This is a genomic window from Idiomarina sp. Sol25 (assembly GCF_033052775.1).
In the GTDB taxonomy this organism is placed as follows: Bacteria; Pseudomonadota; Gammaproteobacteria; order Enterobacterales; family Alteromonadaceae; genus Idiomarina.
In genome coordinates this window covers 56018-171360 of sequence record NZ_JAUPEW010000006.1, presented here as the reverse complement: position 1 = coordinate 171360, position 115343 = coordinate 56018, and the positions used below count along the sequence as shown (strand labels likewise).

The window sequence follows — 115343 nt, the reverse complement described above, 5'->3', positions numbered from 1 at the left end:
AGTGGGCATTGGTCCGGGCTCAATTTGTACTACCCGTATTGTTACGGGTTGTGGTGTGCCGCAAATTAGCGCCATTAGCGACGCCGTTGATGCCATTAAAGGTTCGGGTGTTCCGATTATTGCCGATGGCGGTATTCGTTTCTCAGGAGATATTGCAAAAGCGCTGGCTGCTGGCGCGCACAGCGTGATGGTAGGTAGCATGCTGGCTGGCACTGAAGAGTCGCCGGGTGAAGTTGAGTTGTATCAGGGTCGTTACTATAAATCATATCGTGGTATGGGCAGTCTGGGCGCAATGGATCAGCGCAATGGCTCATCTGACCGTTACTTCCAGAAGAGCGATGAGGCCGACAAGTTAGTGCCAGAAGGTATTGAAGGGCGTATAGCCTATAAAGGTCCTATTTCGGCTATTATTCACCAGCAAATGGGTGGGTTGCGTTCAGCCATGGGCCTAACTGGCTGCCCGACCATTGAAGATATGCGCACCAAGCCGCAGTTTGTGAAAGTCACTGCAGCCGGCATGGGCGAATCACACGTACACGATGTGCACATTACCAAAGAAGCACCGAATTACCGTAGCTCGTAACAGGATGACTAATGACTAGAGATATCCACGATCACCGAATATTGATTTTAGATTTCGGCTCTCAGTACACTCAGCTGATAGCCCGCCGTATTCGCGAAATTGGCGTTTACTGTGAGCTTTGGGCCTGGGATGTTGACGAAGCCGACATTCGGGACTTCGCGCCTAAAGGCATTATTTTATCCGGTGGCCCGGAAAGCGTTGCAGAAGAAGGCTCACCGCGTGCGCCGGAATATGTCTTTAACGCAGGCGTTCCGGTGTTTGGTATTTGCTACGGTATGCAGACCATGGCACATCAGCTGGGGGGCTCCGTTCAATGCTCACTGGAACGTGAATTTGGTTACGCGCAAATTGAACTGGTAGAGCAAAGCCCGCTGTTTAAAGCCATTGAAGACGCTGTGTCTGAGTCAGGTGCGCCGCTACTCGACGTATGGATGAGCCACGGTGACAAAGTGGAAATGATTCCGGAAGGCTTCCATACCGTAGCGAAAACCTCTTATTGTCCGTATGCCGCAATGGCTGACGAAGAACGTCAGTTTTATGGGGTGCAGTTCCACCCGGAAGTCACTCACACGCGGCAGGGACAGCGCATGCTGGAGCATTTTGTCAGCGATATCTGCGGCTGTGAGAAGCAATGGACGCCGGCAAAAATCATCGACGATGCCATTGAGCGGATCCGTGAACAGGTGGGTAGTGACAAGGTTATTTTAGGCTTGTCAGGCGGCGTTGACTCGTCGGTAACGGCTATGTTGCTGCACCGTGCCATTGGTGATCAGCTGACCTGTGTGTTTGTCGACAACGGGTTGTTGCGCCTGAACGAAGCGGAGCAGGTGATGGAAATGTTCGGCGACCACTATGGCCTGAACATTTTACCAATACGTGCTGAAGACCGCTTTTTAGATGCGTTGGCGGGCGAGAATGACCCGGAGAAAAAGCGTAAAATTATTGGTAATACCTTCATTGAAATTTTTGATGAAGAAGCCGGTAAGTTGACCGAAGTAGACTGGCTGGCGCAGGGCACCATTTACCCTGATGTCATTGAGTCTGCGGGTTCTAAAACCGGTAAAGCGCACGTGATTAAATCACACCACAACGTAGGCGGTTTGCCAGAAGACATGAAGTTAGGTTTGGTTGAGCCGCTACGTGAGTTGTTTAAAGACGAAGTGCGTAAAATAGGCCTTGAGTTAGGCCTGCCTTACAACATGCTGTATCGCCATCCGTTCCCGGGGCCTGGTTTGGGCGTTCGTGTGCTGGGTGAAATAAAGAAAGAGTACTGTGACTTACTGCGCCGTGCCGATGCAATTTTCATTGAAGAGCTTCATAACGCCGACTGGTACAACAAAGTAAGCCAGGCCTTTGCGGTATTCCTGCCGGTACGTTCGGTGGGTGTTATGGGTGATCAGCGTAAATACGACTGGGTTATTGCCATACGTGCCGTAGAGACTATCGACTTCATGACCGCACGCTGGGCACATTTACCGTATGAGCTGCTAGAGAAGGTATCGAACCGGATTATCAACGAAGTGAACGGGATTTCCCGTGTAACCTACGATATTTCAGGTAAACCACCTGCCACCATCGAGTGGGAATAAGGCGGTGAATATTGGCTGGCCGTTGCAGGAAATCCTCCGAAAGACGCCAGCCAATACCTAACTTCCACCTCCCACTATTTTTTATTTTGACATGTATATTTGTCATTTTTTACGTTTAGGCTAATATGACATATATAACTGTCAATTAGGCTGATTTATGACTCCCAGAAAAGAGATTGGCAAGCGATTACAGCTAGAGCGAAAGGCTCAGAGGCTGTCTCAATCGGAAGCTGCCGCGAAAATAAAAAGTAATCGGCAAACCATTTCAGCTATTGAGCGCGGTGTTTATTTAGGTTCACTTGCGACTTTTGAACGGTATCTAATGCTATTTGGTTATTCGTTAGCAATAACTAAAACTAAGATGCCGACATTTGAAGAACTTGATGACTTGTTTCCGCTGGAGGATTGATATGTCAGAGAGTCTATCGCAATACCCGTCACGTGTCAGAGAATTGGGCATAAAGCTTAACAGTCAGTCGGTTGGGCGGCTGGTACATGGCTCTCAGTACAGTTTTAGCTACGAGAGAGAAGCTCAGCCGGTTTCTTTATCTATGCCGAACAGGGGTGATCCTTACGTATCTGGTAAGTTGCCTCCAATTTTCACCATGAACTTACCTGAAGGTTTCGTCCGGCGTTACATCGAAGAGCGGCTGAGGCGTTATGCAAAAGTTGATGAGATGTACCTTTTGGCTCTACAAAGAGATAAAGGAATTGGCGCGTTAAATTATCATTCCAATGAGCTACCTGAAAGCAAAACCGAAGCTGTTGCGCTGAATGACATTCTATCCTGGAATAGCCAGAATGAGGCCTTGTTCCCGCAGTTACTGGAACGTTTTTATCTTCAAACCGCAATTTCCGGAGTTCAACCGAAAGTTGTTGTTCCCTCAGAAAAAGCGACACTTGTTTATCCAGATCTGATTATAAAGGCGGCGGACGAAGAGTTTCCTAATTTAACGGCTAACGAGTTTATTTGCTTATCAGCAGCGGATTATTGTGGCCTGGAAAAACCGGAGTTTTGGTTATCGGATAACCGAGAACACTTTGTTATGAAGCGTTTTGATATCGACGGTGACAAGAAATATGCCGTGGAAGACTTTTGTGTCTTAACCAAGCGTGACTCAGCTGATAAATATCGTTCCAGTTATGAACAAGTAATGAAAGTGGTGCAGTTATTTACTCGAAGTGCCGAGCAGCTTCAGAAAGTGTATGAATATATTGTTTTTAACGTACTTATTGGTAATGGTGACGCGCATTTAAAGAACTTTTCAGTTTTATATAGTGCAGAAGTACCTGAGCGTATAACAGTGACACCAATCTATGATGTAACCCACACCATTATTTATCCAACAATTGATAATAATATGGCGTTAAAGCTGTTTGGCAGCAAAGAGTTTCCAACACAGCATTACTTACGTAAATTGGGTGAAGACTTCGGCATTGCAGAGCCTCAATCGGTGATCACTAATTTTGCTGATAAATTAGCGACATTTATACAAGGATTTAATCAATGGGATGTCTTTCCTGAACTGAAGCCCTCAATGGAAAAACATTTGAGTTCAATAATGGTGTCGGAACCAATAGTGAGTGGTCACCGACACCATAAAAAACGTAAATATACGTAGAGCCTTTAGAAGTGGTAAGTCACGCCTATATGCACTTCGTTGTCGATGCTGTTGAAGTTTCCGCGGAAACCGGCGTCAGCAGAGAATTGCTCAGTGAAGGCGTAGCGTAAGCGCGCACCCACTGATGCAAAGCCGTCTAAGCCCCAGTCATAACCAACGTCAACAATAGCGGTGGTTTGCTGGCTTAATTTAGTCATGGTGCCGATGCCGGCATAAGCGCTGGTGTCATCGTCGTTACCAAAGTCATAGTGGCTAACACCGGCTTTCAGGAAAGTATTGAATTGCTTGCCTGCGCCCATGTCCATGAAGTATTTAGCACCAGCACGGATTGAGTAGTCACCCATGTCTGTAAACTGTATTTCACCCACCCAGTTCGGGGCGATAGTTTTGGAGCCTTCTACGTAGAAATCGGAATCGTAGAAATCAGAGAAACCTCCGCTAACATAGTTTAGATCATCAGCTTTGCTGGCTGCTGAAAACATAAGCGAACCGCTTGCGAGTAGGGCTGTTGTTAGTATCAATTTTTTCATAGTTTGCCTCCTTGGATATGACATTTGTATTATGGCACCCAGAAGGCTGAATAGCAGCCCTTCAACTGTAAAGGTTCAGTAAAATAAAGGGCTGCAGGGGTGGTGTGTGTCGTTGTAGTCTGCCAGGCTATTTGACGATATCCAGCCAGACCATGCGATGGTCGGAAGAGGCGCTGCGCTTTTGCATTAGCTTGCTGCCGGCTTCATCACCGACAGGCCAGAACACGCCCGCGTCTTTTACGACTAAGTCGTTAGACGGCAGCACGTAGTCTACGCGCTTGCGCCAGGCCGCGGTATGATACTGCGAGCCTTGTTTGTCTGGTGAGTGTTGTTCGCCGCCGCGGCTTTGGGGTTTCACGTCATTTACCCGTGGGTGCTGGAGTAACTGTTCAATAGCACCATCAATACCGCCGGAGCCAGCTTCAGCGTTCATGTCACCTAAAACGATAAAGCTTTCATTTTGACCAAGCCCGCCGCGTGTGCCTTCATCATCATAAATATAATTGTCTTTACCTGGCGTTAAGTAGTCAGCAAATAAGCGAATTTCATCATAGTTACGCATGCCGTTGCTGTTTTCCGGGCCGTCGAACGCTGGCGGTACTGGGTGCGCAGCTAATAAATGAATGACTTTGTCACCCACTTGCACCGGAATGTCCCAATGCGACTTTGAGCTTAGCGGGTACTGCGCCATAACTTCCTCGGGGTACCATTGCTCGTCAGTAGCCTGTTTCTGTTCGTTCATCACGTAAGGAATATGGCGGCCGGGCATGTCTTTCCACAAGAAGTGCTGAAAAGTTCGGGCTTTATCGGCTTGCAGTGGGTATCTAGACAAAATGACCATACCGTACTGACCCGGATACCAACCAAAACCCCAGGCGTCGATGCCGGTGCCTTGTGCCTTGCCGTCACGGTTTAAGTCAAAAGGCGAGGGCACACCGGTATTTACCGGAGCAATATAAGCATAAGGATACTCAATTGCTTTTTGTCCGTTCTGTGAAACCGACAGGTACTTTTCCTGAAAGACACTTACGCCAATTTCTTTATCGACGTAGTCGAATTCGTTCAGTAAAACGATATCAGGTCGCACACGTTGAAGTATTTCGGCAATACCACGAATTTGCTCATGAGCCTGCTGTAACACCTCTGGTACAGGAGATTTTTCTAATTGCGGGAGCTTGCTGTCGCTCAGGTAATTAGATGCGTCCATACTGACATTAAAAGTCGCAACCCGTATGGTTTCTGGTTCGCCTTTGCCGGAACCGGCGGTTGCATTAAAAGAGGTAGGAATCATAAGAACAACGAATGTTAAAATTAATAAAAACCGTATAAAGCCCATGGGATAACCGTTTGAGAGCAGCCTAAGACAGTGGGTGAGAATAAAGGTTCCCGAGTGACTAGGCAAGAGCTAATAAATTGACTAAAATATGTCACATATCTGACACAAAAATGTCTTAGAAGCATAATGAAATCAGCCCGATCCCATACAGCTCCGACCTCTTGCCGTACTCTCCGCTTTACTCCGGATGCGTATCAGGTTATGAGTTTTCCGGTAATGAACCAGCTGTTGTGCCGCGGCTCTTCATCGAATAGTAAGCGAACGATCCAACTTCCCCTTCTGCGTTCGCAAAAAAGTTCCATCGCTTCTCATATTTTTTTCAACTTTCACGAAATTGTCATAAACAAGCTTTACCCTCACTTTCGCATAAACACCCAAAACCAAAACCGGGAAGAACAAAACTATGTTTAACTCTACTTTCAAGCGTACAGCGGTTGCAGCTGCTATTGCTTTAGGCCTTAGCGGTGCTGCTATTGCTCAGGATACCTCGTCGTCAATTCGAGGGAATGTTGTTACTGCAACAGGCGATACAGCAGCAAACGCACGTGTCGAAATTATCCATATGCCAACAGGCACTCAATCAATAGCGACTACAAACGATAATGGCTCGTTTTCAAATACAGGTCTGCGAGTCGGCGGTCCGTACATTATTATTATTGAAGGCGAGAGTGGCAGAAAAGTATATGAAGATGTTTACCTAACACTGGGTGAAGCATTCCGTTTAAATGCTCAGCTTGAAGCGCAGGATATGGAGCGAATTCAAGTATCTGGTTCAGCACTTATTTCGTCGGATAACAGCGGAAGTAGCAGTTACTTTGGTGAAGACGCAATTGAAAACGCGCCGACGTTTAATCGCGACTTGAAAGAAGTTGTGCGTATGAGTCCATACGTTAACTTGTTCTCGGGAGATAGCACACCTATGAGTATTGGAGGTGCTAACCCTCGCTACAACAGCGTCTCAATTGATGGTGTTGGTGTAAATGATGATTTTGGTCTCAACAGTAATGGTTACCCTACCCAGCGTTCTCCAATTTCACTGGATGCTGTAGAACAAGTAACTGTCAACGTAGCTCCGTTTGATGCATCTGAAGGTGGCTTCTCAGGAGGAGCGATCAATGCGGTAACAAAGTCAGGCACGAATGAATTCCATGGCTCGTTAACGTATGAACGTATGAGTGATGCTTGGGCAGGCGACCCTAAAAATCCAGAAGGCGGTAATGAAGTACCTTTAGACTTTGAGAGGGATACATATAGTCTTGCATTGGGTGGACCCATTATCGGAGATGAGTTGTTCTTCTTCGTGAACTACGAGAACTCAAAAGAGCCAGCTCAAATTGAGTTCGGGCCAGCTGGAGCTGGGGCAGCTAACGACAGCCAGGTGACTCTTGATGAATACAAGCGTTTAAAACAAATCGGTCAGGACGTATATGGTGGCGTTGATATAGGTAGCTGGGATTCGGTTCAAGATACTGAAAACGAAAATTTATTGGTTAAATTAGATTGGAACGTTAATCAAGAACATCGTGTGGCCTTCACTTATAACCGTACCGAGGGTAACAATTTAAGAGGGCCATCAGGCGGAGATCGTACTTTGTACTTGGATACTAACTGGTACAACTATCAGCAAAATATGGATTTGTACCGTATATCGCTGTTCTCTGATTGGTCAGCTGATTTATCGAGTGAAATTTATGCAAGTCACAAAGCTGTAGAGGCTTTGTCAGGCTTGAAAACCAAAGAGTTTGGTGCTGTCTCAGTTGATACAGAAAACGGTACTTTAGCATTTGGGCCTGACTCGAATCGTCATGCTAACATGCTAACCAACGATAATTTGAAAGTAGGTGCTAATTTCACTTATTTGCTTGGTGATCACGAAATTGAGTTCGGTGGCGAGTATGATCAAGTTGAAGTATTCAATATTTTCGTGCGTAACTCTTTAGGTACGTGGGAATTCGACTCAATCGATGACTTTGAAAACCAAACAGCGAACGAGTTTACGTATGAAAGTGCATACACTAACGTTGCTGAAGACGCTGCAGCAGATTTTGAACTCGGTACCTGGAGCTTCTTTATCCAAGATAACTGGTACGTAAGTACAGACCTGGAAATTGGTATGGGCCTTCGCTATGAACGTTATGATGTCAGTGATAAACCAACGCTGAATCAGAACTTTGTAGACCGTTACGGCTATAGTAACCAAGAGAACCTGGATGGAAAAGACATTATTTTACCGCGGTTTGACCTAAAATGGTTTGCAACAGATGACACGGTAGTACGAGCGGGTGTCGGCCGTTTTTCTGGTGGCCGTCCTAACGTCTGGATCTCAAATTCGTTTTCTAACGACGGATATACGTTAGTTCAGTATGATAAAGGAGCGTTAGACCCGTCAGTATACTTAGAAAATGTTGATATCACTTCAATTCCTCAAGCTGTTCAAGACAGCATGGTAGCAGGCGATGGTGATACTAACAGTATCGATCCTAACTATGATATCCCGTCTGATTGGATAGCGCGTATTGCTGTTGACCAACGCTTTGATATTGCCGGTATAGGTGAAGACTTCCAGGCAACAGCTGAAGTAACTCGTAAATGGATGACCGATAATACTCAGTGGAAAGACATTTCTCGTTGTGAAGCGGGCGAAACGTCTGCGGGTATTAGCATCTATGAGCCTTGCGATCCAACGGCACCAGAAGGTCACTACGACCTATTGCTGACCAACGAAAATACTAACGGTAAGGCGTGGCTATATACTTTGTCATTGGCAAAAAACTGGGATAACGGTTTTAATGCTTATGCGGCGTATACACACCAAGATATAGAGGAAGGTAACCCCGGCAACTCTTCTACCGCAACGTCTAACTACCGTTACAACGTTGTTCGCGATAGAAATAAAGAGTTAATTGGCACTGCAGATTATCAAGTGGAGCATAGCTTAAAAATTGCTTTAGGTTATAGTAAAGAGTTTTTCGATGGTTACGCATCTAAGTTTAACTTGTTTTTCCAACGTCGCTCAGGTACAGCGTATAGCTATACAATGTCTATTGACGGCATGGGCGATTTGGGTGACCAGGACTACTTTGATGATGCGGATTACTATGTGCCGTATGTGCCAACTGGTGCTGATGATCCAAACTTGAGTCCGAACAGTTCGTTAACATATGAAGAAATTATGGCAAACTTCCGCGCAGCTGGTCTTGACGGCTATGCCGGAGGCTTTGTGCCGAAGGGAATTGGACGCTCGCCTTGGGTTAACACCTTAGACTTCCAGTTCCAGCAAGAAGTCCCTGGCTTCATGGAAGAGCACAAGGGCATCTTCTATTTTACGGTTAATAACCTACTTAATCTTATTGATAGCGACAAAGGAAATGTATTAACTAATCGTTATTCCAACAAAAACGTTGTTGGTTTAGAAGGACTTGATGATCAAGGTCGTTATGTTTATGGCGAACCACAGTATGGTTTTGACGCCGCTAACTGGGACTCTTTCCAAGCAGAAGAGTCAACATGGCGTATTAAGTTAGGTGTCAAGTATACCTTTTAATTAAACCACCGCACCTGATGCAATAGCATCAGGCTACAACACAAACGAATAAACCGCCGCTGGTATTGCCCGCGGCGGTTTATTGTTTTAACCTCCCAGTATCAGACATTTATAAACGCATCCTAATGGAACTGAGCTGGACCAGTCTTTTACCTTCCTTATTGGCAATTGTATTCGCCATAGTTACCCGAAAAGTTCTGCTGGCGCTTATTGGCGGTATTATTCTGGCCAACATTCTGCTGTTTTGGCCTGCTCCTGAAAATATTGCCTATGGCACGTTAAACAGCACCTGGGACACCCTTATTGACCCCAGTAATATGCTGGTCTGGTTCTTTACTCTGGGCATTGGCGCACTGTTTGGCGTGCTGGAAAACGGTGGTACGTTTAAAGAGTTTGTGCTCAAGCTAGAAAGAAAACAGTGGATAGAAAACAAGCGTCGGGCGCGCTTAATGACCTGGATACTGGGCGTTGTGGTTTTTATCGAATCGAACGTGACTATTATGATTTCCGGCACCACCTCGCGGCCTATTTATGACCGCCTGGGTATTGCCCGCGAAAAGCTCGCTTACATTGTTGATTCTACTTGTGCTGCCATTTGTATTTTAATTCCGCTGAATGCCTGGGGTGCGTTTAATTTAACGCTCATTTCGAATCAGGGCGTTGAACAACCTCTGCTGGTGTTTATTCAGTCTATTGCCTTTAACTTTTATGCCATTTTTGCGGTATTGCTGGCGCTTTTTGTGGCGCTGTTCGACTGGAACATTGGGCCCATGAAAGCCTTTGAAAAGAATGCTGTGCCCGATCAGGTTTCCAAAAATACCTGGGGCGATGGCCCGGATGAAGAGGCCCGTTTTGGCAAAGGTACCGCGGTGGTCATGACCAGCCTGATTTCGCTGGTAGTGATGGTGCCGGTTATGCTGCTGGTAACTGGTAATGGTGTATTGGTTGACGGTAACGGCACTTTAAGTGTGTTTGTCGCTATTTATGTGGCTTTGGGCATTGCCGTAGCCGGAACCCTGATGACACAGCCGGCAGGTTTTGCCGATGTTGGTAAGTACCTGTTAAAAGGCGCCTGGAATATTCTGCCACTGGCGGTCATTTTGTGGCTGTCTATAGCGCTGGGGGGCTTAACCCGCGACTTAGGTACGGGGGAGTTTTTGGCGGCCGCTTTGGATGGTTCGGTGGCACTGTGGATGCTGCTACCGCTGATATTTGTGCTGTCGGCTATTACGGGCTTTTCTATTGGCTCCAGTTGGGGAACCTTTGCCATTATGCTGCCTCTGGCGATACCGCTGGCAATGACGTTAGGTTTACCGGCTGCGCCCTTTATAGCGGCGGCAATTTCCGGGGGGATCTTCGGCGACCATGCGTCGCCCATTTCCGATACCACGATCATTGCTTCTATGGCCTCGGGTGTGGAGCATATTGACCATGTGCGTACGCAGTTGCCTTATGCCTTACTAGCGGGGCTTGCAGCAACGGTGGCTTACGCCGTAACGGGGATGCTTATTTAAGGTTAGCCGATTTGCGGCGGGCACGGAAAAAGCGACGTAATATATCGCCGCATTCTTCTGCCAAGACGCCGCTGTGCACTTCCACTTTGTGGTTCATAGAGGCGTGATTAATCACCTCAATGGCAGTGCCGGTGGCTCCGGTTCGCGGGTCAGTTGCACCGAACACCAGCCTTTTGACTCGTGCATGAGTAATTAAACCAGCGCACATAGCGCAGGGCTCCAGCGTCACGTACAGGGTGGCATTGACCAACCGATAGTTATCGATAGCCTGACCAGCAGAACGAATGGCTTGTGCTTCGGCATGAGCGGATGGGTCGGACAAAGAAATAACCTGATTGTAACCTTCGCCAACAATTTTATCGTCCATGACCAATACCGCGCCAACGGGTACTTCGTCTGCGTTTTGCGCTTGTTCAGCCAGCTCTAAGGCTCGCTGCATGTAGATTTCATCGGTTGTCATGAGGGCGATTTTAGCGCAGGATATTACCCAGTACCAGAATAACAATCCGCACTTATGCAGGAGAGAACAATGAAAAAGCTCATTATTAGCCTAATGCTGGCCAGTAGCTTTGGCTATGGCGCTCAGGCTGCTGCTCAGCAGTCGCCGGTAACAGTCAGCAGCGACTTAGAAGCTCAGGTCATTGAATGGCGTCGCCATATTCATGCCAACCCTGAACTGAGTAACCGCGAGTTTGAAACCGCCAAAATGGTGGCTGAGCATTTGCGCTCTCTGGGCATGGAAGTGGAAACCAGTGTGGCGCATACCGGTGTTGTGGGCATGCTAAAAGGCGGTAAGCCGGGCCCAACCATAGCGTTGCGTGCGGATATGGACGCGTTACCGGTTACAGAACAGACCGATGTGCCTTTTAAGTCAACGGTAACATCAGAGTATCGAGGCAATGAGGTGGGTGTGATGCACGCCTGCGGGCATGATACTCATGTTGCTATGTTAATGGGTGCGGCAGAAAAATTAGCCGAAATGAAAGACGAACTGGCCGGTAACGTGATGTTTATTTTCCAGCCAGCTGAAGAAGGCGCGCCTGAAGGCGAAGAGGGCGGCGCTGAGTTAATGCTTGAAGAAGGCTTGTTCGCCGACTTGATAGCCGAAAACAAACCGGAAAAAGTCTTTGGCATTCATGTCTGGGCAGGTTTTCCTACAGGTCATGTGGGCTATCGTAAAGGCCCGCTGATGGCGTCTTCCGATCAGTTCGAAATAAAAGTAAAAGGTAAGCAAGCGCACGGCTCTACACCATGGGCTGGCGTTGACCCTATAGTGACTTCTGCACAAATTATTAATAACGCACAGACTATTATCAGTCGTCAGACGAATATCACCAAAGCTCCGGCCGTTTTGTCCTTCGGTATTGTGGAAGGCGGTGTGCGTAATAACATTATTCCGGACGAAGTGACCTTAATTGGTACCATTCGCAACTTTGACATGGACATTCGTTCGGATATTCACGAGAAATTAAAGTTAACGGCGGAAAAAACCGCTGAAGCAAACGGAGCAGAAGCTCACGTTCATGTTGATTTGGGCTATCCGGTAACCAGCAACGACGCAGACCTGGTTGAGCAAATGCTGCCGGTAACAAAAGCGGTAGCTGGCGCCGATAAAGTGCAGGAAGTGCCATTAGTAACCGGCGCTGAAGACTTCTCTTACTATGCGCTGGAAGTGCCGGGAATGTTTGTCTTTTTAGGGGTTACCCCACCGGAGCGTGATATGTCAGAAGAACCGAGTAACCACTCGCCGCATTTCTATGCTGACGAAGACGCACTAAAAACCGGTACAGAACTTTATGTGAACTGGGCTCTGGAATCTCTCTAATATGCCAAAGTCTGCAGTATCGCTGTTTGCTATTTTACTGTTGGCCGTTAGTGTAATAACGGCCTGCAGTCCTCAAACCCGCCCCGATGCCATGTCCGTCGTTCAGGAACGTCAGGTACTGCGGGTGGGAACGCTGATAAACCCAACCAGCTATTATTTTGATCATGACCGTGAGCAGGGCTTCGAGTACGACCTGGCTAAACGCTTTGCTGAGCGCTTAGGCGTGGAGCTGGAGATGGTGCCGCGATTTGATGTGAATGATTTGTTTACCATGCTGCGCCGCGGCGAGGTTGACATTGTTGCAGCGGGTCTGGATCGGACATCGACACGCGCTCAGCTGTTCCGTTTCAGTCCGCCTTACGACATTATTAGCCAGAAAGTGGTGTTTAAACAAGGCTCGCGGCAGCGTCCGCGGGACTTGCAGCAGATTACCGACGGCGAAATTGTGGTGGTGGAAGGTAGCTCTCATCATGAGTTTTTGAGAAGCCTGGGTGACAGTATTCCGACACTAAAGTGGCGCGCGACCCGCGACCACGATGCGGTCGAGCTATTGCAAATGGTGATTAGTGGCGAAGTCGATTACACCATTACCGACAGTACGGCATTAAATATTCAACGCCGGTTTCATCCTGGTTTAAGTGTGGCTTTTACGGTAAAGCATGATCAGGATATTGCCTGGGCTTTACCGCAGGGTACCGATGACTCTTTGTTTGCGGCGGTTATTGAGTATTTTGGTGAAATTCGCTCCAGCGGGCGCTTAGCTCATATTAAAGAGCAGCATTTTGGTCACGTAAAACAATTTAATTATGTAACGACCAGTTTGTTTATAGAAGCGGTAGATCGTGTCCTGCCTGTTTATATAGAAACCTTTAAAGAGCATTCGGGGTCGCTTGACTGGCGCCTACTGGCTGCTATTTCTTATCAGGAGTCGCTGTGGAACCCGCGGGCGGTTTCTCCTACCGGGGTGCGCGGCATGATGATGCTGACATTGCCTACGGCTAAAGCGATGGGGGTTAAAAGTCGCCTGAATGCGGAACAAAGTATTCGCGGCGGAGCGCGTTATCTGGAGCGCATGCTAAATAGGGTGCCGGCAAGAATTCCGCAACCGGACAGAACCTGGTTTGCCTTAGCGGCGTATAATATAGGATTCGGGCATTTAGAAGATGCGCGAATAATAACGGAGCGTCAGGGCGGTAACCCGGACCGTTGGGTGGATGTGAAAAAGCGTTTGCCGCTGCTGAGACAAAAACAGTTTTATCGTCATACTCGCTATGGGTTCGCGCGAGGCGATGAGCCAGTGACCTATGTCGGTAACATCCGTCGTTTTTACGACACATTAAAATATTTAGATGAGCAAGGACGGCTGTAGCTGCCATAAAATTAGGTGTTTAAAATGAAAAAGACAGTCGCCGCAGTGCTAATAGCTTTAGCGCCGGTATTTGCCTTAGCACAAAGCCTGGGCGACAAAATTGAGTTGTCTGTAAACAACCAGCTTATTGAAGCAACTTTGGCTGAGCGCTTGTCGTCTGGAAACAGTTACCGGCTCACTTATGAAGACCGCTATGGTGACACTCAGCATTTGGGTTTTTTGCATAAGCGCGGCGATAACCAACTTATTTCAATTACGCACCCTCAGCTTGGCTCGGTTAGTATCCGTCGAGTTGATGGTGAGACTTTTGTCGAAGATACAGGCCTGCCGCCAGTAGAGCCAAAAGCTCCGCGAGTTGATGCCCCAAAAGCAGCAAGTTTAAATGTCAGGGCTTTGCCTCAAAAAGCGTATTTTGTAAACAAGTCTGCGGCTCCGGCAAGTGAAACACAATCATTTGATAGTTCACTCGATGTGCTGTTTGTCTATGATGAGCGGCTACTTGGTTACGCTGAGCAGAATGGCTACGATCTGGAATTGGCTATTCAAAGTGCCGTCGACGCAAGCAACAGCATTTTCCAACGTTCTGGTCTGGCGGTAACAATGGCAGTTGCCGGACTGGAGCGATTCCGGCCAGAAAGCACCACTAACTTTCCTAACGAAGCCCCTGATTCGTTACTGGATGAACTCATTAATGATAAACGAATAACACGAATGGTCGATCGCTACAAAGCTGATGTTGTGCATTTTATTGGCGCTGATAATCCGAGTTTATGCGGTATTGCATTTCGAGCGGTTCAGTTCAACCCTAGTGACAACCGGGTTAACTACGTGAGTGGTGGGGCTAATGCCGGTTATACCTCGTTAAGCTGTATGGGGAATGGAACCGTAGCGCATGAGATAGGGCATAACTTTGGATTGAAACACGATCGTTACACTTTGGCTGATAACTCAAGTGGCGGAGGTGGAGAACAATTTGATAACCATATTCCTTATGGCTTTATTGAGGAGCAAGGACGTTTTTACACGACGATGTCTTACGACTCGGTTTGTCGAAAAAAATTTAGCTCTGGAGATTGTGTAAGCGAAGCGGCGTATTCAAGCCCGGATTTAGTCGATAGAAATTATGGTTTGCCACTTGGCAGGGCGGCTGTCGAAATCGACGCGGCTAATGCGAGCCTTGCTGCTCAACGGAGTAGTATTATTTGGACAAACAACAGTTCAAGAACTAATGTTGCGGGCATGAGAGCTGAACGCACCGGTGATGATAGATTAGCCTTAAGTTGGCCGCGTGTTGAAGACGCTGAACGCTATGTTATTTATAGTGGACAGTGCGAGCTGTATGAGTCCATCGACCAACAAAACTTAATGGATACCGCGACGACTCAAAATATTTTCAATAACGCCATTTCTTATGCCGCTAGCTCGTTACCCTCAAGTCTTTGTGTCATTGCCCTGGATAATATCAATCCCGATACGGTCCGCTGGCGATTTGTTAGCAACGCTAGTTTCAGCGGTGATTACACTGATGCAACCGGCAACTATCTGCTGCTGAATAATAATGTATTGAGTCTTGTAGAGACGGGGGATCAGGCCGCAGTTACGATTGATTTATCTGACAGTGATACTGCTAATAACGCCATTCAGTTGGCTCTACCTGTTACTGCAAGTGGCACGGACGTGAGCCAGCAAGTAGGTATTGACAATGCCGCAGAGTGGTTTAACTGGACTGTTTCAGGGGCTGGCAATACCCGGACTATGACGGTGACTTTAAAGCAGTCTTTAGTAGACATCAGCTCCGGCTTAGGTAAGGACAACGTACACAACCCATACCATCTTCCGTTGAGAGTTGTGAATACGGATGCGCCCGGCTTTTCCGTTTCGAGCGGTTTGTGGATAGAGCCCGCGCGCGTGATAAGTGGCACTGCACAAGTATTTATTAGCGAGGGTGAGAGTGTAGCTGAGGTTACGATACTGAATGCAGCAATAAGCGTATACAACGTCCCGGGCGACGTCGTTATTAGCGTGTCAGACACTGAAGGTCTGATTTCCGGGTTCAGTGCCGTTGAAGTAGGCTCCGCAGTCGAAGGAGAGCGGCGGATTCAGATGACGGGTGAAACCCCAGTGGTGGACGAAGCACTGTCAGTCCCCCTACGCGTTGATTTCAGTGATGGTAGTGAAAGCATTACCGTGTCATTGACCGTAGAACCTCGAGCAATAGCGCCTTCTATTAGTGGTTTTACGGCAACGGGCACAACGGAAGGGGGAACGGTTCGCCTGTCGGCAACAGTGACTGATGCCGATTTGAATCTTGATCCGGGTAGTCTGCGGTTGTTTAGGGTCATGGATAGCGGTGAAGAGGAAGTGACCGGATTTGGCTTCAACGATGGTGCATTCAGTGCCTCATTAGGGCAACTTTCGGCGGGAACGTATCAGTATCGGTTAAGTGTAAGTGATACCGAGGGCAATACGCAGTCGGCGACGGCTCGCTTTACTGTTACCGCAGCTGACTCTGGCAGCAGCGGCGGCCATGCAGGCTGGCTTGTGGTGCTTGGCTTAGTCGCTCTTGGCTTGCGCCGCCGCACCGCTCATTGAAACTGCAGTTCTTTGTAGCTGAAATTGGCTTTGACTTCTTTTTGCATCCATTCGAGCATAACAAAGCAGCGTGATTCACCGTCCAGTTTGACAATCTTAGCAAGGAAACCACGGAAAGGGCCTTGCTGAATTTCGACCGTGTCGCCTATCTGAGGCGCCTGTTCATCGGTCAGTTGGTCAATCCCTCTCATTTGGTCAACCCAGCTTTGTGGAACCTTCGGAATGTTGTCGCCAAAACGCAACACACCAGCGACACCATAGGTGCTGCGCAATTTGTAGAACTGCTCAATAATGTCATCGGGTTTCACGAACACATAGCCCGGAAACATACGCTCAACCACAGAGGTACGCACACCCCGACGAACCTTTTTCACGGTTAACTCGGGCGCGAAAACACCGAACCCCTGATTCTCCAGATTCAGTATCGCGCGTTCTTCCTGCTTAGGCTTGGTTCGTACTATGTACCAAACGTCAGATTCGAGTTCATTCATAACAGGTCCTTTTGTGCGTCGGCGGGCGATCTTTCCACATTAGTCTAAGTTACGCAAATTAGGCTGGTAAGCCAGCATAAAATCGTTGCAAAAAAGCAGTATGACAAGGTAAGCTGATTAGGCATTTAAACGCAATAAAGGCATAAATCTATGCAAGCCAACCGCCTCAGACGTGAAAACAATTCCCGCCGTCGCGCCGTTATCCGTAAGCGCAAGCAGCGCATTATTGAGCGCCGCGAAAAATGGTTCCGCATAGTGAATCGCGAAGGCACCCCGAAAATTGAGTAGCCAAACGTGTATGTCAGGTTCGATATTGTACCTGACATGAATGTCAGGCTACTGTATAATCTGCCAGCAAAAATCGCCCAGCTTTGGAGACCTTGCTTGTGGAAATCTACCGCGGTGCACCTGCCTTATCAGCCTTCAAAACAACGAAGCAACTTGAACAACTGAAACAGGCAGGAATTCCTGTCAAAGAGCTTTATGCTGAGTATCAGCACTTTGTTGATTTGCACAATGAACTTAGCGACGAACATCGTTCCGTACTGGTGCAACTACTGAAGTATGGCCCCGAAATGCCGGCACATGAGCCGCAAGGTGCTTTGGTACTAGTTACTCCCCGCATTGGTACTATTTCTCCCTGGGCTTCAAAGGCCACCGATATTGCACACAACTGTGGTTTGAAAAGCATCCACCGCGTTGAGCGTGGCGTGGCTTTCTATCTTCAGGGGGACTTATCGGCTGAAGAGCTTAAGCAAGCGGCGTTACTGTTGCATGATCGTATGACCGAAAGTGTTTTGTACGACATGAATGACGCGCAGCAGCTATTCCGCTCGCAGGAACCGCAGCCATTGTCTTCGGTGGATATTCTGGCAGGCGGCCGTGAAGCACTGGCACAGGCCAATATCAGTCTGGGTCTGGCACTGGCCGATGACGAAATTGATTATCTGGTAGAAAATTTCCGCAAGCTGGATCGTAACCCTAACGACATTGAGCTTTATATGTTTGCCCAGGCAAACTCTGAGCACTGTCGCCACAAGATTTTTAACGCCGACTGGACCATAGACGGCGCGGAACAGCCTAAGTCGCTGTTCAAAATGATTAAAAACACCTTTGAAACCACACCGGACTACGTGTTGTCGGCTTACAAAGATAACGCCGCCGTTATGGAAGGCCATGAAGCCGGGCGTTTCTACCCGCAGCCGGACAGCATGAGCTATGGTTACAGCCACGAGCCGGTGCATATTCTGATGAAGGTGGAAACTCATAACCACCCAACCGCTATTTCACCTTACCCGGGGGCAGCAACGGGCTCGGGCGGTGAAATTCGCGATGAGGGCGCTACGGGTGTCGGTTCTAAACCCAAAGCGGGTTTGGTGGGTTTCAGCGTTTCTAACCTGAATATTCCTGGCTTTAAGCAGCCGTGGGAAGAGAACTACGGCAAGCCAGCGCGTATTGTTTCGGCGCTGGAGATTATGCTGGAAGGTCCGTTAGGCGGCGCGGCGTTTAACAATGAGTTTGGTCGTCCGGCGCTGACCGGTTACTTCCGCACCTACGAGCAAACAGTAGACAGCCACAACGGGCGCGAAACCCGTGGCTATCATAAGCCAATTATGATTGCCGGTGGTTTGGGTAATATTCGTGAAGCTCATGTACAAAAAGGTGACATTCCGGTTGGCGCTAAGTTAGTTGTGTTAGGCGGCCCGGCTATGAACATTGGTTTAGGTGGCGGCGCGGCATCTTCTATGGCGTCGGGTGAGTCGACTGAAGATTTAGATTTTGCTTCAGTACAACGCGAAAACCCGGAAATGGAACGCCGTTGTCAGGAAGTGATTGACCGCTGCTGGCAGTTGGGTGCTGAGAATCCCATTGCTTTTATACACGACGTAGGTGCTGGTGGCTTGTCGAATGCGATGCCGGAGCTGGTCAGTGACGGTGGTCGTGGTGGTCGCTTTGAACTGCGCGAAATACCGAACGATGAGCCTGGCATGACCCCTCTGGAAATTTGGTGCAATGAGTCGCAAGAACGTTACGTTATTGCGATTGCTCCAGAGAACATGGCGCGCTTTGAGTCTTTGTGTGAGCGCGAGCGTGCAGAATACGCGGTGATTGGTGAAGCGACTGAAGAGCTGACTATTTTACTGAACGATGCGAAGTTCTCGAATCAGCCCATTGATTTGTCGCTGGATGTGTTACTAGGCAAACCGCCGAAGATGCATCGCGATGTTGCCCGCTTGCAGGCCGAAGGTGCGCCATTACACTTGGAAGCGGCTGACTTGAATGACGCCGCTGATCGCTTATTGCGCTTACCGGCAATTGCTGAGAAAACCTTCTTAATCACCATTGGTGACCGCAGTGTTACCGGTCTGGTTGCTCGTGATCAGATGGTGGGTCCGTGGCAGATACCAGTTGCTGACGTTGCGGTAACTGCAGCCAGTTATGACAGCTACCATGGTGAAGCTATGGCCATGGGCGAGCGTACGCCGCTGGCGCTACTGAATTTTGGCGCTTCTGCACGTATGGCGGTGGCGGAGTCTCTGACCAATATTGCCGCTGCGGACATTGGCGATTTAAAACGCATTAAATTATCCGCTAACTGGATGTGTGCGGCTGGTCACCCGGGTGAAGACGCTGGTTTGTACGAGGCTGTTAAAGCTGTCGGTGAAGAGTTATGTCCGGAACTGGGTATTACCATTCCGGTGGGTAAAGATTCCATGTCGATGAAAACTCAGTGGCAGCAAGACGGCGAAGATAAAGCTGTGACTGCGCCAATGAGTCTGGTGATTACCGCGTTTGGCCGGGTGAATGACATTCGTGCGACTTTGACGCCGCAGTTGCGCACCGACAAAGGCCAGTCGCACCTGGTATTAATTGATTTAGGTAAAGGTCAGAACCGGCTAGGCGGCTCTGCACTGGCGCAAGTGTATCAGCAGTTGGGACAACATACGCCAGACTTAGACGACACTGAAGCCTTTAAAGCCTTCTTTAACACCACACAGCAGTTGGTCACCGAAGGACGTTTACTGGCCTACCATGACCGTTCTGACGGCGGGTTATTTACGACCGTAGCGGAAATGGCGTTTGCCGGAAACTGCGGCGCGAAAGTAGCGCTGGACGAATTAGGCGAAGACAACTTAGCTACTTTGTTCAACGAAGAGCTGGGTGCCGTGATTCAGGTGAGTGATGAGCAGTACCAGCAAGTGATGGACGCTTATAAAGCGGCTGGTTTGGGCGACTGTGTTAAAGGCATTGGTGAACCAACGCATGAAGACGCCATTGTCTTTACCCGTGACGAACAGAATGTATTAGCACAGAGCCGCACACATTGGCGCACTGTGTGGGGAGAAACCACGCATCATATGCAGCGTCTGCGTGACAACCCGGTGTGTGCTGACGAAGAATTTCGTCTTAAGCAGCGCGCAGACAACCCGGGCTTACAGGCCGACTTAACCTTTGATCCTGCGGAAGACATTGCGGCGCCTTATATTGCCAAAGGTGTGGCGCCTAAAGTGGCAATTTTGCGAGAGCAAGGCGTGAATTCACACTACGAAATGGCCGCGGCTTTTGACCGTGCCGGTTTTGAAGCGGTGGATGTTCACATGAGTGACATTTTAGCGGGTCGTGTGTCGTTAGAAGACATGCAGGCACTGGCCGCTTGTGGCGGATTCTCTTACGGTGACGTTCTAGGCGCCGGTGAGGGCTGGGCTAAGTCGATTTTATTTAATGACCGTGCGCGCCAGCAGTTTGAAGCTTTCTTTAAGCGTAACGATACGTTGGCTCTGGGTGTGTGTAATGGTTGTCAGATGTTATCGACACTGAAGCAGTTAATTCCGGGAACCGAGCATTGGCCACGTTTTGTAACCAACCGCAGTGAGCGCTTTGAAGCGCGCTTTAGCCTGGTTGAAGTGCAGGAATCTAAGTCGATTTTCTTAGGTGACATGGCGGGTTCGCGTATGCCAATTGCGGTGTCTCATGGTGAAGGCCGTGCGGAGTTTGCTAACCCTCAGCAGCAGTCTCAGCTGGAACAAAGTGGCCAGGTTGCACTGCGATACATTGATAACTGGGGCGAAGTAGCTGAGCAGTATCCGGCTAACCCGAACGGTTCACCCAAAGGTATTACTGCGGTAACCAGCGACGATGGTCGTGTGACGGCAATGATGCCGCACCCTGAGCGTGTGTTCCGTACCGTAGCCAACAGCTGGCACCCGGATGAGTGGGGCGAAGACAGTCCATGGATGCGCATGTTCCGCAACGCTCGTAAGCACATCGGGTAACGCGCCTGGCGCAAACCGCAATTCGGCTAACCCGTGGGCTTTCTGCTTACGGAGACGCTACAAGTTCATCCCTGAACGCTTGTCGAAGGCCATCCATGGCCTTCGACACTCCTACAGCAGAAACCCCACGGGTTTAGCGCCTCTTGCAGTTTGAGCCTGGCGTTTACGTCAGGTACTGGCTGTTATTTTTATGCCTAACGCTTTAGTGACAGCTAATACACTTTAGCAAATAAGATGGATAAATTAGCAGAGCGGCGGAAGCAGGTATGTAAGCTGAGGAGTTGAAGTACTGTAGGTGTTTAGTGTTTATGCTGACTGACGGTGGCGTCAGGGTCACAGCTCTCACCTGATATGAAAATCAGGCAAGGAATAGCGCCAGCCTATAATTATTGCTATAATAGTAACAGTTACCACTTAAAAACCGCTTAAATTGTTACTATTATGACGCTTAATCTAAACACGGCATACGATACTCAGCTTGATCTTAAAGAGCATATTAAGCAACTGCGAAAAGCACAAAAGCTGTCGGTTGAAGCTTTGTCTGAAAAATCAGGTGTGCCCTATGGGACCGTTCGTAAGTTTGAGCGCACAGGAAACATCTCTTTGCGTCAGTTTTTAATGCTGGTCGAAGCTCTGGGTGAACTCAACCAACTCAGGGAATTTCTGGAGCGGGAAAAAGCCCCTAAAACCATAGATGAGGTTTTGAAAAATGCTTGATACGCCTCTTCAGGTAATACGCACTTTGTCGGATGGTAAGCGGGTTGGTGTTGGCACTCTGGCTGAAAATAAATCGGGCGTTTATTTTCAGTACCACGACGATTATTTAAAACAACACAAAACCTCCTTGTCACCATTCAATCTAAAAGCGACAACTGAGCTTCAAAAAGCCCCACGACAACCTCATTATGGCTTACACGGTGTTTTTGCGGATAGCCTGCCTGACGGTTGGGGGCTTTATCTCATGGACAGAGTGTTTCGAAAAAATGGCTATAACCCACAGAAAATATCGGCATTGGAGCGTCTGGCTGTTATTGGTTCGGACTGTTTGGGGGCGCTTTCCTATGAGCCGAAAACTCGCTTAAGGGAAGGTAGCAGTGACGATATTGCTTTACGAAGACTGGGTCAGGAAGCGATAAAAGAGTTTGAGGGTAATGAAACGGATCTTATCGAGCATCTACAGGCGGCCGGAGGCTCTGGTGGTGCTCGCCCGAAATTAAATGCGACCTTACTGGGCAATGGCCAGTATTCAACTGAGCCGAACGCAAAAGGTAAAAAGCTGATTGTGAAACTGACGTCGGAACGTTTTTTACTAAAGCATGAAGAAAGCCTGGTTGAGTACTTGTACTTAACTATGGCCAAAAACGTTGGAATTCAGGTGCCTGAGTTTGAGCTTATCGACGCGGGTAACGGTCAGTTTTGGTTGCAGCAGGCGCGTTTTGATTGCTCTGAAAACGGTCGCTACCACATGCTGTCAGCCTCAGGTCTACTTGATGCTTCCTTCCGGGAGCCTTCATTGGATTACGTGGACTTAATTAAGGCTACGCGACTTATGTGCGGCGTTGATGAAGCGCAAAAACTGGTTAAGCGGGCATTGTTTAATTATGTAACTGTGAATCAGGATGATCATTCGAAAAACTTTAGCTTCCTCGCCAATGACAAGGATGAGTGGCAACTCTCACCGTGTTACGACATTGTCTATAGTCCGTCTTCTTATGGTGAGCATATGACCGCATTCAACGGTAACGGAGCTTGTCCGGATAAAACCGCGTTAGAGCAGATGGCCGGGCAGGCTGGTTTTGCAAACAGCAAGCCGCTTTACCATATGCTGGATGAAATTTATCAACAAATCCGAAACTTCAAAACCGAAGCTAAAGCTCTAGGGGTTTCTGTTGGCCTCATTAAAACTATTGAAAATGATATTGCTGTGCGGGCGCGTAATGTACATCTAAATGTGTAGACTGACGTTCACGCCAGAAATGATATCCTACAGCACCACCGTGTTTTTATGCGGAGGGTTGGCTTGGAAGGTTTCGCGCAAAGCGCTTTCGTAGCTGGGTTTCAGGTGGGTTATCCAAAGCTCAGCGGGTTGTTGTTCCAGGCTATTCAGGGCGCTTTCAAGTAAGCCCGGTGTCATGTGTTTGGTTTTTTCTGCAACCGGCAGTAACTCGTCGGGAAAGGCGCATTCCAGCATTAGGGTGTCAATATGGCCTAAACGGTTAAGTTGCTCGGTCAGTTGCTTGCCGGCAATGGTATCGGCAGCAAAAACAAAGTGTTTGCCCTGGCTTTTTACGCTGTACCCAACTGTCGGCACGCTATGCTCTACGGCAAAGGCTTTAATTTCTATACCTTCCAGCTCTATGCACTCACCCGGGTGAATTTCTTTAAATCTCAGTATCGGTTCAGGCCCTTTGGTCATGCTGTTGAGCTCAGGCCAAATATCGCCGTTAAAAATATTATTTTGCAGCTTTTCCAGAGTGTGAGCCTGTGCGTAAACCGTAACGGGTAAGTGCTCACTTCCGTATTGGTTGCTTAAAAATGTGGGCAAAGCGGCAATGTGATCCATATGCGAGTGGGTCAGAAATACATGCCTAACCTGGTGCATTTGCGCGAGACTTAGTTGATTCAGACCGGTGCCGGCGTCAATCAGAATGTTATGATTGAGCTGGATGCAGGTAGAGCCGCCTTTATTGTCGCCACTGAGTCCGCCGCTGCAGCCAAGAACTTGAATATTCACAATCTGTTCCCATCTTGGTTTACACTGTAGTGAAAGATTATCACATTAATACAGCCGAGGAGGCTACATGGAAAACACACCGACGAAAAGCTCTCCTGTTATGCCGCAGTTAATTATTCTGACCTTATTTTGGGTTGGTCTGCAATTGGTTGCCACCTGGGTAAAAGGCGACTTTTCTCATGTAAGCCAGTATATAAGCGAAATTAACGCGACCGGCAGCACTGCCGCTGGCGCTTTTGGCTGGGTCGGCTTTATTCCGCTGGCGATGGTTTCTTTCGGTGTGCTATTAACTGCGCGCCCGCATTTACGCGTTAAAGGCATTAGCCATATTGGCTGGAGCCTGCTGTTTTTCTATCCTGTGGCTTATCTTGGTGCGGCGTTGGCGCCTTGTGACTTAGGCTGTCCGACAGATGGTTCCAGTTCTCAGGCATTACACAACGTTATTAGTATGGTCAGTTATTTCGGTTTTGCGTTAGGTACGCTTTTACTGACTTTTACACCAAAAACCACCTGGCCGGTGCGCTGTGCTTTTGTTCTTCTGTCGGTGATTATTGCCTTAGGTTTTGTGTTAATGATTAACCCCGAATTGACTGAAGTACGCGGCGCGATACAACGTTATATTGGCGTGGCACAACTGGTGGTGTTCTGGCTGCTGTTGTGGCTTAAACCGGCAGAAGCCGACGGAGGCAGTAATGAGTAAATCTGTTCGTTTAAGTGTGGAAGGCATGAGCTGTGGCTCGTGCGCCAGTCGTGTCGACAAGGCATTAAATGGCTTAGACGGCGTTGAAGATGCTTCGGTAAACCTGGCGTCGGACAGTGCTGAAGTAACTTATTCTGACAAGCTGTCGGTGGATGACTTAGTTCAGGCGGTGAAAAGTGCGGGCTACGAGGCGCATGAGATTGTTGATCGCGATAAGCAAATGCGTGAGCAGCGTGAGCAACAGGCAAAGGAAATGCGTACGTTAAAAGGCCAGTTATGGCTTTCGACTTTGCTGACGTTGCCGGTGTTCCTGCTGGCCATGGGCAACCATATGGTGCCGGTGTTTTCCGAGTGGGTACATAACTCACTCGGCTTGCAAACCAGCTGGTGGATACAGTTAGTGCTTACTACCCTGGTATTAGCGGTTCCCGGCGCACGCTTTTATAAATTGGGTGTTCCCGCGCTATTCCGGGGCGCACCGGATATGAACTCTTTGGTGGCACTGGGCGCCACGGCGGCCTGGGGCTATTCGGTGGTGGCAACTTTGGTGCCTTCGTGGTTGCCGAGTGAGTCAGTGAACGTTTACTTCGAAGCCTCGGCGGTTATTGTCACCTTGATCCTGGCCGGGCGCTTTATGGAAGCACGGGCTAAAAGCCACACCTCCGATGCTATTCAGCGTTTAATGAGTCTGCAAAGCAAAACAGCGCGAGTGGTGCGTGACGGCGAAGTGACCGAAGTCGATATTGCCGAGCTGGGCAAGGGCGATGAAATTGAAGTACGTCCGGGTGAACGCATTGCTCTGGATGGTGAAGTATCTTCCGGTGACAGTTATGTCAACGAGGCTATGATAACCGGTGAAGCCGAACCGGTGCACAAGCAAAAAAAAGACAAAGTCGTTGGCGGAACGCTGAACGAAAAAGGCACTTTGCGTTTTAAAGTAACGGCTACCGGTGAAGGAACCGTGCTGGCGCAGATCATCCGTATGGTCGAGCAGGCGCAGGGCAGTAAATTGCCGATTCAGGACACAGTGAACCGCATTACCCTGTGGTTTGTTCCTGCGGTGATGCTGGTGGCCTTGCTGACTTTTGTGGTGTGGTATTTTGCTGCCAGTGAGTCAGCACTCACTTTTGCACTGGTTAATGCTGTCGCCGTTCTCATTATTGCCTGCCCTTGCGCCATGGGTCTGGCGACGCCCACGTCTATTATGATGGGCACAGGCCGCGGTGCGGAGATGGGTGTGTTGTTCCGTCAGGGTAGTGCCTTGCAGGCGTTGCAACAATCCAAAGGCGTTATCTTTGATAAAACGGGTACGCTGACCGAAGGCAAGCCGACTATTACAGAGTGGATTACCCTAAGTGAGTTTGACGAAAAAGAGGTGCTGACATTGGCGGCTTCGATTGAAGCTAAGTCGGAACACCCCACCGCAGAAGCTTTGGTGAATTATGCCAAAGAGCAGGACATTAAAGTCAGCGAGCCTGAGAGCTTTGAGGCTATTTCAGGTTTAGGTGCCACCGGCAAAGTAGATGGTAAAACGCTTTACATTGGCACCAGCGAGCTGATGCAGGACAACGACATTGCGCTGGGTGCTGAGCCTGCGGATGCTAAAACATGGTCAGAGAGTGGACGCACCCCGATTTATGTCGCAATAGACGGTAAGCTGGCGGCCGTATTTACTCAGGACGACCCGATAAAAGCCAGTGCCAAAGAATTGATTAAACGCTTACACGCCGATGGTCTGAAAACCGCCATGGTAACCGGTGACGCTGAGTCTACTGCAAACCGTATTGCCAAAGAGCTGGGCATTGACGAAGTGGTCGCCAATGTAAAACCCGATGGTAAAGTCGACGCGGTTAAGCGCCTGAAAAAAGAATGGGGTCAGGTTATATTTGTGGGTGACGGTATTAACGACGCTCCGGCACTGGCCTCCGCGGACGTGGGCTTTGCTATTGGGACCGGTACAGACGTCGCTATTGAATCTGCCGATGTGGTGCTAATGTCCGACAATCTGACCGTGGTACAACAGGCCTTTGCTTTGTCTGAAGCCACCATGCGCAACATTCGTCAGAATTTATTCTGGGCTTTTGCTTATAATACCGCACTGATCCCTGTCGCGGCGGGCGTACTGTATCCGTTTTTCGGTATTTTACTGTCACCTATGCTGGCAGCGGGTGCCATGGCGTTATCCAGTGTGTTCGTGATAACTAACGCGCTGCGGCTTAAAACCGTGAATTTAGAGAAGTAAATTGAAAGGAATGGACGGCCATGAAAGTCGGGGTTTTTGATAGCGGTGTCGGTGGTTTAACCGTGGCTCGATCGTTGCAACAAAGCGGTTGTTTCAGCGAGCTGCTGTATTACGGGGACACCGCCCGGGTGCCTTACGGTAGCAAGGACAGCAATACGGTGACGCGCTATGCGCTGGAAGCGGTTGAGTTTTTTAATGGCGCCGATGTGGATTGTCTGGTGGTGGCCTGTAACACCGTGAGTGTGACTGCTTTAGAGCAAATGCAGAAGTTCTCCAATAAGCCGGTGTACGGGGTACTGGAGCCCGGTGTAATGGCTTTGGAGCAACTGCAGGGTATTGATACCAGTGCCAGAGTGTTGGTTATTGCTACGCGATCGACTATAAACTCCGGTGCTTACCAGCAACAGATACAGGCTTTAGGTTACAACCAGGTGGAGGCCCTGCCCACGCCGTTGTTTGTGCCTATTGTCGAAGAAGAGCTTTATGACGGCCCGATACTGCAGGAAACTTTTAAGCATTATTTTGGCAAGCTTGAACAACCCGATGTGGTGCTGCTGGGGTGTACTCATTTTCCGTTGATAGCCAAGAGCATTTCAGCTTATTTCAATGGCGCCAAAACCATCCACTCCGGCGAAGCCATGCTGGCCTGGCTGAAGCAACATCTGGACCTAATCGCCCAGTTTGACACCACTCCACTGCACATTATAGCCACTGAAAACGTCGACGCCGTAAAACGCACCGCCACCCGCTGGGGCCTGAAGCTGTAGCCTGACCGAACGAGTGCTGAGGTTATAAAGGCTCTTTCGGAGGACGCCCGCGAGTACATCCCTGTAGGGCTTGAGCAGCGCCATCCATGGCGCTGCACACCTCCGTAAGAGCCTTTGTAACCGTCGGCGCACTCATCCGGCGAGCTTTATCAGTTCCATGGCCTTCGTCAAGCGTTCATGGATGAACTTGCAGCGTCTCCTGAAGCCCGGGTTCTGTTATCTCAGCCGAATTACCTACCAGCTCTGCTTCCCCTGCTCTGAGCCAGCTGGAATAGCAACTAGCGTGATGTTGATGTTATGATATTCGTATTACTTTTGCTTTCAGGAGTTTGTACTTATGCCGCAGACGCAGCGTCCGCTTTATATTCCGTATTCTGGTCCTAACTTGTTGGAAACCCCGTTACTGAACAAGGGCAGTGCCTTTAGTCGGGAAGAGCGTGCCGCGTTTAACCTGACGGGCTTGTTGCCACCTCGTTATGAAAGCATTGAGGAGCAGGCCGAGCGGGCTTACATGCAGTACAGAAGCTTTGAAACGCCCATTAACAAGCACATTTATCTGCGCGCTATTCAGGACAACAACGAAACCCTGTTCTATCGTTTATTGACGGATCATCTGGAAGAGATGATGCCGATTATCTACACCCCGACGGTGGGTGATGCCTGTGAGAAGTTCTCAGATATTTATCGCAGCTCACGCGGTTTATTTATTTCCTATTCCGAACGCGATCAGATTGACGATATTCTGCGCAATGCCACTAAACAAAAAGTGAAAGTGATTGTGGTGACCGACGGTGAGCGCATTCTGGGCTTAGGCGACCAAGGTATAGGCGGCATGGGTATTCCTATTGGAAAGCTCTCGCTGTACACCGCTTGCGGCGGAATTAGCCCTGCGTATACGCTGCCGGTGATGCTGGATGTTGGTACCAATAATGAAAAATTGCTGGAAGACCCTATGTATATGGGCGCTCGGCATAAGCGTATTGAGCAGGACGAGTACGACGAATTCCTCGACAAGTTCATAAAAGCGGTGACCAGACGCTGGCCGGGCGTGATGCTGCAGTTTGAGGATTTTGCTCAGCCTAATGCCATGCCTTTATTGCGTCGTTATCGCGACGAAATCTGCTGTTTTAATGACGACATTCAGGGCACCGCGTCTGTGACGGTGGGCACCTTGCTGGCAGCATGCCGTCAAAAAGGTAAAAAGCTGAGTGAGCAGAAGGTGGTGTTTGTTGGTGCTGGATCTGCGGGCTGCGGTATTGCAGAGCAGATTATGATTCAGATGACCGCCGAGGGCTTAAGCGAGGAACAAGCGAAGAAACAGATCTTCATGGTCGACCGTTTTGGTTTGGTTATGGATACCATGGATGGTTTGCGTGACTTCCAACAGGCGCTGGCGCAGAAGACCAGCGATTTAAACGCGTGGGAATACAGTGGTGATTATCCGTCGCTGCTGGACGTTATGCATTGTGCCGAGCCTGACATTTTAATTGGTGTGTCAGGCCAGGCCGGGCTCTTCACCGAACAAGTTATTTCAACCATGGCAAAAAATGTCGAGCGTCCCATTATTTTTCCACTGAGTAACCCCTCCAGACACGTGGAAGCGCACCCTACAGATGTCCTGAAGTGGAGCGAAGGCCGGGCTATTGTGGCAACCGGAAGCCCGTTCGGAGAGGTGGAATATGATGGCCGTATTTACCCGATAGCGCAGTGCAATAACAGTTATATTTTCCCAGGCATTGGTCTTGGGGTGTTAGCGGTTAAATCTGAGCGGGTGAGTGATGAAATGCTGCGAGTGGCAAGTAAAACACTGGCGAATGCATCGCCCAGCGCTAATGGTAAAGGTGAAGCCTTATTGCCAGCTTTTAATGATTTAACTCAGCTAAGCAAAGACATTGCTTTTGCTGTGGGTAAAGTGGCTCAACAAGAGGGTTTAGCACTGGAAATTGATGACGACACGCTGCGTGAGCGCATCGACAACAATTTCTGGAAACCGGAATACCGCTTCTACAAGCGCGTAAGTATTTAAGAATGCGCTAAGTCGATGGCCCGCTGTAAATCGTTTAGCAGGTCATCGGCGTTTTCAATGCCTACCGATAAACGCAATAAATCCAGCGGCACCGGCGTGTCCGGGCCTTCAATGCTGGCGCGATGCTCAATCAGACTTTCCACGCCACCTAATGACGTAGCGCGGTGCCAGAGCTGAGTTTTAGCTGCAACCGCAATTGCCGCTTTTTCTCCACCGGCTAAACGAATAGACAGCATACCGCCAAAACCGCTCTGCATTTGCTTAACGGCTATTTCATGACCGGCAAAGCTTGGCAAGCCGGGATACAAGACTTCAATAACCTGCGGGTGCTGCTCCAGTTGTTCTGCAATATATAACGCACTTTGACAACTTTCCCGGACCCGTAAAAACAGCGTTCGCATGCCACGCAAGAGTTGCGCTGCGTCCTGAGGCCCCGGAACGGCTCCGGACTGGGCACGAATAGCCACTAAGCGTTTCCAGAACTCGTTATCTTCACGAGCAGCCAGTGCGCCGGAAATAACATCGGAGTGGCCGTTTAGGTACTTAGTCGCGGAGTGCATGACAATATCGGCTCCAAGATCCAATGGCTTGGTCAGCAGTGGTGTTGCCACCGTCGAATCAACGGCAAGCAGGGCACCACATTCTTTTGCCAGGTTAGCGACGGCGGCGATATCGGTAACTGTCCAAAGCGGGTTGCCCGGCGTTTCAAGCCAAATAAGCGTAGGCTCTCTTTCCGCAATAGCGTCGCGTATTTTATTTAAATTGGTGGTATCGAGAAACCGAACATCCAGTCCGCTATCGACACCAAAAGTTTGTAGCCATTTGCGCAAAGCCCAGTACATAACCTTGGGAGCTATGACCGAGTCGCCTGGCTTTAAGGCCTGAAAAACAGCGGTAGCAGCGGCCATTCCCGAAGCGAACAGGCGTGCATCTGCCGCATTTTCTAATTCTGCCAACAGCTTTTCTGCAGGGCGATAAGTGGGGTTGTCAGCTCTTGAATACACCCGACCGCTACGATATTGATTGTCGTCATCACGCAGATAAGTCGTTGATGTGTATACTGGAGGGATAATTACTCCATTCTCGTTGTCAGAGTGACTACCACCCTGAGCAAGGAGTGATTGCGGCGAAAAAGGACGTTTCGTCATATAAATTCTCGTTAAAGTAATCTCAATGCGAGATATCACGTATATTAGAAAGGAATCATTTCATACTAACCGAAGAGGTATTGCAATGCGTTACATAATTTCCGCACTACTAGGCTCTATGTTGTTTGTCGCAAACGCCGCGCAGGCTAACGAATGTGAGCTCTCCATAGATAGCAATGACAACATGAGATTTGATACAAAAGAGATGTCCGTACCAGCTAGCTGTGACGAAGTAACAGTAACCCTTCATCACACGGGTAAACTGGATAAAAAAGTGATGGGTCACAACTGGGTACTAAGTGAAGCTGGTGACATGCAGTCTGTGGTACAACAAGGTATGTCAGCAGGTATGGATAGTAACTATGTACCAGATTCTGATGCTGTAATTGCTGCAACCGACGTTATTGGTGGTGGTGAGCAAACGTCAGTGACGTTTTCAACAGAAGGTATGAGTGCAGATACTGATTATAAATTCTTCTGCACCTTCCCAGGCCACTCAGCAATTATGCAAGGCAGCTTTGCGATTAAAGAATAACTTTCGCAATATGGCTTAACCGCAAATTGACTAGTAATAACTGCAGCCCCCGTGGCTGCAGTTTTTTTGGAGCTCTATTTGACTGCTATGAAGTTTTTACTCATTACCTTTGTTCTTTTGTTGTCATTGCTTGGTACAGGTAGTCAGGCGCAACAATTTGGATCACGTGAAGCGCTGGTGATTACGCAGCCAGTCACCTTTGAGCGCGAACGCAATAGGGTAGAAGCAGTTGGTACAGCGGAAGCTGTGCGCTCCATTACCATATACCCTGCTGTTGGCGACAGAGTGGTTTCGGTAAATTTTACGCCGGGGGAAAAAGTTGAGAAAGACCAGCTATTGGTCGAGCTGGATGCCCGTCGCCAGAAAGTTGCAGTAGAACAAGCACAAATTAACCTGCGCGATGCAGAACGTACGGTAGAACGTTTACGTTCGAGCCGTGAACAGGGCGCTGTTCCTCAGTCGGAACTGGATAACGCTATTTTATTAAGAGATTTAGCCCGGGTTGAACTGGAAAACGCCAAAATTGAGTTGGAAGACCGTTTTATCCGTGCGCCTTTTACCGGAATTATCGGTATTACTGACGTTGAAGTTGGTGACCGCATTGATCAACAAACGGCTATCGCCACTTTAGATGACCGTTCGACCTTATTAATTGATTTTCGTATTCCTGAAGCGGCGGTCTCGTTGTTGCAGGACGGCGCAAAACTAAAAGTGGAGCCCTGGCGCTATTCTGGTACGCCGGTAACGGCTGAAATTGTTGAGCTGGACTCACGAATTAATGCCACTAGCCGTATGTACAGAGCTCGTGCAGAAATCAGTAACGACAGTGATGATTTTTTACCGGGAACGAGTTTCAGAACGGCCATAGAACTTGCCGGTGAAGAGTTCGCTTCAATACCTGAAGCGGCCTTATCCTGGGGGGTTAATAACCCATTCGTCTGGGTGGTTGAAGACGACAAAGCGCACCGAGTCGACGTGCAAATAGAACAGCGTTTGGCAGGACGTGTCTTGGTTTCAGGCGATATTCAACGTGATGATTTGCTTATAGTTGAAGGTGTTCAAAGCTTACGAGAAGGTCAGCCAGTGACTTTCGACAGAACCACACTTGATGCGCAAGAGGGCATTGAATAATGTCAGATCAACAACCGAATAATCAGCAGGATGCGAACGACTTACCTTCGGTCTCTATTCGTCGTCCGGTATTGATTGTTGTTCTTAATGTTCTTATTGCTGTAGCTGGTTTGGCTGCGCTTATGGGCGTAGAAGTACGTGAACTTCCGGATGTGGACAGACCCGTTGTTGGTGTAAGCGCGTCACTTCCGGGGGCCGCACCGGAAACAGTGGATGCCGAGGTCACCAGTATTCTGGAGGGAGCGGCAGCTCGTGTTTCGGGTGTAGAGTCAATTCAGTCCTCGAGTGAAGAAAATAGTGCGCGGATTTCTATTGAATTCCGTCCCGGAGTTGACTTGGATGTGGTGGCCGCGGAGGTTCGCGAAGCGGTCAATCAAGTGCGTCGGGAATTACCCGACGATGTTGAACAAATTAATGTTCGTAAAGCTGACAATGATGCGCGATCAGTTTTGGATATTGCGGTTAGCAGCGAGAGCCTGACTCAGGAAGAATTGACCCGCCGTCTGGAAACCGATTTGTCTCCGGCATTTTTAGCCATAAACGGTGTTGCCGATGTGCGCCTGAACGGTGACCGGGAACGCGTATTGCGGGTTGATCTTGATCCGCTCAAGCTCGTGAGTTTTGGTTTATCTGTAACGGATGTCGCTGATGCATTGCGCCTGGCGCCTTTTGACGTACCGGCTGGTAGTTTGCGATCAACCGACCAGCGTCTGATTATTCGTGCAGATGCCACAGCCATTACGGAAGAGCAAGTAGAGAACATAATTGTTCGCGATGACACTCGTGTTGGTGATGTCGCACAGGCTTATTTTGCACCGGCTGATGCTGGCAGTTTTGTTCGACTGGACGGTAAACCGGTGGTTGGTTTGGGGGTAATACGCCAGGCGGGGTCTAATACCATTGAAATCTCTGATCAGGCGTTGAAGGTCCTTGAACGCCTGCGAGAGCGTTTTCCTGATATGGAAATGCGTATCACCAATGATGATGCGCAATTTATTCGTACATCAGTAGCTGAAGTAGTGACAACGCTCGCCATTACCATCGCTCTGGTTGTCGTTACTTTATGGGTATTCATTGGTTCATTCCGCGCGACGATTATTCCTGCGTTCTCCATTCCGGTTGCGCTGTTCGGTGCTATAGCCGCTATTTGGCTAATGGGATTTTCCATCAACATTTTGACCTTACTGGCGCTGGTACTGGCTACAGGCTTGATTGTTGATGATGCCATTGTGGTTACTGAAAATATTCAGCGACGCCGCAGCATGGGGCTTGGTAGCCGTGCTGCGGCCGTATTAGCCACCCGCGAAGTGTTTTTTGCGGTAGTGGCAACGACGGCGGTATTGGTTGCGGTTTTCGTCCCTATTGCGTTTTTACCCTCAACGGCGGGGCGTTTATTCCGCGAGTTTGGCGGTGTTCTTGCCGCGGCAGTGGTCATTTCTTCTTTTGTCGCTTTATCCCTGGTGCCGGCATTTACCGCTCGTTTGCCTAAATCAGCCGGGCAGAATAACCGGTTTGCAGGAATCGGCAATGCCTTTAAACGGTTCTATAAACGAACGCTGCGCAAAGCTCTGGACTTTAGCTGGGTTGTGGTGGTGTTATCGTTACTGTCTGCTGGCGGCGGAGCGTTGCTTTATAATGAAATTGACAGCGAGCTTATGCCTAGTGAAGACCGCGGGGCGGTTCGGGTGTTCTCGCGCGGACCTGACGGTGTTGGTCTTAAGTTTATGGATCGTCAGGCACGTAAGCTGGAAGAAGTGCTGCTGGAATATAAAGAAAGTGGTGACATCGAGTCCATTTACACTGTTGTTGGCCAGTGGGACCCAAATCTGGTTTTCATTACAGCAAACCTTAAACCCTGGGAAGAGCGAGATATTAGCCAACAGGAAATCATTAATAGCATTCGGGAGCCATTGAGCCAGGTTCCGGGTGCGCCGGGACGCGCTTTTGGTGATAACAGCCTGAATTTAAGAGGTCAGGGCGGTGGCCTGGAAATGGCGATTACCGGCGAAAATTATGACGACATCTTTAGAGCTGCCCGTGAGTTTACTGCCGTAGTCAAAGAGCGGATGCCGGATTTGGGTGACCCGAATGTCTCCTACCAACCCACGCAACCACAATTACGGGTGAAAATTGATCGTCGCCGCGCTGCAGAACTTGGAGTTTCCTTAAATGACATATCTTCTACTCTGCGTGCTGCTATAAATGGTGATGATGTCGCTGACTTAAACGTGGGAGACCAGCAAATTCCGGTTATGTTGCGCACGCGCAATAATTTAATTCAGTCGCCACAAGATATGCAAAACCTTTATGTGTCCTCCAGTAGTGGCGATTTGGTACCCATTTCCAGCGTTTCAGAAATTATTGAAGAGGGTGTGTCTGCAGAGTTGGAACGTCAGGCACAGCGGCGCGCGATAGAAGTTGATGTGCAACTGCCTGAAGGTTTGCCGATGTCGGAAGTTGTAGAGCAGTTGCGTGCTATTGCCGAAGAAGTTTTGCCCAGCAGCATGGGGCTGGTATTTTTAGGCGAAGCCGCAACATTTGAAGACACCTCACAGGAAATAGCTATGACCTATATTCTGGCGTTCCTGATTGTCTTGTTGGTACTCGCGGCTCAGTTTGAATCATTAAACAGTGCGGTGGTTGTTATGCTGACCGTACCTTTCGGCGTTGCCGCAGCTATCTACGCCTTGTTCCTGACGGGCACCTCCATGAACATTTACTCACAGATTGGATTGGTGATGCTGATTGGTCTGCTGGCGAAAAACTCTGTATTGCTGGTTGAGTTTGCCGACCAGCTGCGTGACCGAGGGCTCGCTGTTCGTGAGGCGATAGAAGAAGCTTCACTCATACGTTTACGGCCCATAATGATGACTCTGGTATCAACGGTTCTGGGTGGCCTGCCACTCATTCTGTCTTCTGGTGCGGGGGCCGAAGCGCGTAATTCAATTGGCTGGGTTGTTTTCGGTGGCTTGGGGCTGGCAACTCTGTTTACGCTTTACCTGACGCCTGTGCTTTATTTGTGGTTAGCACGCTTTACTAAACCTCGAGCGGATGAAGCGGCTCGTCTGGAAAGTGAAATGGAAGCAGCGAGAGAAAGCGGCCATTAAGATGGCCGCTCATAGGTTGCTGATTTCTGAATTTAAGAGTCCATGACGCTTAATTTGGTTCGAATATAGTCCGCGTGACCAATGTAGAGCAGGTCTGCCAGTTTGCGCAACATGCTTTCCTCATGAGGGTCAAGTTCGCCATCAGCGTAGGCAACTACCCATAAGCTTTCCAGTAATTCAACACGTTTTTCGTAGGCGAGAGCTTTTAGCTGAGAGGTGAACTCATGTAATGATGACGCTTCTTTTACTGCTGTTACGGCTTTTTTTATAGCGTTTTCCGCTTGCTCACCCTTAATCTCATATTCGTTCTCAAGCTCATGTAAAAGATGCTGACGTTCGTCGTCTGATAACTTACCGTCGGCAAGACTAATTTCAGTCATTAATACCAGTGAAAGGAATGCATCGTTTGTCATGCCATCAGCCTTATCCAGACTGACTTGTTCAGCGGCAGTATTGTTTTGAAAAAAGTTTTGCAGAGCTTTAAGCATACAAGGTCCTATTTAGGTAAATTCGGTAAGAAAAATGAAAATTCAGTGCCTTCGCCAGGTGTTGATTGGACAGAAATCTGACCTTTGAGTTTCCGTGTTACTAAATTATAAACAATAGAGAGGCCTAATCCTGAGCCGCCAGTCTGACGAGAGGTGGTAAAAAAAGGCTCAAAAATATCTTTGATGGTTTCGCTGTCCATGCCTTTGCCGTTGTCACGAAAAGAAAAGTGTACGCCGCTCTCTTCCTCGGCGGTAAGAATGTCAATTTTATGATTTTCGTTGGGCTCGGCAAAAGCATGGTCGTTGGTGTTACTGACCAAATTAGTCACGATTTGTGCCAGCGCCCCCTGATAGGTATTGAGGACAATGTCTTCACTGCAATGAATTGTAATGGTGACTTTTTTCTTTTTCACCATGGGGTTCAGGCTTAATACTAATGCGTGTAGGTAATCGTTGAGCTGGCATTTTACCAGCTCAAAACTGGACTGGTCGACAGCCGTTTTCTTAAAGTTCTGAATCAAAGTAGCGGCTCGTTCAAGGTTACTGCTTAGTAGCTGGTAAGCTTCAAACGTATTATCGATAAAGGTCTGCAGATGTTTTCGAGAAATGGAGCCATCGGTAAAGCTCTGATTCAGTTTTTTCAGCCGGTGCTCACAATGAGTCACGGCGGTTACTGAGACACCCAGCGGGGTATTCACCTCATGAGCAACACCTGCAACCAATTTACCTAATGCTGCCATTTTTTCCGTTTCAATTAACCTTTCCTGAGCCTGCTTAAAATTATCCAGTGCTTTGGTCAACGATTCCGTGCGCTCTTCGACCATACCTTCGAGTTGCTCGTTCTGCCGAATAAGCAGTGCCTCAAATCGCTCCCGTTCCGAAGCACTGACTGCCCGGCCATAAATATCCGCAAGTACACCGACAAAGGCGACTTCATTAGATGTCCAGTGGCGCGAGGGTCTGCGGCTTTCACAGCACATAACGCCTATCATTTCACCTTTATGGCGTAAGGGAACATCGAGCATGCCGTGTACACCGGTCTCCTCCAGATAGCTGGCGCTGAGCTCTGCTGTTGCCGGGTGACTGCGGGCATCATTGACGATGATGGTTCGCTCAGTCATTAGCACCTGAAAGTATGAAGGGAGTTCAGACTTGCGCAATACGGGCACATCAGTGTTTAACTGTTCTTTATCAATGAGTTTAGCGGCGGTCATGCTTTGTTTGTCTGGCTGCAATAACCAAATACTAACCCGGGTGATATCCAGCCCTTTCAAAGCTGAAGTTAATATAAGCTCAGACGCTCTCTCTAAGTCGCCACCGTCAATATCGGGCGATTTAGAGACGTCCAGGAGGATGTTTTCTAAGGCGTCGTTCATATTCAATCCGGTTGCCTGAATATTTGCTCACTATAACCCACTGACTTTTAATGTCCATTAACCGACCATAACTCCCCATTTAACGTTAGCGACTGGACTTTTGGATCTTAACTCCTTACAAAGGTAAGACATTTTGAATGAGGCACTACCATGAAAAAGACAACACTGACCTTAGCGGTGGCATCGCTTTTAAGTTTTGCACCGGTGAGCATGGCAGAAGAACAAACCCAGGGCTGGGATGTCAGTAGCCCGCAGGGTGAATTTAAAGACATTGATATCTCGGTTAACTCCGGTACCTGGATGAATGTGGATGTCAGCCCGGACGGTGAATACATTGTATTTGATTTACTGGGTGACATTTATCGCATGCCCTTTGGCGGCGGAGACGCTGAAAAACTTGTGGGCGGTATAGCCTGGCATATGCAGCCGGTTTATTCGCCCAATGGACGTTACATTGCTTTCACTTCGGATCAGGGCGGTGGCGATAATATCTGGGTGATGGATGCCAATGGCAGCAACGTGCGTGCGGTTACCGAAGAAACTTTCCGGTTGTTGAACAGCCCGGCCTGGAGTCCTGATAGCGAATTTCTGGTGGCGCGTAAGCATTATACCGCCAGCCGTTCGTTAGGTGCAGGTGAAGTCTGGATGTACCACCGCAGTGGCGGCTCGGGCGTGCAATTGACGGAACGTCCGAACGACCAGAAAGACTTAGGCGAGCCGGCGTTTTCCCCCGACGGCAAGTACATCTATTTTTCGCAGGATGACACACCGGGCAAAACCTTTCACTACAGTAAAGACTCGCTGGAAGGCATTTACACCATTAAGCGCTTTGAGCGCGAAAGCGGGGAAATTGAAACTCTGATAAGTGGTGCCGGTGGCGCCATTCGTCCGACACCGTCACCCGACGGGCGCTATCTGGCTTACATTAAGCGTGAAGACTTTGACAGCGTGTTGTACGTGCTGGACCTGAAGACCGGCGAACACAAGCGGGTTTACGGGAAGATGGAGCGTGACATGCAGGAAACCTGGGCCATTCACGGTGTTTACCCGACCATGGACTGGACACCGGACTCGAAGCAATTAGTTTTCTGGGCTGGCGGTCACATTCAGAAGCTGAACATTGACGACGGCAACGCGCGCATTATTCCTTTTAGAGTTGAAACCGAAAAGAAAGTACAGCACGCTTTGCGCTTTAAGCAAAACGTTGAAGCTGATGAATTTGACGTAAAAATGTTGCGTATGGCGCAAGTGTCACCGCAGGGCGACTCAGTGATTTACGAAGCTTTGGGTAGTTTGTACCAGCGTTCACTGCCCAATGGGGAACCGCAGCGTTTAACCAATAGCGAAGACTTTGAGCTGTACCCGCAATACTCGCGCGACGGCGAAAGCGTAGTATTTGTTCGCTGGAACGACGAAGCGCAGGCAAAGGTTATTGTTCGCGATATTAGCTCTGGTAATGAGCAGGTGCTGAATACCGGACAGGGTAACTTCGTCGAACCCACGTTCTCCCCGGACGGCAAGCACGTGGTTTACCGCAAAATACGTGGGGGTTACTTAATTTCCGATAAGTTTGGTCTGGAAAACGGTATCTACCGCGTTGCGGTGTCTACCAATGCAGAACCAGAGCAAATAGCAGAAAGTGGACGCTTGCCGCAATACGGTGCACGTAACGACCGGGTTTATTTGATGACACCGGGCGCTAAGCCAACCTTAAGTGCTATCGATTTGCGTACTCTTGAGCAGCGCGAGTTGTATCAGTCGGAGTTGGCTACTGAATTCCGCGTGTCTCCGGACGGCAAGCAACTGGCTTTTGCGGAACGCTTTAAAGTGTTTGTTACGCCTTTAGTTGAGCGCGGCAGCGTTATAAACGTGGGGCCTGGTGATAAACAAATGCCGGTGCATCAACTTTCCGTTCGTGCCGGTGAAAACTTATCCTGGACCGCAAACAGTGATCAGATTTACTGGACATTGGGGCCGGAGCTTTACCATACATCGGTAGCCGAAGCTTTTAATGCTGAAACCGACAGCGAAACCCTGAAAGTAGAAAATGGCCAGAACATTGGTTTTGAACAGGACGCTATGGTACCGGATACCACCGTTGCTTTTGTTGGTGGCCAGGTCATTACCATGAATGGCGATACCGTTTATGAGCAGGGTACCGTGGTGGTTCGAAATAATAAAATTGTAGCGGTTGGCCCTGAAGCAGAGGTGAGTGTGCCTTCTGGTGCTGAAGTGATTGATACCAGCGGTAAAACCGTCATGCCCGGGTTATTCGATGCGCACGCGCACGGTGGTCAGGGCCAGGCGGAAATTATCCCGCAGCAGAACTGGGGGCAGTACGCGAACCTGGCATTTGGTGTGACCTCCATTCACGATCCGTCTAACGACACGACCGAATTTTTTGCGGCCTCAGAACTGCAGAAAGCGGGAAGAATTGCAGCACCACGACTGTTTTCAACCGGCACCATTTTATACGGCGCCAATGGGCCAGGTTACACCTCGCATGTGGATAGCTTAGAAGACGCTAAGTTTCATTTAGAGCGTTTGAAGAAAGTCGGTGCGTTTTCTGTGAAGAGTTATAACCAGCCACGTCGTAACCAGCGTCAACAAGTGGTTGAAGCAGGGCGCGAACTGGAAATGATGGTGGTGCCGGAAGGTGGTTCTTTGCTGCAGCACAATTTAACCATGATTATGGACGGTCACACCACGGTGGAGCATTCACTGCCGGTAGCCAATATCTATGATGATATTCGTCAGTTATGGCAGCAAAGTGACGTGGCTTATACACCAACTCTGGGCGTGGCTTATGGCGGTATCTGGGGTGAGAATTACTGGTATGCGGAAACCGATGTGTGGAAGCATCCTAAGCTGACTCAGTATGTTCCTATGGACTTTTTAGTGGGTAAGGCAATGCGTCGTGAAAAAGCGCCGCATAACCACTATAACCACTTTAATAATGCGGAAGTGGCGACTGAGCTGCAGGACTTAGGTGTTGAAGTGCTCTCTGGTGCTCACGGTCAGCGCGAAGGTTTAGCGCAACACTGGGAAATCTGGATGATGGCGCAGGGCGGTATGGAGCCGCTGGAAGCATTGCGCACAGCTACACTCGACCCGGCAAAAGTCTTTGGTATGGACCACGCTTTAGGGTCACTGGAAGAAGGTAAACTGGCGGATATTATCGTGATTGATGGCAACCCGCTGGAGAACATCCGTGATACCGATAAAGTGACTCATACCATGGTCAATGGCGTACTCTATGACGCCACCACCATGGATCGCTTGCTGCCGGAGCCACGCAAACGTAAGGACTTTTTCTGGGAAGAATAAGCCTTTATTAAGAACCTTATGAAGCTGCCGCGGTTTCGGCGACCACTTGCCGGAACCAGCGGTGGCCTGCATCGTGTTGTAATAGCGGTGACCAGATCATGGTCAGAGTTAACCCCGGTATTTCGAATGGCGGGGCTTTCATGACCAGTTGGTTATCCTGTGAATACAGTTCGGCTGCGCGCGTTGGCAGAGTAGCAACCAGCCCTTGGCGTGCCAGATACATAGCGACATGGTAATTACGGGTAAACACCTTAATTTTTCGGCGTTTGCCCAGTTTATCTAACGCGTCGTCTACCCACCCGAGTTTTTGTACGTCATGCGGATCCATTCCTACGCCCACACCAAAACCGGTTTTACTCACCCAGACGTGCTGAGCCTTTAAGTAATTGTCCAGCGTGTACTCTTCCAGTAATGGATGATCTTTACGGATCAAACAGGAGAACTCATCGCTCCATAAGTTCTTTTGGTGAAACGATTGTGGCAGTTGTTCAAAACGGTTAATGGCTAAATCGACTTTGCCGTTTTCGACATCGTGAAAGCTGATATCGCTGGGGGTCATAATGTCCAGTGAGACATGAGGCGCTTGCTCATCGAGCTTTTCCAGCAGTTTCGGCATGAGTGTAGAAGCGGCGTAATCGGACGCCATAATACGAAACACCTGATCACTGGTGGGAGCGTCAAACTCACGCACCGGCTGGATCATTTCCTCAACCGAATACAATACGCCGCGCAGTGCTTCCTGCATATCCAGCGCACGCTGGGTCGGCACCATGCCCTCGCTGGTGCGCACCAAAATAGGGTCATTCAGCAGGTTGCGAAGACGCTTCAGGCCGTTACTCATGGCGGGCTGGGTGATATTTAGCTGTGCCGCTGCACGGGTAACGTTTTTTTCCCGCAGCAGAACATCAAGGTAAACCAGCAGGTTCAGGTCAATGTCTTTGATGGTATTCATAGCTATCCAGAATAAGTGGGATATAAAAAATCTATCGGGATTATAAATAGGGTGAATGTATAACGCCAGTTTTGTTTCGTTGCCCTGGATTAAGAAACAGACTTGCTTATTTTTATTAACCCACCATAATTAAGTTGTTAATCTTTAATAAATGATATTTGGTGGTTAAAGTGAATAGTGCAAATGGCTTTTTAAAAACGGTTGGGGATCTCATTAAGCGTCAGCGTTCATTAGCCATGGATCAGCAGGATTTCGCCAAGCGGCTGGGCTGCGGCGTCAATACGGTTTACCGTATGGAAAACGGCCATTCAGTTAACTCACTGACATTATTTACCGCCCTGGAATTGTTGGGGTTACTAGAGCATTTTACTCCGGTTCTGGATGATCAGTACGCAAGGGTGGCGCACGCGCCTCAGCGCAAACGCCGAAAAACCTCAGAGGATTTTTCTAATGACTTCTAAGGCGTATGTTTTTATCGAAGGATTAGAGAATGAGCCAGTTATTTGTGGTGTTATTTGGTATGACCCGACCAATAGGATTGGCCGCTTTCGATACGGTCAGTCCTATTTAGCCCGAAACGATGCTTTTGCGCTGGATCCTGTTCACTTGCCGTTAACGGACGAACTATTTGAGACGCGTGCTAACAAAGGGCTGTTTGGTGTTTTGACCGATGCCGGAGCTGATGCCTGGGGACGAAAGTTGATCACCCAGTTACGCACAACCAAGCCCGAAAATGAGTTGGAGTTTTTAATTGCGGGTGCATCCATGGGTGTGGGGGCTATTAGTTTCAGTCTTTCTCAATCAAAATCAAAAGCTAAAGTATCCCGGAATACACTGGATGATATCGATCTGTTACTGGCCGGGAAAAACGCAATTCTGAATTCAGAAAATGTCTCTGTTGAGGTGAAAAAAGCGTTTCAATACGGCGAGTCAATGGGTGGTGCCAGGCCAAAAACCGTGCTTCAGCATAACGGACAAGCTTATTTATTAAAATTTAACCGCCCCGACGACCTCTACAACGTAGCCAGAGTAGAAAGCGCAACAATGACGATGCTAAACGAAGTAGAAGGAGTGAATGTTGCCGGTACTCAGTTACTAGCTGGTGAAGAGGACGTGTTGATGAGCGAGCGATTTGACCGTCGTGGTCTGGATGTTTCGCATCATTTTATTAGTGCTAACTCGCTGTTGGCCGAGGGAAATGTCAGCGAAGCCATGCTAAAGACAACCTACTCCTATGGTGCACTGGCAGAGTATATGAGGAAAACCAGTCAGCGCGCTGAGGATGCAACCGAGCTTTATAAACGTATGGCATTTAATGTGTTTATTGGTAACACCGACGACCACGGTAGAAATCATGCTTTATTCTGGGATTTAAAGTCCGGCGGCTGGAGGCTTTCGCCGGCCTATGATGTACTGCCTATTAATAATAGTCAGCAACATGCTTTGGGGGTTGGTGAATATGGACGTGAAGGCAGTATTGATAATGTCTTGTCGCAATGCCGACGGTTTGGTGTTACGCCTAAAAAAGCGAAGAACATACTCGAGAACATTCGGGAGCTGGTGGGTGAGTGGCCTGTTTATTATAAAGAGAATGGCGTTGCGGATGGTGACATTGAACGATTAAAAGCCGTTATTCCCGAGCCGTCCAAATTTAAGGCCTGAATTAAGGAAGCATTACCATGACAATTAGCCCCGAAACCATGGCAAAAAGTATTCTGGATGGCTTTCATAGTCACTATCGGCGTTTTCAGGCGCTGACTCAGGGGGCACGTGAACGTTTCTTGCAGCGTGACTGGAAGGCGGTTTTGTCGGCAGCTTCAGAGCGTATTCATTATTACGACCATCAGGTGGGCACAACGGCGAAAAAAGTCGAGCGCCGGGTGGGGAATGAGCTTGACGAAAATCTGTGGCGGGCAACTCGGCAACGCTACCAGCAACTGCTGAAGTTTCACCCACAGGCTGAGCTTGCAGAAACCTTTTACAATTCCGTGTTTTGCCGGGTGTTCGACCGGGCCTACTTTAATAACGACTACATTTTTGTAGAAACTGTGCTGGCGAATCATATTCCGGTACCGGTGGAGAACGAATGCCACTCTTACTTTCCGGTGGTTGACGGACTGGAAGGGACACTGACGCGGGTGTTTGAGGATATTGGCCTGGGCGGTGAATTTGAAAGCTTTGAAAATGATATTGAACAGCTGCGCGATAAGTTCTTTGAGCGCGCAACAGAAACCGATATTGAAGCGCATAACCTGCGCATAGATGTTTTGAAGTCGCCGTTTTACCGAAACAAAGCCGCGTATATTGTCGGACGGGTGGTGACTGAGAATAACCATTACCCTTTTATTGTACCGGTGCTGATCAACTCGCAGGGTAAGCTTTATGTGGATGCCTTTATTACCCGGTCGGATCGCATGGCGACCATTTTTGGCTTTGCCCGCTCGTATTTTATGGTCGAAACCGAGGCGCCTTCTGCTTTGGTGCGGTTTTTAAAGGACTTGATGCCGCACAAAACTCTGGCAGAGCTTTACTCGTCGGTGGGGTTTCATAAGCAGGGCAAAACCGAGTTCTACCGGGAATTCTTGCACCATTTGCGCCGCACAGACGACCAGCTGTCTGCTGCCCCCGGTGTTAAAGGCATGGTTATGACGGTGTTTACGTTGCCGTCTTTTCCTTATGTGTTTAAAGTCATTAAAGACCGCTTGGGCGGCACCAAGGAGTTTGGCCGCCAGACGGTAATTGATCGTTACCGCATGGTGAAGCGGCATGACCGGGTGGGGCGTATGGCCGATACTTTGGAGTTTGTCGATGTGGCGTTGCCGCTTAAGCGAATATCTGCCGACTTACTGGACGAGTTTAAGCAAACCATTGCTAATTCTATTTCAATAGAAGGTGACACTCTGATCATTCACCAGTTGTTTGTTGAGCGCCGAATGACGCCGCTGAATTTGTACTTAGAATACGCCAATGACGAGGAAGTGGATGCGGCGATGGACGACTACGGCCGGGCGTTAAAAGAAATGATGGCGGCGAATATTTTCCCCGGCGACATGTTACTGAAAAACTTTGGTGTCACACGCCATAAACGTGTGGTGTTTTATGACTACGACGAAGTGCGGTATTTAACGGATATGAGTTTCAGACGTTTGCCGGAAAACGACTGGGAGGTTTCCTACGCACCGAATGATGTTTTCCCGCAGCAGCTGGCGCAGTTTGCGGTGCCGCAGGCAAAGTACCGCGACAAGCTATTGAAGCGTCATCCTGAATTGATTGACCCGGCTTACTGGTGCCGCGTGCAAAAAAACATCCGCAAGGGTGAGCTTACGGATGTCTTTCCTTATGATGCTGACTTGCGCTTTACGCGGAGGTTTTAAACTGGTCTTCCTCGGTTGAGCCTTTCAGTGCGGTGACTGAGGAAACCCCACCCTGAATAACGTTGGTCAGCTCGTCAAAGTAACCGGTACCCACTTCCTGTTGGTGCGCCACAAAGGTGTAGCCTTTGTCGGCTGCTTCAAACTCTTGTTGCTGTAGTTTAACGTAGGCTGACATGTCGTTGCGGGCATAATCATGTGCCAGCTCAAACATGTGATACCACATGTTGTGCACACCGGCCAAAGTAATAAACTGGAACTTGTAACCCATTTCGGCAAGCTCACGTTGGAACTTAGCAATGGTTTCGTCGTCCAGGTTGCGTTTCCAGTTAAACGATGGCGAACAGTTGTAGGCGAGCAATTTGCCCGGATACTTGGCGTGAACCGCCTCAGCAAACTGGCGTGCTTCGTCTAAGTCGGGCTTAGCGGTTTCGCACCAAATGAGGTCGGCAAACGGCGCATAAGCTAAGCCGCGTGAAATGGCTTGTTCAATACCTGGCTTCACGCGATAGAAACCTTCTGCGGTACGTTCTCCGGTAATGAAAGGCTTATCGTTGGGGTCAAAGTCGGAGGTTAGCAAGTCAGCAGCATTGGCGTCAGTACGGGCGACAATGAGTGTCGGTGTACCGGCAACATCCGCAGCTAAACGTGCGGCGGACAGCTTCTGTACCGCTTCCTGCGTTGGTACTAATACCTTCCCGCCCATGTGCCCACATTTTTTCACTGAGGCCAGCTGGTCTTCAAAATGCACGCCAGCAGCACCGGCTTGGATCATGCGCTTCATCAGCTCGTAAGCATTGAGGACGCCGCCAAATCCTGCTTCAGCATCAGCGACAATTGGCGCAAAGTAGTCAACGTAATTGTCGTCTTCCGGTGTTATGCGTTTCGACCACTGAATCTGGTCGGCACGGGCAAAAGAGTTATTGATGCGCTCTACCACGGTTGGTACTGAGTCGACCGGATACAGCGATTGATCTGGGTACATGCTGCAGGCCGAGTTGTTGTCAGCCGCTACCTGCCAGCCGGAAAGGTAAATGGCCTGCAGACCCGCTTTAACTTGCTGCACCGCTTGACCACCGGTTAAAGCACCCAACGCGTTCACATAGTCTTTGCCGAATTTTTCCTGTGCTTTGCCGTGAATGAGCTGCCACAGTTTATCGGCGCCATTGCGGGCATAGGTGTATTCTGGCTGCACGCTACCACGAAGGCGCACCACATCTTCAGCGCTGTAAGGGCGTTCAACACCTTTCCAGCGTGGGTCGGTGTCCCATTGCTTTTGTAATTCTTTAACTTGTTGTGCGAAAGAAAGATTCTGGGTTGTCATAAATAATGTCCTTGTTGTTCTTTAATCGTTATTAGTTGAGTTGTTGGTAGCCGGGCAGGGTCAGAAAGTCGACCAGCTCGTCGGCTGTGGTAATTTCTTCCAGCAGGCTTAGGGCCTGGGAGAAGGGTTCGTTGTTCCAGCGCTGTTCACCGACTTCGTTTTTCACCACGTCTGCTTCTTCGCGCAGGTATTGTCGGAACAGCTCTTTGGTGACCGGGGTGTTATCGAAAAGCGATTTGCCGTGGCGTATCCACTGCCAGATGGAGGTACGCGAAATCTCTGCGGTGGCGGCGTCTTCCATCAGGCCGTAGATAGGAACGCAGCCTTTGCCGTTCAGCCACGACGCAATGTATTGCAGTGACACCCGAATGTTGGTTCGCATGCCGGCTTCGGTGCGTTCACCATCGCAGGGTTGAAGTAGCAAAGCTTGATCAATTTCGGTGTCGTTTTCACGCACTACATGAAGCTGGTTGTCGCCTTCAATACCATCGACAAAAATTTTGCGTACGGTATCAGCAAGCCCGGGGTGGGCAATCCAGGTGCCGTCGTGGCCGTTGTCACGTTCCATGGTTTTATCAGCATGAACTTTAGCCAGAATTTTTTCATTTTCGGCCGGATCTTTGCTGGGAATAAAGGCCGCCATACCACCCATAGCCAAAGCCCCGCGCTGGTGACAGGTTTTTACTAACAAGCGTGAATAAGCATTAAGAAAAGGCTTGTCCATGCTCACCACCTGGCGGTCGGGCAACACTCGCTCCGGATGCTCTTTCAGGGTTTTGATGTAGCTGAAAATGTAGTCCCAGCGGCCGCAGTTAAGTGCGGCAATGTGGTCTTTTATGGCGTGCAGTATTTCGTGCATTTGAAAAACCGCAGGCAGGGTTTCAATCAGTATGGTGGCGCGAATGGTGCTGGTTTTCAGGCTGAACTTTTTCTCGGTGAAGTGAAAAACATCGGCCCACCATTTGGCTTCGTCGCTGTGCTCCAGCTTGGGCAGGTAGTAATACACACCAGTGCCTTGCTGCAGCCGCTGTTGGTAATTCAGCAGAAAGTACAGCGCAAAATCCATTAACGCGCCGGGAATTGGTTGACCATTACGCTGTACGTGTTTCTCCGGTAGGTGCAGGCCGCGAACCCGTGCAATCAGCAATGCCGGATCAGGGGCGACTTCATAATGTTTGCCGCTGTCGGGGTCGGTGTAGGTCATGCCGCCAATGTTGGCGTCACGCAGGTTAATTTGACCATTGACCATGCCTTCCCAGGTAGGTGACTGGGAATCTTCAAAGTCGGCCATGTAGCAGTCGACATTGGCATTCAGTGCGTTGATGACCATCTTGCGGTCCACCGGTCCGGTAATTTCTAAGCGGCGTTTCTTCAAATCTGCCGGCAGTTCGGCAATGCGCCAGTCTCCCTCTCGGATGTCTTGAGTGGCAGCATCAAAATCAGGCAACTGACCCTGGTCAAATTGCGCCTGACGTTGCTGGCGCTTCTTCAACAGCGACTCTAACTGTGGTTGAAAGGTATCGACTAACTCAGCGAGAAACGACTGATTCTCGTCGCTGAACAAGGCTTTTGCATTGTCATCAAGCGGCTGACTGAAGTGAAATAGGTTGTTCATTTTTGAATCCGTTGTTATTAGTTTGTTAACACGGATTTAGATTAGCCGCTGGTCTAACCATTAGTCTAATTTATGCAGTTAATTAGCAGTATTCAGGAAGGTTATTTTAGTTGAGATAGGTTCTGTGGCTAAAATTCGAACGGGGCCATTGCGGCCCCGTCTATAGATTAACTTGCAATTTTTAAACTCTAAAACGCTTAACCAGTTCATTAAGGTCAACTGCCAGGCGCGACAGCTCGCGGCTTGAGGCATTGGTTTGCTCTGAGCCGGAAGCTGTTGAATTAGACAGATCACGAATGCTGACCAGGTTTTTATCAACATCGCGCGACACATTTGCCTGCTCTTCTGCGGCACTGGCTATGGACGTGTTGTGATTGTTTATTTCACTTACGGCCGTGGCAATTAACTGCAGTGCTTCACCGGCTTCACGTGCCACGTCCAGAGTCTTAGTAGCACGCTCTAAGCTCTTGTCCATAGTGGCTACAGAACGGTCGCTGGATTCATTAATAGCTTTAACCATGTCTTCAATCTCAACAGTGGACTGCTGTGTCTTGTGAGCTAAAGAACGAACTTCATCCGCAACAACGGCAAACCCGCGTCCTGATTCACCTGCACGGGCCGCTTCTATTGCGGCATTCAGTGCCAGCAAGTTGGTTTGCTCTGCAATACCGCTAATAACTTCAAGTACTTTGGTAATGCTCTTAACTTTTTCCGCAAGCTCTGTCACGTTACCTGAAGAGTCTCCTATTTCCTGAGACAACTCTTCAATAGCACGGACCGTTTTACGTACGCTGTCATTACCTTGTTGCGCTTGTTGATTTGCTTCGTCAGAAGCTTCCGAAGCGTTTTGGGCATCCTGCGCAACGGTTTCAACGGCCGTGGTCAGCTCATTTACAGCTGTTGCTGCCTGTTCTAATTCTTCAGACTGCTGCTGAATAGTCCGGGTGGACTCTTCTGTCACTGAGCTTAGCTCTTCAGAGGTTGACGCTAACTGCTCCGACGACTCCGATATGGTGGTAATGGAATTGCGCAACTCTGTTTGCGTTCGTTCTAGTTGACGAAGCAGGTGCGCTGGCTCGTCGTTGCCGACAATTTCAATGCGTTGTGTTAAGTCGCGCTTAGCAATGCTTTCAGCAAAATCAACAGCAGCACTAATAGGTGACACAATACTGCGGGTTAGCACAACAGCGAATACAGCGAGTAATGCGATAGCAATGACGAGTACAATGATAACCGCCAGGTTGGCATTTTCGGCTACGCCGTGTGCGTTACTTGCAGCATCATCAATAAGAGTGCTTTCTCTACTGTGAAGTTCTTCTAACTTATCAGTAATTTTATTGGTCAGCGGAAGTATGCTGTTTTCTCTTATCGAGGCAATAGCATCTTCAAGTCCCGCATCAACCAGCTTATTGAATTGCTCGTTTAACTGCCAATATTCTTTATCAAGCGCCTTATATTCATTAAATAATTCTTGCGCCCGAGAATCCTCTATAACACTTTCGTATTCGCTCTGGTTACGCTTAAGTGAATCAATTGCATCGGAAAGCTTTGCTTTATAGTTTGTTAAACGGTCAGCGTCATTTATATAGCTGGAAACGTTGGCTGAATGAATTCGCACCAAAAGAAAATCACGGTTTATATCATTTACGTTGTCCAGCGCCGGCATTTGTTTATCGGTTATAGTCGTTATTTCGTTAGAAATAACCCCAACCCGGTTTAGTGCAAAAATTCCGAGAATAAGGATGAGTATACCGACCAGTCCGAAAGCGACACTCGCTCGCAGACCTATAGAAATTTGTCGTATCATGGCGTGTTCCTTTGTTTAATCACCGCAATTATTTGATTGTAGCAAACTCATCAGTGCTTAAGCTTGCCGTATCCTTTTGTGGTCTATCGGCAGCTAACCCGAAAAACAATAACTTTTTAGTAAGTTTTTTAGTTTTTCTTGAGTTGGCTTGATGGTTTCGGTCAATAGAAATTCATCGGGTTGATGTGCCTGGCGTATTGATCCCGGCCCCATTACCAGGGTTTCACAGCCCAATGCCTGAAGAAAAGGCGCTTCAGTGCAGTAGTTAACCGCCTGTGCCTGAGTTTTCGAAATTTTCTCTGCTAATTGCACTAATGCGGAGTCGGTATTTTGCTGAAAGGCGGGTATTGGGTGGTGCAGTGAAATGAGCTCAATTGACCCTGGGTAACGGGCCTGAATAGTCTCCGTTGCCTGGTGCAGGTGGGCGTATAGCTCATCAACAGACAAGCCCGGTAGCGGGCGAATGTCCAGGTGTAGCTCACAGCAGCCACAAATGCGGTTGGCGTTGTCGCCGCCATGAATGTGGCCAAAGTTCATGGTCGGTTGTGGTACCGTAAAGTTTGAATCTGAATATTTATGCTTAAAATCTTCTTTTAGTTTCATGAGTGCTGAAATGACTTCGTGCATCAGTTCTATGGCGTTAATACCCAGTGCCGGATCTGAACTGTGGCCGGAGCGTCCGGTAATGCGAATAACTTCGCTCATGTGGCCTTTGTGTGCGTATACCGGGCGCATATCTGTGGGTTCGCCTATTACGCAGTAGTCGGGTTTGAGGTTGGCAAAGCGACTCACTTCACGGGCGCCGTTCATAGTGGTTTCTTCGTCAGCGGTGGCCAGTATCATCACGGGTTTGCTTTGCTGCGTTGCGTCCAGCTCACTCAGAGCCTGAATAACAAAAGCAAAAAATCCTTTCATATCAATGCTGCCAAGGCCGTACCAGCGGTTGTCCTGCTCGGTGAGTTTAAAAGGGTCAAAGTTCCAGCGGCTGGCATCGTAAGGCACGGTGTCAGTATGTCCGGACAGCAGCAACCCGCCACTTCCTGCCCCTCGACGCGCCAGTAAATTGAACTTTCCCGGCTGACTTTGCAGCTCATTGATTTCGCACTCAAAGCCTAATACTTCCAACCATTCAGCCAGTAAGTTCACAACCTTCTGGTTGCTGTGATCCCACTTCGGGTCGATAGAGCTGATGGAAGGCTGTGCAATGAGTTGCTGATACATTGAGAAGAATGATGGTAAGGCAGGGGTACTCATGATAGTTAATCCTTAATATAATTATTCACTATTATTGCATAAGTATATTTATTCGGTTATTCTGCATTTTTACTCAGAAACAGCAACAGGTTTTTGTCGCATGCAGTATATAGCAGCGCAGTCTCAGTCAGTCGCAATAATCGGAGCCAGCGGTTACGTCGGCGTCGAACTAACCCGTTTGGTGCAACAACATCCGGCGCTTAGTCTTTTGGGTTGTTATGTCTCTGAGCATAGCAGTGATGCAGGCTCGTTGTTGAGTGATTTACACCCCCAACATGCACATTTAGTGAAACTTTCGTTGCAGGGCTTATCCCGTCATGAAAAAGAGCTCATTAAGAGCTCAGCTGACACTGTGTTCTTGTGTACTGATCATGGTGTGAGTGTGGAGCTGGCGCCTGAGTTTCTGGCTGCCGGTTTGAAAGTCATAGACCTGTCCGGTGGCTTTCGCTTAAACAGGGTTGAAGATTACCCGGCATTTTATGGCTTTGAGCACGAGCAGAATCAGTGGCTACAACAAGCGACTTATGGGCTGGCGGAGTGCTACCCGGATGAGATAGCCGCAGCGCAGTTAGTCGCGGTGCCCGGCTGTTACCCAACTGCAGCCCTAATGGCATTGCTTCCGGTAAAGCAAGCCGGTTTACTCAGCGACAATAAAATTATTATTAATGCGGTATCCGGCGTTACCGGTGCGGGTCGAAAAGCCGCGCTGACGAGTCATGGGGCAGAGCTATCTTTACAAGCTTACGGACTGTTTGAGCATCGCCATACTCCGGAAATTGCTCAACAGTTACAACACGAAGTTTTATTCACTCCGCATTTAGCGCAGTTTCCGCGCGGTATTCTGGCAACTTTATACGCTGAACTTAATGATGACGTTAGCGACGCTGATCTAGATAAAGCTTACCAATGCTATGTGGAGCAGCCTTTGGTTCGTTTTGAAAAACAAGCGCGGCCAGCCATTAAAAATGTGGTGCAGCAACCCTTTGTGGATATTGGCTGGCACCGGCAGGACAACCAGCTTATTGCTTTTTCGGCTATTGATAACTTGCTAAAAGGTGCTGCCAGTCAGGCCATTCAATGCATAAACTTGCAACTGGGTTTGCCGGTAGAAGAGGGGTTGATATGAGGGTGATTAAGCTGGGCGGCAGCATACTTGAGCAACCCGAAGAAATGAAAGCGTTGTTTGAGTCTCTGGTCGATACACAAAATAAAACGGTCATTGTGCACGGCGGCGGGGCTTTGGCTCAGCAATGGCTGTCTACCGCAGGCTTAAAAAGCGAAAAGCATGAAGGGCTCAGAGTCAGTCCTGAACAACACATGCCATACATAGTGGGTGCTTTGGCGGGTTGTGCGAATAAACAGCTGATGTCTCAGGCAATAGCTACCGGTATAAGGCCCATTGGTTTAACCCTGCATGAGGCGGGTATTTCTTGTCGTCGCCAGTCTGCCGCGCTGGGCCAGGTAGGTACGTGCGAGCTGTTTGAGTCAGGGTTAATTACTAACCTGCTCAAATGCGGTTATCTGCCATTAATAAGCTCGATTGGCTTCGGCAAAAAAGGTGACTGGTTTAACGTTAACGCCGATGACGCCGCCGTAGCCGTTGCTGCAAACTACCACGCCGATTTATTGCTTTTGACCGACGTTGAAGGCGTGCTCGACAGCGAGGGCAGACTGATAGAGCAGCTGAACACCCGCAGCATTGATGAGCTGACAAAAGCCGGTGTGATTCAAAACGGTATGTTGGTAAAAGTCCGCGGCGCGCTGGAAGCGGCCAGACACTTGCGACGATCTGTGCGAATAGGAAGTTGGAATGCAGTTAATAAACCCGATTCAGGTACACAGATTAGTGAGTAAGTATGATGAAACATTGTTTATCCGGGCTGGAGTTAACTCCGGCTAACACTTTGCAGTTATTGGCTTTAGCGCAAGAGCAAAAAGCACACCCCGAAAAATACCGCCAAACGCTTGCAGGCCGCAGCGTTGTCACTCTGTTTGAAAAGCCGAGTCTGCGTACGCGCCTGTCTTTTGATATTGGTCTGCAAAAACTGGGCGGTCATGCGGTTTATTTGAATGAGCAGGGAAAGGGCATGGGCGTGCGTGAAAGCGTTGCTGATTATGCCCGCAATTTATCCTGCTGGGCCGATGCTATTGTTGCACGGGTTATGTCGCACCATACATTACATGAACTGGCTCAGTACGCCTCGGTGCCGGTAGTTAACAGCTTGTGCGACCGGTTTCACCCGTGTCAGGCGTTGGCGGATTTTTTAACGCTGCAGGAGCACTACGGCAAGGTAAAAGGTCTGAAGCTGGTGTATCTGGGCGATGGCAACAATGTCTCGCACTCGCTGATGCTGACTGCCGCTGCACTGGGTGCAAGCTGCACTATTATTTGCCCGCCCGGGCATGAACCCGACGTTGATCTTGTCAGCAAAGCTAAAAAACAAGCTGAAGAAAGTGGTGCCGACATTGTGGTTACCCACGATATTGCCGCTGTGGCAGGGGCTGATGCGCTCTATACCGATACCTGGGTGTCGATGGGCGATGATAAACCGGTGAGCGAAGTTCGCGACACTTTCCAGCCCTATCAAATCAATTCGCAGCTGGTTGAGCACAGCGGTGCCACTTCGGTGTTGCACTGCCAGCCGGCACACCGGGGTTACGAAATTACCTCCGATGTCATGGACGGCCCGCTTTCGCGCTGTTTTCAGCAGGCTGAGAACCGTCTGTATGCGCAAAATGCTTTATTAACTTTATTATTGAATCCAAAGGCAGCCGTACTGCCAGAATCTATGGAGAAAGCCTCATGAGCAACGTAAAAAAAGTGGTATTGGCCTATTCTGGTGGCCTGGATACATCGGCTATTGTGCCCTGGTTAAAAGAAAACTACGGCTGTGAAGTGGTGGCCTTTGTGGCTGACGTTGGGCAGGGAGCAGGAGAGCTAGAAGGTGTGGAAGAAAAAGCCAAAGCCTCAGGTGCTTCTGAATGCCATGTGGTGGATTTAAAAGAAGAGTTCGTTAAAAACTATGTGTATCCGACCCTGAAAACCGGGGCGATTTACGAAGGCACTTACCTGCTGGGCACCGCTATGGCGCGGCCGATAATTGCCAAAGCCCAGGTTGAAGTAGCGCGTAAAGTCGGCGCTGACGCACTGTCTCACGGTTGCACCGGTAAAGGTAACGATCAGGTGCGGTTTGAGTCTTGTTATGCGGCCTTAGCGCCGGACTTACAGGTGATTGCGCCCTGGCGGGAATGGGAACTGAGCAGCCGCGAGTCTTTGCTGGATTATCTGGCGGAGCGCAATATTCCCTGCTCAGCTTCAGCGACCAAAATTTACAGCCGCGACGCCAATGCCTGGCATATTTCCCACGAGGGTGGCGAACTTGAAGACCCCTGGTGTGAACCCACAGAAAAGGTCTGGACTATGACGGTATCGCCGGAGCGGGCGCCGGACAAATCCGAGTACCTTTCTGTGACGGTGGAAAACGGCGAAATTGTGGCGGTGAATAACCAGGCGCTGTCGCCTTTTGACTGTTTGAATGTTTTAAATGACGTTGCTGCTAAGCACGGTGTTGGCCGTGTGGATATTGTGGAGAACCGTCTGGTGGGAATGAAAAGCCGCGGTTGTTATGAAACCCCAGGCGGTACTGTAATGATGGCGGCGTTGCAAGCCATTGATGAACTGGTGCTGGACAAAGTCAGTCGCAGCTGGAAAGCGCAATTGAGCGAACAGTTCGCACAGTTGCTGTACGACGGACGCTGGTTTACCCCGTTGCAAGAGTCGGTGATGGCTGCGGCTCAGTCGTTATGCGCGACTGCTAGTGGCGAGGTGGTTCTGAAGCTTTATAAAGGCTCGGTAACCGCGGTACAGAAACGTTCGCCGCACAGCTTGTACAGTGAAGATTTTGCCACTTTTGGTGCGGACGAAGTGTATAACCAGGCGCATGCTGAAGGCTTTATCCGGCTGTTCTCTCTTCCGAGCCGGATTGCGGCGCTACAAAAACAGCAAAAGGGATAGGTTATGGCGTTATGGGGCGGACGTTTTGCGGCAGGACCCGATGCCGCGTTTCAGCAGTTTAATGACTCGTTACCCTTTGACTATGTGCTGGCAGAGCAGGATATTACCGGCTCTAAAGCCTGGGCCAACGCGCTGCAAAAAGTTGGAGTACTGAGTACTGGTGAATGTGAGCAATTACAACAGGCACTGGATGAACTGTTAGGTGAAGTGCGTTCTGATCCTGCGGCGGTTGCTGTCGGCGGTGATGAAGACATTCATTCTTTTGTTGAGGCGGCGCTGATAGGCAAGGTGGGCGACTTAGCCAAAAAACTGCATACCGGACGTAGCCGTAACGATCAGGTCGCGACCGACTTGCGGTTATGGTGCCGTCAGCAGTCAGAGGTTTTGCAACAGGCGTTGAAGCAAACCCAGCAGGCATTGTTGGGGCTGGCTGAGCGTGAGCAGGGTACGGTTATACCCGGCTATACCCACTTGCAACGAGCGCAGCCGGTATTGCTGGCGCATTGGTGTTTAGCTTATGTAGAAATGCTGCAGCGCGACAGCGAGCGTTTAGAGGATGCGGTAACGCGCCTGAATAAAAGTCCGCTTGGCTGTGGGGCTTTGGCGGGAACGGCGTATCCGGTTGACCGTGAAGCCATTGCCAGCGAGCTGGGTTTTAGCCAGGCGACTCGCAACAGTTTAGATTCGGTTTCCGATCGTGATTTTGTGGTGGAGTTATTAAGCACCGCATCACTGTCGATGCTGCATTTGTCGCGCTTAACGGAAGATCTCATCTTTTATAATTCCGGCGAGGCGGGCTTTATTGAGCTGGCGGATAATGTGACTTCGGGCTCTTCGCTCATGCCGCAGAAGAAAAACCCTGATGCACTGGAACTGGTGCGTGGCAAGAGCGGCCGCGTGGTGGGCTCGTTGACTGGGTTGATGATGACCTTAAAGTCTCTGCCGCTAGCTTATAATAAAGACATGCAGGAAGACAAAGAAGGTTTATTTGACGCCTTTACCACCTGGCAGGCTTCGCTGGCGATGGTCACATCCAGTCTGCAGGGGCTAATCGTGAACCATGAGGTTTGCCGCAAAGCTGCGCAGGGCGGTTACGCTAACGCCACCGAGCTGGCCGATTATCTGGTCGCTAAAGGCGTACCTTTTAGGCTGGCACATCATAACGTCGGAGAGCTGGTTCAGCAGGCCATTCAGGCTGAAAAACCGCTGGAAGACATGCCGCTGGAGGCGTTTCAGGCAATCGTTCCGGTTATTGAGCAGGATGTTTATGAGTGGCTGACGCTGGATGCTTTACTGGAAAAACGCTGTGCACTGGGTGGTACGTCACCGCAGCGCGTAAACGAAGCATTAAAAAGCGCTCAACAACAGCAGAAAATTCGTATTCGGGACGCCAACCTGGGTGATATTGGCGAGATTCTGGAGTTGGTTCAGCACTGGGCCGGAGCGGGAGAGAACTTACCGCGCGCCAAGGACGACATTGTACACTCGATTAACGAGTTTGCCGTTACTGAAGTGGACGGTAGAGTTATGGGTTGTGCATCGCTTTATATCTATACCACTGGCCTTGCTGAAATTCGCTCGCTGGGCGTTCATCCGCATACGGAAGTTCGCGGGCAGGGCCGCATGCTGGTGTCTTATTTATTAAAAAAAGCGCGGTTACTGCAACTCAATCGGGTCATTGTGCTGACTCGGGTGCCGGACTTTTTTGAGCAGCAAGGTTTTAGTCATTGTTCTAAAGACAGTTTGCCCGAAAAGGTGATGAAGGACTGTGAATTGTGCCCAAGGCTGGCCAACTGCGATGAGCTGGCCATGGACTTTCACCTTCAACCACCGGACGAGAGGTTGATATTTAGTACAGCGTTGTGATCCAGCGTTCTTCGTTAATGAAGGACCAACTCCAGTCGTCCCATTGATTGCTAAGGCCCTTGGTTTTTGCTTCATCAAGGGTCATTCCCTGCTGCTTCATGGTATCAACTTCGGTTTTGGTCTCTTTAAGCATGGTTAGAAAGCCTTGGTAATCTTGTCTGTTAGCTAACGGACCGTGGCCCGGAATGATTACCGTTTCGTCATTAATGCGACTTAATAATTCTTCAACGTTGTCAATGTAGCCGTCAACGTCACCACCGCTCTTCAGGTCAATAAAGGGAAAGCGTTCATTAAAGAATAAGTCACCCGGGTGCAGCACATTAGCGTCTTCAAACCAAACGGCGCTGTCACCATCGGTATGGCCTGCAGGCAAATAAAACACACGGATAGTGTCATTGTTTAAGTGGAAGGTAAGGGTTGAATCAAAGGTAATGGCTGGAAGGCCTGCTGCGTTGAAATCGCTATCCTGACTCAAGCGTTCTCGCACATGGTCATGAGCATAAATAGTTGAGTTCTGATTATTGGCAAACCACATATTTGAGCCGACATGGTCACCGTGAAAGTGAGTATTCAAAATGTAACGAACCTCTTCGCCGCTAAGCTCTTTAATTTTGGCGGCAATTTTTTCTGCTACCTGAGTGTATTGATCATCAACCAGAAATACGCCGTCATCGCCTGATGACATCAGCATGTTTCCGCCAGCGCCTGTCAGCATATAAATATTATCGGCGACTTCGTTGTGTTCTATGGTTACATCTTCGAAACGGTCAGCCACAGCGGGTAAAGCAAAAGCTGCCAGTAATCCGCTGATTAAAAGTTTACGCATGGGGTCTTCCTTATTTGTGTTTTCGTTATTGATATAGGTTACTTATTAAACAAGCGCAAAGATCAAAAGAGAAAATATAGGTGACCGAATAGTGAATATTTTATGACACTTTTGTGTTGTCACAATCTTGTCATGCAAGCATCTTAGTCTTCTCCCGACTTAAATCATAACTGGACAACATCCAAGTCGGGAGAACCCAATGAAATTTAATACCTTATTCAAAGTCTCTGCTGTAGCTACCGCTTTATTCTTAGCTGGTTGCGGTGGTGATATTAATGTTACGCCAACGGTTAACAATGGTGGCGGTTCAAATGGTGGAAGTGACGGCGGCGCTGATGGTGGCGGTGACTCAGGCAGCGGCGCAGAGTGTGCCAGCTATGGCAACGTTCAAGGCTCATATGACGGTCAGGATTGCAGTTACGACACGGATTTTGCAAGCGCAACTATCGAAATTGCTGAAGACATTACTTTTGAAGAGCTGCCAGACGGCGGAGTGCACGTATTTGAGGGTGCCCTGCAAATTGGTGAAGATTGCGATACCACGACAGACTGTGAAATTAATCAAAATGGCCCGGTTATGACTGTTGAACCTGGTGCAACGCTTGCTTTTACTTCTGGTGAAGCCATTGTTCAGGTTGCCCGCGGTGCGCAGTTGAATGCGAAGGGTACTTTTGACAAGCCAATTACCTTTACCTCGGCTAACGCATTTGACCGTTTGAACGTTACAGGTGATGCACCACGTTTCGCCGACTGGGGTGGTATCATCATCAACGGTAACGGAAAAACGAACCAATGTACTAACGCACAGCGCGAAGGCGGCACTTGTAACATTGAGTCAGAAGGTATTGTTAGTTACTTCGGTGGTAACGACAACGCTGATAACAGCGGTTCAATGAAATACGTTAACATTTGGTACGCAGGTTCAGGTCCTCGCGAGGGTGGTGACGGCGATGACCTTAACTCGTTAACTCTAAACGCGGTTGGTTCAGGTTCATCTTATGAATTTCTTCATATTCACCAGGGCTACGATGATGGTGTTGAATTCTTTGGTGGCGCGGCCAACATCAAACACATCGTTTTCACTGATAACCAGGACGACTCAGTAGACATGGATGCTGGCTGGCAGGGTAAGGCTCAATTCCTGTTTATTAAACACGGTACTGTAACGGTTGATGGAAATACTGTTGGTATGGGTAACGGCGGTTTTGAGGCCGACGGTGAGAAGAATAACGGCTCAGATTATGATGATGTTCCGGCTTCAGCCCCGACTATTGCTAACGTCACTATTATTACTACCGACAGAAAGTCTGAGCGTGACGATGCCCCTTCAATTGCCACTAAATTTGACGATAACTTCCAGGGGCAAATGTATAACGTACTAAAAATTAAAGAAAATGGTACTGCTGACGACGGTTGTATCTTCTTCACTTCAGACGGTGAAGCCGGCGTGGATAACAATGAACTGGATTTCTACAACTCGGTCATGGCGTGTACCAACAACTTTGTTAACACCGGTGACAATACCTTTGGCGATGGTGAAACTTACAGCCAATGGTATGACAACGGTGGTGTAAACGAGGTTCTTGATGGTTCGGCGACTGTTCTGAATGATGATGGTATTTCTACCGATATGAGTTCATCTATCACTATCGCAGCGAATGACTTAACGTCATTAAACGATGACTTCTTTACTCCGGTTGATTTTATCGGCGCATTGTCTGACGACGACACAAGTTCTGAGTGGTACCAGTGGGTTGAAACTGCTGTAGCTGCTGCTGACGCAGACTAATTTGAGTTGGAATGCGAATGAATAGGCGCAACAGTGTTGCGCCTATTTTCCGATTTTATTGCAGGAGTTGGTTATGAAAAATCAATACAAACTCAAACCTGTTGCTTTAGCGGTTGGATTAGGGTTATTTGCCGCTGCTCCGGCAGCTTTGGCTCAGCAAGCCAACGAAGCTGAAATTGAGCGTGAGTCGACGATTGAAGAAGTTGTGACTACCGGCAGCCGTTTGCAGGGTAGCGCAGCTGCTGTTGTTGAAGAGCGCAAAAATCAGGCTTTTGTGGCGGACATTTTGGGCGCTGAGCAGCTATCTCGTTCAGGCGACAGTGACGCGGCCTCGGCTTTACGTCGTGTAACCGGTTTAACACTGGTTGATGGTAAATTTATTTATGTTCGTGGCCTTGGTGAGCGTTATTCAAGCGCCCGCATCAATGGTGCCAGCATACCCAGCCCGGATTTAACCCGTAATGTGGTTCCGCTGGATATCATTCCTTCAACCATTATCGAGAGTATGGCGGTACAAAAGGTGTTTTCGCCTTCAATGCCTGCGGCTTTTGGTGGTGGTAATATTGATATCCGTACGCGCTCTTTACCTGATGATTTTGTCTTTAGTGTTGAAGCGGGTGTTGGCATGAACAGCAACGCCGACGACGGTTATACCTATAACCGCGACGACAGCGGTATCCCCGCAGGCATTCAGGAAGCCATTGGCCGCTACCAGGGCGATTTTAGCTTGCGTAACATTATTAATACCGATGGTCTGACAGGCTCTGGAAACAGTGCGGGGAATCAGGCTCGTGCAATTAATGCCTCGCTGGCTAAGCAATTACCACGTGATATGGTGCTGAAGAAAGAATCGTTAGATCCGAACATGGATTTAAAAGCGACTTTAGGTAACAGCTTTGACGAGTCATTTTTTGGTGGGACCATAGGCGTATTAGCTGCTGCCTCTTATGACAACAACTGGGACTATTCTGAACGCCAGAATGCGGTTATCAGTAACAACGCCACAGCCGATTGTTCAACGTCTCTGGAAACGGTAGAGGACATCTCTAAGTCTTGTTACAACACCTTTTCAGAAACCTCAGTAACGACGGAAACAGAGCGGCTGAATGGCTTTTTCACTGCAGGCTATGAACTGGATACGCACAGTGTCAGTTATACCAAAATTTATCTTGAAGATTCAGAAGACGAATCGGAATTTGGTATCAAGCAAAGTCCGAACGGCAGTAACCTGAAAACTATTGTCGGAACGGGTCTTGCGAACCGTGAACATGAGTTTAAGTATGAAGAGCGTGTACTGGATGTGGATCAGTTCCGCGGACAACATACCTTCATGGATTACTGGGGAATTGGTTTTGACTGGCAATATACGGAGTCAAAAGCTGAAACGGATATCCCTACGGAAGTTTCTTACCGCTTTGATGATCGATATGACGCCGATGGTAACTTTGCAGAAACTCGCGTAACCGGTGACGATAACCGTGCTGTTTTCCAGTTTGTCGATATGGAAGATAACGTCAAGTCCTACGGCGGTAACTTCTCATTGCCAGTTATGTTGTCAGGCATAGAGCTTGAGTTAAAAGCCGGCTATGACTTTGTTGATAAAGCACGCTACTACAATACCAGTAGCTTCAGTCTTGATAACGGATCCGGTTCGGGTTTTTCTGTTCTTGATGATTTAGACGGCGAACTGGGGTTAACGGGTTACTTGACGGACGATGTTATTGACGAAAATAACTTTCGCCTTACCTTCCGCGAACCTAGTGCACCCAATGCGGATGACTATCTGGCCGCTCAGAAAATTGATGCCTATTATGGTGAATTCGACGCGATATTCGATAATACCTGGCGTGTAAGTGGTGGTGTCCGTTATGAAGACTTTAAACAAGTTTCTCTGGCAACATCGAGCTTAATATTTAGTGAGCAAGACTTAAATAACTACTTTAATCCTGAACGCGTAGTTAATAGCACAATTGCCGAAGACGACCTCTACACAGCCTTATCTCTGACCTACATAGCCAGCGATAATTACCAGCTGCGTTTTGGTTTCGGCGAAACCGTAGTTCGTCCGGATTTGCGTGAAACGGTACCGGTGGCTTACTACGATCCGGTAACGGATATTCGCACCTTCGGAACCGCAGGCTTAGAAAGCAGTGATTTGCGTAACTACGACGCGCGTTTCGAGTATTATGCAGACAATGGTGACAACTACACTGTTGCAGCGTTCTACAAGGACATAGAGAACCCAATTGAGTCAATACTTCAGGTAGGCGATGAAGATTACACCTTAAGTTACGTTAATGGTGAGTCAGCTGAGGTATATGGTGTTGAGTTTGAGTGGTTGCACGATTTAGGCTACCTGGCGAATGGTTTTTTCACCTCTGGTAACTTAACCTGGAGTGATTCCGAAGCGTCGATTGATCCGGCACTGGCGGGTAACTTAACCAACCGGACTAAACGTATGACAGGTCACTCTGAATACGTTGCCAACTTCCAGTTGAACTACGACTCAGCTAACGGTGAACATGCTACTTCGCTGGTGTATAACGTGTTTGGTGAGCGTATCATAGCGGCTGGTATCGGTGGACGTGAGGATGCATTTGAGCAACCGTTCCACTCTCTGGACTTGGTTTACAACTATTATCCGAGCTTTAATTCTAAAATCGGCTTCAAGGTGAAAAACATTCTTGGAGAAGATCAGGAAGTGACTCAGTCGGATATCTTAGTTCGCAGCAAAGAAGTGGGAACCGAAATTAGCTTAAGTTACAGCTACGAGTTCTGATTTAGTCTGACGTTTACGTCAGGTGAAGTGGATGTAGCGGGCGCTGAAGCCGCAGGAACTATTGAGGAGGACGCCCGTAAATACATCCATGTAGGGCTTGTGCAGCGCCATCCATGGCGCTGCACACCTCCTCAATGGTCCACTGCAACTGTCGGGCGCGCCCGCTACTACCACCCTTCCTGATGCAATAACGTCATCACGTCATTTTTATCTCTAGCGGCTTCAGGGTATCCAAATGCACGTCGCGTTGAGGGAAGGCGATAACAATATCGTTCTCGGCGAAAAGCTTATCCAGCTTAAAGCGGATATCCGATTGCACTCGGCGAATATCCATTGGGGCTTCTACTTCTGTCCAGAACAGCAAATTAAACGTCAGGCTGTTATCACCAAAGTCATCGAAGAAAACTTCAAAGGGTAGGCGCTGAACAATTTTCTCGTGTTGGCTGGCGGCTTCCATCATCAATTCGCGGACTCTGTCTATCGGTGATCCATAAGCAACGCCAACGGTCACTGTGCTGCGTATTTCAGTGGAGACCAGTGTCCAGTTTACTACCCGTTGCTCCAGGAAGTAGCTGTTCGGTACCAGCACATGCACGCCGTCGAAGCGTTTGATGCGCACACAACGGTTGCCAATTTCTTCAATACGACCCCGTTCGTTTTCCAGCTCGACAATGTCACCGATACGAATAGGCCGCTCGGCAATTAATATCATGCCGGAAATCAGGTTGTTTAACAGGTTTTGGGCGCCAAAACCGACACCGATGGCTAATGCACCGCCTAAGACCGCGAATACAGTAATAGGAATACCGGCAACCGGTAAGGCAATAAGAACAATAAGCACGTAAGCCAAAAACGAAAACAATTTACGAAAGGCATAAATGGTATTCTGAGAGGCATGCCCCGACTTTAAGGCACGCTTAACTAAGCTGGAGCCTATCCAGCGTATAACAATAACGCCAACAATAATCAGCGTAATAGCAATAATTACCTGGCTGAGGTATATCTGAGCGTCGCCAGTTTTCCACAACTCAATATTCCATATTCTGTCTAAACCCGAAGAGATGTCTGTCCAGGACATTTGCATAATCTATTTACCTATTATAGTGAATCTTTCTTTGTAATTTACGCGAAAAACACGTACATTGCGCGCTCAATTTTTACCCTACAGTCCTGGATGTTGAATACGTGATTTCTGCTGCAAATATCACCATGCAATTTGGTGCGAAGCCTCTTTTTGAAAATATTTCTGTTAAATTCGGCAATGGCAACCGTTATGGCCTGATAGGCGCTAATGGCTGCGGCAAGTCGACCTTTATGCGCATATTAAGTGGTGAGCAGGAGCCTTCGTCCGGCAATGTGTCGCTGGAACCGAATACCCGCATCGGTAAGTTGCGTCAGGATCAATTTGCGTACGAAGACTACAGTGTCGTTGATGCCGTTATTATGGGGCACGAAGAACTGTGGGCGGTAAAAGAAGAGCGTGACCGCATTTACAGTAGTAGTGAAATGAGTGAAGAAGACGGCATGCGTGTAGCCGATTTGGAAACGGAGTTTGCTGAAATGGACGGGTATACGGCGGAGTCTCGTGCGGGCGAATTGTTGCTGGGTCTGGGCATACCGGTAGAGCAGCATTTTGGACTGATGTCTGCGTTGGCACCAGGTGTCAAAATTCGAGTGTTATTGGCGCAGGTGCTGTTTTCTGAGCCGGACATTATGTTGCTGGACGAACCGACCAACAACCTCGACATTAATACCATTCGCTGGCTGGAAGGCGTGTTGGCGGAAAAGCAAAGCACCATGATCATTATCTCGCACGACCGTCACTTCTTAAACTCGGTGTGTACGCACATGGCCGATATTGACTACGGCGAGCTGCGCGTGTACCCGGGTAACTACGACGAATACATGTTTGCCGCGACGCAGGCGCGTGAGCAGCTGATGAGTGATAACGCTAAGAAGAAAAAGGAAATTGCCGAGCTGCAGAGCTTCGTCAGCCGTTTCTCGGCGAATGCGTCAAAAGCCAAGCAGGCGACCTCGCGTCAGAAACAAATGGAGAAAATTCAGCTGGATGAGGTGAAAGCCTCCAGCCGCGTTAATCCGTACATTCGCTTTACCCAGGAAAAGAAACTTTACCGGTTGGCGCTTGAAACCGAAAATGTGCGTAAGAGCTTTGAAGACGAAGCGGTATTGAAAGGCTTGAGCACTTCGATAGAAGTGGGCGAGAAAGTCGCTATTATCGGTGCCAACGGTATTGGTAAAACGACCTTATTGAAATGTTTAATGGGCGAATACACGCCAGACTCAGGTAGCATTAAGTGGTCTGAAAATGCCAATATTGGCTACTATGCTCAGGATCACGCCCACTGGTTTAAGCAGGATATGACGGTTTACGAATGGATGTACCAGTGGAAACAACCGGGCGATGACGAACAGGCCATTCGTGGCGTTCTGGGTCGTATGTTGTTTTCTTCAGACGATATTCAAAAGCCGGTATCGATTTTGTCTGGTGGTGAAAAAGGCAGGATGATTTTCGGTAAACTGATTTTGCAGCGCCCGAATATTCTGGTGATGGACGAACCGACCAACCACCTGGATATGGAGTCAATAGAGTCGCTGAACCTAGCGCTAGAGCAATTTGAAGGCACCTTGCTGTTTGTCAGCCATGATCGCGAGTTCGTGTCGACTCTGGCTACGCGTATTATCGAAATTACCGACAAGGGCTTACGCGATTTTGCCGGCAGTTACGATGAGTATCTTGCGCAGTTGGCTGCCGCTTAACGCTGCACCATTTTTTGGGCGCTCTTGACCAGTTCGTCAGGATCGCCAGCTAAGTATTTCGATTCGGCCAGGCGTGTGTCCAGTACTTCAAACAGCCGGCGAGTTTCGTTTTGGTAGCGTTCAATGGCAGAGGGTAATTTCTCCGGAAAGTACCGGTAGAAAACGTTAGCCTGCCCCATCATTGGGCCCACACCGCCCATTTGAAACATCAGCCACTGAATCATGCGTGAGCGTTCTTTCGGGTCTTTAGGATTGGGTTTGTCGTAGGTTTCGGCCAGATAGAGCATAATAGCCCCGGACTCAAACACCGCGAAATCATCGTTATTTTTATCGACAATAACGGGTATGCTGCCGTAGGTGAGATGTTTAATTAACAAGAGGAATTTTTATGACCCATGGGGTGGGAATTGCGCGGGCTGAGGAAGCGCTCGGAACTTTGGAAGATATCACGAAAGCGGTGAAACCTATTGCGCTGGATGAGTATGAGGCTCGTGTCAGTAAGGCGCAGCAATTGATGCAGGAACGGGGCATCAGCGCTATGTATCTTAATGCGGGGACGAACCTCGAGTATTTTACCGGCTTAAAGTGGTACCCCAGCGAGCGGCTGGTTGGGGCTATCGTTCCGGCTGAGGGTAGCGTCACTCTGATTGCTCCGGCGTTCGAAGTGGGCTCTTTAACGCAAGCTATGATACTACCGATGGAGTCGCTATTGTGGGATGAGCATGAATCGCCTTACGTGACGCTGCTCGATTTTTTGACGGAGTGTTTTGCTGATGACTTTAAGCTGGCGTTAGATGAGTCGACTCCTTATAGCGTTGTAGCGCAGCTGGAAGAGCGCAAGCCAGCCGAAACCCTGTGCGATGCCAAAGTCATTACCGCAGCCTGCCGTATGCATAAGTCTCCGAAAGAACTCGCCCTGATTCAAACCGCAATGGATATGACCATGGCGGTGCATCGGGCGACCGGCGCGATGCTGCATGAGGGGATCACTGCCTCAGAGGTCAGAGCCTTTATTAATAAAGCGCACCAGAGGGTGGGGGCAACGGGCTCATTTTTCTGCATTGTTTTGTTCGGTAAGGCAACCAGTTATCCTCATGGCGTTAACTATGAACAAAAACTGGAGAAAGACGACTGGGTATTAATTGATACTGGCTGTAAACTGCACGGTTACCATTCGGATATTACCCGAACCTACGCCTTTGGAAATGCCACTGAAGAGCAACGGACGTTCTGGCAGTACGAACGAGACTTACAGCAGGCTGCTTTTGATGCGGCTCATATAGATAAAACCTGCGAATCCGTTGATGACGCAGTTCGTGTAAAATTGAGTGATCTAGGCTTAAAAGCCGACTATCAATTACCCGGCGTACCGCACAGAACAGGCCATGGTATAGGCATGGATTTGCATGAATGGCCGTATTTAGTTGGCGGAGACAAGACCCGATTAGCACCGGGAATGTGTTTCAGCAATGAGCCTATGGTGATTAATCCGGAAAAGTTCGGCGTGCGCCTGGAAGACCATTTTTATATGAGCGAAGAAGGGGCTTTTTGGTTTACCGAACCATCGCGTTCAGTGGATGACCCGTTTAATCTTCTTTGACTTAATGAGCATGGCACCTGACCCTAAGGTCAGATGCATGCTCAAAGTTGATTATCGCTTGCTTACCTGGTTACGCCCATTATTTTTACTAACGTAAAGTGCCTTGTCTGCGGCTTCAATCAATTCTGAAACGCTGGCTTTTGAGGAGAAGTCTTCAGAACAGATACAACCGGCTGAAAGCGTACAGTAGAAAGTTTCACCCTGCGCAGTGAACTCCATTTCGCTAAATACCTTTCTGATACCATCGACAACGTCGAAAGTGTCGCTTTCGTTAGTGTTTGGCAAAATAATCATGAACTCCTCACCACCATAGCGACCAACGATATCTGTTTTTCGAAATCTGTGACGCAATAAGGTGGCAAGTGATGCAATGACAGTATCACCGGTAGCGTGGCCGTAGGTATCATTGACCCGTTTAAAATGGTCAATGTCCAGCATCACAATGGATAGCATGCCCCCGTCCCGGCGAGCTCTTTCGAGTTCACGTGTCGCATGCTCTTTGATGGCCGCATGCTTTAAAAGGCCGGTTAATCCGTCTTTACTGATTAACTGTTCGAGCACTCTTGCCCGGTGCACCCGCGAGCGAATAGAAGAAGTGAGGCGCTTGTGCGATATCGGTTTTGATAAGAAATCGTCAGCATCAAACAATAGTGCCTCGGTCTGCTTGTCGATATCCCTTTCGGCTGACAGATAGACAATGGGGAGGCTTTCGAACTGCACATGCTGTCGTATTAACAACGCAATATCGATACCTGAATAATCAGGCATTTCCATATCAAGTAAAATCAACTCGGGTCTAAATTCGGCCAGCTCCGGGATGATATTTTTAATGTTATCAAGAACCTTGACCTGCATTCCCTCAGCCTCTAGCTCAATCTTTATGAATGAGCATAGCTCTTTGTCGTCATCAATTAGCATGACACGAGGAGGCTCAAACTCTTGTCTGGCTAAAACCGCTTCCAAATGACTTATTAACTCAGACAGACTGACCGGCTTTTTCAGAAAGCTGATTGCCCTGGCTTTGGCCGCTTTCATTCTCTGATCAAAGCCGTCATCTTCGGAGAGCATGATGAGTCTTCTTGGTGGTTCACTCACTTCGTTTAAAACGGTATCAATGTCTGAAATTGCATTAAAATCTTCACCATCTAAATCGATAATAATGGCGTCAGGCCAGCCTTCCTCTTTAGCTACTTTAAGCGCCTGCTCTAATTCAAACGTCTGAATTTTAAAGTTAAAGCTTATCAGCTGCTTTGAAAACTGAGCTTCTAATTGCTTGTCTTCTTCGATGAGCCAAACTGTCCCATCGTGTTTGTGCTTAATGGTTTCGTTTTTTTCGGCTGAGGTATCGGAGTTGCTTACCGCCAGTTCAGTAGCTGAGCCTGAGTCAAAAATGCTGACTTGCTTTAATAGTTGACAGAACTCTGGAATTTCCCGGCGAATAGCTTGCACGAGAGACGTTTCACTTTGCTCACTTATAAGAGTCTTCAATACTTCGTCGATACGGCGCGCTTCCGTACTGGCTTCGTTAAAGCCAAAGGTGCCAGCTGATCCACTAATTGAATGCAAAATGCGGTGCAGGCTATCAGCTGTTTGTTTTGCGTTGCCAATGCTTAACTGGTCTACAAGTGATTGTAGCTTGCTCCCGTCTGATACTAAGCGTTCTTTGTATTGATTTTGGATAGCCTGAATTTCAGGATCCAGCTTTTCGGAGAGCGTCTTATCATTCATTAATGCGGCTCCAGATGTCTTTAAGCTGAGTTGGCAAAGTCATGGGGTCAAAGGGTTTTGAAATCACATCTTCTGCCCCAAGCTCTTTCAGTTCTTCAATTTCAGAGTTCAGCACTTTGGCCGTAAAGAACACAACAGGGGTATCATTTAGCAGATCTTTTTCCTGCAGCTGTTTTAATGTGTTAGGGCCATCTAAATCTGGCATCATTACATCAAGCAAAACGATGTCGGGTTTAAAGCCCGAAATTTGGTCTATGGCTTCGCGCCCAGACGAGCAGATAAGTGATGTAAACCCACCAACTTTCTCCAGTGAAAGTTTTGCTATTGCCTGGATGTCAGGTTCATCATCGACCAATAAAACACGTTTCAAATCAGACATCGGGACTCCTGTCTTTATCTTTAGAGAGTTTGTCAATTAGGCCGACAAACTTGGAGCGGGTGAAAGTTGCCTTACTCATAATCGCATCAACATTTGCCATATTCTCAGGAGCTGTATCGTAATCAGATGTTACGATAACCTGAATGTCATTGTTAACCTTTTTAGCGATATCAACCAGCTCCCAACCAGAACCATCTGGTAAAGCAATATCTAACACCAGGAAGTCGTAGTTTTGCGATGACAGCTTTTGTTTAGCTTGCCGAATAGTCCGTGCGGTGTCGACTTCATACGTATCTTTGAGTATAGCGGTAATTACCGTAGAGAAGTCGTCATAATCTTCCACGTGTAATACGTTTGCTTTTGCGTGAGAATGAAGAGCATAGTTTAGACGGTTTGCTTGCTTGCCAAGCTTGGTAACTTCATGCGTTGTGCTGTCATGAGTTACTATCGGTAATAAAAGCCAAAATCGTGTTTTTTCACCAGGGACTGACTCAAAGCCAATGGTTCCGCCCATTTTCTCTATAATGGTTTTTGTAATAGCGAGTCCAAGCCCGGTACCACCTTTACTTCGGGAATCAGAAGACTCGGCTTGTGCGAAAGGTTCAAAAACTCTGTTTTTAAAGACTTCTGGTATTCCGGGTCCACGGTCGATAACCTCGACCAAGGCGTTACCTTCAGCTATTGAGGTGTCTACTTTAATTTCTCCGTCATTCGGCGAGAATTTTGCGGCGTTAGATAGCAGGTTGGCCATGACTTGCATGAACCTCAGCTCATCAACTGCGATATGGACATTCGCTGAAATGTCTCGATTTAACAGGATTTTTGCTTGATGCTGTGCTGCGTAGCCTTGGTTTTCTGCAATGGCTTTTTGCACCAGAAACTCAAGGGAATATTCTTTAATCTGGAACGAAAGACTGCCTGAAGACAGCTTTTCGATATCAAGTAAGTCATTAATCAACAATGTTAATCGTTTACTATTTCGGTTAGCCAGTTCCAACACATGTTTAGCTTCTTCGGACAAAGTCTCGGCCTCTAGTGACATGAGTGAGAGTGATCCCGATATAACGGATAAAGGGGTTCGCAATTCATGACTCACCGTCGACAAAAATTGAGACTTTAATTTTTCGGCTTGCTCAGCGGCCTCTTTTGCGAACACCAGTGAGGAAATGTCGTGCATGGCTCCTAACATGGATTCCGGAACCCCTGCATTATCACATTGAATGACCGCATGGCCTTTCATCCAGCGAAGCTCTTCATTGTCTGCCCTGATAATACGAAACGTTGTTTCAAGAGGAAGGGGAATTTCAATAAACGGTTCGGCATTGGTCGCTTTACGTTCTAGCTTCTTCAATAGCTCGTTAAACTCGTGCTTCTCTTCATGGTAAAATACCGACTCGATACTGTGGTAGCTGTGTTTAAAATCCTCGCTCTTCACACCCGTTAGTGAATGCATTTGCCCGTTCCAGAGCATTTCCCGGGTCTTTAAATTGAGTTCCCAAACACCGATATTCGCAACTTGAGTGGCTGACTCAAGTCGTTCTTTAAGCTCTTTTAATGCACGTTGGTCGTTGACTTGTTGGCTCATATCGCTGGCTAAGCCCAGGTAACCAACCGCGTTACCATCGTTGTCAAACTCTTTGGTAACAATAACTTCGACGGGGATTCGTCCCCCCGATTTTGTGATATAAGTCCAACTGTCTTTCTCTGAGCCTTCGATATCAGGGATAGCAGTAAACACAGCAAACCCTGAAATATTCCGGCCTAATTGTTTACTGAGTTTTAGACCTTTAGCTTCAACCTCTTCTGAGTCATGAAAAATAGCCGGGGTTTCTTTATGAACAACCTCAGCTGAAGAGTATCCAAGCATTCGTTCTGCACCGCGGTTAAACACATTAATAAGGCCATTTTTATCCGTTGCTATTATGGCCGTTTCACTTGCCGCGTTGAGCACATGGTAGAGTTTACTGTTGACGTCGCTCAGCTCTTTTGTCCGGGATTCAACTTCCGTGGACAGAGAGTTGAGCAGTTTTTGTTGGTAAAAATGTCGGGTTAAATAGAAAAAACCGAGCACGCCAATAAAGGAAAGCCCCCAAACAACGGCTCGCAAGAGCCAAAAGTTAAGTAAAGTCTTTTCTGTTTCAATAGCAAGCAACCAGCGCCCTCCGGGAATATCGATGAGTGTGGTTGCTGATGCAGTGTTAAAAGTAGATGGGTTTCCCCAAAAAACGCCTTCGACAGGGAAATTGTTTTTGTCTCCGTGCTTGATAGCGAGTTTGACAGAGGTGCCGACTTCAGCCACTTCATCCATGAGAGATTCAAATAAGCTTTCAGCGTCGATGACAGCACTTATCAGCCCCCAGTAAGCGCCTTCGATATAAAGGGGGGCGCGATAAATGAGCCCTAAGTCTCCTTGCACTAATTCCAGGGGACCATGCAGCCTTGCGTTTTTTGACGCAATAGTTTTTTTAATCTCCGGCCATTGGGATGCTAAATTTTCATACTTTACCCCTAATGCCGCCTCATTTCCCTCAATAGGCATCACCCAGCGAATTTCATTATCGGGTGCAATACCAATATTTCTAAAGAAAGGACTGAATGAGTAGACCTGCTCCAGCATGGAATTAATTTCTGCAGGAACGACATTCCCTTTCCGGGCAACGACGTAAGCCTCGATACCGTGTGTTAAAAACGTGGCACCATGAAGTTCAGTCTCAAGTTGTGATTTAAGCCTTATAGCGAGTTCTGCTGCATTACGGTCACGTTCTGCTTGCTGTTTGTTGCGGTACTCATGAATAAAATACTCAGTGAGAGCAATAATGCTGACAAATAAAATGCCGGCAATTAACTTCAGCCAATTTGCGCCTTCGGCGGAGAGCTTATAATGTTTCATTCGCCCACCTCAGAGTGGCCATCAGGCCTAGGCAGTAATATAAAGAACTCTGTCCCGTTCGCATTTGTATTAAAGCTTATGCTGCCCCCTAAACGATCCATGATCTCTTTCGAAATAGATAAGCCAAGGCCGGTTCCCCCTGTGGCTCTTGTGTTGGTTGAGTTGGCCTGGGCGAACTTTTCAAACACCCGTGGTTGAAATTCCTCAGGAATGCCATCGCCTTTGTCTTTTACTGCAATACGAACAAACTCACCCTGAGCCTCAGCGTTTATTTGCACGGCCTCACCTTTTGGCGAGAACTTAACCGCATTTGAAATTAGGTTGGTCATGACTTGCTCGAACCGTTGAGTGTCGACATAAATAGACAGTGAAGGGTCGATAGGAGTCTGCTCTAAAACAACTTGAAATCGCTCGGCATAGGTTTTGTTCCGCTTGGTTATATCTGCCAGAAGAGAGTTAATAGCGACCTTTTCAAAATGCATTTCCATTCTACCCGCAAGCAGCTTTTCCAGGTCCAAAATGTCATTAATGAGCAAGTTCATGCGTACACTGTTCTTTTTAGCCACTTCTATCATTTCGACTGCCGCTGAGGGTAAATCGCCACAAGTGTTGCCAAGCAATAAATCTAACGCACCAGTTATCGACGTTATGGGGGTACGGAGTTCATGGCTCACTGTCGAGACAAAAGCGTTTTTAATTTCTTCGTTGCGCTTTCTCTCAGAAATATCTTCAATAATCGACCAGATCAACTTTCGACCATTGTCATCGTATACGACCATGCCGTTTAGCAACACCGGATAACGGCTGCCATCCTTACGGACATACTCTTTCTCAAACGGTCCAAAACGACCTGTGCTTGCTAAAGCTTCTAACTGCTCAAGCTCTGCTTCTTGATACTCACGAGGTGTGATATCCCAATAACTCAAAGAGATGAACTCTTCGCGCGTATATCCTGTGGGAGCAAGCAAGGCGTCATTCAAGTCAATAAATTTTCCTGTTTCGTAATCGTTTAAGGCAATACCAATGGGAGACAACTTAAATAGGCCGCGTAAGCGACTCTCACTATTCTCGATAGCTTCATTTTTTTGTTTAAATTCCAGCGTTGAGGAAACCCAGCGCGCAAGAAGACTCAAAAATTGTTTCTCAGTTTCTTTAAAGGGCCTTTCCCGGGTTGTAGAGGAAGAAAAGTTGAGTGTTCCAAAGTGACAACCATTTACCTGAATGGGCAAACCTATATAAGATTCAAGGCCGAAAGTTTCGTAGCAGGGATGTTGACGGTATTTGGATGACGCCATGTTGTGAATAGCGACTGTTTTCCCCTCGGATATAACAATTTCGCAGTAAGTTTCTTTAAGAGGGAAAGTCAGGCCTGCAGTTAATTCTGTTTCTTTTGGCGCACTAAAAGCAATAATCTCATAGTCTTTTCCATCGATTCTGCTTACTATGCCCAGTTCTAAGTTTAAATAAGAACAGGCGAGTTCCAGACCCCGATTAATACGTTGCAGCGGGTACTCTGGAGAAAGTGAGGCTATCCTGTTCAGTGCCTTGAACGCCGCGAGCTGGTTCTCCAATTCTTGCTGATTTCTTTTTTCCTGTGTTATGTCCAGGATAAATCCATCGAAGTATTCAACTTGACCGGCCTCAGTTTTTATCGCTCTGCCTTTCTCCTGAGCCCATCGGATACTGCCATCACGATGTAAAATTCTATACTCCAGTAGCCACTCGTTGCTTTTTTCAATGGCACTTGCAACTTCTGACTCTAACCGCTTTTTGTCATCCGGGTGAATGACACTGTCATAGCTGCGAGCTTTGTTTTGAATAAAGTCGCTTGCAGGGTAGCCCGACAACGGATCAATTTTGTCGCTCATGTACAACATGGTCCAGTGTTCGTCGTAAAGACAACGGTAGGTTACACCCGGAATGTTGTTAACTAACGAACGGAACTGGGCTTCACTGGCTTTTAATGCCAGTTCACTTTTTACTTCTGGTGTTATGTCGCGAACAGCAAAAACATACTGAATGTCGTCACCACTAACCAGAGGCGCCCCATTCACTGAAACGGCTTTCCATTCGCCGTTAGGCCAGTGGATAGCGTGTTGTACGTCGGTGACAGGCTGACCTGTCCGGCGCACAACAGCAAACGGAAGTTCGTCCGGAGGAAAAAATGAACCATCGAGCTGACTGATTTGCCAACGGGGGTCATCAAAGGTCGCACTGGTTTTATCTGGCGCATCCTGTGCTTTTAGCCCTAAGACATTTATTGCCTCGGCGTTTGCGTAGGTAAAATTGCCTTCTGCATCGAGTATAAAAAATGCAACGACATTACTGTTTATCACCTTTTCAAGGAACTCACGTTGCGACTTTATCTCCATTTCAGCGTGCTTCTGTTTGGTGATATCTTCGTGTGTGCCTGAAATGAGAAGCGGCTCACCACTTTGGGTTTTAGAGACTAAACGGCCCCTGTCATGCACCCAAACCCAATGACCATCTTTATGACGCATTCTTGCTTCAAAGTCGTAAAATTCAGTATCGCCGCGAAAGTGTTGTTCTAATAATTCACCGGATTTTTCTAGATCTTCAGGATGTGCCAGTGACATCCAGGTGTCGATTGATATCGGCTCAAGCTCTGCAAGTGTATAACCGACAATATTCGCCCAGCGTTCATTAAAAACGGTTTCTCCGGTTTGGATATTCCACTCCCAGGTGCCAATATTGGTGCCTCTTAAAATGGACTGGAGTCGTCGTTCATTTTTTGATGTTTGCCGAAATTTTTTAGTTAGCCTTACTTCGTCCTGTACGGCGGCAGCCATGTCTTTTAAGACCGTCTTCTCTATCTCAGAAAGTTGTCGGGGCTGGGTATCAATAACGCACAAGGTGCCGATGCGATGACCATCTGAGCCTTGAATCGGGCAGCCGGCATAAAATCGAATTTTAGGGTCATTAACAACCAGAGGATTATCGGCAAAACGCTCATCCTCCAAAGCGTTACTGACTTCAAATATTTGATCTTTGAGGATAGTGTAGGCACAGAAAGCGAAGTCTCGATGCGTCTCTGGCGCCGAGAGGCCTTGCTTTGATTTAAACCACTGGCGATGCTCGTCAACCAAAGAAATTAATGCAATGGGTAAGTTCAGTGCGTTTTTAACAATGCGGGTAAGCCGGTCAAAACGTTCCTCTGGAGGGGAGTCCAGTAAGTCCGTTTCGCGAAGTGCCTTTAAACGTTCGTATTCGTTGCTGGGGGTACCGGCTGACTTCATCTGTGGGCTCCGCTTGTCGGTCAATATCGCTTCATAGTAGAAACTTTAAGAAAAACCTGCAATTAACTTCTTAGGTAATACTTTTTTGTCGCGTCCGGGCTAACTCATTAGTCACACGTTAACATCAGCCAGTTTTCAAATTGGTACGCGTCCATGGGGCGAGCAAGGAAGTAGCCTTGGCCTTCTTCACAGCCTGCTACTGTTAGAGCATCGCACTGAGTTTGAGTTTCGATACCTTCGGCGACGGTGCGCAATTTAAAATTACTTGCTAACTCTTTAATGGTACGAGCAACACTGTAAGAGGGGTGACCCGCAGCGTTGCCACTGACAAAACTTCGATCAATTTTTAGACGAGTAAAAGGTAAGTTACGCAGTACGCTCAGTGACGAATACCCTGTGCCGAAGTCGTCCATGGAAATGCCAATGTCATGTGCCCGGAGGTTTTTCAATTGCTCAGTGATGCTGACAATGTCTTCAGCCGCTATGGACTCGGTCAGTTCAATTTCAACTTGGTGGCCTTTAAGCCCTTGTTGTTGAATATGCTGAATAACTGACTCGACAAAGTTCGCTTCTTTCAGTTGCACAACAGAGACATTAATTGCTACACGAAAAGCGTCTTCGACTTTGTCACTAATAGCCGAACGCCAACGCAAAGCGGAACGCAGCACCCAGTCTCCTATAGCGACCATCATTCCCGACTGTTCCGCCAGCGGGATAAAACGGTCGGGTGGAATAAATTCCCCGTTATCCGTTTTCCACCGAAGTAAAGATTCAGCACCAACAACAGCACCATCACTCAGTCTAATAAAAGGCTGAAAATGAAGCGTCAGACGCTCGCTGGAAAATGCCGTGCGCAAACGACTTAAAAGGCTCATTCTGTCTCTGGCGGCCTCGGCTTGCTGAGGAGCAAATAAAACGGTTTTCCCGCGATTAAAATGCTTGGCCTGCTTGAGAGCAACACCGGCATTTTTAATGATTTCCGCCGCTGAAAGCGAGGAGTCACCTACCGTGATTAAGCCGCTGGTAGCAGAAATACGCAAAGGCTCATTTTTATGGAGCATGAAAGGCTGTGAAAACACTGACTCAATTGTTTCAGGCGTTAAATCTCTGGCGTCCGCCAAAACACCAAAAATATCGCCTCCCACTCGGGCAATACAGAGGCTTTTGGTCAGCCGATTACACAAACGCTGCGCTACTGCGCATAGAATTTCGTCACCAAAGGCGTCATTAAGTACGCTGTTCATGTATGAGAAACTGTCTAAATCAATTAACGCAACGGCGTACTTTTCTTTTGGTCGATTAGTGAGTTGCTGCCCAATTTCACTCATGAAACCATTGCGGTTGGGGAGTTTTATTAAAGAGTCCTGAAACGCTAACTTTTCGATAGAGCTGTAAAGTTGCAGCTTTTCGAAGGTCATTGCAACACTGCTGCAAAAAACCTCTAAAAGGCGTTGTTCGCACTGCTCAATGGGACGAGCAAGTTCTACGAATGCGGCTAGTGCTTGATTATTAATGCCTGGAAGATACAGGCAAATGCCACTTTCAAATATATGCTGTTTTGATTCGAGCACTTGCATTAACAGCTGGCGTATATTTTCCTCCGGCAGCTTTTCCAAAGGTACACCCTGCCAGGATGCAAAATCTCCGGCCGCTGAGAGAATAAAAGGGGGACTGTCTGATGTATCCAGAGCCGCACAAATAAGGCAATCTTTCTCAATGCCCAACAATGTGCAAAGGTGTTCGACGACACCCGCAGCAAAGTGGTTGATGTCAGAGAGCAGACCAAGCTCGGCGGTAGCGACTAAGGTTTCTGTAAGCCCCTTACTATTGGCTTCCAGTTGTTTTATTTGCGAGTAAGATCGTATTGCCATGGCAATACTGGTAATGAGGCGCGTTCGGGTCAGCTCTGACTTAGTCTTGTAATCATTAATGTCGTAGAGGCGGATGGTATCGCTTTCCGGGGCGAACCCCGGTTGCCCTGTACGCAAAATGAGCCGAATACTGTGGTTGTGAAGCTTATCGCGAATAGCCTGAACTAATTGCAAGCCAGAGCTATCGCTTTCCATAACAACATCGACTAAAGCAACAGAAAAATCATCGTCTTCTCTTAGTAAACTGAGGCCTTCAGAAGCTGAATAGGCATCGGCGAAGCTGAGTTCAGCTTCTTCTATTACCAAGCCTTTCAGCGCCATTTTGGTAGTGACATGAACGTCTGGATCGTCATCAACAATCAGTATCTTCCAGGGAACCGAATTAGAAACAGGCTTTTCAGCTTCCTCTTCAGCGAATTCGATCAAGTCGTCTTTGCCCACCATAACCTTTACCTCAAGACTATAACCTCGGATACCACCATAACTAACTTAACAAAAACAAGGTTAAATGTTATATGTTGGTCGTCATAATCTTTTATTTGACTTTTTATTTTAACAAAAATATTAATTTAGTTTACGATAAAGGCTCGGTTTTGGATTACGTTTAAAGGCCATTGGCTATGAGCAAACCGCTTTTGATGATAAGGCACCAAATTAACCTCGGGTTTGTTTTGGTATTGATAATGGCTCTATTCGTTATTTTTGCGGTGGTGGAGTTTAAAGTTAAACCTGACTTGCTTCAGCAACAGCAGCAAAAAATTGCCGAAAACCAAAGCGAACTTGTAGACCTCATTAATGCTCGACTGGGCCAAGTTGAAGTTCTGACTCGTACGTTAGCTGCTGCTGCCACCTCGCTTCCAAAAAATGAATCAATATTCAAAGATCTCTTGCCTTCTGTCATTGATAATCGAGGAGACTCCTCTATAGCCGGCGGTGGTATTTGGCCGGAGCCTGGCGCTTTTAGTAAAGGTATTGAACGGCGCAGCTTTTTCTGGGGACGGGAAAACGGACAGCTAAAATATGTCGACGATTACAATGCTTCTGATGGGGCTGGTTATCATGAAGCAAACTGGTACAAAGATGCAATGGGGGCTAGCAGCGATAATTGCATTTGGTCACAGGCCTATGTTGACCCTTTTACTCGTACACCGATGGTGACGTGCTCTGTTCCCATTCATGAAAACAGTGAGTTTGCTGGTGTGGCAACCATAGACGTCAAACTTGGTGATATCACCCGAATACTGCAACGCTACGGTGAGAAAAACGACGGCTACGCTTTCGCGATAGATTCAAGCAACCATATGATCAGTTTCCCGTTTACTGCAGCGAATATTGAAAGCAATGCAAATTCGTTAGTAAACGTTAATGAGCTGGCAACGCATATTCCCTGGCTGAAAAGCAGCCTGCTCCAGATAAATAAAACCAATGAGACGGGTCTTATCGAACTTCACAACGACAAGCTTCTTGGAGAAGCAGCGTACGTTGATTTGGTTAGAAACGATGAAACCGGTTGGATAATAGGGTTGGTGTTACCCAGAAGTAAAATGACCGCTATGGCCGATAGTATGGGTTTTTTCTTAATGCTTGCTATTGGCGCACTGTTGGTTGCTGTCGGAGTTGTTGCTGCAGTGCTGTTCCGCAATTTAATTAATAAAATTCAGCAAACGACAGTGCAAGTAAGACAGTTAACCGATGAAGAAACAAGTCAGACTTTGCGCACCGGCAGAATGAATGAAATGGGAGAACTGCGCCAGGCGGTTAATGCTTACGGGGAGAAACTAAAATCTTTGTTGCGGCACTTAGAAGACGTTCAGGACGAACTGGTGCAAAGTGAGAAGTTGGCCTCGCTAGGGGCTCTGGTTGCAGGGGTGGCGCACGAACTGAATACGCCAATAGGAAATGCACTTATGTCGTCTACCTCCGTACTGGATGCCAATAAGCAATTTAGTAAAAAAATGAACGCTCAGATGACAAGGCGTGATCTGGCCAATTACCTTGAAGATGTCACTCAAGGAGCGACTATTATTGAGCGAAACTTAACACGTGCCGCCGAGTTAATTGGAGCGTTTAAGCAGCTGGCTGTGGACCAGACCAGTTCGCAAAGGCGCGAATTTGAGTTAAAGGGGCTGGTAGAAGAAGTCAGTTTGTCGATGAGACCCAGTGTGCAAAAAAGTCCAAGCAAGCTGGAAATTGATGTGCCGCAATGTATTTCTATGGACAGCTATCCGGGCAAGCTTTCTCAGGTGTTAATGAACCTCATTAATAATGCCGTCATTCATGCGTTTGACGAACAAGAAGAAGGTACTATTCAGATAGTTGCCAGCCAGGAGCAAGCAGACAAAGTACGCTTGACGGTAGCTGACAATGGCTGCGGTATTCCGGATGAGAGAATCAAGCGAATCTTCGACCCATTTTATACAACGAGACTGGGTAAAGGAGGGTCGGGTCTTGGCTTACACATAACATTTAATTTAGTTACAGGTGTTTTGGGCGGACGCATTGACGTAGAGAGCAGAGAAGGCAAGGGCAGTTGTTTTACCCTGACCCTGCCGGTCATTGCTCCACATTTGGATGACTCAACAAGACTCTCCTAAGCAACGGAACTGTTCACAGACTTTTCTGTTAATAAAAGCAGAAACCTGCCGATAGACGGAGATAGATTCGTAACGTTCTGCAAACTTATATCGAGACACTATGAAAATTAAACTTCTTGCCCTTGGGGCACTTTTTTTAACCATACCGGTGCAGGCAAAAATATTGTGGCAGGATGTCAGCGTCACTTATTTGTACGGAGAAAACTACCGTGTTGGAGACAATCGCCGCGAAGTATTAACCTTTGAGCACGCCGCAGGGGCCAGTTGGGGAGACAGCTTTTTCTTTTTGGATCATTTGCGTTCTCGCGACGGCAGCCGCGAAAATTACGCTGAGTGGTCACCACGTCTGAGTGGCTGTAAATTAGGCATTTATTGCCCTGAAGACGATGGTCTGATTAAAGATGTGTTATTTGCAAATACCGTGGAGATGTCTCAACAGGCAACTCACTTTTTGCATGGTTTAGGTGTGGACCTGAATCTACAAGGCTTTACCTACCTGAAATTGAATACCTATCGTAGGAATAATGACGGGGTAGAGGACAATTGGCAGCTGACGGCGACTTGGGCTTACCCTTTTACCATTGCTGAGCAGTCATTTCTCTATGACGGTTTCCTGGACTGGTTTTCCAGTACTGAGGATCAGCGAGCGAGCCTCAACTGGACGTCTCAGCTTAAATGGAACGCCGGCCAAGCCATGGGGCTGGATAACCGTTTGTATCTGGGGATTGAATACGTGTACTGGCGCAATAAGTTCGGTATTGCTGATACGCTGGGTTTTCCTACCCATGAGTCCAACGTCAACCTGTTAGTCAAATTCCACTTTTAACTAAAGAGGCACAAACATGGCCAGACTCTCGATAAAACTTCGTATTCTTCTGTTAGCGGCCGTACCGACTGTGCTTCTGGGCGTTGTACTGATCGTTATCTCCGTAATGTCAGCAAACGATATCAGTCAAACCAGTGTGGAGCAGCAACGGGAGGCTTTGTATCAACAAAAGCGCCAGGAATTGGACAGACTGCTGGAGATGGCGATAACGGCGGGTAAAAAGGCCAGTAACCAAGACCAGCTAAAGGATATTTTACGAAACCTGCGTTATGACAATGGCCAGAATTATTTCTTTGTCTATAACACGGATGGTGTACAGGTCGTCAGTGCGGACGACCCGAGCCGAGAAGGTCAAAATTACTACGATAGCCGCTCTCCGGAAGGACGTTACCTGGTACGCGAGTATATTGATGCGGCAAAGCAGGGAGGCGGCTATGTGGAATACAACTGGCCTAAGGCTGGCTCCTCGGTGGCCAGCCCTAAACTAGCCAAGGCTATCAAATACCCAGGTACCAACTGGGTTATCGCAACTGGGTTCTACATTGATGACTTGCAGACGAAGCTATCAGAGCTGGAATCGGAACTGCAATCCAGCACGAATAAAAGTGCCGGTTTTACCGTCATAGTGGCTACTGTATCACTGGTTGTGGTCATTGGGCTGGGACTCATTTTAGCTCGAAGTATTATTACGCCATTGAACCGGGCTGTGGAAGCTATGAGGAATATCGCCAGCGGCGAAGGGGATTTGACCCGACGTCTGGATGAGGATCAGGTAGCGGAGCTGGGAGCTTTGGCGCAGGCCTTTAATACCTTCGCATCGAAAGTGGCCAATATGGTGGAACAGCTTCGAGGTTCTGTGCAAACACTGGCTACATCCAGTCAGGAGCTCAGCCAGATCATGGAACAGGCAGATGCGGGCGTAAAACGCCAGCATGATGAGAGCGAACAGGTAGCGGTTGCTATGAACGAAATGTCGACTACAGCCCAGGATGTGGCGTCCAGTGCCAGCAATGCAGCAGGCGCCACCAGTGAAGTGGAACGACAAGTGCATGAAGCCAGCCAACGCATCGATAATGCTATTAGCGTGGTACGCGGGTTGGAGCAGAATGTAAATACTGGTGTGGATGTGATTTCCAAAGTTGGCAGTGAGTCCAAGAGCATAGGTGGCGTGTTAGAGGTAATAAGCGGCATTGCGGAGCAAACTAACCTACTAGCATTAAACGCTGCAATTGAGGCCGCCCGAGCCGGTGAACAGGGCCGGGGATTCGCAGTGGTTGCTGATGAGGTACGGACTTTGGCGTCAAGAACGGCCGAAAGCACCGAAGAAATCAACCAGATGATCAGTCGTTTGCAAAATGGTGCTAAAGAAGCGGTGAGCGCCATCGACCAGATCCGCGAAGGCAGCGACCGCACGGTGGCGCAGACTCAGGAAGTGGATAAATCCCTCAAGGAGATTTATGAAGCCGTATCCACTATTAATAATATGAATAGTCAAATTGCTACTGCCGCGGAAGAACAGACTACGGTGTCCGAATCCATCAATGAGAACTTGCATACCATAGTCAGCATTACTCAGGAGTCGGTAGAAGGTACCAATAACGCGCGTAAGATAGCCGATAATCTCAGTAAGTTGTCCGGCGATATCGAGAGTTTGGTGGGACAGTATAAGACGCGATAGCTTCGCCGGAGGTAACTTGAGCCGTCAATTTGGCGGCTTTTAAGCTGAGTATGCAGGTGGGACATGTGGTACAAATCTGGCATCTCCCGGGGGTAGCAGAGTGTGTATGTCAGGGCTACCCAGAGCCGTTAACTCGCTCTGCTTCACGTGCACGGCAATGGTACCGGTAATACCTGCAAACTATTATTCAAACTTTATTGCGCTAACAATGCACTGCCATTGCAGACTGAAAACTGTATAGCGGCTCCAATGACGTGGCTTTGGCAAAACGACTATTGAAACGTGTAGACAACACTTGACGTGTTAACGCGAGGCTACTGAACTGTGTTACTAAGCGTGTTACTTCCGATACTCATAAACGAAAAAGCCCCGCACAATGTGCAGGGCTTTAGGAAGAAGTTGGTGCCGGAGGCGGAATCGATAAGATCTAATAACTTATTGTTTTATAGTGGATAAAAAATATTAAGATTCAAGCGTGTTACTTACCTTGTTACTAAAACTTCAGCTTTAGTTTTTTGATTGAAAGCTTTTTCACAAATGAATCTTTTAACTTTTTGGCTATGCCCAATACTCGCTTAACACGTTGAACATAGCTATAGTGGTCTGCAACTTGTGAACGTGTAGTGGCAAATAAATTCGTGCTTCTGATCAGAGATGAAAAGCTATACTTGTTGCTTTGGTTAAAGTGAATTAGCTATTTATCAACATTTTTCCATGGGCCGAACGCTATAAAGTAAAGAAGAATGATATTTGCGATAGGGATAACAATCAGAAGACCCAATGGACCAGGGTAGCCAACTCGTTGGCAGATACGCCATGCGGGAACAATAAAAATAGCTCCCACAATCAGCATCCATAGAAAGCCCATACCTGCGAACATTTCGTGATTCATCATTATCTGCTCCTTATTTGACATGCGTTAAAATGACGTTAGACTGAAGTTTATTAAATTGCAAAAAGCAGGGTGCTCGTGCTAATTCGAATTCTGTTATTAATGACAGTGCTATTGGTGTCGATGTCGTTTTCGCAAACGGCAGAAGCTCACGCATGTCATGATAACAGCCAAATGCAGCACAGCATGATGTACGAAGCCGACACAAACGATTGCGAGCATGAGACGCAAAAGCACAACTCGTGCTGTGCTGACATGACCATTCGGCATTGCTCCGGCGGCTCGGTTTTATTTGTCGGACAGTCTTCTTCGGTTAATGCCGCTGCAGTTAACCTCTCTGCCAAAGTCGATGCGCCCGTTGACACCTCCATTCGTGCTAAACACGCGTCTAATTTATTCCGTCCCCCAATAATTACCGCTTAATAAGTTACTAGAAATTTAACACACGCTCGGCGTGTTTCCTTAAAACTTATTAATCGGTGAATAATTATGTCTATCAAACGCAATATCGCTGTTTTGGCGATGCTGTTTTCCGTGTCTGTATCTGCAACCGATGTAGAAGAGCAGCAACTAACCGTTCTAAAAGATCCCAACTGCGGTTGCTGTGAAAAGTGGTTACAAGCTTTACCCGATAGCTTTAGTGTGTCCGTACAACATCCGAACAACCTGACCCAACGAAAACGTGACTCCGGTATTAGTGCCGAGGTCCAATCCTGTCATACCGCTATTTCTAGTAATGGCTATGTCTTTGAGGGGCACGTTCCTCCTACATTGGTTTCTCATTATTTAGCTGGGAAAAAGTCAGCCAATGGCATTGGATTAACTGTTCCTGGCATGCCGGTAGGGTCTGTTGGTATGGAAATGGGTACTCGGTTTCAACCGTATACGGTCTATGAAATCAAAGAGGACGGTTCAATTACACCTTATAAGCAGATAGCAAGTTTAGAGCAGCAGCAAGCACTCTCAAATGGAGGGCTTTAGCTATGGGATTTGGCGGCATGAGTATGGTTCAGTTAGGAGTTTTACTGGTTATTGTCATTCTTCTTTTTGGTAGTAAAAAGCTACGAACCCTGGGCTCCGATCTTGGTAGTGCGATTAAAGGGTTTAAATCATCGGTTTCTGATGAGCCGTCTGATAAGGAACAGGACGTTCAACGTTATCAAAATTTAACCTCAAAAGAGGAGCGTCATAATGAGCAATGAGTTTAACAAAGGGCGTCGAAAGTTTATTAAATCTGCATTCACTGTGGCGTCTGCTTTAGCAATCGCCAAAGTAGCCCCAACTTGGGCTGCTCCTCAGGGACGCAGTTTTAAAGATCAGATCCTGACAAACGATGAGATTGATCTGACCATTGCAAAGTCCCCACTGCTCGTGGGAAATAAAGTAGGAGCACCAATAACCATCAATGGCCAAATGCCGGGCCCTTTGATTCGTTTAAAAGAAGGGCAGCGAGCAAAGCTAAATGTGACTAACCGGTTGTCGGAAGACACGTCAATTCACTGGCACGGAATTATATTGCCGGAGAATATGGATGGCGTGCCTGGCGTATCTTTCGAAGGGATAAAGCCAGGACGAACGTTCAAATACCGCTACGATGTCGAGCAAAACGGAACTTATTGGTATCACAGCCATTCCGGTTTGCAGGAGCAATTGGGACACCTGGGGCCGTTAGTGATTGAACCGAAAGACGGAGACATTGGTGCTGATCGAGAACATACCATTATTCTCAGCGACTGGACATTCGAAGATCCGGATACCGTGTTTCGTAACTTGAAAGTTGCGGAGGGGTACTATAACTATCAAAAACGTACGATATTTGAGACCTTCGAGGACGTGCGACAGCAAGGGTTAGAGAAAACCTGGAAGCAACGAGAAATGTGGGGGCAAATGCGAATGAGCCCCCGTGATATTGCGGATGTGACGGGCAGTACTTATACCTACCTGATGAATGGCCGCGATTCACAGATGAACTGGTCAGCATTGTTTAAGCCTGGTGAAAAAGTACGCCTGCGTATCATTAATGGTTCGGCAATGAGTTTCTTCGACGTAAGAATCCCTGGATTGGAGATGACGGTAGTGGCCGCTGACGGGCAGCCTGTGAAGCCAGTGCCAGTTGACGAGTTCCGCATTGGTGTGGCGGAAACCTACGATGTAATTGTCCAGCCTAAGCAAAACAAGCCTTACACTATTTATGCTGAGAGCTTTGATCGAAGTGGTTATGTCAGAGGTACATTAACGCCGGAACTTGGTCTTGAGGCTGAAGTGCCTGAACTACGGCAAGTTCCTGAGCGAGGCATGGCCGCTATGGGCATGGGAGCGATGGCGATGTCCGGTGATATGAAAGGCAATAGCATGAATATGAAGCATATGGGCGGCAATAACAGCCATATGACGCATAAAATGACACACAAAAAAGAGCTCCCGGTCGAAAACATTAAAATCAAACACCGTGAGTCCGGACATGGCGCCGGGGCGGCTATGATTGCTACAAACCCGGTAAGCCGTTTGCATGAACCCGGGATTGGATTGGAAGACGTTGATCATAAAGTCTTAGTGTATACCGACTTGGTCGGCGCGCATGAATGGCCGGATACGCGGGAGCCCGAACGACAGATAGAGCTGCACTTAACGGGTAATATGGAGCGTTACATGTGGTCTTTCGACGGGAAGAAGTTTACCGAAGTGGATGGCCCGGTTCAGTTTCATCATGGAGAACGACTGAGGTTGGTGATGGTAAACGATACGATGATGGACCACCCCATACACCTACACGGTATGTGGATGGAACTTGAAAACGGACAGTATCCACGCCCACGCAAACATACGATTAGCCTGAAGCCGAGCGAAAAAGTGTCGTTATTGATAACGGCAGACGCGCCGGGTAGTTGGGCGTTCCACTGTCACCTGTTGTATCACATGAAAGCGGGTATGTTCCGTGTGGTCAATGTCGCATAAGGAGGACAATTATGTACGGTAAATCATTATTAGTGGGTGCGGCGTTGTTGCCAGGTTTAGCAGTCGCCGGACATGCGAAAGAGGACTGGCCTGAACCCGTCAAAGAATATTACACCGGGCAAGTACTGTTCGATCGGTTGGAGTTAGCGCGAACCAACGAGGAAGAGAACCTAGCCGTCTGGGACATGATGGCTTGGTATGGCGGTGACTATCACCGAGCTGTTTTCAAGAGTGAAGGGGAGAATGTTCAAGACGACGGTGAGCCCACTGACTTGGAAAGTGCCGAACTGCTGTATGGATACTTGATGTCTCCGTTTTGGTCGTTTCAGGCCGGTGTTGGTACGCGAGGCTCCTTATCGTCCGATGCCTCTATGGAAAATTATGCCGTTGTTAGCTTCATGGGGCTGGCTCCGTATTGGTTTGAAATGGACAACTCGTTGATGGTGAACGAAGAAGGCGATGTCCAGTTTGTCAGCGAAACTGAATATGAGTGGCAGTTAACGCAAACATCGTACTTACAGCCTCGCATTGAGTTTACAGCCAACCTGACAGATTCAGACAAATATGAACGGCAAAGTGGCTTGAGCAACTTGCGTGTGGGGTTGCGTTATCGTCACGAAATCAGTCGTGAGTTTGCACCCTACATTGGTGTTTATTGGAACGGCGCGTTAGGCAACACGGCAGATGAAATGAAACGAATGGGTGAGGACACCACAGAAACAGGCGTGGTCCTTGGGGCCAGAGTTTGGTTTTAATTGATAATAAACAAAGAGGAAACAACATGAAAAACATACTTAAGTTAGCCTTCGGTACCACGTTATTTTTTAGTGCATGGGCCAGCGCTCACGTCGGCCTAACATCCAGTAGCCCGGAGGACGGTGCGACTTTGTCCGAGTCACCAACGGAAATTACGATGAATTTTTCCGGTGATGTTCGTCTGGCTAAAATTATGCTGCACTCAGATGACGGTAAAATGCATCCGCTGGACTTTTCGATGAGCATGACTCCCAAAGCAGCGTACGAAATTGCTGTTAAAAACAATTTGGCGTCAGGTGGTTATACGGTTTATTGGACGGCAATGGGTGGGGACAGTCATAAAATATCGGGTGATTTTAGCTTTGAGGTGAAATGATGACCCTTTGGAGTGTGGCCAGCGTTTTAACGTTGGCCTTTATATTCTGGCTTAACGCGGTGATGACCGCCTCGCCTTATATCGTTTATTTGTCCGGTTTAAAAAAGCAGTCTGAACGAAAGAATAGCCTTGTTGCGTTGCTTCTATTACTGGCAAGCCTTCTGTATTTTTTTCTGAAAGTCGGTAGTTTTGCTGCTGAAGGCTTTGCCGGCATGATTGACACGACCTACATGCAGTTTATATGGACCGGCCCTGTTGGGTTGTTCATGCAACTCCAGGTAACCGTTGCTGTTGTCTGGATTTTTTACTCTGTTGTTAAGGTAACAAGCATACAGTGGATGCTATATGTTGCGGCGGTTGGACTCATGGGATGGAGTTTTTTAAGTATCGGCCACGGTAGTGATGCCGTCTGGTGGGGAAAGCTAGCGCTTTTAACACACTTGTTAGTCGCTTGGGTTTGGTTCGGCAGTCTTAACTCATTGCGAAAGCTGGCAACGTCGGTACCGCTTGCTAAAGCGAAAGCCATTATGGAGCGTTTTGGTGTGCATATGTCTGCAGCGGTTCCAATACTCCTTATTGCGGGCTTGGTTATGTATCGTAGTGCAACAGGGCGATGGATGCCAGAGCTGCCGCTTACGTCGTATGACACGGTACTACTAGCGAAACTTGTGTTTGTGGCGCTGATTCTCCTTGTTGCCGCATTGCATAAATTAAAGTTCGTACCGCAATTAAATGATAACGCGGCCGCCAAGCGACTCAAAAACTCCATAACGGCGGAAATGGTATTGGCTGTCACTATTTTTACCCTGGCCTCTGCGCTAAGCAGCGCGTTTTCCCCTAGTTAATGTAAGGAATAATAAGAATGAAATTATTCATGAGTGTTTTTATGGTTTCGGTGCTGTTTATTTCAGCGTCTAGTAGCGCCGAAAAACTATCTGAGCCGACCGCTGTGCTTGATGCATTTCGAACTGCTTTAACTGAAGGTGACACGGAAGTCGTTAAAGATGTGCTTTCCAATGATGTGTTTATCTTTGAAGGTGGTGGTGTTGAACGATCCTTGGCCGAGTACAGTGCTCATCACCTTAAGTCAGATATTAAGTTTAGCCAGGCGGTTCCTTCACAGTTGCTTGAAAGGACAGTACAAGAAGCCGATGGCCTTGCTGTGATCACTTCTCGGTATAGCGTTTCCGGGGAGTATAACGGGCGTGAGGTTGATTTAACGATGAATGAAACCGTAACCGTATCAAATACGACTGAGTCTGGCTGGAAAATTATCCGGATCCATTGGTCCAACTGAGTTCAATCACAGGAGCTGATTATGGCAGAACACGATCATGAACACGGACATCAGGATTATCAGAAAAGCAGCCTGAGTCTTTGGGGGGCGGTGTCGCTGGGGACTGGTGTGATGATTGGCGCTGGTATTTTTGCACTGACCGGACAAGTTGCTCAGCTGGCAAGAGAGTGGTTTGTCCTGGCGTTTGTGTGCGGCGGTATCATTGCCGGCTTTAGCGCTTACTCTTACGTTAAGTTGGCGAAAGCCTATCCGTCAGCGGGCGGTATTGCGATGTTCCTCAGTAAAGCTTATGGAAAAGGAAGTGTGACGGCGATATTCGCACTCTTGATGTACTTTTCTATGGTGATTAATGAAAGTTTAGTCGCTCGGACATTTGCGTCTTATACCAGCCAGTTAATTTCTTTTGAAGCGCAGTGGCTTATCCCTTTGTTGGCGGTGGGTTTGCTGGTCTTTGCGTTTTTTATCAATATTTTGAGTAATCAGTTTATTCAAACGTTCTCGTTTTTTATGGCCTTTGTTAAGACTTTAGGGTTGGTCATTTTAGCGGCTGGTGGTTTGTGGGCCTCAGGCATTCAGTTTGAATCGATATCGGCTATTCCAGAAGAAGCTACGGGTGGCGGTATTTTAGCGGGGATTGCTTTAAGCATACTTGCGTACAAAGGGTTTACAACAATAACCAATAGTGGCGGTGAAATTGTTGAGCCTAAGAGAAATGTCGGGCGTGCCATTATTATTTCGCTGATTATCTGCGCGTTAATATACGTTCTGGTCACTCTGGCGGTTGGCTCGAGCCTGTCCATAGATGAGATTGTGAAAGCGAAAGACTACGCGCTTTCTGAAGCAGCCAGACCCGTCTATGGCGAGACCGGACTATGGGTGACGGTCGCTTTTGCAATTGTAGCAACGGTATCAGGAGTGATTGCCAGCGCGTTTGCCGTTTCAAGAATGTTAGCCATGTTGACCAATATGAAGCTTGTTCCACACAGTCATTTTGGCATGCCAGGTTCCATTCAGAAGCATACGCTGGTTTACACCATTGTTATGGCTATGATCTTAGCGGCATTCTTCGATTTGAGTCGAATTGCGTCACTGGGCGCTATTTTTTATATCGTGATGGACATTGCGATCCACTGGGGCGTATTACGGCATCTAAGGCAAAAGGTGAATGCCAATATTTACATACTTGTCAGCGCAATCACGCTAGACGTCATCGTTTTAGTCGCTTTTATATGGGTGAAATGGACGAGCGATCCGCTGGTGATTTGGGCGTCTCTTATCGGTATGGCATTGATTGCCGCTGGTGAGATTTTGTTTTTACGTAAAAAGCGTTAAGAAAAAGAGCCGCCTTATATTCAAAGCTGGACGGACGCAAATACTGACACTATGACTTACGACTTATTAGGTCGTCAGTTGTACTTGAAGGTACGTTACAGCTTTTGATTAGTGAACTGGCTGTCGTTTTTCCCTGGGAGCGGCAGCCTTTTTATATGAAATTTGAGGTAGGACGACATGTCGGAAAAAAAACGTTCGAGTCAATGGAGAGTCTGGCACCGCTGGTTATCTTTGGTTTTTGGCTTGCAAATGGTCATTTGGACAATAAGTGGTGCTTACATGGTGTTCTTCGACTTGGATTATATTCACGGAGATCACTTAGTTCAGGATGTTAGTCAGCCTTTACCTGAAGGTACTGAGGTATCAGATTTAGATAAGTTATTAACGCGTTATCCTGAAGCTGAAAAAGCCTCACTAGAGGCTCGCAGACTAGATGGTAAGCTACAGCCAGTATACAAGTTAAAAAGTGATAAAGGTGAGTTTTTGGTTAATGCAAAATCGTTAGAGCGCATTGAAATAACTCAGCATCATATTGAAGACTTGGCCAACCGATACTACGCACAAGAGAGTGCAGATATTGAATCCGTTGTTTATATGACGGATAACCCACCAACTGAAATTAGTGAAACTTTGTTGCCAGTATGGCAAGTGAACTACGATGACTTTGGTAATACCAGCCTTTACTTGTCTGAAACAACGGGTGATTTGCTCGTAAAACGACACACTTTCTGGCGTGGTTTCGACATTGTCTGGATGCTACACATAATGGACTACGATGAACGTGTGGATATAGAAACGTGGTGGTTAAAAGCCTTTATTATCGGTACATTTATTTTAATGATAACGGGCATTGTTTTGCTCCTTTATACCATAACGTTTAAAAGAAGACCGATCGGAGGTGCCCAATGATAAGGTTTATACAATGGCTTCATCGTTGGGTGAGTTTAATTTTAGTTATTCAGGTCGCTTTGTGGCTAGTGAGTGGTTTCTTTTTCAGTATAACTGGCCATCATGGAATGTCGGGTCATCAATACATGGTCTCCGAAAACTCTAAGCCGCCGCTTAAAAAATTAGCAACTCAGGTCGACTTTACTGAAATGTACCAAAGGTTTCCATCAGCACATTTAATTGAACTGGTAAGTGTTGCTGGGGTTGGTCAGTATCAAGTGACATTGGCAGATGGAAATGTCCTGTATTTCAACGCTAACACAAACGAAAACTGGTCTACCGGTGAGGCTTTGGCAACCCAATTAGCGCTCAGTAGCTATAATGGTCCGGGTCACGTCGAAGCGGTTGAAAGAGTCATGGGAAGCGATGAAGTGAATGGCTGGGAAGCTTCGGGGTTTCGCATTGATATTAAAGATGATCTTAATACTCGGATATACATCGATGAAGCCTCATCTCAGGTAGTGGAGCATCGCAATACACCATGGACAATAGCTGACTGGGCATTTCGTCTGCATTTTATGGATTACACTGGTGGCCGAAGCTTTAATCATTTATTGATTTGGAGTGCCGGGTTATTCGCTCTTTGGTTTTCGTTATCCGGGCTAATTCTTTTAGGCCGAAATATTACTAACGGTGACTTTAATCCAAATCGGAAAAAAACATGGCTAGAATACTTTCAACAGAAAGGGAAACCAATTGCCAGCAGCTGTGGTGGAGGTGGAACTTGTGGATTATGTAAAGTAACACTACAAGGCAGCGATATACCTAGTCCTAAAGCCGCTGAAAAAGCGTTATTGAGCGCCAATGAATTAGACGCGGGGATGCGGTTATCTTGCCAACACAGAACCTCAACAAATTATGAAGTAAAGTTACATAATGAGGGGGTTAGTGATATAGCTTTAACACTCGATTCAAAGCGTCAACTGACTCCATCCATTATGGAGCTTACCTTTGTGAGTTCAGAGCCCGTTAATTATGAAGCCGGGCAGTTTATGCAGTTTCGTATTCCACACTTAAACGAAATATTGTCACGACATTACTCTGTTGCTACGCGGCCTCACCCGACTCGATTTGTGTTTAACGTACGACAACTGCCCTCGCCAAGTGAAGGGGTGCCCCCAGGCATCGGTTCAAACTACTTGTGTAATTTAGAGCCTGGCGCTCATGTCGATGCTATTGGACCATTTGGTGACTTTCAGCTGACGAAACAAAATAATCACACGCAAGTCTTTATCGGAGGCGGCGCGGGTATTGCACCGTTGAGAGCGTTAATACAAAGTGAATTAGCAGCAGGCTCTCCTCGTCGCTGTATCTTTTTTTACGGCGCACGATATGAAAAAGAGCTCTGTTATAGGGATGAGTTCGAAAGAGATGAGCGGTTAAATTATATACCGGTACTTTCAGAGGTTGCTAAATCAGATGCGTGGGCCGGGCACACTGGCTTTGTGCACGAAACTGCAATGAAATGGTTGGCAGATGAAAACAAAGACACATTGGACGTTTACGTGTGTGGTCCTCCACCAATGCTGAAAGCGACGTTAGAGTCTCTTGCTGACTTTGGCGTTCCGCGAGAACAAGTAAGGTTCGATGACTTTGGTATTTAGAGCTTGAAAGCGCCTGAGTTAGCAATAAATCTGGGTGGTGATGTAGAAGTCGTATCACCACCTGGGTTGACTACCTCGTTATGGGTACTTCCTTTAATTGATTGATCTTTATCAGCCAAAAGAGATACACTTCAAGCATGTTTTTACAGTAAAGCTTCGCATGTATCGTTTAATCATTGCCCTACTGCTATTAGCAGTAACAACAATGTCATTTTCACAAACTATCAGTACGGAAAAGGCATGTATGCACGATCCTACTGAGCAAGTTTGCGATCTTGCAGATTGCGAAGTGTCACATTCTCTTACCGATAACTGTTGCTCTGATTCAATGATGCGTCATTGTTACAGCCCGTCAATTACTGTCGTTTATTCTGAGCAATCCACCGTTCCGCCTATTGAGAAGCTGGTTTTTAACGCTTCCTCATTCTTAGATACGAATATTAAAGAAAAGCATTCTCTCTCGCTTTTTCGCCCCCCAATCCACTCTTAAAAATACGAAATTTCTCGCTCCTGGCGCGTTTATCGTCCAGGTAAAAGCACAGCTATAAGCTTTGGTTCGGTCATTGTCGTTACGACGTCGTTCGTCGTCCTCGTTACGGTCCGACTCATAACTTGGTCTGTGTTTAATTTAAAAATTCACAGTTTTTGAGAGTAACAATATGAAACTTTTAAGAAGAATGGCTTATTTAAGTGTTCTGACTGTAGTGGTGCCAAATGTCGTTAATGCACAAGAGCCGCTTTTGAATTTGCAAGAAGCAGTGAGTATCGCTGTACAAGAAGATCCTTGGTTAACGGCAAGTAAGCAAACCCAAGAAGCATTCGCGAGTGAAGCAATAGCCTCTTCCAGTTTGCCTGACCCTAAAATATCGCTCACGGCTGCCAGTTTCCCGGTTGACAGTTTTAGTTCAAGACAGGAAGGAATGACCCAATTGATCGTAGGTGTTTCACAAACTTTTCCTAGAGGAAACACGCTATCGTTGTCTCGTAAGCAAAAAAATCAATTGGCCCAAAAACAACCCCTTTTGAGGGCTGATCGTATTGCTAAGGTCAAAACAACGGTAACGAAGTTGTGGTTAGACGTTTTTTTCTCTCAGCAAAGTATCCGTTTGATTGAATCCGATAGAGCGCTTTTTGAACAGTTAGTGTCGACCGCCAAGGCAAGTTATACCAGTACCGAAGGAAAAGCACGGCAGCAGGATGTTATTAGGGCCCAGCTTGAGCTCACACGACTGGATGACAGATTGACTTCATTAAGACAGAAAGAAGAGCGATTTCAAAGCAAACTGTCGGAGTGGATAGGTGCTATAGCGAAATCAAAGTTACCAGATGACGTTCCTAACCTTACGCTACAGGAAGCATTGAGTTCGCCTTCAACAATGCCTAAACAAGCCTTGTACGAATTAATAAAAGGGCACCCAGTTTTGCAAGCTACCGATCAAGACATTTCGGCGTCGGAAACTTCTGTAGAGCTTGCTCAACAAGGTTATAAACCACAATGGTCAACCAACCTTAAATATGGTCATAGAAACGATGCTCCAAGCGGTAATGACCGTGCCGACTTGTTTTCAGCCGGAGTTACGTTCGATATACCACTGTTTACTGATAACAAGCAGGATGAACAGGTGCGTTCGGCAAAGTATAAAACTGAAGCAAAAAGAACTGAAAAACTGCTGATTGCCAGACAGTTAATAGCCAATTTACGCAGTACCTTTGTACAACTGAATCGTTTGAATGAACGCGCTGCTCTTTATCGTGAAGAGCTACTTCCACAAATGTCCGCCCAGTCTGAAGCTGCATTGACAGCTTACAACAATGATGATGGCGACTTTGCAGAGGCGGTGCGTTCACAGATTGCTGAAGTCAACGCAAAAATTGATGCATTAGCGATCGCCATCAACCGCCAAAAGCTGATTGCCGAAGCAAACTACTTATTATTCTCAGGAGTTTAAAATGAAAACAGTCACCAAATCTCTTATAAGTTTAGCTGTAGGCTTTGCAGTTGGCGCTGGCGCTATTGGCTATGTAATGCAATCGACTGAAGTGTCTGATCGTTCATCGGGCAATGCAGAAAAAGAGCCGTTATATTGGGTGGCTCCGATGGATCCCAATTATCGCCGAGACAAACCAGGAAAGTCTCCAATGGGGATGGACCTTATTCCTTACTATGGCGATGATGCAGAAGAGAGTTCACCTGGTACGGTGAGAATTGATCCCGACGTTATTAATAACCTTGGGGTTACAACTGCAACCGTCACGTCCTCGAGACTCAACCTAGATATCGAAACAGTTGGCTATGTTCAGTTTGATGAGGACCGAGTATTAACAGTAAGTCCTCGTGTTGAAGGTTGGATTGAAAACCTTTTTGTAAAAGCGGTCGGTAACTCTGTAAAAGCAGGCCAACCGTTATACAGTATTTACTCACCGGAAATGGTTAATGCTCAAGAGGAGCTTGTACTAGCCTCGCAGCGAGGTAATCAGGTTCTACTAGATGCTGCTGAAGAACGCTTAAGAGCTCTGCAAGTCTCTGAATCTGAGATTAAGAAGTTAAAAGAAACTCGTAAAATTCAGAAAACAATCACGGTAAAAGCAAAGCAGTCCGGGGTATTGGATAGACTGACTGTGCGTGAAGGTGCGTTTGTAACGCCGAGTATGAATTTAATGACCATTGCTCAACTGGATAAAATTTGGGTTATTGCAGAAGTCTTTGAGCGGCAATTGAACCAGGTTGAGGTAGGCAATGACGTTCAAATGAACCTTGAGTATGCTCCAGGTAAAGAGTGGCAAGGAAAGGTTGATTATGTCTATCCGTCACTTAACCCTAAAACTCGGACGGGACAAGTTCGAATTCACTTCGACAACCCAGATGGTTTTTTAAAACCGGGCATGTTTGCGAATCTTAACATTAAGGCTGGTTTAGGCGATAAAAACTTAATCATCCCTAAAGAAGCGCTTATCCGAATGGGTGGTTCGAACCGAGTTGTACTGGCACTGGGTGATGGGAAATTTAAATCAGTTAATGTTGACGTTGGGCGGTTAGGGAGCTCGCGAGTTGAAATTTTATCGGGTCTTATGGCAGGTGATGACATCGTTACTTCAGCTCAGTTTTTGATTGATTCTGAGTCCAGTAAATCCTCTGACTTTAAGCGCATGCAACATGACACTGATGCTGATAACGAGAGCCATGGCAGTATGTCAAGTGACGCAGCAGCTCAAGCTGTCTGGGTTGAAGCAACCGTTAAAAATGTTATGCCTCAGCACTCGATGGTTACGCTGGAGCACGGTGAGATTTCTGAATGGGACTGGCCTGCAATGACGATGGACTTCGATGTTGCTTCGGATGTTGAACTTTCTCAGCTTAGCACGGGGTTATCCTTGCATGCGGAAATAACGCAAGTCGGGAAGCAACAGTACCAGCTCACATCGATTCATATTCCCGAGCAAAAACAAGTGACAGAGCAGGAGCATAACCATGATTAAGTCAGTCATTCGATGGTCAGTGAGTAACCGTTTTTTCGTTCTTCTGGCGACATTAATCCTCGTGGGTGTTGGTGCTTTTGCGGTTAAGAATACGCCCGTAGACGCACTGCCGGACTTGTCGGATGTCCAGGTGATCATTAAAACCAGCTATCCGGGTCAAGCGCCGCAGGTGGTAGAAGATCAAGTAACCTATCCATTAACAACCGCTATGCTGTCTGTCCCCGGCGCTAAAACCGTCCGTGGATATTCGTTTTTCGGCGACTCCTATGTGTATGTCATTTTTGACGAAGATACAGACGCTTACTGGGCGCGTTCGCGAGTACTGGAATATTTGTCTCAGGTTGCTCCGACACTGCCTTCTAATGCAAGACCGCAATTAGGCCCTGATGCAACAGGGGTTGGTTGGGTGTATTTGTATGCCTTGGTTGATCGTACGGGTAACCACAATTTGAGTGAGTTACGCAGTATGCAGGATTGGTTTTTAAAGTATGAACTGCAAACGGTCGAGGGGGTTTCGGAAGTTGCCGCCCTCGGCGGGATGGTAAAGCAGTACCAGGTGAAAGTGGATCCGGAGAAGCTGCGCGCATTCGATATTCCTCTTGCTCACATACAAAATGCTATCCAGCGAGGTAATCAGGAAGTGGGGGCGTCGGTGGTTGAAATGGCGGAAGCTGAGTATATGGTCCGGGCCTCAGGCTATATTGATGGTGTGTCAGACTTAGAGAGTATCCCGCTTGGCGTTGATGAAAATGGCACGCCATTATTGCTTAAAGACGTTGCTGATGTGGGTGTGGGCCCCCAAATGAGACGCGGTATCGCCGAACTCAACGGTGAGGGAGAAGCCGTGGGTGGTATTGTGGTAATGCGTTTCGGAGAAAATGCCCAAAAAACGATTGATGGCGTTAAACAAAAGTTGGAAGAATTAAAGTCTGGGCTACCAGAAGGTGTCGATATAGTCACTGTCTATGATCGTTCGGGGCTTATCTCGGATGCCGTGGAAAGTCTCTGGAAAAGTTTAATAGAAGAACTCGCTATTGTCGCGTTTATCTGTGTGATATTTCTCTTCCATGTCCGCTCCTCGCTGGTTGCCGTTATCAGCTTGCCTTTGGGTATTTTAACCGCGTTTATTGTCATGTATTGGCAAGGAATTAACGCGAATATTATGTCACTTGGAGGGATCGCAATCGCTATTGGCGCTATGCTCGATGGTGCCATCGTCATGATTGAAAATATGCATAAGCATATGGAAAAAACGCCACTGACAGCAGAGAACCGCTGGCGGGTGGTTGCCGCCTCTGCTTCAGAGGTGGGCCCTGCTCTTTTCTTTAGCTTGCTCATTATTACCGTCAGCTTTATGCCGGTATTTACCTTAGAAGCCCAGGAAGGGCGGATGTTTTCTCCGCTTGCTTTCACGAAAACTTACGCAATGGCAGCCAGTGCAGCCTTAGCGGTTACCGTTATCCCCGTGTTGATGGGATATTTTATCAGAGGAAAGGTAACACCTGAGGGGAAAAACCCGCTTAATCGGTTATTGATCGCCGGGTATAAACCGCTTTTAAAAGGCATTTTGAAATACCCCAAGACAGCAGTTGTCGGAGCGCTTGTTATCCTGGCCGTTGGTGTCTGGCCGATTGACAAAATTGGTAGTGAATTTATTCCAGATTTGGATGAGGGCGATTTGATGTATATGCCCACTACCTATCCCGGATTATCAATTGGTAAAGCAAGGGAGCTGTTGCAGCAAACCGACAAGCTCATAAAAACGGTACCGGAAGTGAAGACGGTTTTTGGCAAAATTGGTCGAGCGGATACCGCCACTGATCCGGCACCCCTAACGATGATTGAAACCTTTATTCAACTGAAACCGAAAGATCAGTGGAGAGACGGTATGACCACTGAGAAGTTGAAAAAAGAACTGGATGCGCTTGTAAAGTTTCCGGGGCTGACCAATGCGTGGGTTTACCCCATTAAAACTCGCATTGATATGCTATCGACAGGTATCAAAACGCCGGTAGGTATAAAAGTTGCCGGAGCCGATCTTAATGAAATTCAGACGATAGGGCAGCAGCTTGAAGCAATACTTGATGATGTCGATGGTACGGCTTCTGTTTATTCAGAGCGAGTGGCAGGTGGACGCTATGTCAAAGTTGACATAGAAAGAGAGCAGGCTGCACGTTATGGCTTGAACATTGAGGATGTGCAGCAGGTCGTTGCCACGGCTATTGGTGGAATGAATGTTTCAGAGACCATTGAAGGGCTTGAACGTTACCCAATAAACTTGCGCTACCCTCAAGATTACCGTGATTCGCCGGAAGAATTAAAGAAGCTACCTTTAGTTACGCCAAACGGGCAGCGTATTAGTTTGGCGGATGTGGCTGATGTCTACGTTGAACTTGGACCGCCGGCAATTAAAAGCGAAAACGCAAGACTTAATGGCTGGACTTTTGTCGACATTGAGGGAGTTGATGTCGGCACTTATGTTGAAAAAGCAATGAAGGTTGTAGAACAAGAACTCGAGTTGCCAGCAGGGTATTCAGTTACCTGGTCCGGGCAGTACGAATATATGGAAAGGGCAAAGGAAAAACTGACTTACGTGATTCCGTTAACGCTCGCGATTATTATCGTTCTTTTGTACATGAATTTTCGAAATGCCACGGAAATCGCGATCATACTGGGAACCTTACCTCTTGCGTTGGTCGGTTCAATTTGGCTGATGTATCTTTTAGATTATAACTTCTCAGTTGCTGTAGCGGTTGGCTTTATAGCACTAGCGGGGGTTACCGTAGAAATAGGGATATTAATGCTGACTTATCTTAATCAGTCCTATAACGAATACGAACAACGCCAACTAGAGCAAGGTAAAGCTTTGACTAAAGACGGTGTTTCTCGCGCTGTAATGGAAGGGGCTGGGCTTCGTGTTCGTCCTGTCATGATGACGGCTGTTTCTACAATTGCAGGTCTACTGCCTATTATGTTCAGCACAGGAACTGGTGCTGAAGTGGTTAGCCGAATAGCCGCCCCGATGGTTGGAGGAATGATCAGTGCGGTTATTCTAACCTTGCTCGTGTTACCCGCTGTTTACTACTTGTGGCGTGGGCAAAAGGTTAAGCGTGTATAAGACCAATTATTTTAGTTAAGAGACGCACATCATTGATCTTGATCAATGATGTGCGCTAACAAGTATGCTAGGTTAAAATTCGGGATTGGGGACACACATATGGCTCAAACAAAATTTTTAGTTGTGCTTATGCTAGGAATAGTAATTCAACTATCCTTCCCAGCTGCTCCTGTCCATAATACTGCCTCCAGCGCAGAGCACGTAATCAACGTTAATCAGGCAGATGTTGCAAACGAGAGAAAAAGCAACATTCATTGTGATGACGACGAACAACCTGCCAGTAAAACGTGCTGTTATTGTTTAACTGACTCTGCTGATACATGTTTAATGGATGCGGGGTGCAACTCTGCAAGCTCACCTTTAGTATTAATTCCGTTCAATTTGCCAATAAAGTCAATTGGTTACTTGCAGCATCCTCTTTCATATGAAGGGAATGTTAAGCAAATGTCTTTTGATATTTTTTATCCTCCGAAATAGCTCCTGCTGAATTTCAATTAAAACTTTTTTCGAAATTTAATCATGCTAGATAGAGCTCTTAAGTTAAGTGACTTAAGGCTTGTAGGAGAATATATGAACCTATCTAAAATCACCGCTATTTTTGATCAACTTCGGCAAGACGCAGTGGAGGAGACTCTGGTTGGGTGTGGCGTTAGCGGCTTTACATTGTTTCCTGTTCGAGGTCGAGGCTATTACTTCGATAGTTATAACGATGATCACTTAGTTGAGCACGTACAGCTCGAAGTTTATGTGAACAGTGATGACGCGCGTGACGTTGCGTTTTTGGTAGTTGAAGCGGCCCATACCGGGGTATCTAACGAGGGCTTAGTCTGTATCTCGCCAATAGATGAATTGCTTTGGGTTCACGACAAACGAGCAGCGACTGATAAAGAACTCTCGTTACAACGTTAATATCGCGGCAACGTCGACTGAAGCATATTGGTAGTTTTAATAAATAGGACAGTACTGATGTCAACTAACGATCATAGAGCCGGAGTGCGGGAAATTAACTTAGTCAATCGCACGTTAAAGCTAAACACTGAGAGTGTGAAAAAAGTTCGCGAAGCGATTAACGAAATCGATCGCTTGGTTGGTCTTGATAGCGTTGCCTACGACTCTGACCAGAACTTGTTATCGGTCGCTTATGATGCCTCTAAAGTCGATCTGACTATGATAGAGGAAAAGCTCGGAATATTTGGTGTTGAAATAAATAGTGGCTGGTGGACTCACTTGAAAGAGGAATACTACAAATTTATTGATCAAAATATTAAAGATAATGCAGAGCATACACCGTGGAGTTGCCACAGAAGCCCGCCACGTACCAAAAGCAAACGAAAGTAACAATTAATTATAGGTAAGGAGTAAAAAATGCAAATAGAAACAATCAAAGATGTACTGAGTTGGACCGTTGATTTCCACAAAAACCTGAAGGAGTGTGTGACTCACTGCTCTAAACAAAACCAAGATGAACGAGCTCGGATGATTCTAAGCTACGTGTCGGGTCATGAGGCTAGCTTAGAGCGAATGGTCGAAGGTTTTTTGAGTACAGCAAACCGAAATGCATTAGACACTTGGTGTTATGACTATATTGGGAAACATCCCATCGTTGAGCATGGACACTGTGATTCGCCTTTTAAAGAGTTAGATACTGATCACATTATGGAGAACATTGTAAACCATCATGAGCAAGTCATTGAGTTGTATGAACACCTATATTCCCGTGTTGATATAGACAGCGCAAAAGAGCTGTTAGAAACAGTAAAAAACGTTGAAGAAAATGAAATTAAACGAATGGTGCAAACTGCGAACCGATTTTCGGATATGTAGTTAGTGAAAATTTTATCGTTGGTACTTTGTGGGAAAGAGCCCTGATTTGGTTAATTTTCCATAAATAAGGAGCACTTGTATGGGTGTGAAAACTGAGGACGTTAGTAGTAGTTCCATTGAGGAACTCATTATCGAGGGAGCCGGTTGCGCGAGTTGTGTTGGCAAAATCGAGAGTGCACTAAAGTCTGTATCCGGTGTGGAAAATGCAGAGATGAACTTTGCGCAGCGAACAGTCAGTGTGACAGGAACAGCAAGTCCGAGCGCTTTAGTGAAAGCGGTAGAGAAGGCGGGGTATAGCGCTAAAGTAGCCACTTCCCAAAGTGGCGATGATGCGTTGGCAGAAAAAGAGCAAGCCGACTGGGCTTACTATAAGCGACTGATGCGTGAGATGACCGTCGCGCTGTCGTTAGGTGTACCCCTAATGATTTATAGCCTTTTTGTTGGTGAAATGACGGTTACCACTACCTCAGAACGTGTGACATGGTTAGTCGTAGGTATTCTAACGTTAGGTGTACTTTATTTCTCTGGCAAACACTTCTTTGTTGGTGCCTGGCAATCCCTGAAAAATCATTCCGCTAATATGGATACGCTGATCGCGCTTGGTACTGGTACAGCCTGGTTGTATTCTATGGTGGTTGTAATCGTTCCACACCTGGTTCCGGAAATGGCGCGTCACGTTTACTTTGAAGCGACTGCGATGATTATCGGTTTGATCAATCTGGGGTTGGCACTTGAACTGAAAGCTCGTGGGCGCACGTCCGAAGCCATAAAGCGTCTCATTGGTTTGCAGGCCAAAACAGCTAGGGTGATTCGTGACGATAAACAATTGGATATCGCCATCGAAGACGTACTCGAGGAGGACGTAGTACGTGTTCGTCCCGGAGAAAAAATCCCTGTTGATGGAAAAGTTATAGAGGGAAGTACCACCGTTGATGAATCTATGCTAACGGGTGAACCCATGCCCGTGGAAAAATCAGTTGGTGATGACGTTGTGGCGGGCACGATAAATAAAAGTGGTTCCTTTTTGTTTCAAGCGACAAGAGTCGGAAAAGATACAGCACTTGCTCAAATTATTAACATGGTGAAACGGGCGCAAAACTCTAAGCCCCCAATCGGTCGTCTTGCCGATGTTATTTCAGCTTACTTTGTGCCAGTCGTTATGATTATCGCTGTTATCAGTGCTCTAGCTTGGCTTAACTTTGGGCCTGAGCCGGCACTGGCCTTTGCTGTGGTATCAGCGACCACTGTCTTGATTATTGCTTGCCCTTGCGCATTAGGCCTGGCGACGCCTATGTCGGTAATGGTGGGTGTAGGAAAAGCCGCAGAGGCAGGTGTGCTGATTCGCAATGGCGAAGCATTGCAAACAGCGTCGAAAGTATCGGCTATGATCCTGGATAAAACGGGCACCATTACACTTGGTTCTCCTAAAGTCACCGACGTATTAGTAGCGAGTGAGTACGATGAGCAAACCGTACTGCAACTTGCAGCGACACTTGAGTCTGGCTCTGAACATCCGCTAGCACAGGCGATAGTTGAGTCAGCCAGGGAAAGAGGGATTAAGACAAGTAAGGTCTCGAACTTCAACGCCATCGCTGGTCATGGCGTGGAGGCAGAAGTTGACGGGAAGTCCCTCCTTTTCGGTAATGAAAAGCTGTTGCGTGAACGTCAAGTTGAGCTCGGTAACTTTGTTGAAAAAGCCCAAGGCTTAGCTGCTGAAGCTAAGACGCCTATGTACTTTGCCGTTGATAATGAGTTAGCTGCAATTATTGCAGTTGCCGACCCGATAAAAGACGACTCCGTAGCCGCCATTAAACGTTTGCAAGATAACGGTGTGCGAGTAGTGATGCTTACTGGTGATAATCGCGCGACAGCAGAAGCAGTTGCTGAAAAAGTAGGAATTAAAGAATTTTTCGCTGAAGTTCTGCCGGAAGAAAAATCAAAAAAGGTTCAGGAGCTGCAGATGGAAGGCGAAATCGTTGGCATGACGGGAGATGGTATTAATGATGCGCCAGCACTGGCTATTGCCAACGTGGGCTTCGCCATCGGTACGGGCACGGATGTAGCCATTGAAAGTGCTGACATTACTTTGATGCGGGGGTCGTTACATGGTCTAGCTGATGCAGTAGCTGTAAGTAAGGCTACTCTGCGCAATATCAAGCAGAATCTATTCGGTGCTTTTATTTACAACGTGGCAGGTATACCTTTTGCCGCAGGTGTACTGTACCCGTTTCTCGGCATTCTATTAAGCCCTGTCATTGCCGGTGCAGCCATGGCTTTTTCGTCACTCACGGTAGTGAGTAACGCTAATCGGTTGCGCTTTTTCAAAGCGAAGAGTCACTGATTCCTCTTTTAATTAGAGCTCTTTCAGGAGAGTAAAAATGTTATTTATTAATATCGCTGGCTTAACATTAATTGCACTGATTGTCTGGTGGTTTTGGCTTTATGAACCTGCTGAGAAACAGGCGGAAGAAGGTGAGATTGTAATTACTGTAGAAAACGGTACCTACTCACCTTCGCGTATAAAGGTGCGAGAAGGCAAGCCTGTTGAGCTTAAATTTCTGCGAAAGGATCAATCTCCTTGCTCTGAAACTTTGCTCATTCCCAAGCTAGAAATAAGTGAAACGTTGCCTTCTAACAAATTAAAGCAAATTCAAATACCAGCGCTGGAACCCGGAGAGTACGACTTTCATTGCCAGATGCAAATGTATCGGGGAAAGCTAGTTGTCGGTTAAATGGCTTAAAACGTCCAGGTCACAATATGAGCTTTAAAAGTTTCCCGTTAGATTCGATGAAATTCAATTTCATCGAAGGCATTGAAGGATTCGGCAATAAATATCGCCGTTATATGAGGTCTACGTCAGCGTGGGCTCCAAGATTTAACGATAGTGAAACAAAGTAAAATTAATGAGACCAATACAATTTGGTCATAGTCAAGAGGGTAATAAAATGAAAAAAGTACTTTCAGCTTTAACTATCACAGCTTTAATGGCCTCTCCTGTCTTTGCTGATGCACAGCATAAACATGGTGATGATAAAACAGGTTCAATGAGTGGAATGATGCATCATGAAAAAATGACATCAATGAATGAGCACATGCAAGAAATGCGCGAAGCTATGGAAAAAATAAAAAGCGAATCCGATCCCAAGAAACGTAAAAAACTAATGGAAGAACACATGAAGTCAATGCAGAAGGGAATGCAAATGATGAACCATGGGATGGATAAAGGCATGAACAAAGGAGAACATAAAAAGGGAGACAAAGCAGAGCAAATGGGCAAAGAGAATATGATGAATAAAATGAAAATGATGGAGCATAGAATGGATATGATGCAAATGATGATGGAGCAGATGATGGAACATCAGAGTGAAGAAAAAAAGGAAATGTAGTAGAGATTAAGCTCTCCGTTGGAAATGCCGCTACTTGCAGTGTGCAAGTAGCGGTACTTTTTCAATATATCTAATTTACAACGGTATTTTTAAGGAGGAAGTTATGAAACTTAATGCAAAGAAATTTGGCTTAGCAGCTGGCGGTGCTTTCGCAGTTTTATGGGGAGTTTGTAGCTTGCTAGTGCTTATTATGCCCTCTAGCATGATGGCTTTAACAGAAGGCATGGTTCACGGAAAACTCTCTGGTTTCGAGTGGCATTTGAGTTTTAGTGGATTTGTTACGGGATTATTCGGGTGGTCCTTGGGAGCTATGATTACTGGCTGGCTAATTGTAACGTTATATAATAAACAAATGAAAACGGCTAAATGAGATTGTTGTCAAACTGGAAGCCTTTAAATCTGTTGCTCTGAAACTTTGCTTATTCCTGATCTGGGGATCAGCGATACTTTACCGACCAATAAGTTAAAGTTGATCGAATTGCCAGTATTAAAGACCGGAGAATACGATTTTCATTGTCAGATGCAAAGGTATCTAGGAAAACTTATTGTCAAATAAGTGAGACAAATAAGAGCTAATATGAATGAAAAAAAAGTGCTTATAACAACTATTATCACTCCTGAACTAGCTTAACCTATCACCAACCAGCAGCTAACCCCGAAATATTGGTAACTGTCCAGTGAAGTTAAGCTAGGTTATCTCACCCAGCGCAGCAAGATAATTGGCTAACATCTTTAGTAAACGTTTGAGCGCATAATTTTAAGCCTTCTACCATCGTAAGGTATGGGAAGAGCTCATCAGCCAACTCATTGACTGTCATTCCTGCTCTTATCGCCATTACAGCAGCTTGAATCAACTCACCAGCTTCTCCTGCGACGACTTGAACACCGAGCAGCCGGCCGCTGCCACTTTCTGCGACAATTTTTATAAACCCTTGGGTATCGAAGTTAACCAATGCCCGTGGGACATTTTCAAGGCCCAACGTGCGGCTTTCGGTGACGTAACCACCAGTTTTAGCATCAGCTTCTGATAAACCCACCGTGGCGACTTGTGGATCAGTAAAGATAACCTCGGGCATGGCACTGAGATCAAGATGCGCATCACCGCCCGTCATGTTAATAGCGGCTCGGCTGCCGCCTGCGGCGGCGACATAGACAAACTTCGGCTGATTCGTACAGTCGCCTGCCGCATATACTCTTGAGTTAGAGGTTTGCATGCGATCGTTAATCGTTATGGCACCGCGCTCGGTTTGTACGGCGATGGTTTCTAAATCGAGGTTTTCCGTATTGGGCGTGCGGCCTGTGGCCACGAGCAGTTGTTCTGCTTTTAATGTTCCGGCATTGGTTTTGAGAATGAAGTGTTGTCCGTCGTAACGCACTTCGCTGGCTTCTGTATGCTCAAGCACATTGATGCCTTCGTGATAAAAAACAGTGGCTATTGCCTCACCAATGGCAGGCTCGTCTTGGGATAACACCCGACTGCGAGCCAAAACAGTAACTTCACTACCGAGACGCGCGAAGGCCTGTGCTAATTCAAGAGCAACGACCGAGGCTCCAATAATAGCGAGGCGCTTAGGAATGTTACTTAGCCCTAATGCGCTTGTCGAAGTAAGGTAAGGGGTTTCAGCTAAGCCGGGGATGGGTGGTTGTGCGGGTCGGGCCCCGGTGCCGATAAAAGCACGGTCAAAGTGAACCGTTTGCTCACCGCCATCGCAAAGTGATACGGAAAGAGTTTCATCGTTTATAAAGCGGGCTTCGCCGTTAATAACGGTAATGGCGGAATTCTCTCTAAGAATACTCTGGTATTTGGATTCACGGAGTTCTTCTACCCGAGCCTGTTGTTGCTCGAGGAGAGCTGATCGATTTACCTTAAGAGTATGGGTACTTAAGCCTTTATCAAAAGGGCTTTCTCGCCGCAGTTGGGCGATATGAGCCGCTCGGATCATGATTTTAGACGGGACACAGCCAATATTGACACAAGTTCCGCCAATAGTACCTCTCTCAATGAGCGTCACTCGGGCACCTCCCTCGGTCGCTTTGAGTGCCGCAGCCATCGCACTGCCGCCGCTACCAATGACAGCAATGTGTAAATTGTTATTACTCATAACGGTTACTCCTTGGTCTTTCAGTTTTACAGCAGCTATAAGGCATTGTGATGTTTCATGACTGATTTTTTGGTGCCGTTGCTTTCAGTGTTGATGGGTATCCTGCATTTGTCGTTGCTTCAGTGAGCTGCTTAACTGACGTTTTTTCGTCGTCGAATGTCACGGTTGCATCCCGCTCTTCAAAACGGACATCGACGGCGCTCACACCTGCAACTTGGCCAAGTGCAGCTTTGACAGTAATTGGGCAGGTGACGCATGTCATACCGGGTACTGATAGCGTAACCGTTTTCTCAACCGCCAATGCGGGCATGCTAAACAGTAAAAATAAAATGGTTGTTATCATTGTTTTTTTCATCGTGTATTGCCTCCTAGTAAAACAAAGGAACAACATAGGGGTAAGCCAATGCTGTTAAAGTAAGCACCGCAACGAGCCAAAACATCACTTTGTAGCTCTTACGAGCATTTGGCGTTGCGCAGGTGTTATCAGGGTTGCAGTCATCAGCACGCCGGTATATTCGACGCCAGGCAAAGAATATGGCAATCAATGCAATGGTAATAAAAATGGGTCGATAAGGCTCAAGTGCTGTGAGGCTCCCAATCCAGGCCCCGGATACACCGAGTGCAAGTAATATGAGGGGACCCAGACAACACGCAGATGCCAGAGTCGCTGCGATCCCTCCCGCGAGAAGAGAGCCCCGACCAGATTTTGAATTTGACATAAGAGTAACTCCTTCGGGCATTTTGCTTTAATGTGTTAATCTTAAACCCGTACCTCACTACGGAAGCAATAGCTATGTTAAAAAAACGCAACGTAATGACAATTGGCACGCTGGCCAAAACAGCCGGCGTGGGCGTGGAAACGGTGCGCTATTATCAGCGCCGAGGGCTAATGAGCGAGCCGGAAAAGCCGTATGGGGGGATCCGACATTACGACGAACAAGCGCTTGCTCGGCTTCATTTTATTCGCGCGTCTCAATGGCTTGGATTTAGTCTGGATGAAATTGGTGAGCTATTAACTCTGCAAGATGGCGCTCATTGCGATGAGGCACGGGAGCTTGGGGAGCAAAAGCTCACCAGTGTTCGTCGAAAGATATCGCACTTACAGCAAATTGAACGAGCGTTGAATGAGCTGGTGCAAAAATGCAGCGCCGGACACGGAGATGTCTATTGTCCACTGATGGCCTCGCTTAATGACGGGGTTGAGGACGCTACCACGGACAAACATAAGGTGCGTTAGTCTGTGTAGTAAAACTTTTGAGCGGAGTTCTTTAACTGAATTGCTTTATAGCTAACGCCAGCCATACACAAGAATCCCCATACCGGTTAGCACAAACGCCGTGCCAATCAGGTCGAAATTGGATAGTGGCGATTTATCGACAATTCGCAGCCAGACTATGGCAGTTAACACGTAAATACCACCATAAGCTGCGTAGACCCGCCCGCTTTCCGCCGGATGAAGTGTTAACAAGTAAGCAAATAAGGCTAAGCTCACTGCCGCCGGAATGAGCAACCAAACCGAATGGCCCTCTTTGAGCCATAGGTAGGGTAAATAGCATCCGACAATTTCAGCAATTGCGGTGGCAATAAATAAGCCCAATGTTTTCATTAAAAATAATGCACTCATTATCAGTTGTCCCTACAGGCTTCATCAGGATCTTCTAGTTCTACCGTTGTATGGCTTAAAGCATAGGGCGCAAGGACGTCATCGATGCGCTGTTTTAAATCGCTACGGGCCTCGATATCAAGGTTTTTAGATAACACCAAATGAACGGTTAATACATGCTCCTCGCCATCTAGTGACCAAAAATGCAGATGGTGTAGGTCAGCAACATGAGGTAGCTCCAGTAAAGTGTCAGCGACTTGTCTGTAGGTTTCTTTGTCCGGAGTTGCTTGTATGAAGAGTTTCAGCGTTGCCCACAGGTTGCGCAGCACATTCACTAAAACAAACATAGTAAAACCAATCGACAGTAGCGGATCGAGAATTGGCCAATCCACAAACAGCAAAACAATACCAACGATAAGTACAGCGACCCAGCCGAGAACATCCTCCAGCAAGTGCCAGTTAATAACGCGTTCGTTTAACGTTTTGCCCTCTGACAATTTGTAAGCAGCAAATCCATTAACTGTAATGCCAACGACGGCTAAAGCAATCATGCCATCAGCGACGGGCATCAGAGGGTTCCAGAGTCTGGGAATTGCTTCCACAAGTACCCAGGCAGAGCCTGCGATTAACACAACGGCATTAATAAATGCACCGGCAAGATTCAGTCTCTTATAACCGTAGGTAAAGTGTTGGTTAGCCTGTTTTTTGCCAAGTTTATTTAGTATCCACGCGAGACCTAACGACAGGCTATCGCCAAGATCATGAACGGCATCAGCTAAAATGGCGGTACTGTTGGTAAGAAAACCACCAATGAACTCAATAATGGTAAAAACAAAGTTAAGCAGAAATGCCCAACCTAATCGGTTGGACGGCATGTCCTTTGAGTGATCATGGTTATGGTGATGTCCCATAATACGTTCCTCTTTTAATAAAAGGGGGCGACAATAACCGTCCCCTTAAATGCTATTGAACCCTAACGGCTTAAATCCTTAATTTTTTGTTTCGAAAACCAAGGATAGAGCACGGGTAAGATAACCAATGTCAGCAGAGTAGCTGATACCAAACCACCAACAATGACGGTAGCCAGTGGGCGTTGAATTTCAGCCCCTGCACCGGTTGCAAACAGCATGGGAATGAGTCCTAACGCTGAGGTTATTGCAGTCATCAATACTGGGCGGAGTCGCGACCATGCGCCATCAAACACGGCATCATTAACCGCATGCCCATCGGTTATTCTCTGGTTAATACTCTCGACCAGAACCACACCGTTTAGTACCGCCACACCAAACAGTGTGATGAAACCCACGGCGCTGGGCACCGATAAGTACTGTCCTGACACATAGAGAGCCACAATACCGCCGATGACTGCCAATGGTACATTCACCAAAATCAACATGGCTTGACCCATGGTGCCGAAAGCAAAATAAAGCAGCAGGGCGATGAGTGCCAGCGATATGGGAACGACAATGGACAAGCGCTCCTGTGCTCGTTGTTGACTTTCGAACTGGCCACCAATGTCGACTGAGTAACCGGTTGGTAAATCCACCTTTTCGTCAATCGCCTTCCGAATATCGGCAACCACGCTGCCCATGTCACGACCCTGAACGTTTGATTGAATCACAACGCGACGCTGGACATCATCACGACGGATTTGCGGTGGTCCTGATTCAATTGCAACGTTGGCGACTTCGCCTAAGGTTACCCAGGCCCCTGAGGGGGTTAACAGGCGTAGCGAGCGAATAGACTCCGGCGTATCGCGGAATTGCTTGGCCAGCCGCACGTAAATATCATAGCGCTCATTACCGCGAATGATCTGCCCTGCCGAAGCGCCGCCTAAGCCATTGTCGACAACACTTAGTACATCGGAGGCATTTAAGCCGTAGCGTGATAGTTGTTGGCGTTTCGGCGAAACCACCAGTTGTGCTTCACCTTTTATTTGCTCCATCGCTACCGCAATGGCCCCGTCAACTTGCTTGACGGCACTTTCTATTTCCTGGCCTTTACGGGCCAGCACGTCAATCTCGGGTCCAAATAGTTTGATGGCTAGTTGCGATTTTACACCTGAGAGCAGTTCATCAACCCGTGTTGCGATAGGTTGTGAAAAATTAAACAACAAGCCTGGGTGAGCATCGAGTTTTGCCTCCATTTTTTCTTGTAAGGCGTAGCGATCCGATGCTGTTGTCCATTCAGACTGCGGCTTAAGACCCACGTATATCTCGATATTGCTGATAGGCTCTGGATCACCGCCCACCTCGGCTCGTCCAATGCGGCTGAGTGCATAGGTGGTTTCCGGGAACGACATCAAGATTTTTTCAAGCTTAGGTGCCACCTCTAAGGCCGTTTCAAGGTTAGAGGAGGGGGCTAATGTCACGCGAATATTAATCGTGCCTTCTTCCAGTTCGGGAGCGAACTCCGTGCCGAGACGAGGCACTAACACCAAGGCGCCGACAAACAGCACACCGGCCAGGGTAATAACGGCCTTTTTACTGCGTAAAGCGACCGACAATAGTCTTTTATAACCATTATCTAGTGGTTTAAGTAGTTTATTTTCACGAGGCTTAATACCCCGACTGAAAAAGTAACTGGCTAATGCCGGTACAACCATAATGGCCACAAAAACCGCGGAGATAATGGCCAACATAATACTGATAGCCATGGGCTCAAATAATTTAGCTTCAACACCCTGAAAACTAAACAGTGGCATAAAGACCACCAAGATAATCATGGCGGCAAAGAACACCGGTCGTGCCACTTCGTTAGCTGCTTCTTTAACTCGCAGCTTGATACCATGGCTATCGAGTTTGGCTGCCTGAGGATCTGGGTCGCGGTGCTCTGTGCGTTGCTCGGCGTCGTCTTGGTGTTCACTATCCGGGCGACTTAAGTGCTTAAAGATGTTTTCAACCATCACCACGGAGCCGTCGACCAGCATACCAATTGCAACAGCAATCCCGCCCAGCGACATCAGGTTAGCTGACATGCCCATTGCGGACATTACCATCAGGGCAATGGCGATAGAAACGGGAATGGACAGTAACACTAAAAAAGTAGCGCGTATGTTGAGCAAAAACAGTGCTAATACTGCGATAATAAAGACAAAGGCAATGAGCAGTGAATACGCGACCGTAGATACGGCTTTTTGTATTAAATCGGCCTGATCATAATACGGCTCAAAGGTGACACCCTCGGGTAATGCTTGCTGAATAAGCGGAATGCGCTTTTTAATACCGTCGATGGTGGCTTTGGTATTCGAGCCCATGCGTTTGAGCACAATACCCGACACCACTTCGCCCAGCTGGTTAACCTCGCTGTCGACTTTACGCGACATTGAGACCGCCCCCTGGCGAATTTCACTACCGATTTCGACGTCGGCAACCTGGCTCAGTGTTACGGAAACGCCGTCAACGGTTTTGAGCGGTATTTGTCGTATTTGTTGCAGGCCTTTTTTACCGCTATCCAACCAGCCGGTGCCGCGAATAACCAACTGCTCCTGACCGCGGGGCATATACCAACCACCAACGTTACCGTTATTCTTGTTGACCGCGCTCATCACATCTTGCTGTGTGAGTTCGTAAGACAGTAACTTCGCGGGATTTAGGTTAACCTGATATTGCTTAACCTTACCGCCAAAGGACAAGACTTCGGTAATTCCCTCAACGGGCATTAGTAGCAGTTTAACCACATAGTCGTTAAGACTGCGTAGCTCCATACTGCTGACACCGGAGCCCGGTTCGGCAAGTAGCAGATACTGATAAACCTGGCCGAGGCCGGAAGAGTTAGGACCCATTTCGGGTGTACCTACGCCTTCGGGTATCAACTCCTTTGCCGCCTGCAGTCGTTCAAACACCAGTTGCCGGGCAAAGTAGATATCGACACTCTCGTCAAACACTACGGTAATGCCCGATAAACCTGTTTTTGAGATTGACCGAACCTCTTTGACGTCGGGCAGAGCATACATCACCGACTCTATCGGATAGGTAATCAGCTGCTCGACTTCGGTCGCTGCTAACCCGGGGGCCTCCGTATTTACCGTTACCTGAACGTTGGTAACATCGGGGAAGGCATCCAGATTAAGTTTGGGAATAACAAAAAATGACGCAATGCTGATGCTGAATAAAGCCAATACCAATAACAGGCGATTGGCGACAGCAAACTGAATAATGCGCTGAAACATACAACCTCCTGTTAGTGGTTATGTGGGTCAAAACCGCCTTTAGCGATTTGTGAGCGAACGAAAAACGCGCCGTTGTCTACGTATTTTGTGCCTTCCTTAACGCCTCGAATAACTTTCCACGGACCCTTTTCATCAACCAATTCGACTTTCTTCGGTTCAAACTTTCCGGGTTCGTGCTCAATGAATATCTGCCAGTCACCATCAGGGGCCCGCATTAAGGCTGAGTCCTTAACTGCAAGCACCGGTCCATCCGACTTGACTGAGAAATAAACATCCGCAAATAAACCAGGGTGTAATTGGTCCTTTTCGTTATTTACCGCAAGTCGTACCGTTCGGGTGCGGGTTTTATGGTCTATTGTGTGGCCTTCCTGAATGACTTTTGCCGCAAAGCGCTGATTGTCGACACTCACTGTAACAGGATCACCAAACTGCACACTAAGGTCAGCTGAGCCTGGTAGACGAGCATTAACCCACAAGGTTTCTTCTTGCAGCACTTCAACCAAGTGATTACCGGCATTAACTTGCTGGCCTTGCTTGAAGTTATCGCTAACCACAATCCCGCCAATTTCTGAGGTCAGTTGGTATTCGCCGATAGGGTAGTTAGCTTTACTTAAACGCTTAATGTCGCTGGCTGACATACCAAATGCTTTGAGTTGCGCTTGCGCTGAGGTAAAGGCGTTTTTCGCTTCGACAAAGCGTTTTTCACCCACCGTTGACTCGCCGAGTGACTGCACGCGTTGCCACTCGTTAAGTGTGACCAAATACTGACTTTGCGCCTCCGCCATGGTCGCGCTGAAGAGGGTTGCCAGCGGCTCACCTTTTTCGACGTGGTCGCCAATACTGACAAAACGTTTGAGCACGGTCGAGTCGATGCGCGGACTCACGATGTAGCTGTTAAAGTCGTTAGCAACCACCTCGCCCGGAGCATAAACCGGGTATTCAATAACTTGAGTTTGCAAGGTTCGCGTGGTGATATACGCCATGGACAGCTGCTTGCTGGATAGCTCCACGCCTGCACTTTCCTTATGTTCACCTTGCTCGTGTTTGCCTTTTTCCTTGTGGGTATCTTCTTTTTCGTCGTGTCCGTGTTCATCCTGCGCCATAACCGAAAAGCTCAGCGCAAGTGCTATTGCTGCGTATAAAGGTTTTACTGACATCGTTTACTCTCCAATCTCTGCGTTTGTTGGCTGGCTTAACGGCGATAACGTCAGCGCTTTACTGAGTTCGCCCGAACGGTACAACCATTCAATGGCGGCCAACCGATATTGTGTTTGCAGCGCTATCCCTGCAAATTGGCTATCGAGCTGCTGTTGCACAGCGGTGAGGTAGTCTGTGGTGGATAGGTCACCGGCGAGCCAGGACTGTTCAATCACCTGCATCGACTCATCCTGCCGAGATTGAAAGTCTTTTTGCCAGCTTTGCCACTGTTTTTTCACAAAGCGATAATTGTTAAGAGATGATTTCAGTGCTGCTTGCCATTGTTGCCTTAGTGCAATCAAACGTTTTTCTTCAGCAACAGCTTCGCTATTGGCTGCGCGCACCGCATCGCTGTAGTTATTGCGAACCTGTAGTGGAATGCTGAATGATAAGCCAATTACTGTTTCGTTATCGCTCTCGCCCGCTTCGACGCCTACGGTTGGGTTGGCGGAGGTTAACGAGCGTTTCCAGTCGACATCGGCGCGCTTTAATTGCCATTGCAGGTAAGCAGCTTTTAACGCCGGATGTTGTTGCCAGCGAGCCGTTAACGCAGGTTCAACGTTAAATAGCTCCTCATTCACGGAGAGTTGAGCGACATCAATCGTGGTTAGCAGAGCGTTCAACTCTGCTTCAGCGGATTGCAGTTGTTGATAAGCCGCTGCCGTTTGTTGCAGTTGCCGACTTAGTGCGAGTACCGTCAGTTGTTCGTCGACGGCACCTAAGTCACCGGCTTTACGTCGTTCGGCAACCAGGCTTATCGCCTGTTTAACGATTTTCTCTTGCTGCTCGGCCAGTGCGTAACGCTGTTTTGCATCCAGCCATTGCACATAGACATTCAACAGAGTTTTAGCATGCGATGTCGCCGACTGGCGATAAATACTCACTGCCATAGCCGTCATGGCGTCACTCTGACTGGCTCTTGCTTCATTGCGAGTGCTCCAGTCCAGCGTTTGGCTTAGACCAACAGCGTAATTATTGATGTCACCCTCACGCTCTAAGCGTGACGATAAGCTAGGGTTGTACAAAGGCTGACTTAATTGTTTGCCCTGTTGAATGAGTGCTTCAGCCTGCTGTTGAGCTGCTTCAACACTGGGGTGTTGCTGAACAGTTTGTTGCCACTGCTCGGACAGATCCTGTGCATGGGCATAGCTTGAGCTTATTGCCAGGCTGGCGGCAACAAACAAGCGTTTGCTATGTGTCGAAAATGGACCCATAGAGAGACTCCTCGGTCATTTTACTGCGTTAATAATTCGAATTGATCCGCTGCGTTGCAACGTTTAAAACAGTTATGAGGAGATTGGAGGCCGAAATAGCGGTAAAGATAAAGGGTTAGAATAAACTTCAATATAACCAGAGCGAGACGTTTTGAAACGAGGGAGCGCCATAGCTTTTTCTGATTTCATTGCATAAAGATGGAATGAACCGTGGCAGTGACAGCAATGATGACAATCAAAACTGATATCGCCATTAAGAGGAAGCTCCTCCTTATCAATATGAGATTCGTCGTGCTCAAAGCTGAGGTGCTGTTCGGAGGAAGACTGGTGAGACTGGTGCACGTCTGCGACTGCCTGACTAATTTGAGTCAGAACCGCAAACAAAATCACTATGATAAACCCCAGTCTGAACATTATAGCCCTTGGTTTGTAAAGCTATTAAACGATAACGTAATTAATATGGGTTTACAAGAATCTACTTGAGTTCCCAATGTTAGAGGCTGAGCAAAGTTTGTGAAATCTTAGGTTGATTGGTAATATAGCTCATCTTTGGGGAGTAGCCTGTTTCCATAGTTGGAAGCGTTCGTGTCAACATAATTGGCCACATGCCATGGTGCGAACACCTCTCGGTTGGCGAGACCATCGATATATCCATGCTGAAGGTTGGGCGTGTGGGTATATCGTGGACTCAGAATGCACAGCCGGAGATAACTCAATGAACCTAATTGCTCTTCTTTTACTTGCTTTTTCTATGTCAACGGACGCTTTTTCTGCGGCTGTCGGTAAAGGGGCAAGTCTTAACCGTCCTCGTTTTTTCGAAGCACTAAGAATGGGCGTGATTTTCGGGACGATTGAAGCAATAACCCCTGTTATTGGTTGGTTGGTCGGTAAATCAGCAGCCTCTTATGTTGAAGTCTGGGATCATTGGGTAGCCTTCTTTTTATTGCTGGCCCTTGGTTTACATATGGTTTATGAAGGCTTTAGACCCGGCGGAGAAGAGGTAGACAAACCCTCCAGACAATCGTTTTTTAAAGTTTCTCT

General features: G+C 47.6%; 90 protein-coding genes, 1 pseudogene and 1 riboswitch (2 of these 92 running past the window's edge). Of the genes and pseudogenes, 61 read left to right on the top strand and 30 right to left on the bottom strand.

The annotated features are described in order from the left end of the window. From guaB to Q5L94_RS10305, 4 genes are all read left to right on the top strand, one after another. Positions 1 to 583: the final stretch of an IMP dehydrogenase gene (guaB, locus tag Q5L94_RS10320; protein ID WP_317498324.1), read on the top strand. Its footprint begins 887 nt before the window's first position; the window shows 583 of its 1470 coding nt (coding positions 888-1470); its start codon lies off the left edge, out of view; its stop codon occupies positions 581 to 583. Between the two features lie 11 nt (positions 584 to 594). Continuing rightward, positions 595 to 2172: a glutamine-hydrolyzing GMP synthase gene (guaA, locus tag Q5L94_RS10315; protein WP_317498323.1), complete on the top strand. Its 1578-nt coding sequence runs from the start codon at positions 595 to 597 to the stop codon at positions 2170 to 2172. A 157-nt stretch (positions 2173 to 2329) separates the two neighbouring features. Further along, positions 2330 to 2581: a helix-turn-helix transcriptional regulator gene (locus tag Q5L94_RS10310; RefSeq protein ID WP_317498322.1), complete on the top strand. Its 252-nt coding sequence runs from the start codon at positions 2330 to 2332 to the stop codon at positions 2579 to 2581. Position 2582: 1 nt separating this feature from the next. Then, positions 2583 to 3794 carry a type II toxin-antitoxin system HipA family toxin gene (locus Q5L94_RS10305; protein WP_317498321.1) on the top strand — a complete coding sequence of 404 codons (1212 nt, stop codon included), beginning with the start codon at positions 2583 to 2585 and terminating at the stop codon, positions 3792 to 3794. A 5-nt stretch (positions 3795 to 3799) separates the two neighbouring features. Here Q5L94_RS10305 and Q5L94_RS10300 read toward each other — a convergent pair whose 3' ends face one another. Together Q5L94_RS10300 and Q5L94_RS10295 are read right to left on the bottom strand one after the other, a co-directional pair. Then, complete coding sequence (locus Q5L94_RS10300) at positions 3800 to 4324, bottom strand: hypothetical protein (protein ID WP_317498320.1); 525 nt, start codon at positions 4322 to 4324, stop codon at positions 3800 to 3802. 127 nt (positions 4325 to 4451) lie between these two features. After that, entirely contained in the window at positions 4452 to 5660 is a 1209-nt protein-coding gene (locus Q5L94_RS10295; protein WP_317498319.1) for an endonuclease/exonuclease/phosphatase family protein, read from the bottom strand. A gap of 403 nt (positions 5661 to 6063) precedes the next feature. Between Q5L94_RS10295 and Q5L94_RS10290 the strand changes: the two genes are divergently transcribed. Together Q5L94_RS10290 and Q5L94_RS10285 are read left to right on the top strand one after the other, a co-directional pair. Next, the gene (locus tag Q5L94_RS10290; RefSeq protein ID WP_317498318.1) at positions 6064 to 9204 is read left to right on the top strand and encodes a TonB-dependent receptor; all 3141 of its coding nucleotides are present in this window, start codon (positions 6064 to 6066) and stop codon (positions 9202 to 9204) included. Between the two features lie 125 nt (positions 9205 to 9329). Then, positions 9330 to 10718, top strand: a complete 1389-nt coding sequence (locus Q5L94_RS10285; protein WP_317498317.1) for a Na+/H+ antiporter NhaC family protein — start codon at positions 9330 to 9332, stop codon at positions 10716 to 10718. Here Q5L94_RS10285 and tadA read toward each other — a convergent pair. Beyond that, complete coding sequence (gene tadA, locus Q5L94_RS10280; RefSeq protein ID WP_317498316.1) at positions 10711 to 11178, bottom strand: tRNA adenosine(34) deaminase TadA; 468 nt, start codon at positions 11176 to 11178, stop codon at positions 10711 to 10713. The two genes, Q5L94_RS10285 and tadA, sit on opposite strands and share 8 nt — an antisense overlap. 69 nt (positions 11179 to 11247) lie before the next feature. Between tadA and Q5L94_RS10275 the strand changes: the two genes are divergently transcribed. Genes Q5L94_RS10275 through Q5L94_RS10265 form a run of 3 tightly spaced genes read left to right on the top strand, consistent with a single transcriptional unit; the run spans position 11248 to position 16504 of the window. Further along, positions 11248 to 12543, top strand: a complete 1296-nt coding sequence (locus Q5L94_RS10275; protein ID WP_317498315.1) for an amidohydrolase — start codon at positions 11248 to 11250, stop codon at positions 12541 to 12543. A gap of 1 nt (position 12544) precedes the next feature. Beyond that, positions 12545 to 13912: a membrane-bound lytic murein transglycosylase MltF gene (gene mltF, locus Q5L94_RS10270; RefSeq protein ID WP_317498314.1), complete on the top strand. Its 1368-nt coding sequence runs from the start codon at positions 12545 to 12547 to the stop codon at positions 13910 to 13912. 24 nt (positions 13913 to 13936) lie between these two features. Further along, positions 13937 to 16504, top strand: coding sequence for a zinc-dependent metalloprotease family protein (locus Q5L94_RS10265; protein WP_317498313.1), 2568 nt, complete (start codon positions 13937 to 13939; stop codon positions 16502 to 16504). On the opposite strand, the gene Q5L94_RS10260 is transcribed toward Q5L94_RS10265, so the two are convergent. After that, a complete protein-coding gene (locus Q5L94_RS10260) occupies positions 16498 to 16995 on the bottom strand; it encodes a transcriptional activator RfaH (protein WP_286830479.1) in 498 nt (165 codons plus the stop codon). The genes Q5L94_RS10265 and Q5L94_RS10260 overlap by 7 nt on opposite strands. Before the next feature lie 150 nt (positions 16996 to 17145). Here Q5L94_RS10260 and Q5L94_RS10255 point away from each other — a divergent pair, with 150 nt between their 5' ends. The 4 genes from Q5L94_RS10255 (at position 17146) to Q5L94_RS10240 (ending at position 23226) form a co-directional block, all read left to right on the top strand. Next, positions 17146 to 17283 (top strand): hypothetical protein, encoded by a 138-nt coding sequence (locus Q5L94_RS10255; protein WP_158511967.1) that lies wholly within the window; start codon positions 17146 to 17148, stop codon positions 17281 to 17283. Positions 17284 to 17381: 98 nt separating this feature from the next. Beyond that, positions 17382 to 21269, top strand: a complete 3888-nt coding sequence (gene purL, locus Q5L94_RS10250; RefSeq protein WP_317498312.1) for a phosphoribosylformylglycinamidine synthase — start codon at positions 17382 to 17384, stop codon at positions 21267 to 21269. A gap of 441 nt (positions 21270 to 21710) precedes the next feature. Then, positions 21711 to 21986 carry a helix-turn-helix transcriptional regulator gene (locus Q5L94_RS10245; RefSeq protein WP_317498311.1) on the top strand — a complete coding sequence of 92 codons (276 nt, stop codon included), beginning with the start codon at positions 21711 to 21713 and terminating at the stop codon, positions 21984 to 21986. After that, positions 21979 to 23226 carry a type II toxin-antitoxin system HipA family toxin gene (locus tag Q5L94_RS10240; protein ID WP_317498310.1) on the top strand — a complete coding sequence of 416 codons (1248 nt, stop codon included), beginning with the start codon at positions 21979 to 21981 and terminating at the stop codon, positions 23224 to 23226. The genes Q5L94_RS10245 and Q5L94_RS10240 overlap by 8 nt, the downstream gene beginning before the upstream one ends. Positions 23227 to 23253: 27 nt before the next feature. Here Q5L94_RS10240 and Q5L94_RS10235 read toward each other — a convergent pair whose 3' ends face one another. Beyond that, positions 23254 to 24003, bottom strand: coding sequence for a 3',5'-cyclic-nucleotide phosphodiesterase (locus tag Q5L94_RS10235; protein WP_317498309.1), 750 nt, complete (start codon positions 24001 to 24003; stop codon positions 23254 to 23256). Between the two features lie 67 nt (positions 24004 to 24070). Between Q5L94_RS10235 and Q5L94_RS10230 the strand changes: the two genes are divergently transcribed. The 4 genes from Q5L94_RS10230 to Q5L94_RS10215 all read left to right on the top strand — a co-directional run bounded on the left by Q5L94_RS10230 (position 24071) and on the right by Q5L94_RS10215 (position 29738). Next, positions 24071 to 24703, top strand: coding sequence for a DUF998 domain-containing protein (locus Q5L94_RS10230; protein ID WP_317498308.1), 633 nt, complete (start codon positions 24071 to 24073; stop codon positions 24701 to 24703). Further along, a complete protein-coding gene (locus tag Q5L94_RS10225) occupies positions 24696 to 26945 on the top strand; it encodes a heavy metal translocating P-type ATPase (protein WP_317498307.1) in 2250 nt (749 codons plus the stop codon). The genes Q5L94_RS10230 and Q5L94_RS10225 overlap by 8 nt, the downstream gene beginning before the upstream one ends. Before the next feature lie 20 nt (positions 26946 to 26965). After that, positions 26966 to 27712, top strand: a complete 747-nt coding sequence (gene murI, locus Q5L94_RS10220; protein ID WP_317498306.1) for a glutamate racemase — start codon at positions 26966 to 26968, stop codon at positions 27710 to 27712. Between the two features lie 337 nt (positions 27713 to 28049). Continuing rightward, positions 28050 to 29738: an NAD-dependent malic enzyme gene (locus Q5L94_RS10215; protein ID WP_317498305.1), complete on the top strand. Its 1689-nt coding sequence runs from the start codon at positions 28050 to 28052 to the stop codon at positions 29736 to 29738. On the opposite strand, the gene Q5L94_RS10210 is transcribed toward Q5L94_RS10215, so the two are convergent. Further along, a complete protein-coding gene (locus tag Q5L94_RS10210; RefSeq protein ID WP_317498304.1) occupies positions 29735 to 30886 on the bottom strand; it encodes a PLP-dependent aspartate aminotransferase family protein in 1152 nt (383 codons plus the stop codon). The genes Q5L94_RS10215 and Q5L94_RS10210 overlap by 4 nt on opposite strands. A gap of 85 nt (positions 30887 to 30971) precedes the next feature. On the opposite strand from Q5L94_RS10210, the gene azu reads away from it, so the two are divergent. The 3 genes from azu to Q5L94_RS10195 all read left to right on the top strand — a co-directional run bounded on the left by azu (position 30972) and on the right by Q5L94_RS10195 (position 35659). After that, positions 30972 to 31421 carry an azurin gene (azu, locus tag Q5L94_RS10205; protein WP_317498303.1) on the top strand — a complete coding sequence of 150 codons (450 nt, stop codon included), beginning with the start codon at positions 30972 to 30974 and terminating at the stop codon, positions 31419 to 31421. 87 nt (positions 31422 to 31508) lie between these two features. Continuing rightward, complete coding sequence (locus tag Q5L94_RS10200; protein ID WP_317498335.1) at positions 31509 to 32552, top strand: efflux RND transporter periplasmic adaptor subunit; 1044 nt, start codon at positions 31509 to 31511, stop codon at positions 32550 to 32552. Beyond that, positions 32552 to 35659 (top strand): efflux RND transporter permease subunit, encoded by a 3108-nt coding sequence (locus Q5L94_RS10195; protein ID WP_317498302.1) that lies wholly within the window; start codon positions 32552 to 32554, stop codon positions 35657 to 35659. The genes Q5L94_RS10200 and Q5L94_RS10195 overlap by 1 nt, the downstream gene beginning before the upstream one ends. Before the next feature lie 32 nt (positions 35660 to 35691). Here Q5L94_RS10195 and Q5L94_RS10190 read toward each other — a convergent pair whose 3' ends face one another. Continuing rightward, positions 35692 to 36147 carry a TerB family tellurite resistance protein gene (locus Q5L94_RS10190; RefSeq protein ID WP_317498301.1) on the bottom strand — a complete coding sequence of 152 codons (456 nt, stop codon included), beginning with the start codon at positions 36145 to 36147 and terminating at the stop codon, positions 35692 to 35694. A gap of 8 nt (positions 36148 to 36155) precedes the next feature. After that, complete coding sequence (locus Q5L94_RS10185; protein ID WP_317498300.1) at positions 36156 to 37523, bottom strand: GAF domain-containing sensor histidine kinase; 1368 nt, start codon at positions 37521 to 37523, stop codon at positions 36156 to 36158. Between the two features lie 150 nt (positions 37524 to 37673). On the opposite strand from Q5L94_RS10185, the gene Q5L94_RS10180 reads away from it, so the two are divergent. Next, on the top strand, positions 37674 to 40850 hold the full coding sequence (locus Q5L94_RS10180; RefSeq protein ID WP_317498299.1) for an amidohydrolase family protein: 3177 nt from the start codon (positions 37674 to 37676) through the stop codon (positions 40848 to 40850). 16 nt (positions 40851 to 40866) lie between these two features. Here Q5L94_RS10180 and Q5L94_RS10175 read toward each other — a convergent pair whose 3' ends face one another. Then, positions 40867 to 41802: a LysR family transcriptional regulator gene (locus Q5L94_RS10175; protein ID WP_317498298.1), complete on the bottom strand. Its 936-nt coding sequence runs from the start codon at positions 41800 to 41802 to the stop codon at positions 40867 to 40869. Between the two features lie 170 nt (positions 41803 to 41972). Between Q5L94_RS10175 and Q5L94_RS10170 the strand changes: the two genes are divergently transcribed. The 3 genes from Q5L94_RS10170 to aceK are packed head-to-tail and all read left to right on the top strand — an operon-like array spanning position 41973 to position 45176. Beyond that, a complete protein-coding gene (locus tag Q5L94_RS10170) occupies positions 41973 to 42263 on the top strand; it encodes a helix-turn-helix transcriptional regulator (RefSeq protein ID WP_317498297.1) in 291 nt (96 codons plus the stop codon). Continuing rightward, entirely contained in the window at positions 42253 to 43464 is a 1212-nt protein-coding gene (locus Q5L94_RS10165; protein WP_317498296.1) for a type II toxin-antitoxin system HipA family toxin, read from the top strand. Before Q5L94_RS10170 ends, Q5L94_RS10165 begins: the two co-directional genes overlap by 11 nt. A gap of 17 nt (positions 43465 to 43481) precedes the next feature. Then, positions 43482 to 45176, top strand: coding sequence for a bifunctional isocitrate dehydrogenase kinase/phosphatase (gene aceK, locus Q5L94_RS10160; RefSeq protein ID WP_317498295.1), 1695 nt, complete (start codon positions 43482 to 43484; stop codon positions 45174 to 45176). Here aceK and aceA read toward each other — a convergent pair. The 4 genes from aceA to argE all read right to left on the bottom strand — a co-directional run bounded on the left by aceA (position 45160) and on the right by argE (position 51173). Further along, positions 45160 to 46497, bottom strand: coding sequence for an isocitrate lyase (aceA, locus tag Q5L94_RS10155; protein WP_317498294.1), 1338 nt, complete (start codon positions 46495 to 46497; stop codon positions 45160 to 45162). The two genes, aceK and aceA, sit on opposite strands and share 17 nt — an antisense overlap. Before the next feature lie 31 nt (positions 46498 to 46528). Beyond that, a complete protein-coding gene (gene aceB / locus Q5L94_RS10150; protein ID WP_317498293.1) occupies positions 46529 to 48112 on the bottom strand; it encodes a malate synthase A in 1584 nt (527 codons plus the stop codon). Positions 48113 to 48293: 181 nt separating this feature from the next. Further along, positions 48294 to 49919 carry a methyl-accepting chemotaxis protein gene (locus Q5L94_RS10145; RefSeq protein WP_317498292.1) on the bottom strand — a complete coding sequence of 542 codons (1626 nt, stop codon included), beginning with the start codon at positions 49917 to 49919 and terminating at the stop codon, positions 48294 to 48296. A gap of 93 nt (positions 49920 to 50012) precedes the next feature. Beyond that, a complete protein-coding gene (gene argE / locus Q5L94_RS10140; protein ID WP_317498291.1) occupies positions 50013 to 51173 on the bottom strand; it encodes an acetylornithine deacetylase in 1161 nt (386 codons plus the stop codon). 100 nt (positions 51174 to 51273) lie between these two features. Here argE and argC point away from each other — a divergent pair, with 100 nt between their 5' ends. The 5 genes from argC to argH are packed head-to-tail and all read left to right on the top strand — an operon-like array spanning position 51274 to position 57054. After that, on the top strand, positions 51274 to 52299 hold the full coding sequence (gene argC / locus Q5L94_RS10135; RefSeq protein WP_317498290.1) for an N-acetyl-gamma-glutamyl-phosphate reductase: 1026 nt from the start codon (positions 51274 to 51276) through the stop codon (positions 52297 to 52299). Then, positions 52296 to 53027, top strand: coding sequence for an acetylglutamate kinase (gene argB / locus Q5L94_RS10130; protein ID WP_317498289.1), 732 nt, complete (start codon positions 52296 to 52298; stop codon positions 53025 to 53027). The genes argC and argB overlap by 4 nt, the downstream gene beginning before the upstream one ends. 2 nt (positions 53028 to 53029) lie before the next feature. Next, on the top strand, positions 53030 to 53980 hold the full coding sequence (locus Q5L94_RS10125) for an ornithine carbamoyltransferase (protein WP_317498288.1): 951 nt from the start codon (positions 53030 to 53032) through the stop codon (positions 53978 to 53980). After that, positions 53977 to 55188 (top strand): argininosuccinate synthase, encoded by a 1212-nt coding sequence (locus Q5L94_RS10120; protein ID WP_317498287.1) that lies wholly within the window; start codon positions 53977 to 53979, stop codon positions 55186 to 55188. Before Q5L94_RS10125 ends, Q5L94_RS10120 begins: the two co-directional genes overlap by 4 nt. A gap of 3 nt (positions 55189 to 55191) precedes the next feature. Beyond that, positions 55192 to 57054, top strand: a complete 1863-nt coding sequence (argH, locus tag Q5L94_RS10115) for an argininosuccinate lyase (protein WP_317498286.1) — start codon at positions 55192 to 55194, stop codon at positions 57052 to 57054. On the opposite strand, the gene Q5L94_RS10110 is transcribed toward argH, so the two are convergent. Next, the gene (locus tag Q5L94_RS10110; protein WP_317498285.1) at positions 57038 to 57880 is read right to left on the bottom strand and encodes an MBL fold metallo-hydrolase; all 843 of its coding nucleotides are present in this window, start codon (positions 57878 to 57880) and stop codon (positions 57038 to 57040) included. The two genes, argH and Q5L94_RS10110, sit on opposite strands and share 17 nt — an antisense overlap. Before the next feature lie 199 nt (positions 57881 to 58079). Here Q5L94_RS10110 and Q5L94_RS10105 point away from each other — a divergent pair, with 199 nt between their 5' ends. Then, positions 58080 to 59669: a hypothetical protein gene (locus tag Q5L94_RS10105; protein WP_317498284.1), complete on the top strand. Its 1590-nt coding sequence runs from the start codon at positions 58080 to 58082 to the stop codon at positions 59667 to 59669. Between the two features lie 73 nt (positions 59670 to 59742). Beyond that, the gene (locus tag Q5L94_RS10100; RefSeq protein WP_317498283.1) at positions 59743 to 62448 is read left to right on the top strand and encodes a TonB-dependent receptor plug domain-containing protein; all 2706 of its coding nucleotides are present in this window, start codon (positions 59743 to 59745) and stop codon (positions 62446 to 62448) included. Between the two features lie 196 nt (positions 62449 to 62644). Here the strand turns inward: Q5L94_RS10100 and Q5L94_RS10095 are convergent, their stop codons facing one another. Continuing rightward, complete coding sequence (locus Q5L94_RS10095; RefSeq protein ID WP_317498282.1) at positions 62645 to 63532, bottom strand: mechanosensitive ion channel family protein; 888 nt, start codon at positions 63530 to 63532, stop codon at positions 62645 to 62647. Between the two features lie 101 nt (positions 63533 to 63633). Between Q5L94_RS10095 and Q5L94_RS10090 the strand changes: the two genes are divergently transcribed. Beyond that, positions 63634 to 65226 (top strand): ABC-F family ATPase, encoded by a 1593-nt coding sequence (locus Q5L94_RS10090; RefSeq protein WP_317498281.1) that lies wholly within the window; start codon positions 63634 to 63636, stop codon positions 65224 to 65226. On the opposite strand, the pseudogene Q5L94_RS10085 reads toward Q5L94_RS10090, so the two are convergent. After that, positions 65223 to 65579, bottom strand: a pseudogene (locus tag Q5L94_RS10085) (hypothetical protein); the annotation flags it as partial. The gene Q5L94_RS10090 and the pseudogene Q5L94_RS10085 sit on opposite strands and share 4 nt — an antisense overlap. Positions 65580 to 65614: 35 nt before the next feature. Here Q5L94_RS10085 and Q5L94_RS10080 point away from each other — a divergent pair. Further along, the gene (locus Q5L94_RS10080; protein ID WP_317498280.1) at positions 65615 to 66826 is read left to right on the top strand and encodes a Xaa-Pro peptidase family protein; all 1212 of its coding nucleotides are present in this window, start codon (positions 65615 to 65617) and stop codon (positions 66824 to 66826) included. Between the two features lie 51 nt (positions 66827 to 66877). On the opposite strand, the gene Q5L94_RS10075 is transcribed toward Q5L94_RS10080, so the two are convergent. The 5 genes from Q5L94_RS10075 to Q5L94_RS10055 all read right to left on the bottom strand — a co-directional run bounded on the left by Q5L94_RS10075 (position 66878) and on the right by Q5L94_RS10055 (position 77395). Next, positions 66878 to 68554 (bottom strand): diguanylate cyclase, encoded by a 1677-nt coding sequence (locus tag Q5L94_RS10075; RefSeq protein ID WP_317498279.1) that lies wholly within the window; start codon positions 68552 to 68554, stop codon positions 66878 to 66880. Further along, complete coding sequence (locus Q5L94_RS10070; RefSeq protein ID WP_317498278.1) at positions 68547 to 68933, bottom strand: response regulator; 387 nt, start codon at positions 68931 to 68933, stop codon at positions 68547 to 68549. Before Q5L94_RS10070 ends, Q5L94_RS10075 begins: the two co-directional genes overlap by 8 nt. Then, positions 68926 to 71823 (bottom strand): ATP-binding protein, encoded by a 2898-nt coding sequence (locus tag Q5L94_RS10065; RefSeq protein WP_317498277.1) that lies wholly within the window; start codon positions 71821 to 71823, stop codon positions 68926 to 68928. The genes Q5L94_RS10070 and Q5L94_RS10065 overlap by 8 nt, the downstream gene beginning before the upstream one ends. After that, positions 71820 to 75080: a PAS domain S-box protein gene (locus tag Q5L94_RS10060; RefSeq protein ID WP_317498276.1), complete on the bottom strand. Its 3261-nt coding sequence runs from the start codon at positions 75078 to 75080 to the stop codon at positions 71820 to 71822. The genes Q5L94_RS10065 and Q5L94_RS10060 overlap by 4 nt, the downstream gene beginning before the upstream one ends. Positions 75081 to 75187: 107 nt before the next feature. Next, positions 75188 to 77395, bottom strand: a complete 2208-nt coding sequence (locus Q5L94_RS10055) for an EAL domain-containing protein (RefSeq protein ID WP_317498275.1) — start codon at positions 77393 to 77395, stop codon at positions 75188 to 75190. Between the two features lie 176 nt (positions 77396 to 77571). On the opposite strand from Q5L94_RS10055, the gene Q5L94_RS10050 reads away from it, so the two are divergent. From Q5L94_RS10050 to Q5L94_RS10040, 3 genes are all read left to right on the top strand, one after another. Next, positions 77572 to 79545: a sensor histidine kinase gene (locus Q5L94_RS10050; RefSeq protein WP_317498274.1), complete on the top strand. Its 1974-nt coding sequence runs from the start codon at positions 77572 to 77574 to the stop codon at positions 79543 to 79545. Between the two features lie 100 nt (positions 79546 to 79645). Then, positions 79646 to 80371, top strand: coding sequence for a DUF5020 family protein (locus Q5L94_RS10045; RefSeq protein WP_317498273.1), 726 nt, complete (start codon positions 79646 to 79648; stop codon positions 80369 to 80371). Positions 80372 to 80387: 16 nt separating this feature from the next. Beyond that, entirely contained in the window at positions 80388 to 82049 is a 1662-nt protein-coding gene (locus Q5L94_RS10040) for a methyl-accepting chemotaxis protein (protein ID WP_317498272.1), read from the top strand. A 694-nt stretch (positions 82050 to 82743) separates the two neighbouring features. Here the strand turns inward: Q5L94_RS10040 and Q5L94_RS10035 are convergent. Continuing rightward, positions 82744 to 82944 (bottom strand): hypothetical protein, encoded by a 201-nt coding sequence (locus Q5L94_RS10035; RefSeq protein ID WP_006956255.1) that lies wholly within the window; start codon positions 82942 to 82944, stop codon positions 82744 to 82746. A 75-nt stretch (positions 82945 to 83019) separates the two neighbouring features. Between Q5L94_RS10035 and Q5L94_RS10030 the strand changes: the two genes are divergently transcribed. The 23 genes from Q5L94_RS10030 (at position 83020) to Q5L94_RS09920 (ending at position 104571) form a co-directional block, all read left to right on the top strand. Then, complete coding sequence (locus Q5L94_RS10030) at positions 83020 to 83364, top strand: hypothetical protein (protein ID WP_011234488.1); 345 nt, start codon at positions 83020 to 83022, stop codon at positions 83362 to 83364. A gap of 66 nt (positions 83365 to 83430) precedes the next feature. Then, on the top strand, positions 83431 to 83922 hold the full coding sequence (locus Q5L94_RS10025) for a DUF411 domain-containing protein (RefSeq protein WP_100690648.1): 492 nt from the start codon (positions 83431 to 83433) through the stop codon (positions 83920 to 83922). 2 nt (positions 83923 to 83924) lie between these two features. Next, positions 83925 to 84143 (top strand): twin-arginine translocase TatA/TatE family subunit, encoded by a 219-nt coding sequence (tatA, locus tag Q5L94_RS10020; RefSeq protein ID WP_053954069.1) that lies wholly within the window; start codon positions 83925 to 83927, stop codon positions 84141 to 84143. Continuing rightward, complete coding sequence (locus Q5L94_RS10015; RefSeq protein WP_053954068.1) at positions 84133 to 85896, top strand: copper resistance system multicopper oxidase; 1764 nt, start codon at positions 84133 to 84135, stop codon at positions 85894 to 85896. Before tatA ends, Q5L94_RS10015 begins: the two co-directional genes overlap by 11 nt. 11 nt (positions 85897 to 85907) lie before the next feature. Further along, a complete protein-coding gene (locus Q5L94_RS10010) occupies positions 85908 to 86651 on the top strand; it encodes a copper resistance protein B (RefSeq protein WP_317498271.1) in 744 nt (247 codons plus the stop codon). Between the two features lie 26 nt (positions 86652 to 86677). Continuing rightward, a complete protein-coding gene (locus Q5L94_RS10005) occupies positions 86678 to 87028 on the top strand; it encodes a copper resistance protein CopC (RefSeq protein WP_011234483.1) in 351 nt (116 codons plus the stop codon). Further along, the gene (locus Q5L94_RS10000; RefSeq protein WP_317498270.1) at positions 87025 to 87873 is read left to right on the top strand and encodes a copper resistance D family protein; all 849 of its coding nucleotides are present in this window, start codon (positions 87025 to 87027) and stop codon (positions 87871 to 87873) included. The genes Q5L94_RS10005 and Q5L94_RS10000 overlap by 4 nt, the downstream gene beginning before the upstream one ends. Positions 87874 to 87890: 17 nt before the next feature. Further along, the gene (locus Q5L94_RS09995; RefSeq protein ID WP_317498269.1) at positions 87891 to 88325 is read left to right on the top strand and encodes a YybH family protein; all 435 of its coding nucleotides are present in this window, start codon (positions 87891 to 87893) and stop codon (positions 88323 to 88325) included. Between the two features lie 21 nt (positions 88326 to 88346). Beyond that, a complete protein-coding gene (locus tag Q5L94_RS09990) occupies positions 88347 to 89657 on the top strand; it encodes an APC family permease (protein ID WP_290654279.1) in 1311 nt (436 codons plus the stop codon). 177 nt (positions 89658 to 89834) lie between these two features. Continuing rightward, on the top strand, positions 89835 to 90566 hold the full coding sequence (locus tag Q5L94_RS09985; RefSeq protein WP_317498268.1) for a PepSY domain-containing protein: 732 nt from the start codon (positions 89835 to 89837) through the stop codon (positions 90564 to 90566). After that, complete coding sequence (locus tag Q5L94_RS09980) at positions 90563 to 92209, top strand: 2Fe-2S iron-sulfur cluster-binding protein (RefSeq protein ID WP_110013665.1); 1647 nt, start codon at positions 90563 to 90565, stop codon at positions 92207 to 92209. Before Q5L94_RS09985 ends, Q5L94_RS09980 begins: the two co-directional genes overlap by 4 nt. Positions 92210 to 92868: 659 nt before the next feature. Next, positions 92869 to 94158, top strand: a complete 1290-nt coding sequence (locus Q5L94_RS09975) for a TolC family protein (protein WP_317498267.1) — start codon at positions 92869 to 92871, stop codon at positions 94156 to 94158. Position 94159: 1 nt separating this feature from the next. Further along, positions 94160 to 95686: an efflux RND transporter periplasmic adaptor subunit gene (locus tag Q5L94_RS09970; protein WP_053954059.1), complete on the top strand. Its 1527-nt coding sequence runs from the start codon at positions 94160 to 94162 to the stop codon at positions 95684 to 95686. Next, positions 95679 to 98804 carry an efflux RND transporter permease subunit gene (locus Q5L94_RS09965; RefSeq protein ID WP_126785268.1) on the top strand — a complete coding sequence of 1042 codons (3126 nt, stop codon included), beginning with the start codon at positions 95679 to 95681 and terminating at the stop codon, positions 98802 to 98804. Before Q5L94_RS09970 ends, Q5L94_RS09965 begins: the two co-directional genes overlap by 8 nt. A 99-nt stretch (positions 98805 to 98903) precedes the next feature. Continuing rightward, the gene (locus tag Q5L94_RS09960; RefSeq protein ID WP_133540735.1) at positions 98904 to 99281 is read left to right on the top strand and encodes a hypothetical protein; all 378 of its coding nucleotides are present in this window, start codon (positions 98904 to 98906) and stop codon (positions 99279 to 99281) included. Positions 99282 to 99374: 93 nt separating this feature from the next. Next, positions 99375 to 99713, top strand: coding sequence for a P-II family nitrogen regulator (locus tag Q5L94_RS09955; protein WP_034818190.1), 339 nt, complete (start codon positions 99375 to 99377; stop codon positions 99711 to 99713). 57 nt (positions 99714 to 99770) lie between these two features. Next, positions 99771 to 100142 (top strand): hypothetical protein, encoded by a 372-nt coding sequence (locus Q5L94_RS09950; RefSeq protein ID WP_034818188.1) that lies wholly within the window; start codon positions 99771 to 99773, stop codon positions 100140 to 100142. Between the two features lie 27 nt (positions 100143 to 100169). Next, entirely contained in the window at positions 100170 to 100628 is a 459-nt protein-coding gene (locus Q5L94_RS09945; RefSeq protein ID WP_173921184.1) for an ATPase, read from the top strand. A 79-nt stretch (positions 100629 to 100707) separates the two neighbouring features. Continuing rightward, positions 100708 to 102969 (top strand): heavy metal translocating P-type ATPase, encoded by a 2262-nt coding sequence (locus tag Q5L94_RS09940; protein ID WP_173921183.1) that lies wholly within the window; start codon positions 100708 to 100710, stop codon positions 102967 to 102969. Between the two features lie 37 nt (positions 102970 to 103006). After that, complete coding sequence (locus Q5L94_RS09935) at positions 103007 to 103360, top strand: cupredoxin domain-containing protein (protein WP_105307083.1); 354 nt, start codon at positions 103007 to 103009, stop codon at positions 103358 to 103360. 214 nt (positions 103361 to 103574) lie between these two features. Further along, a complete protein-coding gene (locus tag Q5L94_RS09930) occupies positions 103575 to 104015 on the top strand; it encodes a hypothetical protein (protein ID WP_034818226.1) in 441 nt (146 codons plus the stop codon). A gap of 103 nt (positions 104016 to 104118) precedes the next feature. After that, the gene (locus Q5L94_RS09925) at positions 104119 to 104385 is read left to right on the top strand and encodes a DUF5676 family membrane protein (RefSeq protein ID WP_034818180.1); all 267 of its coding nucleotides are present in this window, start codon (positions 104119 to 104121) and stop codon (positions 104383 to 104385) included. A gap of 45 nt (positions 104386 to 104430) precedes the next feature. Beyond that, the gene (locus Q5L94_RS09920) at positions 104431 to 104571 is read left to right on the top strand and encodes a cupredoxin domain-containing protein (protein WP_153849795.1); all 141 of its coding nucleotides are present in this window, start codon (positions 104431 to 104433) and stop codon (positions 104569 to 104571) included. Between the two features lie 142 nt (positions 104572 to 104713). Here Q5L94_RS09920 and merA read toward each other — a convergent pair whose 3' ends face one another. From merA to merT, 3 genes are read right to left on the bottom strand one after another with little or no spacing between them, the layout of a single operon-like run. Beyond that, positions 104714 to 106117, bottom strand: a complete 1404-nt coding sequence (gene merA, locus Q5L94_RS09915) for a mercury(II) reductase (protein ID WP_034818177.1) — start codon at positions 106115 to 106117, stop codon at positions 104714 to 104716. 55 nt (positions 106118 to 106172) lie between these two features. Further along, entirely contained in the window at positions 106173 to 106472 is a 300-nt protein-coding gene (gene merP / locus Q5L94_RS09910; RefSeq protein WP_034818174.1) for a mercury resistance system periplasmic binding protein MerP, read from the bottom strand. 13 nt (positions 106473 to 106485) lie between these two features. Beyond that, entirely contained in the window at positions 106486 to 106836 is a 351-nt protein-coding gene (gene merT / locus Q5L94_RS09905; protein ID WP_011234881.1) for a mercuric ion transporter MerT, read from the bottom strand. A gap of 74 nt (positions 106837 to 106910) precedes the next feature. Here merT and merR point away from each other — a divergent pair, with 74 nt between their 5' ends. Next, positions 106911 to 107354, top strand: coding sequence for an Hg(II)-responsive transcriptional regulator (gene merR / locus Q5L94_RS09900; protein ID WP_011234880.1), 444 nt, complete (start codon positions 106911 to 106913; stop codon positions 107352 to 107354). 51 nt (positions 107355 to 107405) lie between these two features. Here the strand turns inward: merR and Q5L94_RS09895 are convergent, their stop codons facing one another. From Q5L94_RS09895 to Q5L94_RS09875, 5 genes are all read right to left on the bottom strand, one after another. After that, positions 107406 to 107741 (bottom strand): YnfA family protein, encoded by a 336-nt coding sequence (locus tag Q5L94_RS09895; RefSeq protein WP_011234879.1) that lies wholly within the window; start codon positions 107739 to 107741, stop codon positions 107406 to 107408. Positions 107742 to 107743: 2 nt separating this feature from the next. Further along, a complete protein-coding gene (locus tag Q5L94_RS09890) occupies positions 107744 to 108631 on the bottom strand; it encodes a cation diffusion facilitator family transporter (RefSeq protein ID WP_317498266.1) in 888 nt (295 codons plus the stop codon). Positions 108632 to 108693: 62 nt separating this feature from the next. Then, entirely contained in the window at positions 108694 to 111891 is a 3198-nt protein-coding gene (locus Q5L94_RS09885) for a CusA/CzcA family heavy metal efflux RND transporter (protein WP_317498265.1), read from the bottom strand. A gap of 11 nt (positions 111892 to 111902) precedes the next feature. After that, positions 111903 to 113048 (bottom strand): efflux RND transporter periplasmic adaptor subunit, encoded by a 1146-nt coding sequence (locus Q5L94_RS09880; protein ID WP_054490611.1) that lies wholly within the window; start codon positions 113046 to 113048, stop codon positions 111903 to 111905. A 3-nt stretch (positions 113049 to 113051) separates the two neighbouring features. Beyond that, positions 113052 to 114302 (bottom strand): TolC family protein, encoded by a 1251-nt coding sequence (locus Q5L94_RS09875; protein WP_317498264.1) that lies wholly within the window; start codon positions 114300 to 114302, stop codon positions 113052 to 113054. Between the two features lie 539 nt (positions 114303 to 114841). After that, a riboswitch (yybP-ykoY riboswitch) is annotated at positions 114842 to 114979 on the top strand. Positions 114980 to 115017: 38 nt separating this feature from the next. Between Q5L94_RS09875 and Q5L94_RS09870 the strand changes: the two genes are divergently transcribed. Then, positions 115018 to 115343 carry the 5' portion of a manganese efflux pump MntP family protein gene (locus Q5L94_RS09870; RefSeq protein ID WP_110014392.1) on the top strand. The gene runs 232 nt beyond the window's last position, so the window shows 326 of its 558 coding nt (coding positions 1-326); the start codon lies at positions 115018 to 115020; the stop codon falls past the right edge of the window.

What these genes read in the sequence shown, in the direction of transcription:
- Q5L94_RS09990 (WP_290654279.1), top strand. Translation starts at nt 88,347, where the DNA reads ATGGCAGAACACGATCATGAACACGGACATCAGGATTATCAGAAAAGC.
- Q5L94_RS09970 (WP_053954059.1), top strand. Translation starts at nt 94,160, where the DNA reads ATGAAAACAGTCACCAAATCTCTTATAAGTTTAGCTGTAGGCTTTGCA.
- Q5L94_RS10010 (WP_317498271.1), top strand. Translation starts at nt 85,908, where the DNA reads ATGTACGGTAAATCATTATTAGTGGGTGCGGCGTTGTTGCCAGGTTTA.
- Q5L94_RS10175 (WP_317498298.1), bottom strand. Translation starts at nt 41,802, where the DNA reads ATGAATACCATCAAAGACATTGACCTGAACCTGCTGGTTTACCTTGAT.
- merP (WP_034818174.1), bottom strand. Translation starts at nt 106,472, where the DNA reads ATGAAAAAAACAATGATAACAACCATTTTATTTTTACTGTTTAGCATG.
- Q5L94_RS10040 (WP_317498272.1), top strand. Translation starts at nt 80,388, where the DNA reads ATGGCCAGACTCTCGATAAAACTTCGTATTCTTCTGTTAGCGGCCGTA.
- Q5L94_RS09875 (WP_317498264.1), bottom strand. Translation starts at nt 114,302, where the DNA reads ATGGGTCCATTTTCGACACATAGCAAACGCTTGTTTGTTGCCGCCAGC.
- Q5L94_RS10095 (WP_317498282.1), bottom strand. Translation starts at nt 63,532, where the DNA reads ATGCAAATGTCCTGGACAGACATCTCTTCGGGTTTAGACAGAATATGG.
- Q5L94_RS10065 (WP_317498277.1), bottom strand. Translation starts at nt 71,823, where the DNA reads ATGAAACATTATAAGCTCTCCGCCGAAGGCGCAAATTGGCTGAAGTTA.
- guaA (WP_317498323.1), top strand. Translation starts at nt 595, where the DNA reads ATGACTAGAGATATCCACGATCACCGAATATTGATTTTAGATTTCGGC.
- Q5L94_RS09980 (WP_110013665.1), top strand. Translation starts at nt 90,563, where the DNA reads ATGATAAGGTTTATACAATGGCTTCATCGTTGGGTGAGTTTAATTTTA.
- Q5L94_RS10015 (WP_053954068.1), top strand. Translation starts at nt 84,133, where the DNA reads ATGAGCAATGAGTTTAACAAAGGGCGTCGAAAGTTTATTAAATCTGCA.
- Q5L94_RS10290 (WP_317498318.1), top strand. Translation starts at nt 6,064, where the DNA reads ATGTTTAACTCTACTTTCAAGCGTACAGCGGTTGCAGCTGCTATTGCT.
- Q5L94_RS10310 (WP_317498322.1), top strand. Translation starts at nt 2,330, where the DNA reads ATGACTCCCAGAAAAGAGATTGGCAAGCGATTACAGCTAGAGCGAAAG.
- Q5L94_RS10100 (WP_317498283.1), top strand. Translation starts at nt 59,743, where the DNA reads ATGAAAAATCAATACAAACTCAAACCTGTTGCTTTAGCGGTTGGATTA.
- argC (WP_317498290.1), top strand. Translation starts at nt 51,274, where the DNA reads ATGCAGTATATAGCAGCGCAGTCTCAGTCAGTCGCAATAATCGGAGCC.
- Q5L94_RS09965 (WP_126785268.1), top strand. Translation starts at nt 95,679, where the DNA reads ATGATTAAGTCAGTCATTCGATGGTCAGTGAGTAACCGTTTTTTCGTT.
- argH (WP_317498286.1), top strand. Translation starts at nt 55,192, where the DNA reads ATGGCGTTATGGGGCGGACGTTTTGCGGCAGGACCCGATGCCGCGTTT.
- Q5L94_RS10035 (WP_006956255.1), bottom strand. Translation starts at nt 82,944, where the DNA reads ATGATGAATCACGAAATGTTCGCAGGTATGGGCTTTCTATGGATGCTG.
- Q5L94_RS09890 (WP_317498266.1), bottom strand. Translation starts at nt 108,631, where the DNA reads ATGGGACATCACCATAACCATGATCACTCAAAGGACATGCCGTCCAAC.
- Q5L94_RS10245 (WP_317498311.1), top strand. Translation starts at nt 21,711, where the DNA reads ATGACGCTTAATCTAAACACGGCATACGATACTCAGCTTGATCTTAAA.
- Q5L94_RS09975 (WP_317498267.1), top strand. Translation starts at nt 92,869, where the DNA reads ATGAAACTTTTAAGAAGAATGGCTTATTTAAGTGTTCTGACTGTAGTG.
- Q5L94_RS09940 (WP_173921183.1), top strand. Translation starts at nt 100,708, where the DNA reads ATGGGTGTGAAAACTGAGGACGTTAGTAGTAGTTCCATTGAGGAACTC.
- Q5L94_RS10005 (WP_011234483.1), top strand. Translation starts at nt 86,678, where the DNA reads ATGAAAAACATACTTAAGTTAGCCTTCGGTACCACGTTATTTTTTAGT.
- Q5L94_RS10050 (WP_317498274.1), top strand. Translation starts at nt 77,572, where the DNA reads ATGAGCAAACCGCTTTTGATGATAAGGCACCAAATTAACCTCGGGTTT.
- Q5L94_RS10195 (WP_317498302.1), top strand. Translation starts at nt 32,552, where the DNA reads ATGTCAGATCAACAACCGAATAATCAGCAGGATGCGAACGACTTACCT.
- Q5L94_RS10125 (WP_317498288.1), top strand. Translation starts at nt 53,030, where the DNA reads ATGATGAAACATTGTTTATCCGGGCTGGAGTTAACTCCGGCTAACACT.
- Q5L94_RS10055 (WP_317498275.1), bottom strand. Translation starts at nt 77,395, where the DNA reads ATGGTGGGCAAAGACGACTTGATCGAATTCGCTGAAGAGGAAGCTGAA.
- Q5L94_RS09930 (WP_034818226.1), top strand. Translation starts at nt 103,575, where the DNA reads ATGAAAAAAGTACTTTCAGCTTTAACTATCACAGCTTTAATGGCCTCT.
- Q5L94_RS09880 (WP_054490611.1), bottom strand. Translation starts at nt 113,048, where the DNA reads ATGTCAGTAAAACCTTTATACGCAGCAATAGCACTTGCGCTGAGCTTT.
- Q5L94_RS10210 (WP_317498304.1), bottom strand. Translation starts at nt 30,886, where the DNA reads ATGACGAAACGTCCTTTTTCGCCGCAATCACTCCTTGCTCAGGGTGGT.
- Q5L94_RS10165 (WP_317498296.1), top strand. Translation starts at nt 42,253, where the DNA reads ATGACTTCTAAGGCGTATGTTTTTATCGAAGGATTAGAGAATGAGCCA.
- Q5L94_RS10230 (WP_317498308.1), top strand. Translation starts at nt 24,071, where the DNA reads ATGGAAAACACACCGACGAAAAGCTCTCCTGTTATGCCGCAGTTAATT.
- Q5L94_RS10105 (WP_317498284.1), top strand. Translation starts at nt 58,080, where the DNA reads ATGAAATTTAATACCTTATTCAAAGTCTCTGCTGTAGCTACCGCTTTA.
- Q5L94_RS09935 (WP_105307083.1), top strand. Translation starts at nt 103,007, where the DNA reads ATGTTATTTATTAATATCGCTGGCTTAACATTAATTGCACTGATTGTC.
- Q5L94_RS10215 (WP_317498305.1), top strand. Translation starts at nt 28,050, where the DNA reads ATGCCGCAGACGCAGCGTCCGCTTTATATTCCGTATTCTGGTCCTAAC.
- argB (WP_317498289.1), top strand. Translation starts at nt 52,296, where the DNA reads ATGAGGGTGATTAAGCTGGGCGGCAGCATACTTGAGCAACCCGAAGAA.
- Q5L94_RS09945 (WP_173921184.1), top strand. Translation starts at nt 100,170, where the DNA reads ATGCAAATAGAAACAATCAAAGATGTACTGAGTTGGACCGTTGATTTC.
- Q5L94_RS10145 (WP_317498292.1), bottom strand. Translation starts at nt 49,919, where the DNA reads ATGATACGACAAATTTCTATAGGTCTGCGAGCGAGTGTCGCTTTCGGA.
- aceA (WP_317498294.1), bottom strand. Translation starts at nt 46,497, where the DNA reads ATGACAACCCAGAATCTTTCTTTCGCACAACAAGTTAAAGAATTACAA.
- Q5L94_RS10080 (WP_317498280.1), top strand. Translation starts at nt 65,615, where the DNA reads ATGACCCATGGGGTGGGAATTGCGCGGGCTGAGGAAGCGCTCGGAACT.
- Q5L94_RS10190 (WP_317498301.1), bottom strand. Translation starts at nt 36,147, where the DNA reads ATGCTTAAAGCTCTGCAAAACTTTTTTCAAAACAATACTGCCGCTGAA.
- merT (WP_011234881.1), bottom strand. Translation starts at nt 106,836, where the DNA reads ATGTCAAATTCAAAATCTGGTCGGGGCTCTCTTCTCGCGGGAGGGATC.
- Q5L94_RS10045 (WP_317498273.1), top strand. Translation starts at nt 79,646, where the DNA reads ATGAAAATTAAACTTCTTGCCCTTGGGGCACTTTTTTTAACCATACCG.
- Q5L94_RS10180 (WP_317498299.1), top strand. Translation starts at nt 37,674, where the DNA reads ATGAAAAAGACAACACTGACCTTAGCGGTGGCATCGCTTTTAAGTTTT.
- Q5L94_RS09985 (WP_317498268.1), top strand. Translation starts at nt 89,835, where the DNA reads ATGTCGGAAAAAAAACGTTCGAGTCAATGGAGAGTCTGGCACCGCTGG.
- tadA (WP_317498316.1), bottom strand. Translation starts at nt 11,178, where the DNA reads ATGACAACCGATGAAATCTACATGCAGCGAGCCTTAGAGCTGGCTGAA.
- Q5L94_RS10060 (WP_317498276.1), bottom strand. Translation starts at nt 75,080, where the DNA reads ATGAAGTCAGCCGGTACCCCCAGCAACGAATACGAACGTTTAAAGGCA.
- Q5L94_RS10275 (WP_317498315.1), top strand. Translation starts at nt 11,248, where the DNA reads ATGAAAAAGCTCATTATTAGCCTAATGCTGGCCAGTAGCTTTGGCTAT.
- Q5L94_RS10000 (WP_317498270.1), top strand. Translation starts at nt 87,025, where the DNA reads ATGATGACCCTTTGGAGTGTGGCCAGCGTTTTAACGTTGGCCTTTATA.
- Q5L94_RS10240 (WP_317498310.1), top strand. Translation starts at nt 21,979, where the DNA reads ATGCTTGATACGCCTCTTCAGGTAATACGCACTTTGTCGGATGGTAAG.
- Q5L94_RS09925 (WP_034818180.1), top strand. Translation starts at nt 104,119, where the DNA reads ATGAAACTTAATGCAAAGAAATTTGGCTTAGCAGCTGGCGGTGCTTTC.
- Q5L94_RS10110 (WP_317498285.1), bottom strand. Translation starts at nt 57,880, where the DNA reads ATGCGTAAACTTTTAATCAGCGGATTACTGGCAGCTTTTGCTTTACCC.
- argE (WP_317498291.1), bottom strand. Translation starts at nt 51,173, where the DNA reads ATGAGTACCCCTGCCTTACCATCATTCTTCTCAATGTATCAGCAACTC.
- Q5L94_RS10075 (WP_317498279.1), bottom strand. Translation starts at nt 68,554, where the DNA reads ATGAATGATAAGACGCTCTCCGAAAAGCTGGATCCTGAAATTCAGGCT.
- Q5L94_RS10295 (WP_317498319.1), bottom strand. Translation starts at nt 5,660, where the DNA reads ATGGGCTTTATACGGTTTTTATTAATTTTAACATTCGTTGTTCTTATG.
- merR (WP_011234880.1), top strand. Translation starts at nt 106,911, where the DNA reads ATGTTAAAAAAACGCAACGTAATGACAATTGGCACGCTGGCCAAAACA.
- mltF (WP_317498314.1), top strand. Translation starts at nt 12,545, where the DNA reads ATGCCAAAGTCTGCAGTATCGCTGTTTGCTATTTTACTGTTGGCCGTT.
- azu (WP_317498303.1), top strand. Translation starts at nt 30,972, where the DNA reads ATGCGTTACATAATTTCCGCACTACTAGGCTCTATGTTGTTTGTCGCA.
- murI (WP_317498306.1), top strand. Translation starts at nt 26,966, where the DNA reads ATGAAAGTCGGGGTTTTTGATAGCGGTGTCGGTGGTTTAACCGTGGCT.
- Q5L94_RS09960 (WP_133540735.1), top strand. Translation starts at nt 98,904, where the DNA reads ATGGCTCAAACAAAATTTTTAGTTGTGCTTATGCTAGGAATAGTAATT.
- tatA (WP_053954069.1), top strand. Translation starts at nt 83,925, where the DNA reads ATGGGATTTGGCGGCATGAGTATGGTTCAGTTAGGAGTTTTACTGGTT.
- Q5L94_RS10300 (WP_317498320.1), bottom strand. Translation starts at nt 4,324, where the DNA reads ATGAAAAAATTGATACTAACAACAGCCCTACTCGCAAGCGGTTCGCTT.
- Q5L94_RS10185 (WP_317498300.1), bottom strand. Translation starts at nt 37,523, where the DNA reads ATGAACGACGCCTTAGAAAACATCCTCCTGGACGTCTCTAAATCGCCC.
- Q5L94_RS10200 (WP_317498335.1), top strand. Translation starts at nt 31,509, where the DNA reads ATGAAGTTTTTACTCATTACCTTTGTTCTTTTGTTGTCATTGCTTGGT.
- Q5L94_RS10120 (WP_317498287.1), top strand. Translation starts at nt 53,977, where the DNA reads ATGAGCAACGTAAAAAAAGTGGTATTGGCCTATTCTGGTGGCCTGGAT.
- merA (WP_034818177.1), bottom strand. Translation starts at nt 106,117, where the DNA reads ATGAGTAATAACAATTTACACATTGCTGTCATTGGTAGCGGCGGCAGT.
- aceK (WP_317498295.1), top strand. Translation starts at nt 43,482, where the DNA reads ATGACAATTAGCCCCGAAACCATGGCAAAAAGTATTCTGGATGGCTTT.
- Q5L94_RS09895 (WP_011234879.1), bottom strand. Translation starts at nt 107,741, where the DNA reads ATGAGTGCATTATTTTTAATGAAAACATTGGGCTTATTTATTGCCACC.
- Q5L94_RS09955 (WP_034818190.1), top strand. Translation starts at nt 99,375, where the DNA reads ATGAACCTATCTAAAATCACCGCTATTTTTGATCAACTTCGGCAAGAC.
- Q5L94_RS09950 (WP_034818188.1), top strand. Translation starts at nt 99,771, where the DNA reads ATGTCAACTAACGATCATAGAGCCGGAGTGCGGGAAATTAACTTAGTC.
- Q5L94_RS10265 (WP_317498313.1), top strand. Translation starts at nt 13,937, where the DNA reads ATGAAAAAGACAGTCGCCGCAGTGCTAATAGCTTTAGCGCCGGTATTT.
- Q5L94_RS10025 (WP_100690648.1), top strand. Translation starts at nt 83,431, where the DNA reads ATGTCTATCAAACGCAATATCGCTGTTTTGGCGATGCTGTTTTCCGTG.
- Q5L94_RS10260 (WP_286830479.1), bottom strand. Translation starts at nt 16,995, where the DNA reads ATGAATGAACTCGAATCTGACGTTTGGTACATAGTACGAACCAAGCCT.
- Q5L94_RS09885 (WP_317498265.1), bottom strand. Translation starts at nt 111,891, where the DNA reads ATGTTTCAGCGCATTATTCAGTTTGCTGTCGCCAATCGCCTGTTATTG.
- Q5L94_RS10225 (WP_317498307.1), top strand. Translation starts at nt 24,696, where the DNA reads ATGAGTAAATCTGTTCGTTTAAGTGTGGAAGGCATGAGCTGTGGCTCG.
- Q5L94_RS10255 (WP_158511967.1), top strand. Translation starts at nt 17,146, where the DNA reads ATGCAAGCCAACCGCCTCAGACGTGAAAACAATTCCCGCCGTCGCGCC.
- aceB (WP_317498293.1), bottom strand. Translation starts at nt 48,112, where the DNA reads ATGAACAACCTATTTCACTTCAGTCAGCCGCTTGATGACAATGCAAAA.
- Q5L94_RS10285 (WP_317498317.1), top strand. Translation starts at nt 9,330, where the DNA reads ATGGAACTGAGCTGGACCAGTCTTTTACCTTCCTTATTGGCAATTGTA.
- Q5L94_RS10305 (WP_317498321.1), top strand. Translation starts at nt 2,583, where the DNA reads ATGTCAGAGAGTCTATCGCAATACCCGTCACGTGTCAGAGAATTGGGC.
- Q5L94_RS10070 (WP_317498278.1), bottom strand. Translation starts at nt 68,933, where the DNA reads ATGTCTGATTTGAAACGTGTTTTATTGGTCGATGATGAACCTGACATC.
- Q5L94_RS09995 (WP_317498269.1), top strand. Translation starts at nt 87,891, where the DNA reads ATGAAATTATTCATGAGTGTTTTTATGGTTTCGGTGCTGTTTATTTCA.